Origin of the sequence: Granulicella sibirica (genome assembly GCF_004115155.1) — a bacterium.
Classification (GTDB): domain Bacteria; phylum Acidobacteriota; class Terriglobia; order Terriglobales; family Acidobacteriaceae; genus Edaphobacter; species Edaphobacter sibiricus.
Map to the genome: position 1 here is coordinate 2,358,008 of NZ_RDSM01000001.1, position 114,509 is coordinate 2,472,516.

The 114,509-nt window shown below is 62.4% G+C and carries 100 protein-coding genes and 1 pseudogene (2 of these 101 running past the window's edge); 48 read left to right on the forward strand and 53 right to left on the reverse strand.

Annotated features, from left to right (window positions below; all coding sequences use genetic code 11):
• Nucleotides 1-136: the 5' portion of a gamma carbonic anhydrase family protein gene (locus GRAN_RS09820; RefSeq protein ID WP_128912696.1), read on the reverse strand. Its footprint begins 380 nt before the window's first position; 136 of the gene's 516 nt are visible here — the first part of the coding sequence; the start codon lies at nt 134-136; its stop codon lies beyond the left edge, outside the window.
• Nucleotides 137-273: 137 nt separating this feature from the next.
• Between GRAN_RS09820 and rpsU the strand changes: the two genes are divergently transcribed.
• The 4 genes and pseudogenes from rpsU (at nt 274) to GRAN_RS09835 (ending at nt 2,113) form a co-directional block, all read left to right on the forward strand.
• Nucleotides 274-471, forward strand: a complete 198-nt coding sequence (rpsU, locus tag GRAN_RS09825) for a 30S ribosomal protein S21 (RefSeq protein ID WP_013581735.1) — start codon at nt 274-276, stop codon at nt 469-471.
• 279 nt (nt 472-750) lie between these two features.
• Nucleotides 751-882: pseudogene (locus GRAN_RS26635) on the forward strand (zinc-ribbon domain containing protein); the annotation flags it as partial.
• Between the two features lie 12 nt (nt 883-894).
• Nucleotides 895-1,206 (forward strand): CxxC-x17-CxxC domain-containing protein, encoded by a 312-nt coding sequence (locus tag GRAN_RS09830; protein ID WP_241654493.1) that lies wholly within the window; start codon nt 895-897, stop codon nt 1,204-1,206.
• A gap of 22 nt (nt 1,207-1,228) precedes the next feature.
• Entirely contained in the window at nt 1,229-2,113 is an 885-nt protein-coding gene (locus tag GRAN_RS09835) for an MBL fold metallo-hydrolase (protein WP_128912698.1), read from the forward strand.
• Nucleotides 2,114-2,165: 52 nt separating this feature from the next.
• Here the strand turns inward: GRAN_RS09835 and rpmA are convergent, their stop codons facing one another.
• Nucleotides 2,166-2,438 carry a 50S ribosomal protein L27 gene (gene rpmA, locus GRAN_RS09840; RefSeq protein ID WP_128912699.1) on the reverse strand — a complete coding sequence of 91 codons (273 nt, stop codon included), beginning with the start codon at nt 2,436-2,438 and terminating at the stop codon, nt 2,166-2,168.
• Between the two features lie 64 nt (nt 2,439-2,502).
• Entirely contained in the window at nt 2,503-2,841 is a 339-nt protein-coding gene (rplU, locus tag GRAN_RS09845) for a 50S ribosomal protein L21 (protein WP_128912700.1), read from the reverse strand.
• Between the two features lie 933 nt (nt 2,842-3,774).
• On the opposite strand from rplU, the gene GRAN_RS09850 reads away from it, so the two are divergent.
• From GRAN_RS09850 to GRAN_RS09860, 3 genes are all read left to right on the forward strand, one after another.
• Nucleotides 3,775-7,179: a TonB-dependent receptor gene (locus tag GRAN_RS09850; RefSeq protein ID WP_479680601.1), complete on the forward strand. Its 3,405-nt coding sequence runs from the start codon at nt 3,775-3,777 to the stop codon at nt 7,177-7,179.
• Between the two features lie 118 nt (nt 7,180-7,297).
• Nucleotides 7,298-7,639 carry a PadR family transcriptional regulator gene (locus GRAN_RS09855; RefSeq protein WP_128912702.1) on the forward strand — a complete coding sequence of 114 codons (342 nt, stop codon included), beginning with the start codon at nt 7,298-7,300 and terminating at the stop codon, nt 7,637-7,639.
• Nucleotides 7,636-8,421, forward strand: a complete 786-nt coding sequence (locus tag GRAN_RS09860) for a hypothetical protein (RefSeq protein ID WP_128912703.1) — start codon at nt 7,636-7,638, stop codon at nt 8,419-8,421. The genes GRAN_RS09855 and GRAN_RS09860 overlap by 4 nt, the downstream gene beginning before the upstream one ends.
• 30 nt (nt 8,422-8,451) lie before the next feature.
• Here GRAN_RS09860 and GRAN_RS09865 read toward each other — a convergent pair whose 3' ends face one another.
• The 5 genes from GRAN_RS09865 to GRAN_RS09885 are packed head-to-tail and all read right to left on the reverse strand — an operon-like array spanning nt 8,452 to nt 16,855.
• Nucleotides 8,452-9,495: an NAD-dependent epimerase/dehydratase family protein gene (locus tag GRAN_RS09865; protein WP_128912704.1), complete on the reverse strand. Its 1,044-nt coding sequence runs from the start codon at nt 9,493-9,495 to the stop codon at nt 8,452-8,454.
• Complete coding sequence (locus tag GRAN_RS09870; RefSeq protein ID WP_241654442.1) at nt 9,492-10,862, reverse strand: ArnT family glycosyltransferase; 1,371 nt, start codon at nt 10,860-10,862, stop codon at nt 9,492-9,494. The genes GRAN_RS09865 and GRAN_RS09870 overlap by 4 nt, the downstream gene beginning before the upstream one ends.
• A 22-nt stretch (nt 10,863-10,884) precedes the next feature.
• Entirely contained in the window at nt 10,885-13,680 is a 2,796-nt protein-coding gene (locus tag GRAN_RS09875) for an ABC transporter permease (RefSeq protein ID WP_128912705.1), read from the reverse strand.
• Between the two features lie 53 nt (nt 13,681-13,733).
• A complete protein-coding gene (locus tag GRAN_RS09880; RefSeq protein ID WP_128912706.1) occupies nt 13,734-16,517 on the reverse strand; it encodes an ABC transporter permease in 2,784 nt (927 codons plus the stop codon).
• Nucleotides 16,514-16,855, reverse strand: coding sequence for a PadR family transcriptional regulator (locus GRAN_RS09885; protein WP_128912707.1), 342 nt, complete (start codon nt 16,853-16,855; stop codon nt 16,514-16,516). The genes GRAN_RS09880 and GRAN_RS09885 overlap by 4 nt, the downstream gene beginning before the upstream one ends.
• Before the next feature lie 240 nt (nt 16,856-17,095).
• Here GRAN_RS09885 and GRAN_RS09890 point away from each other — a divergent pair, with 240 nt between their 5' ends.
• A complete protein-coding gene (locus tag GRAN_RS09890) occupies nt 17,096-18,586 on the forward strand; it encodes a methyl-accepting chemotaxis protein (protein WP_128912708.1) in 1,491 nt (496 codons plus the stop codon).
• Between the two features lie 120 nt (nt 18,587-18,706).
• Here the strand turns inward: GRAN_RS09890 and GRAN_RS09895 are convergent, their stop codons facing one another.
• From GRAN_RS09895 to GRAN_RS09910, 4 genes are all read right to left on the reverse strand, one after another.
• Nucleotides 18,707-19,975, reverse strand: coding sequence for a dipeptidase (locus GRAN_RS09895; RefSeq protein WP_241654443.1), 1,269 nt, complete (start codon nt 19,973-19,975; stop codon nt 18,707-18,709).
• Between the two features lie 89 nt (nt 19,976-20,064).
• The gene (locus GRAN_RS09900) at nt 20,065-20,490 is read right to left on the reverse strand and encodes a hypothetical protein (RefSeq protein ID WP_128912709.1); all 426 of its coding nucleotides are present in this window, start codon (nt 20,488-20,490) and stop codon (nt 20,065-20,067) included.
• Nucleotides 20,491-20,626: 136 nt separating this feature from the next.
• On the reverse strand, nt 20,627-22,408 hold the full coding sequence (locus GRAN_RS09905) for a hypothetical protein (protein ID WP_128912710.1): 1,782 nt from the start codon (nt 22,406-22,408) through the stop codon (nt 20,627-20,629).
• Nucleotides 22,401-23,180, reverse strand: a complete 780-nt coding sequence (locus GRAN_RS09910; RefSeq protein WP_128912711.1) for an ABC transporter ATP-binding protein — start codon at nt 23,178-23,180, stop codon at nt 22,401-22,403. Before GRAN_RS09910 ends, GRAN_RS09905 begins: the two co-directional genes overlap by 8 nt.
• 89 nt (nt 23,181-23,269) lie before the next feature.
• Here GRAN_RS09910 and GRAN_RS09915 point away from each other — a divergent pair, with 89 nt between their 5' ends.
• Nucleotides 23,270-23,587 (forward strand): PadR family transcriptional regulator, encoded by a 318-nt coding sequence (locus GRAN_RS09915; protein ID WP_128912712.1) that lies wholly within the window; start codon nt 23,270-23,272, stop codon nt 23,585-23,587.
• Nucleotides 23,584-25,056, forward strand: a complete 1,473-nt coding sequence (locus GRAN_RS09920) for an ABC transporter permease (RefSeq protein WP_128912713.1) — start codon at nt 23,584-23,586, stop codon at nt 25,054-25,056. Before GRAN_RS09915 ends, GRAN_RS09920 begins: the two co-directional genes overlap by 4 nt.
• 4 nt (nt 25,057-25,060) lie before the next feature.
• On the opposite strand, the gene GRAN_RS09925 is transcribed toward GRAN_RS09920, so the two are convergent.
• Genes GRAN_RS09925 through GRAN_RS09935 form a run of 3 tightly spaced genes read right to left on the reverse strand, consistent with a single transcriptional unit; the run spans nt 25,061 to nt 33,433 of the window.
• Nucleotides 25,061-28,597, reverse strand: a complete 3,537-nt coding sequence (locus tag GRAN_RS09925) for an efflux RND transporter permease subunit (protein ID WP_128912714.1) — start codon at nt 28,595-28,597, stop codon at nt 25,061-25,063.
• A 31-nt stretch (nt 28,598-28,628) separates the two neighbouring features.
• Entirely contained in the window at nt 28,629-31,826 is a 3,198-nt protein-coding gene (locus GRAN_RS09930; protein WP_128912715.1) for a multidrug efflux RND transporter permease subunit, read from the reverse strand.
• Entirely contained in the window at nt 31,823-33,433 is a 1,611-nt protein-coding gene (locus tag GRAN_RS09935; RefSeq protein ID WP_128912716.1) for an efflux RND transporter periplasmic adaptor subunit, read from the reverse strand. The genes GRAN_RS09930 and GRAN_RS09935 overlap by 4 nt, the downstream gene beginning before the upstream one ends.
• Nucleotides 33,434-33,713: 280 nt before the next feature.
• Here GRAN_RS09935 and GRAN_RS09940 point away from each other — a divergent pair, with 280 nt between their 5' ends.
• The 5 genes from GRAN_RS09940 to GRAN_RS09960 all read left to right on the forward strand — a co-directional run bounded on the left by GRAN_RS09940 (nt 33,714) and on the right by GRAN_RS09960 (nt 41,465).
• Complete coding sequence (locus GRAN_RS09940) at nt 33,714-35,240, forward strand: UbiA family prenyltransferase (RefSeq protein WP_128912717.1); 1,527 nt, start codon at nt 33,714-33,716, stop codon at nt 35,238-35,240.
• 46 nt (nt 35,241-35,286) lie between these two features.
• Nucleotides 35,287-36,393: a phenylalanine--tRNA ligase subunit alpha gene (gene pheS, locus GRAN_RS09945; protein ID WP_128912718.1), complete on the forward strand. Its 1,107-nt coding sequence runs from the start codon at nt 35,287-35,289 to the stop codon at nt 36,391-36,393.
• Between the two features lie 86 nt (nt 36,394-36,479).
• Nucleotides 36,480-37,421: a catalase family peroxidase gene (locus GRAN_RS09950; RefSeq protein WP_128912719.1), complete on the forward strand. Its 942-nt coding sequence runs from the start codon at nt 36,480-36,482 to the stop codon at nt 37,419-37,421.
• A 95-nt stretch (nt 37,422-37,516) separates the two neighbouring features.
• On the forward strand, nt 37,517-39,649 hold the full coding sequence (gene pheT, locus GRAN_RS09955; protein ID WP_128912720.1) for a phenylalanine--tRNA ligase subunit beta: 2,133 nt from the start codon (nt 37,517-37,519) through the stop codon (nt 39,647-39,649).
• Nucleotides 39,650-39,857: 208 nt separating this feature from the next.
• Nucleotides 39,858-41,465 (forward strand): inorganic phosphate transporter, encoded by a 1,608-nt coding sequence (locus tag GRAN_RS09960; protein ID WP_128912721.1) that lies wholly within the window; start codon nt 39,858-39,860, stop codon nt 41,463-41,465.
• A 73-nt stretch (nt 41,466-41,538) separates the two neighbouring features.
• On the opposite strand, the gene msrA is transcribed toward GRAN_RS09960, so the two are convergent.
• The 3 genes from msrA to GRAN_RS09975 all read right to left on the reverse strand — a co-directional run bounded on the left by msrA (nt 41,539) and on the right by GRAN_RS09975 (nt 44,080).
• On the reverse strand, nt 41,539-42,015 hold the full coding sequence (gene msrA / locus GRAN_RS09965) for a peptide-methionine (S)-S-oxide reductase MsrA (RefSeq protein ID WP_128912722.1): 477 nt from the start codon (nt 42,013-42,015) through the stop codon (nt 41,539-41,541).
• A gap of 191 nt (nt 42,016-42,206) precedes the next feature.
• A complete protein-coding gene (locus tag GRAN_RS09970) occupies nt 42,207-43,172 on the reverse strand; it encodes a pseudouridine synthase (RefSeq protein WP_128912723.1) in 966 nt (321 codons plus the stop codon).
• Between the two features lie 398 nt (nt 43,173-43,570).
• Nucleotides 43,571-44,080: a MarR family winged helix-turn-helix transcriptional regulator gene (locus tag GRAN_RS09975; protein WP_128912724.1), complete on the reverse strand. Its 510-nt coding sequence runs from the start codon at nt 44,078-44,080 to the stop codon at nt 43,571-43,573.
• Nucleotides 44,081-44,181: 101 nt separating this feature from the next.
• On the opposite strand from GRAN_RS09975, the gene GRAN_RS09980 reads away from it, so the two are divergent.
• Nucleotides 44,182-45,183, forward strand: a complete 1,002-nt coding sequence (locus GRAN_RS09980) for a substrate-binding domain-containing protein (RefSeq protein ID WP_128912725.1) — start codon at nt 44,182-44,184, stop codon at nt 45,181-45,183.
• A gap of 36 nt (nt 45,184-45,219) precedes the next feature.
• Here GRAN_RS09980 and GRAN_RS25470 read toward each other — a convergent pair whose 3' ends face one another.
• The 4 genes from GRAN_RS25470 to GRAN_RS09990 all read right to left on the reverse strand — a co-directional run bounded on the left by GRAN_RS25470 (nt 45,220) and on the right by GRAN_RS09990 (nt 47,042).
• Nucleotides 45,220-45,390: a hypothetical protein gene (locus tag GRAN_RS25470; protein ID WP_161570918.1), complete on the reverse strand. Its 171-nt coding sequence runs from the start codon at nt 45,388-45,390 to the stop codon at nt 45,220-45,222.
• A gap of 43 nt (nt 45,391-45,433) precedes the next feature.
• Nucleotides 45,434-46,618: an SMC-Scp complex subunit ScpB gene (gene scpB / locus GRAN_RS09985; protein ID WP_128912726.1), complete on the reverse strand. Its 1,185-nt coding sequence runs from the start codon at nt 46,616-46,618 to the stop codon at nt 45,434-45,436.
• 95 nt (nt 46,619-46,713) lie between these two features.
• A complete protein-coding gene (locus GRAN_RS25310) occupies nt 46,714-46,863 on the reverse strand; it encodes an STAS domain-containing protein (protein WP_150133258.1) in 150 nt (49 codons plus the stop codon).
• Nucleotides 46,863-47,042 (reverse strand): STAS domain-containing protein, encoded by a 180-nt coding sequence (locus tag GRAN_RS09990; RefSeq protein ID WP_128912727.1) that lies wholly within the window; start codon nt 47,040-47,042, stop codon nt 46,863-46,865. Before GRAN_RS09990 ends, GRAN_RS25310 begins: the two co-directional genes overlap by 1 nt.
• 523 nt (nt 47,043-47,565) lie before the next feature.
• On the opposite strand from GRAN_RS09990, the gene GRAN_RS09995 reads away from it, so the two are divergent.
• Nucleotides 47,566-50,220, forward strand: a complete 2,655-nt coding sequence (locus GRAN_RS09995) for a TonB-dependent siderophore receptor (RefSeq protein WP_161570919.1) — start codon at nt 47,566-47,568, stop codon at nt 50,218-50,220.
• A 90-nt stretch (nt 50,221-50,310) separates the two neighbouring features.
• Nucleotides 50,311-50,991, forward strand: a complete 681-nt coding sequence (locus GRAN_RS10000) for a Fe2+-dependent dioxygenase (RefSeq protein ID WP_128912729.1) — start codon at nt 50,311-50,313, stop codon at nt 50,989-50,991.
• Between the two features lie 46 nt (nt 50,992-51,037).
• Here GRAN_RS10000 and GRAN_RS10005 read toward each other — a convergent pair whose 3' ends face one another.
• The 5 genes from GRAN_RS10005 to GRAN_RS10020 all read right to left on the reverse strand — a co-directional run bounded on the left by GRAN_RS10005 (nt 51,038) and on the right by GRAN_RS10020 (nt 57,294).
• Nucleotides 51,038-53,440: an Ig-like domain repeat protein gene (locus GRAN_RS10005; RefSeq protein WP_128912730.1), complete on the reverse strand. Its 2,403-nt coding sequence runs from the start codon at nt 53,438-53,440 to the stop codon at nt 51,038-51,040.
• A 142-nt stretch (nt 53,441-53,582) separates the two neighbouring features.
• Nucleotides 53,583-55,007 (reverse strand): Nramp family divalent metal transporter, encoded by a 1,425-nt coding sequence (locus tag GRAN_RS10010; RefSeq protein WP_128912731.1) that lies wholly within the window; start codon nt 55,005-55,007, stop codon nt 53,583-53,585.
• A 36-nt stretch (nt 55,008-55,043) separates the two neighbouring features.
• Complete coding sequence (miaA, locus tag GRAN_RS10015; RefSeq protein WP_128912732.1) at nt 55,044-56,003, reverse strand: tRNA (adenosine(37)-N6)-dimethylallyltransferase MiaA; 960 nt, start codon at nt 56,001-56,003, stop codon at nt 55,044-55,046.
• Entirely contained in the window at nt 55,997-56,143 is a 147-nt protein-coding gene (locus GRAN_RS25475; RefSeq protein WP_161570920.1) for a hypothetical protein, read from the reverse strand. The genes miaA and GRAN_RS25475 overlap by 7 nt, the downstream gene beginning before the upstream one ends.
• A 62-nt stretch (nt 56,144-56,205) precedes the next feature.
• A complete protein-coding gene (locus GRAN_RS10020) occupies nt 56,206-57,294 on the reverse strand; it encodes a TonB C-terminal domain-containing protein (protein WP_128912733.1) in 1,089 nt (362 codons plus the stop codon).
• 226 nt (nt 57,295-57,520) lie between these two features.
• On the opposite strand from GRAN_RS10020, the gene GRAN_RS10025 reads away from it, so the two are divergent.
• The 4 genes from GRAN_RS10025 to GRAN_RS10040 are packed head-to-tail and all read left to right on the forward strand — an operon-like array spanning nt 57,521 to nt 59,490.
• The gene (locus tag GRAN_RS10025; protein WP_128912734.1) at nt 57,521-57,916 is read left to right on the forward strand and encodes a (R)-mandelonitrile lyase; all 396 of its coding nucleotides are present in this window, start codon (nt 57,521-57,523) and stop codon (nt 57,914-57,916) included.
• A 20-nt stretch (nt 57,917-57,936) separates the two neighbouring features.
• On the forward strand, nt 57,937-58,503 hold the full coding sequence (locus tag GRAN_RS10030; protein ID WP_241654444.1) for a MogA/MoaB family molybdenum cofactor biosynthesis protein: 567 nt from the start codon (nt 57,937-57,939) through the stop codon (nt 58,501-58,503).
• A complete protein-coding gene (locus tag GRAN_RS10035; RefSeq protein ID WP_241654445.1) occupies nt 58,500-59,189 on the forward strand; it encodes a YqaA family protein in 690 nt (229 codons plus the stop codon). Before GRAN_RS10030 ends, GRAN_RS10035 begins: the two co-directional genes overlap by 4 nt.
• 34 nt (nt 59,190-59,223) lie before the next feature.
• Entirely contained in the window at nt 59,224-59,490 is a 267-nt protein-coding gene (locus GRAN_RS10040) for a hypothetical protein (protein WP_128912736.1), read from the forward strand.
• Here the strand turns inward: GRAN_RS10040 and GRAN_RS10045 are convergent.
• Nucleotides 59,487-60,578: a metal-dependent hydrolase gene (locus GRAN_RS10045; protein WP_128912737.1), complete on the reverse strand. Its 1,092-nt coding sequence runs from the start codon at nt 60,576-60,578 to the stop codon at nt 59,487-59,489. The genes GRAN_RS10040 and GRAN_RS10045 overlap by 4 nt on opposite strands.
• A 73-nt stretch (nt 60,579-60,651) precedes the next feature.
• On the opposite strand from GRAN_RS10045, the gene ligA reads away from it, so the two are divergent.
• The 4 genes from ligA to GRAN_RS10065 all read left to right on the forward strand — a co-directional run bounded on the left by ligA (nt 60,652) and on the right by GRAN_RS10065 (nt 66,182).
• Nucleotides 60,652-62,844: an NAD-dependent DNA ligase LigA gene (gene ligA, locus GRAN_RS10050; RefSeq protein WP_128912738.1), complete on the forward strand. Its 2,193-nt coding sequence runs from the start codon at nt 60,652-60,654 to the stop codon at nt 62,842-62,844.
• A gap of 74 nt (nt 62,845-62,918) precedes the next feature.
• Nucleotides 62,919-64,382, forward strand: coding sequence for a GH1 family beta-glucosidase (locus GRAN_RS10055; RefSeq protein ID WP_192897990.1), 1,464 nt, complete (start codon nt 62,919-62,921; stop codon nt 64,380-64,382).
• Nucleotides 64,383-64,431: 49 nt separating this feature from the next.
• Nucleotides 64,432-65,364: a diacylglycerol kinase family protein gene (locus GRAN_RS10060; RefSeq protein WP_128912739.1), complete on the forward strand. Its 933-nt coding sequence runs from the start codon at nt 64,432-64,434 to the stop codon at nt 65,362-65,364.
• On the forward strand, nt 65,361-66,182 hold the full coding sequence (locus GRAN_RS10065) for a metallophosphoesterase family protein (protein WP_161570922.1): 822 nt from the start codon (nt 65,361-65,363) through the stop codon (nt 66,180-66,182). Before GRAN_RS10060 ends, GRAN_RS10065 begins: the two co-directional genes overlap by 4 nt.
• 50 nt (nt 66,183-66,232) lie before the next feature.
• On the opposite strand, the gene GRAN_RS10070 is transcribed toward GRAN_RS10065, so the two are convergent.
• The 9 genes from GRAN_RS10070 to GRAN_RS10110 all read right to left on the reverse strand — a co-directional run bounded on the left by GRAN_RS10070 (nt 66,233) and on the right by GRAN_RS10110 (nt 75,757).
• Nucleotides 66,233-68,101 carry an outer membrane protein assembly factor BamD gene (locus GRAN_RS10070; protein ID WP_241654446.1) on the reverse strand — a complete coding sequence of 623 codons (1,869 nt, stop codon included), beginning with the start codon at nt 68,099-68,101 and terminating at the stop codon, nt 66,233-66,235.
• A 67-nt stretch (nt 68,102-68,168) separates the two neighbouring features.
• Entirely contained in the window at nt 68,169-68,840 is a 672-nt protein-coding gene (gene rpe / locus GRAN_RS10075; RefSeq protein ID WP_128912741.1) for a ribulose-phosphate 3-epimerase, read from the reverse strand.
• A 63-nt stretch (nt 68,841-68,903) separates the two neighbouring features.
• Nucleotides 68,904-69,425 (reverse strand): dihydrofolate reductase family protein, encoded by a 522-nt coding sequence (locus GRAN_RS10080; protein ID WP_128912742.1) that lies wholly within the window; start codon nt 69,423-69,425, stop codon nt 68,904-68,906.
• Nucleotides 69,426-69,502: 77 nt separating this feature from the next.
• Entirely contained in the window at nt 69,503-70,951 is a 1,449-nt protein-coding gene (locus tag GRAN_RS10085; RefSeq protein WP_128912743.1) for an excinuclease ABC subunit UvrC, read from the reverse strand.
• A 59-nt stretch (nt 70,952-71,010) separates the two neighbouring features.
• On the reverse strand, nt 71,011-72,402 hold the full coding sequence (locus tag GRAN_RS10090; RefSeq protein WP_128912744.1) for a TldD/PmbA family protein: 1,392 nt from the start codon (nt 72,400-72,402) through the stop codon (nt 71,011-71,013).
• 113 nt (nt 72,403-72,515) lie between these two features.
• Nucleotides 72,516-72,824, reverse strand: a complete 309-nt coding sequence (locus tag GRAN_RS10095; protein ID WP_128912745.1) for a hypothetical protein — start codon at nt 72,822-72,824, stop codon at nt 72,516-72,518.
• A 4-nt stretch (nt 72,825-72,828) separates the two neighbouring features.
• Nucleotides 72,829-74,274 carry a metalloprotease TldD gene (gene tldD / locus GRAN_RS10100; protein ID WP_128912746.1) on the reverse strand — a complete coding sequence of 482 codons (1,446 nt, stop codon included), beginning with the start codon at nt 74,272-74,274 and terminating at the stop codon, nt 72,829-72,831.
• 17 nt (nt 74,275-74,291) lie between these two features.
• A complete protein-coding gene (locus tag GRAN_RS10105) occupies nt 74,292-74,816 on the reverse strand; it encodes an AAA family ATPase (protein WP_241654494.1) in 525 nt (174 codons plus the stop codon).
• Nucleotides 74,817-74,866: 50 nt separating this feature from the next.
• Nucleotides 74,867-75,757: a glycoside hydrolase domain-containing protein gene (locus tag GRAN_RS10110; RefSeq protein ID WP_241654447.1), complete on the reverse strand. Its 891-nt coding sequence runs from the start codon at nt 75,755-75,757 to the stop codon at nt 74,867-74,869.
• Nucleotides 75,758-75,859: 102 nt separating this feature from the next.
• On the opposite strand from GRAN_RS10110, the gene GRAN_RS10115 reads away from it, so the two are divergent.
• The 4 genes from GRAN_RS10115 (at nt 75,860) to GRAN_RS10130 (ending at nt 80,958) form a co-directional block, all read left to right on the forward strand.
• Nucleotides 75,860-76,381: a YfiT family bacillithiol transferase gene (locus GRAN_RS10115; RefSeq protein WP_128912748.1), complete on the forward strand. Its 522-nt coding sequence runs from the start codon at nt 75,860-75,862 to the stop codon at nt 76,379-76,381.
• Nucleotides 76,382-76,478: 97 nt separating this feature from the next.
• Entirely contained in the window at nt 76,479-78,209 is a 1,731-nt protein-coding gene (locus GRAN_RS10120) for a VWA domain-containing protein (RefSeq protein ID WP_128912749.1), read from the forward strand.
• Nucleotides 78,210-78,217: 8 nt separating this feature from the next.
• Nucleotides 78,218-79,216 carry a VWA domain-containing protein gene (locus GRAN_RS10125; protein WP_161570923.1) on the forward strand — a complete coding sequence of 333 codons (999 nt, stop codon included), beginning with the start codon at nt 78,218-78,220 and terminating at the stop codon, nt 79,214-79,216.
• 119 nt (nt 79,217-79,335) lie between these two features.
• Entirely contained in the window at nt 79,336-80,958 is a 1,623-nt protein-coding gene (locus tag GRAN_RS10130; protein ID WP_241654448.1) for a hypothetical protein, read from the forward strand.
• Here GRAN_RS10130 and GRAN_RS10135 read toward each other — a convergent pair.
• From GRAN_RS10135 to rpmE, 3 genes are all read right to left on the reverse strand, one after another.
• Nucleotides 80,955-81,572, reverse strand: a complete 618-nt coding sequence (locus GRAN_RS10135) for a hypothetical protein (RefSeq protein WP_128912751.1) — start codon at nt 81,570-81,572, stop codon at nt 80,955-80,957. The two genes, GRAN_RS10130 and GRAN_RS10135, sit on opposite strands and share 4 nt — an antisense overlap.
• 32 nt (nt 81,573-81,604) lie before the next feature.
• The gene (dusB, locus tag GRAN_RS10140; RefSeq protein ID WP_128912752.1) at nt 81,605-82,882 is read right to left on the reverse strand and encodes a tRNA dihydrouridine synthase DusB; all 1,278 of its coding nucleotides are present in this window, start codon (nt 82,880-82,882) and stop codon (nt 81,605-81,607) included.
• Between the two features lie 69 nt (nt 82,883-82,951).
• On the reverse strand, nt 82,952-83,197 hold the full coding sequence (rpmE, locus tag GRAN_RS10145; protein ID WP_128912753.1) for a 50S ribosomal protein L31: 246 nt from the start codon (nt 83,195-83,197) through the stop codon (nt 82,952-82,954).
• Between the two features lie 183 nt (nt 83,198-83,380).
• Here rpmE and GRAN_RS10150 point away from each other — a divergent pair, with 183 nt between their 5' ends.
• Together GRAN_RS10150 and GRAN_RS10155 are read left to right on the forward strand one after the other, a co-directional pair.
• Nucleotides 83,381-84,133, forward strand: coding sequence for an ATP-binding protein (locus tag GRAN_RS10150; protein WP_128912754.1), 753 nt, complete (start codon nt 83,381-83,383; stop codon nt 84,131-84,133).
• Between the two features lie 42 nt (nt 84,134-84,175).
• On the forward strand, nt 84,176-84,727 hold the full coding sequence (locus GRAN_RS10155) for a DUF2393 family protein (protein ID WP_128912755.1): 552 nt from the start codon (nt 84,176-84,178) through the stop codon (nt 84,725-84,727).
• Between the two features lie 2 nt (nt 84,728-84,729).
• Here the strand turns inward: GRAN_RS10155 and GRAN_RS10160 are convergent, their stop codons facing one another.
• From GRAN_RS10160 to GRAN_RS10175, 4 genes are all read right to left on the reverse strand, one after another.
• The gene (locus tag GRAN_RS10160) at nt 84,730-85,188 is read right to left on the reverse strand and encodes a helical membrane plugin domain-containing protein (protein WP_128912756.1); all 459 of its coding nucleotides are present in this window, start codon (nt 85,186-85,188) and stop codon (nt 84,730-84,732) included.
• Between the two features lie 11 nt (nt 85,189-85,199).
• Nucleotides 85,200-88,229 carry a formate dehydrogenase subunit alpha gene (gene fdhF, locus GRAN_RS10165; protein WP_128912757.1) on the reverse strand — a complete coding sequence of 1,010 codons (3,030 nt, stop codon included), beginning with the start codon at nt 88,227-88,229 and terminating at the stop codon, nt 85,200-85,202.
• A 63-nt stretch (nt 88,230-88,292) separates the two neighbouring features.
• Nucleotides 88,293-89,585: a flavin monoamine oxidase family protein gene (locus tag GRAN_RS10170; RefSeq protein ID WP_128912758.1), complete on the reverse strand. Its 1,293-nt coding sequence runs from the start codon at nt 89,583-89,585 to the stop codon at nt 88,293-88,295.
• Between the two features lie 5 nt (nt 89,586-89,590).
• Complete coding sequence (locus GRAN_RS10175) at nt 89,591-91,009, reverse strand: CCA tRNA nucleotidyltransferase (RefSeq protein ID WP_241654495.1); 1,419 nt, start codon at nt 91,007-91,009, stop codon at nt 89,591-89,593.
• Between the two features lie 152 nt (nt 91,010-91,161).
• On the opposite strand from GRAN_RS10175, the gene tsaD reads away from it, so the two are divergent.
• The 3 genes from tsaD (at nt 91,162) to GRAN_RS10190 (ending at nt 94,351) form a co-directional block, all read left to right on the forward strand.
• A complete protein-coding gene (gene tsaD, locus GRAN_RS10180; protein ID WP_128912759.1) occupies nt 91,162-92,349 on the forward strand; it encodes a tRNA (adenosine(37)-N6)-threonylcarbamoyltransferase complex transferase subunit TsaD in 1,188 nt (395 codons plus the stop codon).
• 85 nt (nt 92,350-92,434) lie between these two features.
• Nucleotides 92,435-93,931, forward strand: coding sequence for a cysteine--tRNA ligase (gene cysS / locus GRAN_RS10185; protein WP_128912760.1), 1,497 nt, complete (start codon nt 92,435-92,437; stop codon nt 93,929-93,931).
• 150 nt (nt 93,932-94,081) lie between these two features.
• Nucleotides 94,082-94,351, forward strand: a complete 270-nt coding sequence (locus GRAN_RS10190; protein WP_128912761.1) for a hypothetical protein — start codon at nt 94,082-94,084, stop codon at nt 94,349-94,351.
• 5 nt (nt 94,352-94,356) lie between these two features.
• Here the strand turns inward: GRAN_RS10190 and GRAN_RS10195 are convergent, their stop codons facing one another.
• Together GRAN_RS10195 and GRAN_RS10200 are read right to left on the reverse strand one after the other, a co-directional pair.
• Complete coding sequence (locus GRAN_RS10195) at nt 94,357-97,044, reverse strand: TonB-dependent receptor (protein WP_128912762.1); 2,688 nt, start codon at nt 97,042-97,044, stop codon at nt 94,357-94,359.
• Nucleotides 97,045-97,128: 84 nt separating this feature from the next.
• On the reverse strand, nt 97,129-97,548 hold the full coding sequence (locus GRAN_RS10200) for a DUF2946 family protein (RefSeq protein ID WP_128912763.1): 420 nt from the start codon (nt 97,546-97,548) through the stop codon (nt 97,129-97,131).
• A 126-nt stretch (nt 97,549-97,674) separates the two neighbouring features.
• Here GRAN_RS10200 and GRAN_RS10205 point away from each other — a divergent pair, with 126 nt between their 5' ends.
• On the forward strand, nt 97,675-98,766 hold the full coding sequence (locus GRAN_RS10205) for a hypothetical protein (protein WP_241654449.1): 1,092 nt from the start codon (nt 97,675-97,677) through the stop codon (nt 98,764-98,766).
• An 11-nt stretch (nt 98,767-98,777) separates the two neighbouring features.
• On the opposite strand, the gene GRAN_RS10210 is transcribed toward GRAN_RS10205, so the two are convergent.
• Together GRAN_RS10210 and GRAN_RS10215 are read right to left on the reverse strand one after the other, a co-directional pair.
• A complete protein-coding gene (locus GRAN_RS10210) occupies nt 98,778-99,905 on the reverse strand; it encodes a sensor domain-containing diguanylate cyclase (protein WP_241654450.1) in 1,128 nt (375 codons plus the stop codon).
• Nucleotides 99,906-100,028: 123 nt separating this feature from the next.
• Nucleotides 100,029-101,159: a GTP 3',8-cyclase MoaA gene (locus GRAN_RS10215; protein ID WP_128912764.1), complete on the reverse strand. Its 1,131-nt coding sequence runs from the start codon at nt 101,157-101,159 to the stop codon at nt 100,029-100,031.
• 208 nt (nt 101,160-101,367) lie between these two features.
• Between GRAN_RS10215 and GRAN_RS10220 the strand changes: the two genes are divergently transcribed.
• Nucleotides 101,368-101,814: a hypothetical protein gene (locus tag GRAN_RS10220; RefSeq protein WP_128912765.1), complete on the forward strand. Its 447-nt coding sequence runs from the start codon at nt 101,368-101,370 to the stop codon at nt 101,812-101,814.
• 58 nt (nt 101,815-101,872) lie between these two features.
• Here GRAN_RS10220 and GRAN_RS10225 read toward each other — a convergent pair whose 3' ends face one another.
• Nucleotides 101,873-102,157, reverse strand: coding sequence for a hypothetical protein (locus GRAN_RS10225; protein ID WP_128912766.1), 285 nt, complete (start codon nt 102,155-102,157; stop codon nt 101,873-101,875).
• 135 nt (nt 102,158-102,292) lie between these two features.
• Complete coding sequence (locus tag GRAN_RS10230) at nt 102,293-102,565, reverse strand: hypothetical protein (protein WP_128912767.1); 273 nt, start codon at nt 102,563-102,565, stop codon at nt 102,293-102,295.
• 166 nt (nt 102,566-102,731) lie between these two features.
• Between GRAN_RS10230 and GRAN_RS10235 the strand changes: the two genes are divergently transcribed.
• On the forward strand, nt 102,732-102,914 hold the full coding sequence (locus tag GRAN_RS10235; RefSeq protein ID WP_128912768.1) for a hypothetical protein: 183 nt from the start codon (nt 102,732-102,734) through the stop codon (nt 102,912-102,914).
• A gap of 40 nt (nt 102,915-102,954) precedes the next feature.
• The gene (locus GRAN_RS10240) at nt 102,955-103,677 is read left to right on the forward strand and encodes an SIMPL domain-containing protein (RefSeq protein WP_128912769.1); all 723 of its coding nucleotides are present in this window, start codon (nt 102,955-102,957) and stop codon (nt 103,675-103,677) included.
• A 3-nt stretch (nt 103,678-103,680) separates the two neighbouring features.
• Here the strand turns inward: GRAN_RS10240 and GRAN_RS10245 are convergent, their stop codons facing one another.
• On the reverse strand, nt 103,681-104,577 hold the full coding sequence (locus GRAN_RS10245; protein WP_128912770.1) for a hypothetical protein: 897 nt from the start codon (nt 104,575-104,577) through the stop codon (nt 103,681-103,683).
• Between the two features lie 95 nt (nt 104,578-104,672).
• Between GRAN_RS10245 and GRAN_RS10250 the strand changes: the two genes are divergently transcribed.
• From GRAN_RS10250 to GRAN_RS10295, 9 genes are all read left to right on the forward strand, one after another.
• On the forward strand, nt 104,673-105,371 hold the full coding sequence (locus GRAN_RS10250; RefSeq protein ID WP_128912771.1) for a site-2 protease family protein: 699 nt from the start codon (nt 104,673-104,675) through the stop codon (nt 105,369-105,371).
• 224 nt (nt 105,372-105,595) lie between these two features.
• Nucleotides 105,596-106,786, forward strand: coding sequence for a tryptophan--tRNA ligase (gene trpS, locus GRAN_RS10255; protein ID WP_128912772.1), 1,191 nt, complete (start codon nt 105,596-105,598; stop codon nt 106,784-106,786).
• The gene (locus tag GRAN_RS10260) at nt 106,786-107,751 is read left to right on the forward strand and encodes a segregation and condensation protein A (RefSeq protein ID WP_128912773.1); all 966 of its coding nucleotides are present in this window, start codon (nt 106,786-106,788) and stop codon (nt 107,749-107,751) included. Before trpS ends, GRAN_RS10260 begins: the two co-directional genes overlap by 1 nt.
• Before the next feature lie 76 nt (nt 107,752-107,827).
• Nucleotides 107,828-108,085: a hypothetical protein gene (locus tag GRAN_RS10265; protein WP_128912774.1), complete on the forward strand. Its 258-nt coding sequence runs from the start codon at nt 107,828-107,830 to the stop codon at nt 108,083-108,085.
• 57 nt (nt 108,086-108,142) lie between these two features.
• Nucleotides 108,143-108,487, forward strand: a complete 345-nt coding sequence (locus GRAN_RS10270) for a cell division protein ZapA (protein ID WP_128912775.1) — start codon at nt 108,143-108,145, stop codon at nt 108,485-108,487.
• Nucleotides 108,488-108,789: 302 nt separating this feature from the next.
• On the forward strand, nt 108,790-109,584 hold the full coding sequence (locus GRAN_RS10280) for a prolipoprotein diacylglyceryl transferase (RefSeq protein WP_128912776.1): 795 nt from the start codon (nt 108,790-108,792) through the stop codon (nt 109,582-109,584).
• The gene (locus tag GRAN_RS10285) at nt 109,574-110,782 is read left to right on the forward strand and encodes an RluA family pseudouridine synthase (RefSeq protein WP_128912777.1); all 1,209 of its coding nucleotides are present in this window, start codon (nt 109,574-109,576) and stop codon (nt 110,780-110,782) included. The genes GRAN_RS10280 and GRAN_RS10285 overlap by 11 nt, the downstream gene beginning before the upstream one ends.
• A 9-nt stretch (nt 110,783-110,791) precedes the next feature.
• Nucleotides 110,792-111,820 carry a VWA domain-containing protein gene (locus GRAN_RS10290; RefSeq protein ID WP_128912778.1) on the forward strand — a complete coding sequence of 343 codons (1,029 nt, stop codon included), beginning with the start codon at nt 110,792-110,794 and terminating at the stop codon, nt 111,818-111,820.
• 81 nt (nt 111,821-111,901) lie between these two features.
• The gene (locus tag GRAN_RS10295) at nt 111,902-112,510 is read left to right on the forward strand and encodes a hypothetical protein (protein WP_241654451.1); all 609 of its coding nucleotides are present in this window, start codon (nt 111,902-111,904) and stop codon (nt 112,508-112,510) included.
• A gap of 260 nt (nt 112,511-112,770) precedes the next feature.
• Here the strand turns inward: GRAN_RS10295 and GRAN_RS10300 are convergent, their stop codons facing one another.
• Both GRAN_RS10300 and GRAN_RS10305 read right to left on the reverse strand, forming a co-directional pair.
• Complete coding sequence (locus tag GRAN_RS10300) at nt 112,771-113,841, reverse strand: SurA N-terminal domain-containing protein (protein WP_128912779.1); 1,071 nt, start codon at nt 113,839-113,841, stop codon at nt 112,771-112,773.
• 32 nt (nt 113,842-113,873) lie between these two features.
• Nucleotides 113,874-114,509: the 3' portion of a DsbA family protein gene (locus GRAN_RS10305; RefSeq protein WP_128912780.1), read on the reverse strand. It continues 318 nt past the right edge of the window; only the last 636 of its 954 coding nucleotides appear in the window; its start codon lies beyond the right edge, outside the window — the gene reads right to left on this strand; the stop codon is at nt 113,874-113,876.

A 114,509-nucleotide genomic window follows, 5' to 3' on the forward strand; every position in this document is an offset into this window, starting at 1 on the left:
CGTCGCCACGGAGCACAGCGTTCATCCAGACGGAGGAGTGTTCGCCAAGCATGACATCGCCTATAACCTGGGCGGAGGTGTCGATGTAGCAGGTAGTGGGAATAATTGGGCTTATACCCTGAAAACTGCGCAGCATTCACGCATTTTACGCTTGCGTATTTTCACGGCGGGTTGCATGCTACTGAAAGATTTCCCGGATAGATTCGTAGGATTCCTAAAGGGTAGAGTATTCTTAACATTGCCCAATCAGGGACGGGATGAGGTGTATTTCTCTTGGCAGAGATTCGTGTACAGGAAGGTGAGCCTCTCGAGAACGCGTTGCGCCGCTTCAAGCGCAAGGTTCAGACCGAGGACATCATCAAGGAAGTAAAGCGTCACTCTTTTTACCTGAAACCAGGTGAGAAGAAGCGCGTAAAGGAAGCGCTTGCGCGGAAGCGTAATCGTAAGAAGGTTCGCAAGGAACAGGACTAACTCGCAGGAACTGGAGATTTCTAGTTTGCTGCGTCTGCTAGACCGGACGGCCGCTGAACGTGGCCGTCCGGAAGATTCGACAGAGCGTTTCTCCATCGAGAGAGCGCCATTCGGTAGAACTCGCGCGCAGCGTCCGTCTTCGCTACCCCGCCCGAATTGACCGTCTCTCACATTAGCAGTGCCCGGGCCCCGCTTTAAAGCTTGATCGCTCGCGGCCAGGCCTTTGTCTGCCTGCCGGTAGAGCCATCATCCTTTTTCCGTACGACTGGGAGAAGTGACATGGATTTCGTGGACCGTCTGCTAACTTGTGCCGATTGCCGACAGGAGTTCATCTTTACTGCCGGCGAGCAGCTGTTTTTCCTCGATAAACAATTCAAGAACGATCCCAAACGCTGCAAGCCATGTAAATCGCGACGAGCGAACATGGTGGCTGAGGCGGCTGGCAAAGGTACAGGACCGGCTGCGGCTGGGATCTCGAGGACCGAGACGAGGACCATGTGCTCGGACTGCGGCATAGAGACCACCGTACCGTTCAAGCCGACTCAGGGAAGACCTGTGCTCTGCCGGCAGTGCTTCCAGACGAAGCGCGGTCCGGCGGTGCAGGGCGTCGCTACGCCGGCTGCTGCGACGATGCAGGCTACGGCTGAGCTGGTTGCCGCGGCTTCTAATGTCGCTGCGCTTGAACGCAGTCCTTCGATAGTCGAGATGGCTTCGGTTGCAGCTCCTCAGGCTTAGTTCCCTGGGCTAGAGTATCTGCATGGATGACGAATCGCGTCTGGTGAGGACGCGGAGAGCTATTGGCGACTTCGAGCTCACCATCTGCAGTGATGGAACGTATCTGCTGGATGGCGGAGCGATGTTTGGCGTCGTCCCGAAGCCGCTTTGGGAGAAGCGGATTCGTGCGGATGACGCTAACCGGATTCGGCTTGGGCTGAATACGGCTGTTGTTCGGACGGGACAGCATACAGTCCTGATCGAGACGGGGATCGGGAACAAGCAGAGCGCGAAGATGCGGGAGCTTCAGGGGAATCAGGAGCTTCTGCCGGATTCTCTGGCGGCTGCCGGAATTCGCCCTGAGGAAGTGGATGTGGTGATCAATACACATCTGCACTTCGATCACTGCGGGTGGAATACCACGTTGCTTGCTGATGGCTCGGTGAAGCCGACATTCCCGAATGCACGATACTTTGCGCATGCGGGTGAGGTTGATCACGGACATCTGCAGCTCGATCGGGACAAAGTGAGCTATCTTTCTCCGAACTATGATCCTTTGGTCGATTCGGGGCAGATGGCCTTGATTGAAGGTGATTCAGCGGAGATCGTTCCTGGAGTCTCGGTTGAGTGTTTTCCCGGGCATACGGCGCAGATGATGGCTGTTCACATCGAGTCGAGGTCGCTTTCTGGATCCTCGGTTCGAGCTTGCTATATCGGGGACCTCATTCCGACTTCACATCATCTCGATCCGAGCTGGGTGATGGCTTACGATCTCGATCCGGTGCGGACGATCGCGGAGAAGAAGCGGTTTCTTGCGCGAGCGATTCCGGAGAAGTGGGACGTGTTGTTTACTCACGATCACGAGACGCCGGTTGCGCGGATCGAGATGAATGAAAAAGGCAAGCCGGTGGCACGGGTGCTGGGTTAACGCAGAAAAGCCTCGCCGGGGCGAGGCTGATTCTGAGTGGTGCGAGTTCCAGTTAAGCGGTGGCGGCTACTGCGATCGGGTCGATCGAGACGAAGCGTCCGAACTGACCGCGATCCTGGAAGCGGACCACGCCGTCGATCTTGGCGAACAAGGTGTCGTCCTTGCCACGGCCGACGTTCGCGCCGGGCTTGAGCGGTGTTCCGCGCTGGCGAACCAGGATGGAGCCTCCGGTGACTACCTGGCCGCCGAAGCGCTTGACGCCGAGGCGCTGCGCGTTCGAATCGCGGCCGTTCTTCGATGATCCAAGTCCCTTTTTATGTGCCATTTCAATCGCCTCTTCCGCGCCAGCCCTCGGGGCTCTCAGCGCTCTCAAAATTCGAAACTAAAACCTAAGCAGTCTTTGCTTCCTGCTTGAAGCTGCGGCCGTTGACCAGGATCTCGTTGATCTTGACTTCAACGTAGTTCTGGCGGTGTCCCTGCATCTTCTTGTACTGCTTCTTGCGCTTGAGCTTGAAGACGAGAATCTTCTCGCCGCGGCCCGTGCCGACGACGGAGGCGAGAACCTTGGCTCCGGTGAGCTCAGACTCGAACTTGCCCTCTTCTGCGCTGACGGCGAGAACATCGGCGAACTCGATGTTGCCGTTCTCGTTGGCGGTGGTTTCGATCTTGAGGGTGTCGCCGGGGGTTACGCGGTACTGCTTGCCGCCAGTCTTGATCACTGCATACATAGCTAAAAACCTTGGGCGCCGGAGTACGGCGCTTCCTTTATTGAGTTTACCTGGGGCGCATACAGGAGAACTGCATCGAGCCAGCCGTTCCGGACCACCGCAGTCTCGTTTGCTACCGACCGCCGGGATGGAACTGTAGGCCATGCAACCGGGGTCCGGATGCAATCGCCAAACTTGATGAGTATAGCGTCAATCGCGGGGTGAGGTCAATGGATGTGTTGGAGAGTCTCACCCTGCGCTAAGGGGTACCACTGGGTACCACCCCCCTCCCCATTGCCCGCGCGTAAGTCTTTTGTCTACTTCACCTACAGGGAGGTGGTCCCTGTAAATATGCCAAAACAAAAGGGTTACGGCTAAATATTAGTTATCAAAGGACTTAGATGAAGATAGAGGTTGTAAAGGGATCCTGAGACCCTGATTTCCCTATCAGCTTTAATTGTACGGGTTTGATCGTAACTCGCAGGACATTGCTATCTCCATTTGAATGAATAGTTTATGTCTCCCGGGGGCTTGACACGCGATTTTGCGGGCAAATATGAGGGTCGTTTTTGAAAATATTTTTCGAGCCGGGGCCGAGGGAGTGGACGCACATTGCGTAAGCGAGGTGTGGGGGCACCTGGTGGCTGCACTTTTGGAGCAAACGTTTTCTCCTTTTCTTCGAACAAAAATATTGACAACACTCCGCGCCGTGGAATAACGTCCGCCTGATTTCAAACAATGTCAACGTGCCGCATCGGGGATATCTATAAGTGGCGAGACCACTTAGACCAAGCGGCGCTTGGCTTCTCTCTTTTGTGAGGCAGGTACATGCGCGCTAGCACTCCGAATCTTCCGCTCCCTTTTTCTCGGTTAAAGAGAGCTGGCTTTTCTGTCTCGCAGCACGTCGCAAAGCAGGCGCATCGTCTTCTGCTTGTCGCGACGGTACTCTGCCTGCTGCTCCCTTTTTGTTCGAGAAGTTTCGCGCAGACGGTTTCGGCGACCCTGGTTGGAACGGTGAACGATAAGACCGGAGCGTCCGTGGCGAACACGAAGGTCACTGCGACGGATCTGGCTACGAACACACCCCACACCGCCACGACCAATGACAGCGGCAACTACAGCATCCCGGATCTGCAACCCGGCCTTTATTCCATTACCGTCGAAGCCGCCGGCTTCAGCCGGGAGACGCGTCCGAGCGTGGACATCGTGGTGAACACCACCACCCGCATCGACTTCTCTCTTTCTCCCGGCGCGGTTACCGACACCATCACCGTGACCGACACCGTGCCGGTGATGCAGACTGACCGGGCCGATATCAGCACCAAGCTGGAAGCCGAGAAGATGGAGAACCTTCCGATCGGCGTCAACCGCAACTTCCAATCGCTGCTGAACCTTGTGCCTGGAACGACGCCCGCCAGCTTTCAGCACTCGCAATTCTTCAACGCCCAGAGCTCGCTCCAGACCGAGGTGAACGGAACCCCGCGCATGGGCAACAGCTACCAGATCGAAGGCATCGACGACGACGAACGTACTGGCCTTCTGCAGATCATGATCCCTCCTGCCGACGCCATTGCGACCGTCGACGTGTCGACGAACAACTTTGAAGCCGAGCTTGGGCGCGCTATCGGGGCCGTCACGAATGTGACGCTGAAGTCCGGTGCCAACAAGTTTCACGGCAGCGCCTCGGAGTATCTGCAGAACAGCGACCTGAACGCGCGTTCCTACTTCGCCTCCTCGGTTGGTCACCTCGCCTATAACTACTTCGGCGGAAACATTAGCGGACCAATCTTCCGGAACAAGCTTTTCTTTTATGGGGACTACTTCCGCACCTCTGACCACGAAGCGAACGCGAACACGATGACGATTCCGTTCCAGAAGTACTACACGCCGAACGCGGCGGGCTTCGTCGATCTCAGCGATCTGTTGAACACGACCACGGGCAAGGGCCAGATTTACGATCCGGCGACGGGTAACCCGCTTACCGGAGCGGGTAGAACGCCTTTTGCTGGAAACCTCATTCCCTACAGCCGCGTGAACCCTGTCTCGATTGCGTTGCTGAAGCTTCTTCCTGCTCCCAATACCAACGCGACGACCCTTTCGAGCCCCTCAAATAACTACTTCGCCACCCTGCCATTCCAGAAGGCCTCGGATACGTACGACGCCAAGATCGACTACCAGCTTTCCTCGAAAGACCACCTCAGCTACCGCTACGGTTACCAGAAGAGCAACGTCTTCCAGGCGCCGGTTTTCGGCTCTGTCGGCGGCGGACCGGCGAATGGCGCGTTCGCGGGAACGGGTATTCAGAACGCGTATTCGACTGGCCTGAATTACGACCGGGCCTTCTCCTCCACGCTGTTGACCGAAGTCCGTGTCGGCGTCGCCCACTACCGCAGCAGCGCTACCCCAACCGACTATGGATCGAACGACGCGACGAACATCGGCATTCCCGGTGTGAACATCAACCCGTTTACGAGCGGCCAGGTGGGGATCAGCCTCGGCAGCTTCAGTTCGCCCATCATCGGCTATTCCGCCTCCGTGCCGTGGGTTCGTGGGGAGACCAACATCGACGTCGTGAACCATTGGACGAAGATCATCGGCAATCACACGATCAAGTTCGGCGGCGATCTTCGCCGCATCCGGGATGAACTTCTGCAAGACCAGACCTTCAGCCCGCGCGGCGTGATTACGTTCGGCGAGAACCAGACTTCGATTCCCGGGGGCTCGACAAACGCGGCGAACGACATGGCCTCCATGCTGCTCGATGTTCCGAGCGGGGTGGGCCGCGACATCAACACCTTCACGCCCGACCTCCGCGCGTGGTGGATCTTCTCCTTCGCGGGAGATAAGTGGCAGGCGACCTCAAAGCTGACGGTCGACTATGGCGTGCGCTGGGAGATCTATCCTCCGATGACTCCGGCACATCCGTCGGGCTTCTCGAACTACATTCCGACGAACAACACGCTCGTCCTCGCGGGCGTGGGTGGAAACCCATCGAATATGGGGCTGAAGAACCACTACGGCTACTTCGCCCCGCGCACCGGTTTTGCTTACCGGGCGACGGAGGGAACGGTGATTCGCGGTGGGTTCGGCATCAGCTATACGCCGTTCCCGGATAACAGCTACGCGTATAACTATCCGGTGCGGGCGAACAACCAATACAGCACATGCAACTCCGGCTACCAGGCAGCGGTTTATACCTGCACGAACAACGTCGCCGGAGCGATCGTTACCTACCAGGCTGGTTTTCCGGCTCCGGTCGCCGTTCCCATTCCTTCGAATGGCATTATTACCGCTACGGGCAACGCGCAGCTTACCTCGCAGTCCTATAACTACATCCCGCTGAACTATCAGAACCCCTATGTCGAGAGCTGGAACATGGCGATCCAGCAGGCTCTGCCTGGGCAGTTCTCGATGCAGCTTGCCTATGTCGCGAATCACGGCGTGCATATCGCTACGGCGCAGAATATCAACCTTGGCGATCGTCTGAACTGCGGGACGGCCTGCTACCCGGGCGTGGTCGCGGGCTTTAGCCGCACTGCCGGGACGACGGAATACTTCATTGGTAACTCGAGCAACTATCAGTCGCTGCAACTGCAGATATCCCGGCGGCTGACCAACGGACTTTCCTCAACCTCCGCCTTCACCTGGGGCAAGGGACTTGGCTACCAGGGCGGCGACGACGGCGGCTACAGCTTCAGCCTGCAGACGAGGAGGAACTACGCTCCGAACGACTACGATCGTCGCTTGAATTTCGAGCAGTCGGCGACGTATGAGCTTCCGTTCGGACCGGGCAAGAGGTTCCTGCATGATGGCATTCTGGCCCACACGATCGGAGGCTGGAAGCTCTCCGGGATCCTCTCGCTGGTCACGGGAACGCCGTTTACGGTGACGGCAAACGGCGGCAACATCAATACCGGCGGTGAGACCCAGACGGCGAACCTCAGCGGTGTCTACCGCGTGCTGCATGGGATCGGGAGCGGACACAACTGGTTCGATCCGACGCAGTTCTCGCAGCCGGCCGGATGTGCCGGGTATGCGACCGCGACTCCGACGACCGTGACCTGCCCACTGATCGCGGGGCAGACGATCGGCAACCTGGGGCGGAATACGTTCTACGGGCCGGGCTTTATCCAGGACAATCTTTCCCTCTTCAAGACCTTCAGTCTTTATGAGGGATTCACCCTGGACGTTCGTGCGGATGCCTTCCAGCTTTCGAACACGCCACAGTTTGCCAACCCATCCGCATCGCTGACCAGCACGACATTTGGGCAGATTACGGGTGTTGTGGGAAGCGGCACGGGAGCGAATGGGGTAGGGGGCGGACGGTCGCTGCAGCTGGCGGCGATTTTGAAGTTCTGACCGGGAGCCCGTGGTATCGAGTGCCTCAGGGGTTGTCTGAAGGGGTGGTCTGAATTCGGTTCAGACGATTTTGATTATTACTGTTGACGATATATCGGCGGTGGATATAATTGAACGCATGAGCGCGGTATCTTCCGAGACGAACGAATCTTCGCCGCTTACGCCAGCCGTGTTTGCGATTCTGCTGGCGTTGGCGGATGGCGAGAAGCATGGGTACGCCATCATGCAGGAGGCAAGAGAACACACGCCGATGGGGCCGGGGACACTTTACGGTTCGCTGGACCGGCTGTTGGCGAGCGGCATGGTCGAAGAGACGGGGGTAGACGGAGACGCTCGGAGACGCTTTTACAAACTGACTGATGGCGGAGTTCGGGCTCTCGCTTTGGAAACCGTTCGGCTGGAGCGGGCGAGCGCGAGGGCGCGGGCGAAGGGTGTGCGGTCGATCGAGGTGAGAGCATGACCATGAAGATCCGTGAGGCGTTCTTTCTGCGTTGCTACGGAGCGGCGCTGCATCTGTATCCGAAGAAGTTTCGGGAGCGCTACGGAGCGCAGATGATGGATGCGGTTCGGCTGGACCGGGCGAGGTCGGCGAATGATTTCTTTCTCGGGCTCTCCCTGGCATGGGATGGCGGACGGGCCGCGATCGGAGAGCATCTGCGCGAAGCGAGCCTGGTTCGCCCAGGATACGCGGCGTTGTTTGCCACGTTTTTTACTTTTTTGCTGCTTGTGGCTTCTGTCACGTTTCAGAATGTGTTGCGCATCGGGGCCGACCGGCAGCCGCAACGACTCACTTCCAGCGTACGGCGGCAGATAGCACAGGGATCGAGTGGCACGGATTTCCTGGGTGGATTGAAGATGGAGCTGAGCTCGAAGGCGTGGCTTGAGAGTTCCACTCCGTTTGCGGTGGTCTACGACTCCTCAGGAGCGGCGGTCACCGGGAATGCGACACTTCGGGGATTGCTGCCGCAACCTCCATCTGGAATCTTCGCTCAGATACGGGCCAAAGGAACGGATAAGGTCACCTGGCAGCCGGCTGCGGATTTGCGGATTGCGTTGGTCGGTCAGAGGCTTCCGGACGGTGGTTACGTGCTGGCAGGCCAAAGCTTGATCGTCTCCGAGAAGCGGGAGATCGAGTTTCATCGGCTCTTGATCTGGATGTGGGTGGCTATGCTGGCGGGTGTGGCGCTTTCTCTGGCTTTTGGCTGGAGGAGGACGGATCGAGACGGTTTGGCTCGCGGTTAGTGGGCCTCATTGCGGTTTCAGCCGACGGCTCTATGAGACCCATTTGAGTAACCGGATGACCCCCATGGCGGCTCCTCGGGAGTGGGCGGAGACTTCGCCGGCGCGGGATTCGATCTCTTTGCGCTTGGTCGAGTAGTAGCGGTAGGCCTTGACCATCATTTCCTGGTTGGAAACGGTGGGTGACCAGCCGAGGCGCTGGCGGATTCTTGTGGTGTCGAACTCGAAGTCTTCGGCGATCATGCGGTAGTGGTAGGGGCCGAGGGGGGAGACGCCTAGTTTGTGGGCGAGCTTCATGGCGGCGATGGTGGGGGCTTCGGGGAGTTGGGCTACGCGGGCTTTGGTGCCGGCGGCGTCGATGATGGCCTGGTAGACCTCGCGGAGGGTGGGGACGTTGGCGGCTCCGATGTGGAAGAGGTCGGAGCGGGTGTAGTTGGCGGAGGCGATGCAGGCGGTGGCGAGGTCCTGGGCGTCGATGAACTGGTAGCGGTTGCCTCCGTCGCCGACTACCCAGACCTTGTGGCCTTCGTCGATGAACTCGAAGAGAATGGCGAGGAGGCCGAGGCGGCCGGCTTCGATGATGGTGGGGCAGCGGATGGTGACGATGTTGAGGTCGTTCTCGAAGGGCTTGAGGGCTTCTTCGGCGGCCAGCTTGGAGCGGCCGTAGAGCTCGACGGGGGCGGGGATGTCGTCTTCGCGGACGGGGCGGCCTACGTTGTGGGCCCAGAGGCAGTTGGTGGAGATGAAGACGAAGGGTTTCACCGAATGCTTGCGGGCGGCTTCGGCGAGGATGTGGGTTCCGTCTACGTTCGAGGTCCAGAGGTCGTCGTCGGCGATCTTCTCGTGGGCGAGCATGGCGGCGCAGTGCATGACGGCGTCGAAGTGCTCGGTGGCGAAGAGGGTGTCGACGAGGGCGGTGTCGCGGATGTCGCCCTGGATGGATTTGAGGTTGGTGGCGGGTGGGTCGGGCTCGGCGACGAGGTCGAGGTTGACGACATCGTAGCCCTCGGTGAGGAGGCGACGCTTGAGGGCCCCGCCGAAGAATCCGGAGCCTCCGGTGACTAGGACTTTCTTCACGCAAACCTCTTGGGGGACTTTTGCCAGGACCAGGTTCGGGTGCGGTCCGCTGACTGGAAAAGATAGACGGACAGGATGCAGATGAGGGGTTCGAGCGGGTGGCGGAAGCGGGCTTGCACGGTGATGAAGTAGTAGAGGACGGGGTAGAGGGCGAAGGCCCAGAAGAAGAGCCACGCGCCGGGGATTCGGTTGCGGAGGGCGAGGGCGAGGCCGAGGAGGCTGCTGACGCTGAGGAAGCCGAAGTTCAGCTCGCGGATGACCTCGGTGGCGACGCTTTTTTCGATGGGATGGGGCACGCTGCTCCAGAAGAAGTAGACGCGCTGCAGGACGTGTCCGACGAAGCGCCTGGGGTTGGCGCGGATGATCTGGTTCGCGCGGAGGCCCTGCTGCTTGCTGTAGTTTACCTCGCCGAGTCGTGCGTAGCGCTGGAAGGCGGGGTCGCTCTCGTAGATGGGGACGGTAGCTCCCCAGGGGAAGCCTTGGTTCCAGGGCTCGACGGATTCGCAGAGCTCGGCGCCGAAGTTGGCGCGGAGGGGGACGAAGGCGTGGAGGGCGTAGGCGTTGCGGATGACCCACGGGGTCATGAGGGCGAGGCAGGCGAGGGCGGCGAGGGTGATGTCGCGAAGGGCGATGGGGATCCGGCGGGGGACGCGGAGGTTGTCCCAGGCCATCCAGAGGCAGAAGGCGGGAAGGGCGAGGAGGAGGGAGCTGTTGAGGAGGGAGATGATGCCCCATGCGGTTCCGAAGAGGATCCAGCTTTGGGGGCGGTTGGGATTGGAGGATTCGGGGTCGCCTATGCCGCGGACTTTGAGGGCGAGGAGGATGACCCAGGCGAAGAAGAAGGCGGTGATAGACATGTCCCAGATCCAGCGGACGGCGTATTGCATGGCGGCGGGATAGAGAGCCCAGAGCCAGCCGGACCAGAGGGCGATGCTTCGTCCACGTTCGTCGCGGCCGAAGGTGCGGATGGAGATTTTGTAGATGATGGGGGCGGTGGCGGCGGAGAAGATGCAGTTGACGGCGAGGATGGCCCAGGAAGAGAGGGCGGTGTAGACGCCGAATAGCTTGAAGGAGGCCGCGATGAGGAGGGGGTAGAGGGGTGGGCACCAGGCGGTGGGGCCGCTGTGTCCGGTGAAGGGGTCGGCGAAGCCGTAGCCGGTGGCGAGGGCTCGGGCGATGCGGCCCATCTCCCAGCCGAACTCGAAGTGGTCGTGGATGAGGCGCATGCGGTAGCCGTGCGCGAGGGTCATGTAGAGGAGGCGGATGAGGAAGCCGGTCCAGAACATGCGCGAGGGGAGGCGGGATTCGGCTCCGTCGCCGCGGAGGAAGGCGGCCAGGGCTTTGCCTCTCGATGGGGTTTCGTCCATTCCTCCAATTCTATTCGTGGCTTCACTCGTGACGCAGGGCTTGCATGGGTTCTACGCGGGAGGCGCGGACGGCTGGGACCCATCCGGCTACGAGGGCTACGGTGACGAGGAGAAGAGCGGAGCCGGCGAGGGAGAGCGGGTCGTTGGGTTGCAGGCCGTAGAGCATCGATTTGACGAGCTTGCCGAGGGCGATGGCTACCGCTAAACCGGCGACTACGCCGAGGAGGGAGAGCCAGCCGGCTTCGCGGAGGACCATGACGCGGACCTGGTTGCGACGGGCTCCGAGGGCGAGGCGGATGCCGATCTCGTTGGTGCGTTGGGAGACGCTGTAGGCCATGATGCCGTAGATGCCGACACAGGCGAGGGCAAGCGCGAGGATGCCGAAGCCTGAGGTGAGGGTGGCGAACATTCTCTCTTGCTGCATGGTGGCGTCGATCTGCTGCTGCTGGGTGCGGACGTTCATCATGGGTAGGTCGGGGTCGATGGCCTGGATGGCGGCGCGGAGGCTGGGGACGATGGCGTCCGGGTCCATCCGGGTGCGGACCATATAGACCATGCCGCCGACTACGGGTTGCTGGCGGTAGAGGTCGAAGTGAACGGGCGGCGGCTCGCGGCGAAGGCTGGAGTAGTGGAAGTCGGCGCAGATGCCGATGACCTCGATCCATCTCTCCTTGGGGCCCGTGTCTTTGCTGCGACGATGGCGGTCGAGAAGGAAGTGGCGGCCGATGGGGTTTACGTTCGGGAAGAACTTTTTTGCGAGGGCCTGGTTGATGACCGAGACCGGCTGCGAGGTCTCGGTGTCGCGGGATTCGAAGCCGCGCCCGGCGATCATCGGGATGCCCATGACAGGGATGTAGTTCTGGCTGACGTCGGCGAGGTTCGCGGTGTTGCTTTCGGTCGCGTGAGCGCTCAGATTTGCGTCGGCGCCCTCGGGGAAGAGGGTGGAGTTGGATCCGCTTTCAGAGATGAGAGGGATATCGGAGAGAACGACACCTTCGACTCCGGGGATAGTCGCGAGGCGATCCTCGATCTGGTTGTGAAGGGTAATGTCCTTCCCGGCGACGTAGCGGCGGTCGGGCGGGTTGATCTCGAAGAGGATGAGGTGGTCGGTGCGGAAGCCAGCATCGACGGAGTTGAGCTTGACGAGGGAGCGGAGGAAGAGGCCGGAGGCTACGACTAGGAGGGTGGATAAGGCTAGCTGGAAGGCGACGATGGCTCGTCCGCTCCAGCCTTTGCGGCGTTTTGTCGAGGTGTTGGCGGTGTCCTTGAGGCCTGCGCTCACGTTGGCGCGGGTGGCGGCCCAGGCGGGGAAGAGGCCGAAGAGCAGACCGGTGAGGATGGTGACGGAGGCGGTGAAGCCGAAGACGCGCCAGTCGAAGGGGACGTTGAGGTCGTTGCGCTCCCAGGCGTTGACGAGGAGTCTGGGGAGGGTGTTGCGGCCGAGGTAGCCGAGGATAAGGCCGCAGACGCCACCGAGGGCTGAGAGCATCAGGCTTTCGGTGATGACCTGGCGGAGGACGCGCCAGCGGCTGGCTCCGAGGGCGAGGCGTACGGTCATCTCGCGATGGCGAGCGGCGGCGCGGGCGAGCAGGAGGTTGGCGGTGTTGGCGCAAGCGAGGAGAAGGACGAGGCCGACCATGGTCAGGAGGACGTACATGGGTTTGGCGTAGCTGCGGCCGCTGGCGTTCATGCCCCTGCTTCCGTCTTCGAGCAGGATGTTGGGGATTTGGTCGCCCTTGGCGATGGTGACGGTGGCGCGGGCGGCGGCGTTAAAGGAGACGTCGAGGGCGGCCCGGGCCTGTTCGGCCGATGCACCGGGTTTGAGGCGACCCATCATCTGGACCCACCAGAGCCTGGTGCTGGTGAGTATCGGTCCGTTGTTCCCTACTTCGGGACGGAGGAGAGGCATTAACGACATCGGAAGGAAGACTTCGGGCGAGGACTGAACGGATTTCGCGCCGGTGAAGCCGCTGGCGTTGACGCCGATGATGGTGACGGGGTTCGAGTCGAGCGAGATGACCTTGCCGATGGCGTCCGGGGAGCGTCCATAGGCTCGCTCCCAGAAGCCTTCGCTGATGACGGCGACGCCGGCGGACCCGAGGATGTCGTCGGTGTCCTCGATGGGACGTCCGAGTTGCGGACGGGTGTCCATCTGGGCGTACATGTTGCCGGTGACGAACTCGACGGAGATGGGCTGGGCATTGCCGTCGACGGTGGCGTTGACGCGGCTCATGTCCTTGAAGGCGAAGATGTCTTCGAGAGCGCGGTTGTCGCGACGCATCTGCTCGTAGATGGGGAAGGTGAAGCTCTCACTCAGGATGCCGCCGGTTCCGTTGGGATACTGGCTTCCCCAGTTGCTGTGAGCGATGACGTTATGGCCGCCGCTCCAGGCTACAAGCTGCAACTGTTCGGGATGGGGAACGGCGAGGCGGGTGTAGAGCATCTCGTTGGCGAGGGAGAAGATGGTGGTGTTGGCCCCGATGGCGAGGGCAAGGGAGCCTACGGCGATGGCGGTGAAGCCGGGGCTCTTGCGGAGGATGCGGGCCCCGTAGACGATATCGGCGAGGAGCTCATCCCATAAGCGGAGGCCGAGGGAGTGGCGCATGCCGTCCTTGTGGGTGGCGATACCGCCGAACTCGAGGCGAGCCCGGCGGCGGGCTTCGGCTTCGGTGAGGCCGTGTTCGCGCATGAGGTCGGTGGCGCGGGCTTCGAGGTGAAAGGCGACTTCGGCGTTCATGTCGGCATCGATCCGGCGGGGGTTCGCGATAGAGCGGAGCCAGGATCTTGTTTTTGCTGCCAGCCTTCCGAGGGGTGTCATGGTTGCACCTGTATGGGGTAGCTCATTGGTTTGGTTGGAGACGCGAGGTGGTGCTACTCGTGGCGGAGGGCCTGCATAGGTTCGACACGGGAGGCTCGGATGGCGGGGACGAGGCCGGCGACGAGGGCGACCGCCAGCAGGAGGAGCGCGGAGGCGGTGAGGGAGAACGGGTCGTTTGGCTGAAGGCCATAGAGCATGGATTTGACGAGCTTGCCGAGGGCGAGCGCGACGGCTAACCCGGCGACGATGCCGAAGAGGGAGAGCCAGCCGGCCTCGCGGAGGACCATGACGCGGACCTGGCTGCGGCGGGCCCCGAGGGCAAGGCGGATTCCGATCTCGTTGGTGCGCTGGGAGACGGTATAGGCCATGATGCCGTAGATTCCGACGCAGGCGAGCGCGAGCGCGAGGACGCCGAAGCCGGAGGTGAGGGTTGCGAACATGCGCTCCTGCTGCATGGTGGCGTCGATCTGCTGCTTCTGAGTGCGGACGTCGATGAGGGGCAGGTTGGGGTCGATGCGCTGGACGGCGGCGCGGACGCTTTGCACGATGGCCTCGGGCTTCATGGGGGTGCGGATCATGTAGGTGACGCCGCCAACCTCTTTGTTCTGGCGGTAGAGGTCGAAGTGGATGGGGGGCGGGTCTCCCTTGAGCTCGGCGTAGTGGGTGTCGGCGCAGATACCGATGATGGTGAGCCAGAGACGTTCCTTGGGATCGCGGTCGTCGATGTAGAAGCGCTTGCCGATGGGGTCTTGGTTGGGGAAGAACTTTTTGACGAGGGCCTGGTTGACGAGAGCCACGCGGGGTGAGGTCTCGTTGTCCTGGGCGGTGAAGGAGCGTCCGGAGACGAGGGGGATGCCCATGACGGAGAGGAAGTCGGGGCCAACGGTGGCGAGCAGGGAGTTTGTGTCTTCGCCGCGCTGGTGGGCTGCCTTGGGAGTTCCCTCGACGAAGAAGGTTGAGTTCGCGCGGGAGTTGGCGATGAAGGGGATGTCGGAGAGGGTGACGCCTTCGACTCCGGGGACGGTGCGGAGGGTGTCTTCGAGACGCTCGTGGAGGGCTACATCCTTGGGGGCTTTGTATTGCTTTTCGGGAGGGTTGATGTCCATGAGGACGAGGTGATCGGTGCGGAAGCCGGGGTCGACGGCGTTGAGGTTGATGAGGGTGCGGAGGAATAAGCCCGCTCCGGCGACGAGAAGGGTGGAGAGGGCGACCTGGAACGCGACGATGGCGCTTCCCGAAAGGCCTTTGCGGCGGCGGGTGGCGGACTTGCCGCCTTCCTTGAGGGCGGTGCCGATCTCGGCGCGGGTGGATCCCCAGGCGGGTCCGATGCCGAAGAGGATTCCGGTCAGGAGGGTGACGGTGGCGGTGAAGGCGAAGACGCGTCCGTCAAAGGGAACCTGGACGGCGTTGGGCTCCCAGGCGCTGGCGAGGAGACGGGGCAGGGCGGTGCGGCTGAACCAGGAGAGCAGCAGGCCGACGGCTCCGCCCATGAGCGCGAGCATGAGGCTTTCGGTGAGGACCTGGCGAAGGATGCGGCTGCGATTTGCCCCGAGGGCGAGACGGACGCCCATCTCGCGCTGACGGACGGAGGCGCGGGCGAGCATGAGGTTCGCGATATTGGCGCAGGCGAGCAGTAGGACGAGGCCGACGAAGCCGAGCAGGACGTACATGGGTTGGGCGTACTGGCGGCCGGCGACGTTGAGGCCGCGGCTTCCGTCCTCGACGAGAATGTGGGGCATCGTGTCGTTCTTTTTGGGTGGGTCGGTAGCCCGGACGGCTGCGTGGAAGTTGACGTCGAGGGCGGCGCGGGCCTGCTCGATGGAGACTCCCGGTTTGGAGCGGGCCATCAGTTGGACCCACCAGAGGTCTTTGCTCTCGAGGAGGGAGTCGTGGGAGCCGAGCGTCCCTTTGACGACGGGGATCGTCGAGAGGGGCATGAAGATCTCGGGAGAGCTCTGGGCGTCGCGGGCACCGGTGAAGGAGCGCGGGTTGACGCCGATGACGGTGACGGGTGTGGTGTTGACGGCGATTACCTTGCCGACGGCGTCCGGGCGGCCTGCAAGGGCCCGCTGCCAGAAGCCGTAGCTGATGATGGCGACCGCGCCGGAGCCGGGAACGGCATCGTCGGTATTGACGATCTCGCGGCCGAGGATCGGGTGTACGCCCATCTGTTCATAGAGGTTGCCGGAGACCATTTCGAGCTGGACGGCCTGGGCGGCACCATCGACGGTGACGTTGGCGCGGATGCTCTCCTTGTAAGCAAAGATCTCGCCGAGGACTTTGTTCTCCTGCTTAAGCTGCTGGTAAACCGGGTAAGTGAACTCGTCGAAGCGCATCTCGCCGTTGGGGATGAAGTAGTTGCTTCCCCAACTGGAGTGGATGGAAACGTTCTTGTCGCCCGCGGCTGCGAGGACGCGGAGTTCTTCGGGGTGGGGAACACCGAGGCGGGCGTAGAGAAGCTCGTTGGCGAGGGAAAAGATGGTGGTGTTGGCTCCGATGGCGAGGGCGAGTGAGCCTACGGCGATGGCGGTGAAGCCGGGGCTCTTGCGGAGGATGCGGGCTCCGTAGACGACGTCGGCGAGGAGCTCGTCACCCCAGCGGAGTCCGAGGGAGCGGCGCATATCGTCCTTGTGGGTGGCGATGCCGCCGAATTCCAGGCGTGCCTGGCGATGGGCTTCGCGTTCGGTGAGGCCACGCTCGCGGATGAGATCGGCGGCGCGAGCTTCGAGGTGGAAGTTGAGTTCGGCTTCCATGTCGGTATCGAGGCGGTGCGGGCTGGTGACGGCGCGAAGCCAGGATTTAGCCTTGGCACGGAACCGCGTAAGGGCTGTGCTCATGACTGCGCCTCCTGCATGCGAAGAATGGCGGCGATAATGCCGGCCATCTGGTTCCAGCGCTCGGTTTCTGCGATGAGCTGTTTTCGGCCTGCGGGCGTGAGGGTGTAGTACTTGGCGCGGCGGTTGTTTTCGCTTTCGCCCCACTCGCTGGATATGGCTCCCTCGTGTTCGAGGCGGTAGAGCGCGGGGTAGAGGGAGCCCTGCTGGATGACGAGCTGCTCGCCGCTGATCTGCTGAATGCGAAGCAGAACTCCGTAGCCGTGCAGTTTGCCGAGGGAGACGGCCTTGAGGATGAGCATCTCGAGCGTTCCCTGGATGAGGTCGACCTGCCTTGCCATGCGACTCTCCTTGATCGTCTAGGAGAAGTGTCGCGTGGCTCTCCTAGTCCGTCAAGGAGAAAATTTTCCCGTGTCCTGAGACTGCCCGGACAGGTTGAGATGGGCCGAATGGGGGAGGACGATCACTGAATCTTTAGTTTTCGCCGCCGATAGAAGCTGCTGACGCTGTTCCCGGCTATTTTGCGGCGACGGCCGCGACTTTCTTTCACCGCCCTCGGGTCGTTTCGGAGTTCAAAGAAAATGTCGTTCACGATAGGCAAGAAGCTTTTTCTCGGTGTCGGTATTCTCGTCGCCTTCACGTTTGTGCAGGGGCTTACGGCCTTCTTCACGATGTCGAGCGTGGGCGATCGCATGCACACGGTCGTGCTGCGCACAGTAAGAAAGCAGACGCTGGCGCACGAGATGGATCGAGACGCTTCGGATCTGCTGGCGGAGACCCGCGGGATCGAGGTGCGTGGATTTGCCAAGGATAAGACGGCGATCGATAACTACTATCAGCAGTTCAACGCGACGGCGGACGATATGCAGGCGTCGCTGCGCGAGATCATGCCCCTGATCGCCAAGCCCGGGGACAAGCAGAGCCTCGGCGAGATGCAGGAGTCTCTGGGTGTCATGCGCGAAGCGGATCAGGCGGTATACAAGGCCGCGATGGCTGGCGACATGCCCGCAATGCTCGCTGTGTACAGCGATATGCTTTTGCCAGCGCAGAAGAGGCAGAAGGCGGCTGCGTCGCGTGTGTTGAAGTCGCAGGAACAGAACCTATCGAACGACTCGACCGCGGCCGAGGCTGCGATCGACGGCAACCGATGGACGACGGGGTTCCTGCTGATGATGTCGGGTGCGATGGGCGTGGTGCTGATCGTGGTGGTGAAAGGGATCAACCATTACCTGCGGGGAAGCGTGAGTGAGCTTGCGGAGGCGTCGGTGCAGATTGCCTCGGCGGCGGGTCAGGTGGCGTCTTCGAGCCAGTCGATGGCGCAGGGCGCGTCGGAGCAGGCTGCGACGATCGAAGAGACGTCGAGCGCGAGCGCGGAGATCAACTCGATGGCGAGGCGCACGACGGAGAGTTCGCGGACGACGGCCGAGATCGTGACGCATTCGCAGGAGAGCTTTCAGAAGACGAACGAGTCGCTTGCCGAGATGGTTGGGGCGATGGAGGGGATCAACGAGTCGAGCCAGAAGATCTCGAAGATCATGAAGGTGATCGATGAGATCGCGTTCCAGACGAACATTCTTGCGCTGAACGCCGCGGTCGAAGCGGCGCGGGCGGGTGAAGCAGGCATGGGATTCGCGGTGGTGGCGGATGAAGTTCGGAGCCTGGCGCAGCGGTGCGCGCAGGCGGCGAAGGATACGGCTGGGCTGATCGAGGACTCCATTCTGCGGTCGAGCGATGGACGGGCGAAGGTGGACCAGGTTGCCCTGGCGATCAGGGGGGTGACGGCCGAGGCTTCGAAGATCAAGGCACTGGTGGATGAGATCAACCTGGGAAGCGTGGAGCAGTCGCGGGGGATCGATCAGATCAGCCGGGCGATTATCCAGATGGAGCAGGTGACGCAGAGCGGGGCGGCAAACGCCGAGGAGAGCGCGGCGGCGGCTGAAGAACTCAACGCGCAGGCGGAGGCTATGCGGGATATCGTTGGGCGGCTGCGGGTGATGGTGGATGGGGCATCGTCTTCGCTTGCCATGGGTGGCGGGTATGCGGGGGCGTTCCGTCCGGCTATGGCTCGGTAAGGTTGCTTCGCGAGAACTTGCGACTGCAAGTGCAACAGAAGACGCAGATTCCCTTCGGGAATGACAACCGAAGAAGCAACGGCAAGAACGATGGCCGAGCGGGCTACTTTTCCGAACAGGCTACTTCTTGTAGACAGTTTCGATGGGTGGGGTGTTCTTCAGGGCTACGGCTTGCTGCTCGACGGCGTGCATGACGCGGAGAAGATTGCCGCCATAGATCTTCTTGATGTCTTCGGCGCTGTACCCCTTTTCAAGGAGAGCACGGGTTAGTGCTGGGAACTTGTCGTAGGAGTCGAGGTCGGATGGGACGCAACCCACGCCGTCGAAGTCGGTGCCGATGCCTACGTGGTCAATGCCGCCTACTTTTACGGCGTGGTCGATGTGGGCTACGACGTCGGCAAGGGTTGCGGGCGGGACCTTGGCTGCGGCATCGGCCTCAAGTTTCTCGATGGCGGCGTCGCGTTCGGTTGGGTCGGCGATCTTCATGGCTTCCATGAATTTGGGGCGGAGCTCGGCCATAAGGGGCTTGGCGGCTTCGTAGTAGCGCTCGGAGAGGAAGTCGCAGCCGAAGCTGATCTGGATGACTCCGCCCTTGGCGGCGAGCGCCTTGATCATGTCGTCGGTCATGTTGCGGGTATGGCTGGAGATAGCACGGCAGCTTGAGTGCGAGGCGATGATGGGGGCGCTGCTTGTTTCGAGGGCGTCGTAGAAGGTCTTGTCGGCGACGTGGGAGATGTCGACCATCATGCCGAGGCGGTTCATCTCGCGGACGACGTCCTTGCCGAAGGGGGTGAGGCCGTTGTGCTTCGGGACGTCCTTGTTGTCGACGTCGCCCTGGGAGTCGGCCCAGTTGTTGGTGTTGAAGTGCGTGAGGGTCATGTAGCGGATGCCGAGGGCGTAGTAGTCGCGCAGGAGGCGGAGCGAATCCTCGATGGCGTGGCCACCTTCGATGCCCATGAGGGCGGCGATCTTGTGTTCCTTGTGCGCCTTGATGATGTCGTCGGCGGTGGTGGCGAAGACGAAGTCGTTGGGATGGTTGTGGATGATGTCGGTGCGGACGGTGTCGATCATCTCGAGGGTGCGATTGGCGGAGTGGTTATCCTTGACGTACTCGGCCCCGACGTAGACGGCGAAGAACTCGGCTCCGAGGAAGCCCTTCATGCGGGGGAGATCGGTCTGGCCGCCCTTGTTGGGCTTGGCGATGTCGTAGCCGGTGACGGTCTTGGAGGTGACGTCGTCGTGGGTGTCGATGAGGATGGCGTCGCGGGTGATGCGGTCGACCTCGGCCTGGGTGACGGGCCTGGTGCGGGGGGTCTGGGCTTCAAGATGGGCGGCGAAGGGAAGGGCGAGGGCAGTCAAGACGGCGGCGGTGCGGAGTTTCTGGGACAAGTGTGACCTCTCGCGGCGCGGGGAGCCGCTTGCTTGGATTTTGGGGCCGGTGAGAGGTCAGTGTAACGCAGCGGTAATACCTGGGTGGGCTAGGCAGACTTGTCGTACTGGACTTCTTCAAGGAGCCCCTGGACGTGGGCGACAGCCTTGATGAGGCGTGCCTGCTTGGGGTCGGCGTGCTTGCCCTCGACACGGCCGTAGATATGCTCGATGCGTCCGACGCGATAGGCTCCCATGTGCGGTCCGCCGTGATAGCCCTCGCCTGAGCCGGGAAGAAGGACGATATCGCCGGGCTTGGGAAGGGTGTGAAGAGTTTCGAGAGGGACGAGGTTGACGGAGTGTCCGTCGTCGGTGATGAACTCGAGACAGTTCTTGCTGTAGACGAGCCCTTCGCGCGCCTGCTGGGCCTCGCGCCGCGCCTTCCATGCCTGGTAGTAGGTGGCGATGACGGTGGGAACGCCGAGGACAAAGGCGATCAGGCTGGTGTCGGTCGAGATTTCTCGAAGCGGGACCATTGAGGGCGTGTTCCTGAAAGGAGGAGGGAATCAGTTCGGCAGGGATGGCTCGATGCCCGGAACTGTACTGATAAGAATGCCACAAAAACAGGGCGCTCCGGATTCTTATTGTGGCGGCTCAAGTGAGTGGGTGTCGCTACTGTTCGCGGAGACCAAGGCCCAGGAAGATGCCCTCGTCGGCTGGTTCCTCGCTGCGGAGAACCAAGGTGCGGACCCAGCGCAAGGTGGCGTGGGCTATGGCGAAGAAGATGGCTGTCTTGAGCAAGTGAACGGGGCTGGCTTCGATCCATGGTTCGTTCTCAACGACCTTGAGGCAGAAGAAGGGGAAGAGGACGAAGTACTGGACGAGGGTGATGGGTAGTTCGCGGGTGGAACGCTTGCGGGCGATGGTGAACGGGAGCGAACGGGTGAAGAGGAAGGCTAGATCGGTGAGCAGGAGGCAGAGGCCGATGGCGAGGACGACCTGCGCGGCGGCGGCGAGGGGCGTTCGCATCTCGGGTGGGGCGATGAAGTGCAGGATTAGTACTGCTGCGAGGGTGAGGGTTAGGGAGATGACGTCGACCAGGAGTTCGGTGGCGCGGAGTTCTTCCTGCGCTGGCTGGCCCCCGATGACGCGGAAGATCCAGCTTCCTTTCGTCCCCAAGGGTGATTGAAGGGCGGTGCGGAGGCCGGCAATGATCCAGAATGCGAGAACGGGGATGGCGATGCGGACTCCGTTGGGGGAGACGACTACGTGGAGGCGGTCGCCGTCGGTTTGAAAGAGGGTGAGGCCGGAGAGGACGAAGGCGAGGCCTGCACCGGCGTACATGGCGAGATAGAGGTGAAGGCGCTGGAGGCGCGCGAGGGTCTGGGCGGCGAAGTGGAAGATGGCTCGTGCGCGTGGGGTGCGGAGGATGGTGGCGTGGAGGAGATGGTGGAGGAGTTTTGCGAAGGAGTTAGAACCTTTCTGGATGCCGGCGCCTTCGATAAGCTGGCGGACGCGGCGGGTGTAGGCGAGGGGGTAGAGGAGGGCTCCGATGGTCGCCAGGGCTGCTGTGACGGTGAGGCCGGTGCGGGCTAATTGGTGGAAGATGGGGAGCGCGGTGCGGCCGTAGAGGACGGTCTCGTAGATGCCGAGAAACCAGAAGGGCGGGTACCAATGGACCGCAGTGGACTGCATCGCGAGGAGTTTTTCAACGGAGTGGGCTACGAGGGGGAAGAGGAAGAGGACGGTGAGGAGGGCGATGATGGAGGCGATCTTGACGGTGGAGGAGACCTTCGCGGAGATGCGGGCGGGGAGGCAGACGAGGAGGCCCTGCAGCGCGATGAAGAACGTTGCGGCAAAGAGGCCGGCCATGGTGACTCCGGCAGCGTGTGCGAAGACGTGGCGGAAGAAGCCGGTTTTGAGGTCGGCGACGCCGGGGAAGAAGATGTTGCCGAGGCCGCTGGTTTCGATCTGCACGAGGCCGAGGAAGATGGCTAACGCGGTGATGCGACCGAGGAGAAGGCGGAGGCGCGGGATGGGGAGACTGGTGAGGACGTAGACGTCGAGCAGGTCGGGGAAGAGCATCTCCCACTGGAAGACGATGGCCATGCCCATGATGACGAAAGCATAGGTGACGTAGAACATGTGGTCGGCGGTCTGGGACCAGAGGTCGCGCGTGTGGTGATTGGGCTGGTGATAAGCGGCAAAGAGGAAGAGCGCGACGAGGACTCCGGGAAGCGCGATCGCCAGGGCGAGCTGGGTCATGCGGGTGGCGGCTTCTTCGCCGAAGGCTTCGTTATTGAGCATGCGGTCGAAGAGATGGCGGACCATGATCTCGAACTGGCTCCGAGGGCGCTCGGCGTGGACCATGTTGGCCTGCACGTTGAGCGAAAGGACCTGGACGTTCTGGGAGCTTTCCTGGATGCTTTGTTGGAAGCGCCGGAGATTAACCATGGATGGCTCCCACGGCCATGGCGGCTACGAGATCCCTGGCAACAGCCTTGGTGTCCTGCTGCTGGACGAGTTCGGCGAAGACGCGCTCGAGGCTTGGGAGATGCATCATGCGGGTGAGGTCGCCGGGTGGGGCGTCGGCGAGGATCTTTCCCTTGGCGATGACGATGACGCGGTCGCAGACCTGCTCGACGACTTCGAGGACGTGCGAGATGTAGAGCACGGTCTTGCCCTGGGCGGAGAGCTCGACGAGGAGGTCTTTGAAGAGGCGGGCGGAGACGACGTCGAGGCCGGAGAGGGGCTCGTCGAAGATGAGGAGGCGTGGATCGTGGAGGAGGGCGGCGGCGATGAGGACGCGCTGCTTCATTCCCTTCGAGTAGGCCGTGATGGGGGAGTGTCGCCAGGACTGGAGGCCGAGGAGTTCGAGGAGGCGGGTTCCCTTGGCTTCGAGGGGTTTTTCCTGCATGCCGCGGAGACGGCCTACGAGCTGGAGGTATTCGAGGCCGGAGAGGTGGGTGTAGACGTGGGCCTCTTCGGGAACGTAGCCGAGCCCGGCGCGGAAGCTGGTCATGTCTTCGCGGATATCGCGGCCATCAAAGAGGACGCGGCCGGCGCTGGGTTCGAGGATACCGGTGATGATCTTGACGGTGGTGGACTTGCCGGAGCCGTTGGGGCCGAGATAGCCGACGATCTCGCCGGGTGCGACGTCGAAGCTGACATCGTCGATGGCAGGGATGCCACGGTAGCGTTTCGTGAGGTGCTGGATCGAGAGCATGAGCGTGTCTCCTGATGATCGCCTTCACCCTATGTAGCATTCTACTAAATGCTAGTCAAGTAGCGATCTACATAGGTACAATCCCGTTCATGCCGTCCGATATCAAGCTCTCGCATACCGCAGCCATGATTCTCCAGTCAATCGATACGGGAAGCATGTATGGATTCAGCATCATGGAGCGTACGGGGCTGCCGAGCGGGACGGTGTACCCGGCGCTGCGGCGGCTGGAGCGCGATACGCTGATCCGGTCGGAGTGGGAGCGGCAGGCGATCGCGGAGAAAGAGCAGAGGCCGGCGCGGAAGTACTACAAGGTGACGAAGGAGGGGCGGTCGGTGATCGGGCCGCTGCTGAAGCGGTATCCGCTGCTCGAGAAGATGACAGCGGCGGATGAGGTGAAGCTCGTATGAACCGACGCCCTGTTCTGCTGCCGATGTACGGATGCGCGCTGCGCTTAGTTGCGCTTGGGGTTCCGCGTGGGCGGAGGGCGGAGTGGGTTGCGGAGTGGGTCTCCGAGCTCTGGTATGTGTGGGAGGCGGCTCAGGAGCAGGCGGCCTTCGTTGCACGGCATGGTGAGATTGCTGCGTTCTGCCGTGGGGCGGTTGAGGATGCGCGGTGTTTGCGGGAGCATCGTCCGTCGGTGAAGGCTTCGGGGTCGGCGGTGGCTTGTTGCGTTGCGCTTAGCTTGATCGCGCTGATTTCGATCGGGCTGGCGCATGTTCTGCCGGGAGTGACGCGGGCGATGCGTCTGCCGATGTATCGGGGGGCGGCGCATATCGTGACGATTGCGCCGGCTGCATCCTCGAAAGTGAGGCCGGTGGCTACGGTGGCGCTTGGTGCGGTGCGATCGCTTCAGCAGCGGCCGCAGCATCTGTTCACGGACCTGGCGTTTTATCAGCCGGTCAGCCGGCCTTTGCATATCGCGGAGGGGATGTCTCCGGTGCTGAGCGTGGGGCGGGCGAGTGCGAATTTTCTGGATGTGCTGGGCGTCCGGGTCTGGTTTCGGCAGAGTAGCGCCTCGGATGAGCCGCTGCTGATGTTGAGTGAGTCTACCTGGCGGAGGGTTTTCGGGGCGAGTACGAGCGTGGTTGGGGCTACGGTGAAGCTTGGCCTTCAACGGGTACGGCTGGGTGGGGTTGTGCCGGATGAGGCTGCTCCGGCGGGGCAGAGATTCGATGCGTGGCTCCTGTTGCCATCGGGGATTGCTGACGGGTTGGCGGACTCGACTCCGGTGTATTTGATCGGGAGTCTTGAGCCGCGGAGCGATCCGGCGTTGTTGAATCAGTCGAGGTGGCAGATGTCGGTGCCCGTGGTGGACGGGGCAGTCGATTACGACTGCACGACGCTGTCTTCGCCTCCACTGGCGACGATGCAGATCTTCCTGTTCACGGTTTTTCTGGCTTTGCTGGCACTGCCTGCTACGACCTCGCTTTCCCTGGGTGATTATCCAGTTCGTCCGACGAGCCTGCCGTGGACGACGGCGGTGCGGCGATGGCTGTTTCTGGGGGCGAAGATCGCGATGGCGCTTCCGGCGATCTACTTCGGGTCGATGGATCTGACGTATGCGGTGGCGTGGTCAAGTCCGTCAGCACCGGAATATGTACAGCTTGTGGTTTCTTTTTCGGCGACATTGTTCGCGCTGCGGTGGACGCTGCGGGATCAGAGGCAGAGGTGCCCGGTTTGCCTGGGCAAGCTGACCTGTCCGGCGCGGGTGGGACAGCCTTCGCGAAACTTCCTCGCGTGGAATGGCACGGAGCTGATCTGCGTGGGCGGGCATGGTTTGCTGCATGTGCCTGAACTGCCGACGAGCTGGTGCGGGACGCAGCGGTGGCTGCATCTTGATCCGTCGTGGAGCAGCCTCTTCTTTGAGGCTGCTTGAGGAGCTAGTCGCCGGCTACAGGAACGGCGTGGTGGGCGTCGATCGTCTTCGGTTTTCTGCTGCCGAATAGTTTTCCGGCGCGCCCACGGACACGATCGAAGAAGAGATAGACGACCGGCGTGGTGAAGAGGGTAAGGGCCTGCGAGACGATGAGGCCGCCGACGATGGTGATGCCGAGCGGGCGGCGGAGTTCGGAACCGGTGCCGGTGCCGAGGGCGAGGGGAAGGCCTCCGAGGAGCGCCGCCATGGTCGTCATCATGATGGGACGGAAGCGCATGAGGCAGGCCTGGTAGATGGCCTCTTCGGGGGTCTTGCCTTCTTCGCGTTCGGCGACGAGGGCGAAGTCGATCATCATGATGGCGTTCTTCTTCACGATGCCGATGAGCAGGATGATGCCGATCATGGCGATGACGCTGAGGTCGACCTTCATGAGAAGAAGCGCGACGAGCGCGCCGACGCCGGCTGAGGGAAGAGTTGAAAGGATCGTCAGCGGGTGGATGAAGCTCTCGTAGAGGATGCCGAGGACGATGTAGACGGCGACGAGCGCGAGCAGGATGAGGACCGGCTCGCTTGAGAGCGACGCCTGGAAGGCCTGCGCGGTGCCCTGGAAACCGCCGTGGATGGTGGAGGGCATTTGGATCTCGGCGCGGCCTGCTTCGATGGCCTGGGTGGCCTGGCTGAGCGAGTACCCCGGGGTGAGATTGAAACTGAGCGTGGCGGCGGGGCTCTGACCCTGGTGGTTGACCTGCAGGGGAATGCGCTGCTCTTCGTAGTGCGTGACGGCGCTGAGCGGGATCATCGCGCCGGTAGTGCTCTTGACGAAGATCTTGCGGAGGGCGTCGGGGTTCTGTTGGAACTCCTGCGCGGCTTCCATGACCACGTGGTACTGGTTGAGCGGCATGTAGGTCGTGGAGACCTGGGCCTGGCCGAAGGCGTCGGAGAGGGTTGAATCGACGGCGAGCGCGGAGACGCCGAGGCGGCTCGCGGTATCGCGATCAATGACGAGCTGAGCGCGAAGGCCGTTCTGCATCTGGTCGGTGGCGACGTCCTTTAGCTCGGGCATGGTCGTCATCTTTGCCATGAGCCTGGGGGACCACTCATTGAGATCCTCGACGCTGTCGGCCGTGAGCGAGTATTGGTATTGCGTCGCGCTCTGGCGTCCGCCGATGTTGAGCTCCTGCTGAGACTGGAGGAGAAGCTGAGCGCCGGGGATGGCATTGATCTTGGGACGGAGCCTGGTAATGATGGCCTCGGCGGTGTCGCCGTTCTTTTGACGCTCTTCGTCGGGCTTGAGCGACATGAACATATTGGCCGTGTTCGAGCCGCCGCCCCCACCACCGCCGCCGACGAAGCTCATGACGTTCTGTACGCCGCGATCCTTCTTGACGATGTTCGACAGCTCCATCATCTTCTCCTTCATGGAGTCGAAGGAGACGTCCTGCTGGGCGCGGATCTGTCCACCGATACGCCCCGTGTCCTGCTGAGGGAAGAAGCCTTTGGGGACGAGGATGAAGAGATAGATATTGAGCGCGAAGGTTGCGATGGTGATCAGCATGACGATGCGCTGATGACGCAGAACCCACTTCAGACCGCGCTCGTACTCGCCAGTGAACCAGTCGAGGATGCGCTCGCCCATGTAGTAGACGCGGCCGTGCTTGTTCGCCGCGTGGGACTGAAGGAACTTCGCGCTCAGCATGGGCGTGGTGGTGAGCGAGACGACGAGCGAGACCATGATGGCCGCCGAGAGGGTGACGGCGAACTCACGGAAGAGCCGGCCGACAATGCCACCCATGAGCAGGATGGGGATGAAGACGGCGATGAGCGAGGTGCTCATGGAGAGGACAGTGAAGCCGATCTCTTTGGAGCCGACCATGGCGGCGTCGTAGGGCGAGAGACCCATCTCGAGGTGGCGGCTGATGTTCTCGATGACGACGATGGCGTCGTCGACGACAAAGCCGGTGGAGATGGTGAGGGCCATCAGCGAGAGGTTATCGAGCGAGTAGCCGAGCAGGTACATCACGCCGCATGTGCCGAGGATGCTGAGCGGCACGGACACGCTGGGGATGAGGGTGGAGCGGACCTCGCGGAGGAAGAGGAAGACGACGAGGATGACGAGCAGGATAGAGATGATGAGGGTGCGAGTGACGTCCTTGACGGACGCGCGGATGGTGGTGGTGCGGTCGAGAGCGACCTGGAGCTTGATGGCCGGGGAGATGGAGGCACGCAGCGTGGGGAGCATCGCGAGGACGTTATCGACGGTCTCGATGACGTTGGCGCCGGGCGACTTGGTGACGATGACGAGGATGGCTGGCGTGCCGTTGATGAGGCCGCCCGTGTGGATGTCTTCGACGCCGTCCGAAACCTTGGCGACATCGCGGATGCGAACGACGCCGCGAACGTCGCCCGACGCTGCGGAGCCTACGGCGGCGGTGGCACCGCCGGTCGGCGTGGCTGCGGAGGTTGATGTCGCGGTGGCTGAGCTTGTGGTCGAGCCGGAGGAGATGCTCGAGCCGGTCGAACCGGGTGCAGACTGGGCGGAGGAGGACGAGACGGCGCTTGAAACCGATGCGGGGAGGCCTGAGCTTGCGGAGGCTGAACTGACGGGGCCGCGGTTGGTGGCGACGATGAGCGGGGCGTAGGCGGCGGCTCCAAAGAGCTGGTCGCTGGTGCTGACGCTGTAGCGCTGGTCGTTGCTGGTGAGATAGCCGGTGGGCTGGAGGACGTTGACCTGACCGATGGCGGCGCGCAGGGCTTCGATGCCGATGCCGTAGCTGGTGAGCAGGTTAGGATCGGCTTCGATGCGTACGGCGGGCTTCGCGCTGCCGCCGGTGAAGACCTGGCCGACACCGTTCACCTGGGCGATCTTCTGGGCGAGGATGGAGTCGGAGGCGTCGTAGAGCTGCGGAATCTTGAGGGTGTCGGAGGTGAGCGCGAGGATGAGGATGGGCGCGTCGGACGGATTGATCTTGCGGTAGCTCGGGTTTGACGGGAGGTTCGCCGGGAGCTGGCTGCGGGCGGCGTTGATGGCGGCCTGCACGTCGCGGGCGGCTCCGTTGACCTCGCGGCTGAGGTCGAACTGCATGGTGATGTTTGCCGAGCCGGCGGAGGAGACGGAGGTCATCTGGGTGATGCCGGCGATCTTTGAGAACTGGCGTTCGAGCGGGGTGGCGACGGCGGAGGCCATCGTCTCGGGATCGCCGCCGGGGAGCGAGGCTCCGACCGAGATGGTGGGGAACTCTACCTGGGGCAGAGAAGCCACTGGGAGGAGCGTGTAGGCTACGGCTCCGGCCAGGAGGACAGCGAAGGAGAGCAGGAAGGTTGCTACCGGGCGATTGATGAAAGGGGCAGAGAAGTGGACGCCGCCGGCGTCTTCCGGAGGCTGAGGGCCGGACATCTTCTCGCGGTCTCCGGCTCGGATGTATTCGTCGGGAGCCTGGTCACCGCCGCGCAGACCGGGCTCCTGCGCGAGAAACTTCTCGACGTCGCCGGGCTGTATGGACTCGGTGGGGGTCTTGTCGCCGGGTTGTGGTCTGTCGCTCATGCTTGTGCTTTCCATGCGGCGTCAATGCAGATCAGTCGGCGGAGACGTGCTCCGGCTCGGGCTGGTGGGCTCCGCCGTGGGTGTGTTCGTAGAGCTCGCGATCGGCGTCGGCAGTGTGGAGATAGCGGCGGCCGATGCGATCAAAGAAGAGATAGACGACCGGCGTCGTAAACAGGGTGAGGATTTGCGAGACGATGAGGCCGCCGACGATTGTGATGCCGAGAGGACGGCGTAGCTCGCTTCCCGTGCCCGTGCCCAGGGCGAGTGGCACGCCGCCGAGGAGTGCGGCCATGGTGGTCATCATGATGGGACGGAAGCGTAGAAGGCAGGCCTGGTAGATGGCTTCTTCGGGTTCCATGCCGTGGTCGCGCTCGGCTTCGAGGGCGAAGTCGATCATCATGATGGCGTTCTTCTTCACGATGCCGATGAGCAGGATGATGCCGATGAGGGCGATGACGCTGAGGTCGACATGGAAGATAAGGAGCGCGAGGATGGCTCCGACGCCGGCGGAGGGAAGCGTCGAGAGAATCGTAATGGGGTGGATGTAGCTCTCGTACAGAACGCCGAGGACGATGTAGACGACGATGAGTGCGGCGAGGATGAGGATGGGCTCGTTCGAGAGCGAGGCTTCGAACGCCTTGGCCGCGCCCTGGAATTCAGCGGCGACGCTGACCGGGACGTTGAGTTCGGTCTTAGCCTTGTTGACCGCGGCGACGGCGTCTCCGATGCTCTTGCCGGGGGCGGTGTTGAAGGAGATCGTCACGGAGGGGAACTGGCCCTGATGGTTGATGGCGAGCGAGGTCTGGCGCGGCTCGAAGGTGGTGATGGTCGAGAGCGGGACCTGCGTGCCGTTCGAGCTGTGGACGTAGATGTTGTCGAGCGAGGACGGGTTCCGCTGGAAGCGCGGACCGACTTCGAGGACGACGTGGTACTGGTTGAGCTGGGTGAAGATGGTCGAGACCTGGCGCTGGCCGAAGGCGTCGTCAAGGGCGTCGTCGATATTCTGGGGCGTGATGCCGAGACGGGAGGCGGTATCGCGGTCGATGACGAGATGGGCTTCGAGGCCGTCGAGCTGCTGGTCGCTGGCGACGTCGGTGAGTTCGGGGAGGGTACGGAACTTGTCGACGAGCTTGTTGGTCCAGAGGGTGAGCTCTTCGGAGTTCGCGTCTTCTAGCGAGTATTGATACTGGGTGCGGCTGACGCGGTCTTCGACGGTGAGATCTTGTGAGGCTTGCAGGAAGCACTGGATGCCGTCGACCTGGGCGACCTTGGGTTGTAGGCGCCGGATGATGTCGACCGCACTGGCGGAGCGCTGCTCACGATCGCGCAGATTGATCTGGATGCGTCCGCTGTTGAGGGTGGTGTTGGTGCCGTCGATTCCGATGAAGGACGAGATGCTCTCGACGTCTGGATCCCTGAGGATGATCTTCGCGAGCTCCTGCTGACGCGCTCCCATGGCGACGAAGCTGATGGTCTGCGGGGCCTCCGTGATGCCCAGGAGGACGCCGGTATCCTGCACGGGGAAGAAGCCCTTGGGGACGACGATGTAGAGGACCAGGGTGAGCAGGAAGGTCGCCAGGGTGACGAGCAGCGTGATCGTCTGGTGACGGAGGACGAACTTCACTCCGCGTCCGTACTTCGAGATGACGGACTCGAAGAAGTTTTCGCTGATGCGGTAGAACTTGTTCTGCGCGGCGTCGGGCTTGTGCTTCAGGAGCTTGGCGGCCATCATCGGCGTCAGCGAGAGCGAGACGACAGCCGACATGAGGATGGTGACCGATAGGGTAACGGCGAACTCGCGGAAGAGGCGTCCGACGATGTCTCCCATGAAGAGCAGCGGAATGAGCACCGCGATGAGCGAGACGGTCAGCGAGAGAATCGTGAAGCCGATCTGCTCGGAGCCCTTGAGGGCAGCGGTGAGGGGGTCGTCACCCTCTTCGAGATAGCGCGAGATGTTCTCGACCATGACAATGGCGTCGTCGACGACGAAGCCGGTCGAGATGGTGAGGGCCATGAGCGAGAGGTTATTGAGGCTGTACCCGAGCAGGTACATGATGCCGAAGGTGCCGACGATGGAGAGCGGGACGGCGACGGCTGGGATGACGGTGGCGGCGATATTCCGGAGAAAGAGGAAGATCACCATGATGACGAGGGCGATCGTCAGCATGAGCTCGAACTGGACGTCCTTGACCGAGGCGCGGATGGTGTTGGTGCGGTCGGTGAGGACTTCGAGCGAGACGCTGGCGGGGAGGGTCTGGCGAAGCTGCGGAAGGAGCTTCTGGACCTCGTCAACGACGCCGATGATGTTCGCACCCGGCTGCCGCTGGATGTTGACGATGACGGCTGGCTTGAGGACGGCGTCTTTTGCGGGCTCGGTCTTGGTGGCGGGAGCGGCGCCTGTTCCCATCCAGGCTGCCTGGTAGAGGTTTTCGGCGCTGTCGACGGCGTTCGCTACGTCCGAGAGGCGGACGGGGGAGCCGTTGCGGTAGGCGATGATGACGGACTGGTAGTCGGCGCTCGATAGGAGCTGATCGTTCGCGCCGATGGTGTAGGACTGGCGCGAGCCGCTGATGCTTCCTTTGGCCTGATCGACGTTTGCCGTGGCGAGCTGGGTGCGGAGGTCTTCAAGGCTGAGCCCGTAGTTGGCGAGCGCGGTCGGGTTGGCCTGGATGCGCACGGCGGGTTTCTGGCCGCCGTTGATGGAGACGAGGCCGACGCCCGAGAGCTGGGAGATCTTCTGGGCGAGGATGGTGTCGGCGAGGTCCTCGACTTTTGAGAGTGCGAGGGAATCGCTCGTGAGGGCGAGGGTCATGATCGGCGCGTCAGCCGGGTTGACCTTGCTATAGACGGGCGGATTCGGAAGGTCTTTGGGCAGGTAGCTGTAGCCGGCGTTGATGGCGGCCTGGACATCCTGCTGGGCGATGTCGATCGATTCGGCGAGGGAGAACTGGAGGGTGATGACACTGCCGCCGCCAGAGCTGGTGGAGGTCATCTGGCTGAGGCCGGGGATCTGGCCGAATTGGCGCTCGAGCGGAGCGGTGACGGAGGACGCCATGACCTCGGGGCTGGCGCCGGGGTAAAAGGTGAGGACCTGAATCGTCGGGTAGTCGACCTCGGGGAGGGCGGAGACGGGTAGCTGCTCGTAGGCGACGAATCCGGCAAGCAAAATGGCCACCATCAGAAGCGAGGTGGCCACCGGCCGGAGGATAAATGGCCGTGAAGGGCTCATTGCGGGGACCTTCCTGGAGCTGGCGTTCCGTTGCCATTCTGGCCGGAGGCAGGCGTGCCTTGCGGGCCGCTTGCGTCACCGGTATCGGCCTTGCGGACACGAGTGTGGCCGTTGCCGGTGCTTGGCGGGGGGGCGATCGTGGGATCGCTCTGGTGCGGGATCACGCGGCCGCCGTTCTTGAGCTTCTCCTGGCCGTCGATCACGATCTGATCGCCGGGATTGACAGTGCCTGCCGCAAGAATCACGTTCGAGCCCTGGGTGAGATCGACCTTCACGGGAACCGCTTCGACGTAGTAGCTCGGGCCATTCTGCTTCCCGTTCGCCGCCGCGTTCGGATCGCCGCTCTTTGCGCCTTTACCGCCGCCCTTGCCCGAGCGTCCGCTCTTTGGCGGAGCCGTCCCGGCCACGGTCGTGTCGAGACCTTCAGGGGGATTTCCAGGCTTGACGACGTAGAGGAAGTTTCCGTTTGCGGCGGTTTGGAGCGCCGCGGAGGGAACGACGATGGCGTTTTCGCGATCCTGGACGATGAGGCGAACGTTGACAAACTGGTTCGGGAAGAGCGAGCCGTCGGCGTTGGGGAAGACAGCCTTGATCTTCGCGGTGCCGGTGGTCGTGTCGATGGTGTTATCGACCGTCAGGAGCGTTCCGCTCGCCAGGTGGGTCGTCTCGGAACGATCGTATGCCTCAACGGCAAGGGTGGCTCCGCCGCGGGTTAGCTTCAGCACTTGTGGAAGCTGATCCTCGGGGAGGGTGAAGATGATGGCAATCGGCTGGACCTGGTTGACGAGGATGAGGCCGTTGGAATCGCTTGCATGGACGATATTGCCCGGATCGACCGTGCGGAGACCGACGACACCGTCGATCGGCGAGGTGATGCGGGTGTAGATGACATTAACCTTGGCGGCTTCGATCGCGGCCTGGTCGGCCTGGATCGCGCCAGTAGCGACACCGGCGTTCGAGACCTGGAGCTGCTGGCTCTCCTTGGAGATGACGCCCGCGCCATAGAGGGCGGTGTAGCGTCCGGCCTCGGCCTGCGCATTGACGGCTGTCGCCTGATCCTTGGTGAGCTGGCCTTCGGCCTGTGCGACGGCGGCCTGGTACGGGCGCGGATCGATCTGGGCGAGGAGCTGGCCTTTTTTGACTGTCTGGCCCTCGCGGACGTTCACGCTGAGAAGCTGGCCGTCGACGCGGCTCTTAATTGTGACCGAGTTATAGGCAGTGACGGTTCCAAGCGCGGTGAGGTAGACGGGCACGGTTCTCTGGACAACCGGGGTGACGAGTACGGGAGTCGGTCCACCTCCCATGGCTGCTCGTCCAGTCGGAGTCGCGGCGGTCTCGGCACGGTTCTCTCGAATCTTCCAGATCGCTCCGCCGACAGCAGCCAGTAAAACCAGCAGAATGAGTATTTTGCGAATGGAGCCGCCGAGTCGGCTGGGCTTGGGCTCGTCGGAACTAAAGGTGGTTCCCGGCTTTGGCAACGCGTGGTGATTCCCGTTGCCATCGGGCGCTGGGAGCGCGGCGATCGGATCGTGATAGGTCGTGGTCGTCGAACTGGGCTGTCCTGACGTGGTGGGTCCGGACTGTCCTTGCACCGTCGGTCCTGGCATCTTTAGGTGTCACCATTTCTTTCTTCCAGCACGCAATCGATAGCGCGGAAATTAGCTCGGAAGTCTCAGAATAAATAATAATGACGGTGGAGCACTCTGGATTGTTTCGCCGAGGAGCAGCATCGGTTCCGATAATCGGCTATCGCGTAACACATTCGGTTGATCAAAACCTGGCAGCGATGATGGTACGCTTCTGGCGGGTAAAGTGCATAAAGCAATCGAGAAAGACCACGGCCATCCTGCGTGAGACTCAGAAAGGCGTGCCTTAATGACGAAGATCATGACCGACACAACAATCGATTCCCCGCTTACCCAGGCCGAGACTCTCTTTCAGGATCCGCTTACCGCGGGAATTCCACTTTGCGTCGACCTGGACGGAACCCTGGTCAAATCCGATACGCTTCTCGATTCCGTGATCGTGCTGACCCGCCAGCATCCGGAGGCGCTTCTCAAGTTCCCGAAATGGCTCGGTGGGGGCAAGGCAGCCTTCAAGAAGAACATCACATCGACCGTCCAATTGGACGTCGTGCATCTCCCCTACAATCGCCACCTGCTGCAGTACCTTGAGCAGCAGCGGGCCACGGGGAGGGAGATCTACCTGGCGACCGGGGCGGATGCCACGCTGGCGCAGCGCGTCGCCGATCATCTCGGCTTGTTTTCCGGCGTTCTGGCTTCTGACGGCACGATGAACCTGATCGGAAAGAACAAGCTCGCCGCGTTCCAGCAGCGCTTCGGTTCGAAGTTCTGCTACATCGGGAACGCACATCCCGATGTCCCGCTGCTGTCGAACTGCCATCAGCCGATGGTCGCGAATCCACATCGGAGCCTGTCGAGTGCGCTACGCTCGGCGAAGATCACTCCGTCGATGACCTTCACGGACCAGGCGAGTTCGCTCAAGGCGTGGCTGAAGGCGATCCGACTGCACCAGTGGGCAAAAAATACGCTCATCTTCCTTCCTCTGATTCTCGCGCACACGCGGTCGGCGGCGTTGTTTCTGGGTGCGGCGATCGCGTTTCTGTCCTTCGGACTCTGCGCCTCGGCGACGTATATCGTCAACGATCTGCTGGATCTCGAGGCCGATCGGAAGCACATTTCGAAGCGACGGCGTCCGTTTGCTGCCGGCGATCTTTCGCCGCTTGCGGGTGCGGTTGTGATCTTTCTCTTTCTTCTGACATCGCTCGTCCTTGCCATCGCGCTGCCGCATATTGTCGCGGGGATGTCGCCGCATGACGCACTCAAGTATCCCTACAAGTTCCTCGAGTGGATGGGCGTTTACCTGGTGTCGACACTTGCGTATTCGCTCTACCTGAAGCGCCGGGTGCTTCTCGACGTAATCGTCCTCTCCGGTCTGTATACGGTGCGTATTCTCGCCGGCTCGGCGGCTACGGGCGTGCTTGTCTCGACCTGGCTGGGCGCTTTCAGCATCTTTTTCTTCCTCTCGCTTGCGTTCGTCAAGCGATTCGCGGAGCTGGAAAATTTGATTCAACGCAATGCCAGCCCGAGCAACGGGAGAGGTTACCGGACGACCGATATCGAGCAGCTTCGGAGCTTTGGGACCGCCAGCGCATACGCGTCGGTGGTGGTGCTGACACTCTATATTTCGAACCTCGCGGATTCTGCGCATCTCTACAGCCATACGACGCGGCTATGGCTGCTTGTTCCGATTCTTCTGCTGTGGCTGAGCCGGTTGTGGCTCCTGGCGTCGCGCGGCGATCTGCATGAGGATCCGGTGGTGTACGCCATCACGGACCGTCGATCGCTGGCGCTTGGAGTGCTGGTGCTCGTGGTGGTGCTACTCGCGCTGTAGAAGAGTGCCGCTTGCTCGTGCGTGTTTCCATTTACGCTAGAAGATGATGACCGATTCGATTCCTCATCTTCCCAGCTACGACGAGCCCGCGCTCGACACTTCCTTCGCCACGCTCTCCGCTGAAGTTGCCGCGGAGACGTCGAACCTGTCAGATCCAGAGGCTTTCCGGTTGAATTGGCTCGGCCGCAAACAGGGCCGGCTCAAGCTCATCAGTGATGCGTGGCTGAAGTCGGCTCCGCCGGAAGCGCGCAAGCCGCTTGGCATTCGCTTCAACCAATTGAAGCAACAGATCGAGGCGGCGCTCGATGCACCTGCGCAGGCCGCGCCCGCGAAGACGGTTCAGCAGGGGATCGACATTACCCTGCCTGGAACGGTGCGGGCTCCGGGGATTCCGCATCCGCTGCTGAAGACGATGTACGAGATCGAGACGGTGTTTCACCATCTTGGGTTCTCGACCTCGACCGGCCCGCAGGTTGAGAGCGATTTCTACAACTTCGAAGCGCTGAACTTCCCGCCGAATCATCCGGCACGCGACACGCAAGACACGCTCGTGATCGCCAGGCAGCAGAGTCGGCCATCGCGCGACCGGCTGCTCATGCGGACGCATACGTCTCCGGTGCAGATCCGGTCGATGATCGCGAGCCCTCCGCCGCTACGGATCGTCATTCCGGGTAAGGTGCATCGCAACGACGCTGCCGACGCCACACATTCACCAATTTTTCATCAGGTGGAGGGATTGTGCGTCGATACGAACATCACCTTCTCCGACCTGAAGGGCACGCTCGATCATGCGATGAAGGCGCTCTTCGGGGCTTCGGTGAAGACGCGCTTCTTTCCGAGCTTCTTTCCGTTCACGGAGCCGTCGGCGGATGTGCAGATTTCGTGCCCGTTCTGCGGTGGAAGCGGATGCCGCAAGTGCAAGCATTCAGGCTGGATCGAGCTGCTTGGATGTGGCATGGTCGACCCGGCTGTCTTCGCGTCCGTGGACGAGCAGAGGAAGGCACAGGGGTTCGAACCGGCCTACGATCCGGCGCGTATCAGTGGCTTCGCTTTTGGCATGGGCGTCGAACGGATTGCGATGATTCAGCACGGCATTTCGGACATCGGTCAGTTCTATTCGGGAGATATGCGCTTCCTTGAGCAGTTCGCCTGACCGGCGACCCCCTCGAAAGTGTCTTTCGATATCTCTCGATCCGCGTAGAGTGAAAGCTCACCGCGTTTCAAGGAGAGAGTAAGACCATGCCACTACCTTCTGACGAAAAACTTCTCGCGCTTGCGAATGATTTGCTCGCGCAGTTCGATGCCATCTTTGGTTTGCACCCCGGTTTCCGCCCTGCTCATGCCAAGGGCACGATGCTCACCGGGACTTTCGTTCCGACACCCAGCGCCGCCAACCTCAGCAAGGCTCCGCATCTCGTGAATGCTTCGACACCCGTGACGGTGCGCTTTTCGAGCTCGACCGGGATTCCAATGATTCCGGATAACGATCCGAATGGCGAGCCGCGCGGTTTGGCCGTTCGGTTTCACCTCGGCGAGCGTGTCCACACGGATATCGTGAGCCACTCCACAGATGGTTTCCCGACGCACACGGGCGCCGAGTTTCTGGACTTCCTTCGGGCGATTGCTTCGAGCGGCCCGGATGCGCCGCATCCGAATCCCGTGGAGCAGTACGTTGGAAGCCACCCGGCGGCGCTTGCATTTGTGCAGACTCCGAAGCCCTTCCCGACGAGCTATGCGCACGAGAGCTATTTCGGCGTGACGGCTTACCACTTCGCGAACGCCGCAGGCGAGACCCGATTCGGCCGCTATCGCATCATTCCGGTGGCTGGCAACGAGTACGTCGATGCTGCCGACGTCGCAGGTAAGGGAGCCGACTACCTGTTCGACGAGCTTGCCGGCCGGATCGCTGCCGGGCCGATCGTCTTCCGGATCGAAGCAACGCTGGCGAACGAGGGCGATGTGGTGGACGATGCGACGATTCACTGGCCGGCTACCAATCCGGTCGTTGAACTCGGCACGCTGACGCTTGATGCGCCGGTTGCGGACAACGCGACCGAGCAGAAGCAGATCATCTTCGATCCGATTCCGCGCGTGGATGGTATCGAGCCGTCGGACGATCCGTTGCTTGAGCTGCGGGCCGCGATCTACCTGATCAGCGGACGCCGCCGCCGCAAAGCCTGATCGAACGAGGGTGGTGCCTGGGCCGCCTGGCGCAGGCACCACGCCGGTGTGTCTATCTGCTTTCCGCGGTCCATTTACACTGGAAAGCGTCCTCCATGAAGATCCTTACGCATTGGCTCCGCACGTTCCTGCCCACCCTCCCCGTCGACGATCGCCAGCTTGCTGATGACCTTACCCTTCGCGGCATCGCCGTCGAAGGCGTTCACTTGGTGGCGGGCGGAAGTCTCTTCGAGATGGACATTACGACCAACCGCGTCGATGCCATGAATCATTACGGCATTGCGCGTGAAGCGGCCACGATCTACAACCTGCCGCTTGCGCCGCTGGATACTGCGCTTCCGAATGCCACCGCCGCCGCTCCGTTTCCGGTACGCATCTCGCCCGAGGCGGAGGCGTTGTGCGGACGCTTTACGGCGCGTGTCCTTCGGGATGTGACGATCGCTCCCTCGACGGGGCGGATCTCCGAGTACTTTGGCTCGCTCGGTCAGAAACAGATTTCGAACGCGGTCGACGCCTCTAACTTCGTGCTGCTTGCCATGGGGCATCCGACGCATGCCTTCGATCTCGACAAGATTCACGGAGGGATTGTGGTCCGGCTCGCTCGTGCGGGGGAATCGCTGCGCCTGCTCGACGGCACGACGCGGACGCTGGCGGCCGATGATCTCGTGGTTGCGGATGAGACGAAGGCGCTTGGGCTTGCCGGCGTGATGGGCGGATGGGATTCGATGATTACGCCACAAACGAAGAACGTCCTCGTCGAGGCGGCTTGGTTCGACCAGGCGAGCGTTCGCCGGTCGGCACGCCGGCATGGGTTGCACACGGACGCCTCGCATCGTTTTGAGCGTGGCGCCGATATCGATGCCGCGCCGGTCGCGAATGCCCTGGTGTCGCAACTCATCTTGCATTTGGGTGGGTATGTTGCGGGGGAACTGATCGATCTCCGTATTCCAGCAGTTGACGCACGGACGAGCCGTCGCCCACGCATCTCCCTGTCGGTCGCGGAGGTTCAGCGTCATCTCGGGACGACGCTTGCGCCCGAGGGGATTACCCGCGAGATCGTCGAGCAGTATCTGAAGAGTCTTGGCTGCGACTTATTTCCTTCTGGCGGCGACACCTTTGAGGTGCAGCTTCCGAGCTGGCGTCTTGATCTCGAGCGCGAGATCGACCTGGTTGAGGAGGTTGCGCGGGTCTATGGCTATAATGGCTTTGCCAACACGTTGCCCATGCCGCTTCCGGTGATCGAGTTGCCAGTTGCCTCCGCCGAGCGCGCGGTGAGGCAGCGACTTCTTGCCCTTGGCTTCTCCGAGTCAATTTCGAGCACCTTTGCCAGCGAGTCGGATGCCGCGCTGTTCTTCGAGGTTACGCAGGACAAGGGAACGATCCCGATGGAGAATCCTCTTTCCGAGGAGGCGTCGCTTCTCCGTCCGACGCTGGTTCCGGGAATGCTAACGATGCTCGCTCACAACCTAAACCGGGACGTGCGTGCGGTGCGGCTCTTTGAACAGGGGCAGATCTTCACCGGATCGACTGACCTGGTGGACGAGCAACCGAGCCTGACGCTTGGACTCACCGGAGCATCGGCGGCGACGTCGCTTTATTCGGCACAGGATGCTCCTTTCTTTGAACTCAAAGGCACGATCGAGTCCATTCTTTCGCTCTTCGCCGCAAACGCGGTCACGCCGGGTGAGAGCGCCGCGGCGGCTCTCGCGTTCACCACGACCGGACTTCCCGGCTGGCTGGAGCCTGGGCGGTCTGCGGTCGCTCACCTTGGGTCGGCACCAGTTGCGTGGTTTGGAGAGTTGGCGAAGGGGGAGGCCGCTCGGCGAAAGCTACGGCAGCCTGTGTTTCTCGCTGAGGTTGATCTGGCGAAGCTTTACGCACTTCCGCTTCGTCATGTCGCCGCTCGCGAGCTTTCCCGGTTTCAGGCGGTAGAGCGGGACTTCTCGTTCACTTTTCCTGACGTGCGGCCGTGGTCAGAGATCGAGGCTTCGCTGCGCGGGCTGGATATTCCCGCGCTCCAGAGCCTCAAGCCGACGGAGATCTTTCGGGACCGGAAGGGCAAGTCGGTGCCTCTCGGGCACTATGCTCTGCTGATTCGAGCGGTGTTTCAGTCGAACGAGCGGACGCTCTCCGAGGCAGAACTGACGGACTGGTGGAGCGCCATCATCTCCGCGCTGACGAGCCTTGGCGGAGTGATCCGGGCGCCAGAAGAGGCGACACAACGGTAGGACATTTCCCGGGATAGGTGTACGAAAAGCGCTATCAGGCTCTGCCCTAAGGGTTTCGATTACGCTATCCCACCATTTTGGGATTGTGCGATGCTGTTGAATTCATGCCGACTTTGCCCTACGATTCACCATCCCTTAACACTCCCGTCTTATTCGCCGGATATGGTCGGTCTTGCCCGCATCCAAACCCGCAAGGTGATCAACCTCCATGTCAACCACCGCGACACCAGCCGCAACCACATCCGTCCTCGATCAGAAGCTAGCCAATTCCAAGACCGGCAAGGCGGGCGGATACGTCTTCGCCGTCATGCTCATCGGCGGCCTTGGCTATATCGCGACGAAGCTTTCGCACGATCTCTCGTTCGTTCATAGCGCCTCAGTCTTCCCCTTCCTTCTGCTTGGTCTGGCCCTCTTCATCGCGCTTGGCTTCGAGTTCGTTAATGGCTTCCACGACACTGCGAACGCGGTCGCGACCGTGATCTATACCCACTCGCTTGAGCCTCATCTTGCCGTCGCATGGTCTGGTATCTGGAACTTTATCGGCGTCATGACCAGCTCCGGCGCAGTGGCCTTCGCGATCATCTCGCTTCTGCCCGTCGAGCTTATCTTGAAGGTTTCAAAGGGCTCCGGCTTCTCGATGGTCTTCGCGCTCCTCGTCGCGGCCATCCTCTGGAACCTCGCCACCTGGTGGCGCGGTCTGCCGGCGTCGAGCTCGCACACGATGATCGGCTCGATTCTTGGTGTCGGTGTTGCCAACCAGCTTATGAGCGGCAACTCCGGAACATCGGGCGTCGACTGGGAACAGGTCACCAAGGTCTTCAAGGCGCTGCTTATCTCCCCCGTCGTCGGTTTCATCATGGCCGGAGCGATTTTCCTCCTCTTCAAGCTTGTCGCTCGCGATCCCCGTCTCTACAAGGCTCCTGAAGGTACCGCGCCTCCGCCGTTCTACATCCGCGCGTTGCTTATCTTTACCTGCACCGGCGTGAGCTTCTTCCACGGTTCGAATGACGGCCAGAAGGGCATGGGTCTCATCATGCTCATCCTCGTCGGCACTGTTCCCACTGCCTACGCTCTCAACCACACCGTTGACCAGGGGCAGGTGCAGACCTTTGCCGCTGTCTCGACTGCCGTTGCTGGAGCCATCGGGAACTACGTCGAACCCGCCGCTGTCGCTGCCGACCCGGGGCCGCAGCTCGAGAAGTTCGTCTCGACCAAGAAGTACGATCCGGGCGTCATGCTTGCTCTCCAGTCGATGGTCAACGAGATCCGCAACCAGGCGGTCTCCTACGGTTCGCTCGGCAACGTTCCTGCCGAGATGCAGGCCAACGTCCGTAACGAGATGTACCTGACCAGCGAAACCATGCGCCTTCTGCCGAAGCTCGGGCCGAAGATGAACGATGCGGATGTCAAGACGCTCAGCAACTACAAGGGCTTCCTGGACAAGTCGACCAAGTTCATCCCGTCGTGGGTGAAGGTTGCGGTCGCGCTTGCGCTTGGCCTTGGCACGATGGTGGGCTGGAAGCGCATTGTCGTCACGGTAGGCGAGAAGATCGGGAAGACGCACCTCACCTATGCTCAGGGCGCTGCCGCCGAGATCACCGCGATGATCACGATCGGCCTGGCCGATGGCTACGGGTTGCCGGTGAGCACGACGCACGTGCTCTCGTCCGGCGTTGCGGGAACGATGGCCGCGAATAAGAGCGGCTTGCAGATGTCCACCATTCGCGACATTGCGATGGCCTGGGTGTTCACGCTTCCTGCCGCCGCGGCGCTGTCGGGGAGCCTCTTCTGGCTTTTCAACACCATTGCGAAGTAGCTCGACTGGAGCGGGCAGAAGAAAGGGCGAGCCATCATGGCTCGCCCTTTTCTTTGACTACGAACTGCTTTCCTTAGATGTGACAGCTGACCATGCCGCGCTTTTCGAGGTAGCGCTGGTGGTACTCTTCGGCCTTCCAGAAGGTCTCGGCGGGAACGACTTGGGTTGCGATGGGCTTGCGGAAGGATCCGGAGGCGTTCAGTTCGGCAATCTTGGCCTTTGCCTGCTCCGCCTGTTCGGGCGAGCGGGTGAAGATGACGCTGCGGTACTGGGTTCCCCAGTCGGGGCCCTGGCGATTGAGTTGGGTGGGATCGTGGAGGGAGAAGAAGGCGTCGAGAAGACTCTCGTAGCTGACGCGGGAAGGGTCGAAGATCAGCTCCACAACTTCGGCGTGTCCGGTGCGATCGGTGCAAACCTCTTTGTACGTTGGGTGGTCGTTGCTTCCGCCTTCATATCCGACTGCTGTGTCGAGGACGCCGGAAAGTTCGGCGAAACGGGCTTCGACGCCCCAGAAGCAGCCTGCTCCAAATGTTGCTTTTTCAGTTGCCACGCTTGTACTCCTTTGTTTCTCTTTGCCTGCTCGAGAGCCTGCGACTATTGGATGCGTCGGCGCGTCCGGATGTTCGATGCTCAAGGCGCGAGTATTGTCGGCGCTCGTTTGAACGAACGTCAAGGTAGGCGGTGGGGCCCGGCATGCCGAGGTTTTGACGGAGTCAAACCCGAAAACGAGAGCGCTTCCGGCTAGACGGCGCGCCGGGTTGGTTTGGCCTTGGACGCGAAGGTGCGGCGGGGAGGGCCTGTTGGCTTCTTCTTGGCGGGGGCCTTGAGCTGGGCGAACTCGGGCAGGTTCTTCTTGGGGACGACCTTTTTGCCCTTGCTGGCGCGGTCGAGAGCAGTGACTTCGCCGAGGGTAAGCTCGCGGAACTCGCCGGGAGGAACGTCGAGGCGGAGCGCGCCGTAGCCGATGCGGCGGATCTTCTCGACGTGGTGGCCGATCTCCTCGAACATCTTACGGAGCTGGCGGTTGCGGCCCTCGGTGAGAGTGAGCTCGTACCAGGGATTGTCGCCACCGCGCACGAGTTCGAGCTTGGCGGGCGCGGTGATGATGCGGTCGCGGCGGCCGCTGCGGACTTCGTCGAGGCGTCCGCGATCGATCATGATGCCGCGGCGGATCTGGTCGAGAGCGCTTGCGGGCGGGACTCCGGAGACCTTGACGAGATAGGTCTTCTCGACTCCGGCAGCGGCCTTCGAGAGGGCGTTGGCGAGTTCTCCGTCGTTGGTCATGAGGAGCAGGCCTTCGGAGAGGTAGTCGAGGCGTCCTACGGGGTAGAGACGAACCTGATCGCCGTGAGGGCCGGACTTGTGCTGCGCCATGAGTTGCATGACCGTCGGGCGCTTCTCGGGGTCGTTCAGGGTGGTGACGTAGCCACGCGGCTTGTTCAGCATGTAGTAGCGCTGCTTTTCGGGGCCTTTAAGGAGCTTACCGTCGACGCGGATGTGGTCTTTCTCGGCGTCGTGCTTCGTTCCGAGTTCCGTGATGGTGGTTCCGTTGACCTGGACGCGACCCTCGAGAATGATCTCTTCGGCCTTGCGGCGTGATGCGATTCCAGCCTGGGCGAGGATCTTCTGGAGGCGATCGCCCTTGGGTTCTTCAGCTGGCTTGGTTGAGGATTTGGCGGCTGGCTTTTGAGCTTTTTCGTTTGGCATGGTTGAGTCTTTCTGGGTTTGCGGCGCCTCGCGGCGGCTTTTGTGATTTATGATGTGGCCAAGAGGGTACACCCCCCTCCCATTGCCTTTATGTAAGCCTTTTGAAATGTACAGCTTGCAGGCGCTACAGGCTCGCAAGATATTCTAAACAAAAGGTTTACGGCTAAATATTAGTAAAGAAAAAACTTAGAGCCCAACATCGACTTCCATGGCCTCACGAGACGACTCGCGGTCCAATTCCTGGTGTTTCCAAGCGATGCCTAGGGATCAGAGAGCCATCGGGGAAGTGGCTGCCATCTCTTCTGTTTCTATTATAGCAAGGTGACCCAAACTTAAAGGACATTAGAATTCGCTTTAGAATGTTGCACTTGTACGATTTTGGGCTTGACAAGATTTGGCTAACGGCTCTCTGACTCCATCTGGTTGGAATCCAGATGAAGGAGTGCCCTCAGGAAGTCTCCGCCGGGCTTACCGCCATCACCGAAGAGGCGCTGCTGTACCTCGATGACGCGAGGAAGCGCCTTTCGCAGGACGTTTGTGCCTGCCTGAGTTACCTCGACGCGCTTGGCGCGACTGTCCGAGGGGCTACGCTGGCGGAGGACAAACCCTTTCCTCTCGAGCGTCTTGAGCATCTGGGAGATCTGCATGGGGTGGATGCCGCCGAAGCTGGCCAACTCCCTCTGGGTGACCGATCCTCCGAATCGGCCAAACCATGCCGCGAGGGTTAGCGTGACGAACTGGAGGTTGGTGAGGTCGAGCGGCACGAGGGCGCGGTCTACCTCGCGCTGGTAGCGAACGACGACCCTCCAGAGCACAAACCCGACGGCGTTCTCCGGCGCGCCGAGGGAGACGTCCTCGAAGAGATCGTGGATCGGATGTGGGTGGATCGGATATGCTGGTTCTCCCATGAATCCACTATAGGGCGGGCGAGGAAAGCTTCCAATCCGGATAGGGCAACCCAATAGTAAATATATTTATCGTATTTCCAAGGAGAAGAAGGAGGGGGAGTATGAGCAAACTCAAACTGAACATCGCTTTCTGGGATTACGATCGCACGCGCGCTCTGGCTGACGGCAGGGTGCAGATCGAAGGGGTCGAGAGCACGTTTTACAATGCGCCGATCGTGACGGAGATCTTCCGGGGGATGATCGGCGAGCGCAGGTTCGATATCTCCGAGCTTGGTATGACGTACTACCTGCGGACGTTCGTCGATGGGGTGTCGCCGTTTGTGGCGATCCCGGTCTTCCCAAACCGGGCTTTCCGGCACTCGGCGATCTACATCCATAAGGCGAGCGGTATCAAGAAGCCCGAGGACCTTAACGGCAAGACGATTGGCGAGCTTGCGCTCTACGGCCATGACGCGGGCATCATGCCGAAGGGCATGCTCGCGGAGGAATATGGCTTCAAGCCGGAGACGTGCCGGTGGGTGATCGGCGGGCTGGATTGGCCGCTGAAGCCGATCGACTTCGTGCCGCATACGCATCCGGCGAACGTCGAGGTCGTCGACATTCCCAAGGGCAAGGAACTTGGGGCGATGCTCGAGGCGGGAGAGATCGATGCGCTGATCTCGGCCGATGTGCCGAAGTGTATGCTCGATAACTCGCCGAAGGTGGGACGGCTGTTTGCCGACTTCGAGACCGTCGAACGCGAGTACTATGAGCGCACCGGGATCTTCCCGATCATGCATACCGTCGTCATCCGCAAGGACCTCCTTGTGGAGCATCCGGAGTTAGCGAAGCTGGCCTACCAGGGCTTCTGCGATGCAAAGAAGGCTGCTGTCGACGAGTACGAACACGGACTCATCTTCAACAGCATGGGTACGATGTTCCCCTGGTTCGGCAAGCTGGTCAACGCGGATCGTGCGCTCCTGGGCGACGACTGGTGGCCGTACGGGATCGAGGCGAATCGGAAGGCGCTGGAGGCGATCCTGCGCTATCACCATGAGCAGGGCATCACGGATCGTCTGTTTACGCTGAGAGAGATCTTTGTGCCGGAGTTGATGACGACGTAGTCAGCAGCTTCACTGGGTGTGCGGCGAGGGGAACGATCAGAGACTGTTGGTGTCGATGGCTGGAGTGCGCTGGAGGCCGTCGGGTACGGGGGCCAATGGCTGGTCCGGCGCGTACTCGTTGTCGCCCTCGGGGGTGGCGACGGTGTCGGGCGCGTTGTCTTTGGGAGAGTCAGCGGGTTCGATGGGCTGGTTGCGTGGATCAGTCATGTTGGGTGTGAGTGCTGGCTGACCCGGCGGGTTTTCCGTTCGGCTATTTTGGCTGGAGAGACGGCCTCGAGCCCTGGTCGGGGAACTCGCGCTCGGCCTGGTCGCGCTCGATCTGGTGGGCGAGTTCGGGGGCCTCGGTGGGGTCGTCGTCGGCGCCTGGGACGACGGATGCGGGCGGGGTGCCGGTGAGGCGCTCGGACGCGGGCGGGACGGGGGTGCCGTCGGGCGTGGGTTCCATGTCAGCAGCGGTGCTGAGTGGGGTGGGGTCGCCGTCGGCCTGCGGAGCGTGGACGCCGCGCTCGGCTTCGAGATCGGCGGGAGATTCGGGGGCGTGGTGTTCGGTTTGTGGAGTTGACATCGGGATCTCCTCCTGAACTTCTGTCTCGGCGAGCTCGCCGGCCATCTTCTCAAACTCTTCGATGCTGGGAAGCTCGCTCACGTCCTTCAATCCAAAGCGCAAAAGGAAGTCGCGGGTGGTTTTGTAGAGAATGGGGCGGCCGATGACCTGCTTGCGGCCGGCGGTGGTGATGAGCTTGCGGGTCATGAGCGAGCCGAGGACGCCGCCGGAGTCGACGCCGCGGATCTCGGAGATTTCGGGGGCGGTGATGGGCTGCTTGTAGGCGACGACGGCGAGAGTCTCGAGGGCCTGGAGCGAGAGTTTCAGCGGGGGTTTGAGGGATTTGACGAAGCCACGAACGGCGTCGTGGTACTCGGGCTTGGTGGCGAGACGGAAGCCGGAGGCGACTTCGCGGATCTCGAGGCCGCGCTCGGAGCTGGAGTAGTCGGCGATGAGCTCATCGAGGATGGAGCGGAAGTACTCGCGGAGGCGGCGGGCTCGGTCCTTCTCTTCGCGGGCGAGTTGCTTCTCATCCTTTTCGGGAGAGGCTGCAGGCTCGGCGGCTTGCTCGGCCGGGGGCTGGCTGACGGCGGCTTCGGCGGCGAGCTCGGCGAGGGGCTGCTCGCTGACGAGTTCGGGTGGGGATGGGGTGTCGTCGGAGTCTTCGGCCATCTCGAGGACGTCGCCGGCGTCGATGTCGTCGGAGTCCGGTTCGGGCTGGGGGGCTTCGGCGGGAGCGTCTTCGGGGTGGAGCGCGAGGTGCTGCTGGGCGCTTTCGATCCGGTCGAGTTCGGCCTGGGCTTCGTGGCTCAGCAGGCCGGTGAGCTGGGCGAGGGTTACGGGCTCCTCGGAGGCATAGATGACGGCTTCGATCTTGGCTTTCAGGCTCATGGGTCAGGTTGAAGTGTATAAGATCGGCGGGCCTGGAGACGCGTGCGATCCCACATCTCAGGAGCGAGATGTGGGGCACCCGGTTCGTGCGCTATCTAGGCGGCTGCTTCTGCTTCGGCGACCGTGGGGAAGACGCGGAGAAGGGATTTGACGCGGGTGAGATCGAGAAGGGCTCCGATGCGCTCGCTGACGCCCGCGAGGGCCATCCTGCGTCCGCCTTTTTCGGCGGAGACGTAGAAGTTCATCAGATGCCGAGGCCGGCCGAGTCCATGTACTCGCACTCGCTGAGGTCGAAGATGGCGAGCCTTGGGTGGATCTTTCTGAGTTCATCCTGCAGGGGAAACAGGTTCGCCAGGACGGCTGGGCCGACGACCTTGATGATCTGGGTGCCCGGGGCCACGCCGTCGGAGAGTTCGTACGTCATCGATTTATCGTGCATAAGCCTAGAAGAGTAAAAGAGGCGAATGCGCCGGAGGTCAAGACGACGTGAATTCTAGGGGGAATGTGCTGGGATCGTCGCGTGCAGGAGAAGGTTGCGGGATTGGGAACTTGTTTCGTGAATTAGCAAATGTTCCGATTGATCTCGGACTGATGTTGTCGTATATTCAGGCCATCGGGAAATTTAGCGGCTGGAGTCGTTTTCTGCTGGCCCGAACGAGTTGAAGTACACAGATCCCCGCGGATTGATCTCTTGGAGGAGACCGCGAGGACCTGAGAGCCGGAGCGGTTAGGCCCACGACTGTCCCCGATTATAGGGGCACGTCCGCGGCTCGTTCAACTTGCACAACTTGACGGGCTTCGAAGCGTTCGGAGGCGATTTTGCGCCATCCGAAGCGGCTTTGAGGCTGAGCGGTTAGTGAGCCCTCTTGCGCTTCTTTGCGTTGACGAGGCCGCGACCGAGCGAGAGAGCCCTTATGCGTAAGGCGGATGGATTGAGGAGAACGTCGATGAATCAGAGCAAACGAAGAAAGCAGGGAGCGGCAACGAGCGGGGAGGAGACTCAGCCTTTGAACGTGGCGAGTGTGACCGGTGTCACCCCAGTTCACGACCGGCTTGCCCGCTTCGACCGCTTTGGCGCTGCCGAGGGTGTGAGCTCTCTCGGTGGGCGGACGTTCCTGGCCGGGGCTCTGGCGGCGTGCGCGATGGTCGGCGGCGGACGCGACGGGCTGGCGTTCGGACAGAGCAACGCGGCTCCTACCGCGGCGGAGTCGAATCTGCCGACGGTGTCGTTCGCGATCCCGGCGGGTCCGCTCGATCAAGCCCTGAAGGGGTATGAGGCGGCGACCGGGCTGAAGGTGAAGACAGGCATCTCGGGCGACAAGCTTGCGGGGTTTACGACGGCTGGGTTGACGGGGACGTATCCGGAGGCGGAGGGTCTGCGGGTTCTGCTTGTTGGAACCGGGCTCCAGTACAGGCTCGACGGCAAGACAATGGTGGTGGGGATGCAGGCGCGGGAGGATGTGACCGTGCAAGCGGACGCGACGATGCCGCTCGGGCAGTTCACCGAGGCGCTGAAGGATACGCCGCAGTCGGTGACGGTGGTGCCGCAGTTCATCATGAAGGAGCAGGCGATCACGACGCTGCGGGATTCGCTGCGCAATGTTCCGGGGATCAGCCTTGCGGCGGGTGAGGCGGGCGCGCAGGGGGATAACCTGACGATTCGCGGGTTCACGGCCCGCAACGATATTTTTCTGGATGGGATCCGCGACTTCGGCAGCTACTACCGCGACTCGTTCAACTACGAACAGGTTGAGGTGCTGGAAGGACCGGCGGGCATCGAGTTCGGGCGCGGATCGACGGGCGGTGTGATCAACCAGGAGAGCAAGCGGCCGCTCGATCACAAACTCGTGAGCGGGGCGGTACAGCTTGGCACGAACCTCACACGCCGTGTGACGGTGGATGTGAACCAGCCGGTGGGAGAGATCGGCGGAGGCGGCGCGGCGTTCCGGATGAACATCATGGGCGATGAGGCGAATGTCGCCGGTCGCGACGTGGTGGAGAACAGGCGCTTTGGTGTGGCCCCCTCGCTGAGCTTCGGCATGGGGACGAAGTCGCGGGCGACGTTGAGCTATGTTCACCAGGGAGAGAACGATATTCCGGACTACGGCATTCCGTGGCTTCTCGATGGGCCGTCGCCGGCAAAACGCAGCGCGTACTACGGCTTCCGTCATGGCAACTTCATCAATACGCACGACGACATTTTGACGCTGCGGCTGGATCATGATGTGAATGAGCACGCGAGCTTCCGGAGCATCACGCGGTTCGCGAATTATCCACGGAACGCGCAGATCACGGAGCCGCAGGTCTGCTCGAACGGTGCGATCTCGCCAACGACCGGGCTTTTACTCGCGCCAACGAACGTTCTGAACTCCGCACAGCTCTGCCCGTATAACAACGGCGCGCCGAGCGATCCCTCCACCATCCTGGTGAACCGGAATCAGATCACAGTCGCGAGCGTGGAGAACGATCTGTGGCAGCAGGATGAAGCGCTGCTGCACTTCAGGTTCCTGAATATTGCGCAGGCAGTGGTTGTGGGCGTGGAGGGCGGACGTGAGATGTCGAACCCGACGCGGTTCACGTTCACCGGCGTGCCGACCGCTACGCTGCTGAATCCTAACGAGGATCTGCCATTCGCCGGGACCAAGACGCTGAGCACCAGAACCCATCTCGCCGCAGATTCGGCTGGGCTGTTCTTCGTCGATACGGTCCACCTGGGACGATATATCGATCTGACAGGCGGCATCCGGTACGACTACTTCTACACGCAGCAGAGACAGTACACGGCCAGTACACAGTTGAATACGTTCCTCTATCGCATCGACAAGAAGCCATCGTACCGGGCGGCGTTCGTGGTGAAGCCGACGGCGAGCGGTAGCGTGTATTTCGACTATGGCACGAGCTTCAACCCGTCGGCCGAGGCGCTGTCGCTTTCTGTTTCGACGACGGTTCTGCCGCCGGAGGAGAACGAGACCTATGAGCTTGGATCAAAGTGGGGATTCCTGCATGACCGGCTATCGCTTGCCGCGGCGATCTTCCAGACGACGAAGAACAACGCCAAGGAGACTTCGCCGGCGAACAGCACCATCACCGTGCTGGCTGGAAATCAGAGGGTGCGGGGTGGGCAGGTCTCGGTGACGGGACGTCTGGCGAACCAGTTCGACTTCATCGCCGGATATGCCTATCTCAACAGCGAGGTGATCGCGTCGCAGTTCTATCCGAACGCGATCGGGGCTCCACTGGCGAACGTGCCGAAGCAGACGTTCAACGTATGGCTGAACCGGGCGCTTGGATTGCGGTTCACGGGTGGCCTTGGCGGGAATTATGTGGCGTCGCGGTCGGCGAGCTCGACGATTCCGTATGTCGCGACGGCCTGGACGGGAACGACTCCGGCAAATGCAGTGGTGACGGCGACACGGCTGAAGCAGGTTCCGGGTTACTGGGCGTTCAACGGTGTGGTGCAGCGGCCGATCACGGAGAGGATCTCGTTGCAGGCGAACATCAATAACATCCTGAACCGGAGCTTCATCGATGAGCCGCATCCGAGCCATCTTGTTCCGGGAGAAGGAAGGAACGCCCTGTTCGGGCTGAACTACAAGTTCTAGAGTTGGATGACTGCGTGACTGGTCGCCACGCCTTCCGGCGTGGCGACTCTTTGTTTGAATGACGCGAGTTAAGAGAGTGAGGATACGACCATGTTATTGACGATTCCCGATGTGTTGACGGTGGCGCAGGTGAAGGAGATGCGGGCGAAGCTGGATGCCGCGGACTGGGTCGACGGGAAGGTGACGGCTGGATACCAGGCACAGCGGGTGAAGGAAAATCACCAGTTGCCGGAGGGGCATCCGCTGGCAGCCGAGCTTGGGGAGATCGTGCTGGGCGCGCTGGCTCGATCGCCGTTGTTTATGTCCGCGGCGCTGCCGTTGCGGGTCTTTCCTCCGATGTTCAACCGGTACACGGGCGGCGGGCACTTCGGGACGCATGTGGATACGGCAATCCGGGCGATGGCTTCGACGGGCCAGAGGATCAGGACGGACATCTCGGCGACGCTCTTTCTCGCTGGGCCTGAGGAGTACGAGGGTGGCGAGTTGATGGTCGAGGACAGTTATGGATCGCACTCGGTGAAGCTTCCGGCAGGGCAGATGGTGCTGTATCCGGCGACGAGCCTGCATCGGGTCGAGCCGGTGACGCGGGGCGCGCGGGTGGCGAGCTTCTTCTGGATTCAGAGCATGATCCGCTCGGACGCGGATCGGACGTTGTTGTTCGATCTCGACCAGGGGATTCAGCGTGTGGCGGCGGAGGCTCCGGGGAGTGGAGCGGCGGTGGCGCTGACAGGGGTGTACCACAACCTCATGCGGCGATGGGCGGAGATGTAGTGGCCGGGAAGAGGGAGTAGGGATGAGGGAGCAGGGAGTAGACCGCTTAAGGCGTTACGGTCAGGGTGATGGGGGTGACCTGGGCGGTGGTGGTGGGGGACTGCGAGGTGACCTCGATCTGGTAGGTTCCGGGGGCGAGATGGCCGGGGATCTGGCCCGTGCCGCATGCGGTGAGGGGAAGGACAAGGAGCGGGGCCAGGACAAGGAGACAGACGAGCATCGGCTTGCTGCCGCGGTGCCTCGCGACGGCGAGCGTCAGAAGCGAGATGAGGCCCCATGGGAAGAGGCTCGAGACGAAGTTCGGGACGGCGTCTGTTTCGAGGGTGAGGTTGACCTGGGCCGACGCGCCTGGGGTGAGGGTCACGGTGGCGGGCGTGAAGGTGCAGGTGGCGGGCGCGGGCAGGTTGGCGCAGGCAAGGGTGACAGGGCCGGAGAAGCTGCCGAGGCTGGTGAGGGTCAGGGCCACTGCCGCGTGATGCTGGGTTTCGACGCTCACGGTTGGGCTGTTGGGATGGACGGCGTAGCCGTGGGCGCCGATGGTGAGGGTGAGGGCGTCGGCTGTGGGGAGGTTGACGGGGTCGAAGTTGGGTGTGCCGGGGTAGGCGGCGAGGATGAGATGCGTTCCCGAAGCCATTGCTGGCAGGGTGGCGGAGGTCTGGCCGCTTGCGTTGAGGGTCGTGGTGGTGATGAGAGTCGGGGCAGCAGGAGCGGGGAGGATTTCGAAGAACTGCACCTGGCCTGTGGGGACGCGGGTGGAGAGCGGAGCCTGGGCGTCGGCGGAGAGGGTGACCGACTGGGCGTTGTCGGCGGTTGAAGGAGTGACCGAGAAGGCGAGGAGCGTGGCTGCCGGGTGGACGGTCTGGAGCATGGAGGTCGTCGAAGGCGAGACGCTTGCGGAGCCGGAGAAGGTCGCCTGGAAGGCGTACGAGGCTGCCGGGAGGGTGCTGGTGGTGAAGCTGGCGTGGCCGGTGACGTCGACGGGGACGGTGGCGAGGGCCTGGGTCTGGGTGGCGAAGGTGATGGTGCCGGTGGGGGTCGTGCTTCCCGAGGTGGTGACCTGGGCGGTGAGGGTGATGGGCTGGAAGGCTTCAGATGCGAGTGGCGTTGCGTTCAAGACGGTTGAACTGGGGATGATGACGTGTGGGGCTGGATACTCGTAGGGGCCCAGATCGATGATGACCGTGGGCTGATCGGTGGCGTTCTGGAGGCGGGGTGTGCGGTCGAGATCCTGCGCCGGGAGGGGTGAGATGCCGTCGGCCCCGGAGTCCACGGCGGGCGATTGCAGGTGGACGTGGTAGTCGGGCGTGGAGGGGTCGCGGTCCAGAAACATGGGGTCAGCGAGGTGGTTTGCGCCGGAGTCGAGACACGTGCTCGAGAGGATGAGGCCCTGCGTGTTGTGCAGGAGGTTGTGGTGAAAGGACTGCGCGGGCATCGAGACGGAGCATTGCAGAGCAGGGATTGCGGAGGAGCTTGCGAGGATGTTGTTGGCGAGGACGACCTGCGAGGGGAGGGTGCCTGCGGCTAGCGTGAGTTCGCCGGGAGTGCCGGTGCAGGTCGTGCCGCTGTGGTCGTCGGCGATGGTGTTGTTGAGGAGTTGCACTTCGAGGTGCGGCGCCGTGGTCGAGGTTGGGTCATTCAGGATTGAAAGGGCGAGTCCGCCCGCTCCGCATGCGGTGGTGTTGCCGTAGACGAGGTTCTGCTCGATCAGGGTGGGCGCGGTGCCGGTCGGGGTGGGTTCGGCGTAGATCTGGATGGCTCCGGGGGCGTTGCCGGGCGTGGTGTTGAAGCGGATGGTGTTGCCCTGGAGCATGGCGCGGGCGGCGAGGAGCGTGATGCCCCCGGCGTTGGGCTGGAGGGTGCTTGCGGTGAGGTCGTTGTGCTCGATGGTGTTGCCGAGGAGGGTGGGGACGAGGGTGGGGTCGGCCGGATTGCCGGTGAGGACGATAGGTGCGGTGGCCTGGGTGGAGCAGGAGGCGTCTGGCTGGGTGAGAGTGATCTGGTTCGACTGGAGGAGCGGGGCGGAGGCGGTGGCGTCGACGGCGGCGCAGAGGTTGCCGGTGAAGACGTTGTTGAGGAGTGTCGGCGAGGCGGACTGGAGGGAGACGCCGGCGCCGTGGATGCCTGAGTTGGGTGCGGGCGCGCCGTTGCGGATGGTGAAGCCGTTGAGGGTGGTGGCGCGGGTTTCGTTGGTGAGGAACGAGACGGTGGGGGCGAGGCGGCGGCCGTCGAGGATGGTGACGGAGGGGCCCTGGGCGCTCTGGAGGGTGATGGCCTTGCCGTGGAGGTCTAGGTTCTCGTAGTAGGTGCCGGGGGCGACGAGGACGGTGTCGCCGGTGGACGAGGCGTCGATGGCGGACTGGATGGTGGGGATGCCGGCGGGGACGTGAAGGGTGTGCTGGGCCGTGGCGGATGCGGCGAAGAGCACGAAGATTATGAGGGAGAGACGCACGGGCCGCCAACGGTCGAGAGAGTAGGACTGCTGGAGGCGATATCGGCAATTTTCTTCGGTTTAAGTAGGGTCGGGCGAACGACGGAGCTACGTCGTTTGGGGTAGAGATGCTCTTTCGGGAAGCGCCGCGGGGCTTGGAGCGTTAGTTGCCGAAGGCGATCTGGCTGAGGAGGACGGCGTTCAGGATGAGGATGATACTGATCGAGGTCCATCCAGCGACGCGGGTGCGGAGGGCGCTGGCGAAGTCGCCCATGACGGCGGGGCGGTTGGTCAGGAGGAGCAGGGGGATGAGCGCGAAGGGAAGAGCGAAGCTCAGGACGACCTGGGAGAGGATAAGGATCTTCAGCGGGTCGAGGCCGACCGCGATGACGATGAGCGCCGGGATGATGGTGATGAGGCGGCGGAGGAAGATCGGGAATTTGATTGAGAGGAAGCCCTCGATGATGACCTGTCCGGCCATGACGCCGACGGTCGAGGACGAGAGGCCGGAGCAGAGGAGGGCCACGGCGAAGACGGTGGCGGCGGCTGGCCCAAGGAGCGGGCCGAGGGTTTGGTAGGCGCGCTCGACGTCGGTGACAGGGCTGCCGAGGTGGGTGAAGGCGACTGCCGCGACGACAATCATCGCGGAGTTGATGAGCCAGGCACCGTTCATGGCGACGAAGACGTCGATGAGTTCGAAGCGAAGATAGCGGCGGCGGATGCGGAAGCCGGGGAGACGGCGTGGTGGCGGCTCTTCGCCGTGCATCTGCTTCGGAAACTGCGTGACGAGGCTGTGCAGGCGCGGCTGGACGAGGGCCGAGTGGAGATAGACGACGTGCGGCATCACGGTCGCGCCGAGCATGGCGACGGCGAGGTAGATGCTCTGGTGGAAGCTGGCGGAGGAGGCGGTGTCGAGGCTGGGGATGAGGACGTGGAAGGCGACGGCGTGCCAGTCGGGGTGGACGAGAAAGACCTCGAAGCCGTAGCAGAGGCCGATGATGCCGACGAACGCCATGATGCCTGCCTCAAGCCAGCGGAATCCGGCGAGGTCGAGCGCGAGGATGGCGAAGACGAGGACAGAGGTGATGAGACCGGCGATGAAGAGTGTTTCGGTGCGGCCGAGGCCGTGGGCCAGGAGCGGGGGGCCAAAGAGGAGATAGAAGCCGAGCGCGGCTCCGAGGAACTCGGCGAGGTCGGTGGCGATGGCGGCGATTTCGGCGGCGAGCCAGAGGCTGATGACGGTTGTGCGGGAGAAGTGCTTGCGACAGTTCTGCGGGAGGGTAAGGCCGGTGACGATGCCGAGCTTGGCCGAGAGGTACTGGATGAGGATGGCCATGGCATTTGACCAGAGAAGCACCCAGAGAAGGCGATAGCCGAAGCGAGAGCCGCCTTCGATGTTGGTGGCGAAGTTGCCGGGGTCGATGTAGGCGACGGAGGCGACGAAGGCGGGGCCGAAGTAGCTCCAGAGCTCTGTGCGGCGAAAGCGAAAGTAGGGACGCTTTGGGCTGGCGGGTTCTCCAGCAGCGGCCGCTGTGGCCGGTGAGGTTGAGAGAGGCTCGGGAGTATAGGGAGGGTGAGCGGACTCCATCTTATTTGAGTATAGGAGCTTAGCTGGGGCGGGAGGTTACGGAGCAGCTTCCGGCGGCGGTTTTCGTTCGAGATGCTGATGCATGAGGCTGAGGGCTTCGGTATAGGTTGCCGGATCGTCGCCGAAGGATGGGAGCCAGTGGAAGGCAGGTTCCTTGCGGAACCAGGTGGCCTGGCGCTTGGCGTAGTTGCGATGGCCCTGCTGGGCCAGGGCAATCGCCTCGGGTGGGGTGAGCTTTCCTTCCAGGACGGCGGTGGCTTCAGCGTATCCGAGGCTGGTGAAGGGGCGCTGTGGGCCGTATTTGCCGATCAGATTGCGCGTTTCCTCGATGAGGCCGCCTTCGTTTTCGGACGAGAACATGCGAGCGGCGCGTTGGTTGATGCGGGCGTAGAGCGCCGGGCGCGGGGGCTGGAGGCCGAGGCGGAGAATACGGTAGCCGGTGAGGGCGTCACGGCCTTTTTGCCACTGCTCGGTGAGGGGTTGGCGGGCGGCAAGAGAGACTTCGATGGCGCGGACGAGTTTGGGCAGATCGTTCGGGTGGATGAGGGCGGCGGCGGCGGGGTCGAGGCGGGTGAGGACGCGGTGAAGGTGCGGTGAGGTGCGGGTGCGGAGGCGTTCGCGGAGGGCGGGTTGCTGTGGCGGCGCAGGGAAGAGGCCGTCGAGCAGGGCGCGGAGGTAGAGGCCGGTTCCTCCGGCGATGATGGGGAGGCGATTGCGGGAACGAATGGCTTCGAGGGCCTCACGGGCGTGGCGGGCGAAGTCTCCGGCGGTGAAGGGCTCAGTCGGGGGGACTACGTCGATGAGGTGGTGGGGGATGCGGGCGCGGTCGGCGCGGGAGGGCTTTGCGGTGCCGATCTCCATATCGCGGTAGACGGCGACCGAGTCGCAGGAGATGATCTCGGCGTCGAAGTGCTCGGCGAGGCGAAGGGCGAGGCCGGACTTGCCGCTTGCGGTCGGGCCGGCGAGGACGATGAGTGGGAGTTCTGGCTCTACCAAAGCCGCCACCAGCCCAGGGTGAAAACGCGGGGGACGCCTGCGCGCAGGATGCTCGCGACGAGGATCACGAAGGCGAGGACGAGAAGACCGCGAACCTGGCGCCGGCGCTCTGCCGCGAGGGCCAGGTGACGAGTCTTCAAAGGGTCGCGCTTTTTGGACGGCAGAGGCATCGGGCTCTGGGAGTGCGGGGGGAGAGCCCAGTTTACTCGGACGTCTTATTGACGAGGTAGTGGATGCGGAGTTCCAGGTTCGGGCCTTTGAAATCGGCAGGGAGCGGCGGGAACTGGCCAACGCCGGTGATCGAGCCCCAGGCAGCGCGGTTGAGGGCATCGTCGTGGGTGGAACCCTCGAGGCGCATGCCGCCGATGCGGCCGTCGGGGAGGATGGAGAAGCGTATCTGCGTGACGCCGGCTTTGTTGAGCGGCGGGCGGGCTTCCTCGGGGATGAGCGGGAGCCAGGTGTTCTTGATCTCGCGGAGGATGCGGGTGAGGTACGGGCCGAAGTCGACGCCTTCGGTGTCGGAGAGGACATCCACACCGGTGTTCAGACCGCCATGCGAGCCCTGCGACGAGTGGTCGTAGTCGGCTCCGCTGCCTCCGCCCTGGAGACCGCTGCGGGCCGCCTGCTGGACGGCGTTTCCGGCGCTCTGGCTGTTGTTGAAGTTCGGCTTGATGTTGGGTCGCGGGGCGTCAACCATGGCCGTCTGGGGGCTCTGGGCAGGGTGCTGCGGCAGTGGCGTGGGAGCGGGTTGCTGCTGGGCCTGCTGAGGCGCGGGCTGTTGCTGGGGTTGCGGGGCGGCAGGAAGAGGTGAAGTCGTCGGAGCCGCCGGGCCGCGCATGCTCTTGAGCTGCTGCAGGGTCTTCTTATCGAGGGTTGGCTTGACCGTCTGGGCGGTGTGGGCTTTCTCGGCGATCTTGTCGGTCGGCTTGTGCTGGAGCTGCCTTGCGACATCAGGGGGCATGTCGAGGTAGGTCAGCTCTTTCTGCTGCTCGCGCAGGGCATCACCGGGGTTGATGACTCGCGGCTGGTGGAACAGGACCTGCGGGCCGTAGAAGAGGAACCAGGCCACGGCGATGTAGACGAAGAGCGAGATGTAGATCGACTCGCGAAAGCGCGATTTTGCGCGTTCGTCGTCAAGCGCGTCGATGAGGTGGATGATCTCGTGCTCTTCAAGTTCTCCGTAGCGGCCAGTACGAACCTTGACAGGACCTTTGGAGGAGTCAGCGAGGTCTTCGCCCTCGGGGGAGCGGTCGGGCGGAGCCGGGTTGGGCGGTGTCTCGAGCGTAGGCATCTGCGTCAGGGTGTGACGTTCTCCGGAGCGTAAAGGTCTCCGTCCGGGGGTGGGGCTAGTAGTTTCTGATGCCGAAAAGCTCTTGTGCTTCGCAGGCCTTCAAGACTCAGACCCGTCTTCAGGGAGAAAAGTTACGGCTGCCTATAATTTTCTCATCTTTTCCCCTCCTGCCGCATCGCGATCTGGTGTCGCTGGAAGTACGTTCGACGACCGGTAGGATGAAGGTATGGAGATCAAACGGATTGGCTCGCAACCCTCGGGCAAAGGCCCGGCAGACTGGTTTACCGGGACTGTACGGATAGACCCGCTGTTTCAGGCCCCCGACCCGGCGCTCGTGGCTGGGGCAAGCGTGACGTTCGAGCCCGGAGCGCGCACGGCGTGGCATACCCATCCTCTTGGGCAGACGCTGATCGTGACCGCGGGCTGCGGATGGGCGCAGCGGGAGGGTGGGCCGGTCGAGGAGATTCATCCCGGGGATGTTGTCTGGTTTTCGCCGGGCGAGAAGCACTGGCATGGGGCTTCGCCGACGACTGGTATGACGCATATTGCGATTCAGGAGAGGCTGGACGGCAAGGTTGTCGACTGGTTGGAGCACGTGACCGACGAGCAGTACAAGCGCTGAGTCTCGTACACTAGCGCGTGATGATGAGTCCGCGAAGCTTTCGAGAGGATACCCGCGCGGTTGTGCTGACGATCAGCGATGGCTGCACGGCCGGGACGCAGGTGGACCGCTCCGGGCCGGTGGTGACCGAGATGCTTCGCGGCGCGGGGGTGCGGGATCTTGCCGCTGAGATCCTTCCGGACGACCTGGAGCTGATTGCGGCGGCGTTGCGCCTGCACGCGGCGAGCGTGGATCTGATCGTTACGACCGGCGGGACGGGAATCGCGCCACGGGATGTGACGCCGGAGGCGACCCGGATGGTCTGCGACCGGATTATCGAGGGTTTCGCCGAGAGGATGCGCGCGGTGAGCTTCGCCGAGACGCCGATGGCTCCGCTGAGCCGCTCGGTATGCGGGACCATTGCGCGGCCTGGCGGAAATATCGAGGGCAGCACGATCGTCGTCAACCTGCCGGGCAGCCCGGCGGGGGCGAGGACCTGCCTGGGCGCGGTTCTTGGGCTTCTGCCGCATGCGCTCGACCTTCTGGCGGGCCGGACTGTTCATGGTCCTGCGACGGCTGACAGGGTAAACTCAGAGGAACCCCTGTGATCCTCTCTACACTTTTGTCTCCCGCCAGTCTGTTTCACAAATTCAACCTTGCTCTCCTGGCCTTCCTGAAGCCGTTTGGTGTTTGGGGCCTGGGCGGCCTGGCGCTGCTGGATTCGTCGTCGATTCCGATGCCAATCGATGCACTGGTGATCGATTACGTCGTGCAGGATCATGCGCGATTCGTCCTCTACTGCCTGATGGCGGCGCTTGGGTCGGCGGTAGGCAGCATGGTGCCGTATTACCTTGGGCGGGCCGGCGGAGAGCTGATTCTCCTGAAGCGGATCAATCGGACGCGCTATGAGAAGCTACGCGACCGCTTCGAGAAGCAAGAGTTCCTGGCGATCATGGTGCCGGCGATGATGCCTCCGCCGATGCCGGTGAAGCTGTTCGAAATTGCTGCGGGTGTCTTCGAGATGAAGCCGCTGACATATTTTCTGGCCATCCTGATCGGCAAGTTCCTGCGGTTCCTGGTGGAGACGCTCATTACGGTCATTTACGGGCGGACGCTGTTGGCGACGGTGATGCAAACGTTCCGGCAGCACTCCGGCATCATGATCGCCGTGGTGGGCGTCGTCGTGATTCTGCTCGCGCTGTTCGTCGTGCGGCGGCTGTTCGACCGGCGGCGCGGGACGAAGTTCCCGATGGAAGAAGCCGAAGACTCCTTGAGCGCGCCAGGGGAGGAGTAGTCTTCTTGAGGCTCGACACAGGAGGGGTTCGCTGATGGCTGGATGTGGTCCGCAGAGGTTTACCGGGGTGGGACCGGCGGAGCTGGCGTGTTTGAAGGCGAAGGGTGCGTCGGCGGGTGTGCCGATCTCGGGCAATGATGGGCAGGCGACGACGATGGGCGTCACCGTGCGGTGGCACTATGACGAGGCGGCTGAGGTACTCGCGCTGGAGTGTACGGACGCCCCGTTCTTCGTGCCGTGCAGCACGATCACGGACAGGATCAAGCAGCTTGTCGATGGCTGCATGACGCAAAGCGGCTAGCGCTCGGCCTTGCCGTTCATTTCCATGCTGACGATGTGCCGGTCGGAGTCGAGGGTGACGGTTCCGGTCAGGGGCGGCTTGCTTCGACCCTTCATGAAGGGGACGTCATAGAAGAAGCGCAGATCGCGGAAGGTCACCGTGGAGAGCGCGGCGGGGTCGTAAGGGCCGGTGATGGAGGTGGTCTCGGTGACGAGGGGAAACTGCGACCAGTCGAGGTAGGCCTCGCCGAGGGGGCTGCGCTTCGCGGCCAGGGTGGCGAGGGTCGTGGGGGAGCGGTAGAAGAGGTCGTTTGACGTCGGGTTGGGGAGCGTGCCCTGGAGGGTGTCGGCTTCGGCGATCTGGTAGAAGCCGCGGGTTTCGACGGTGATGTGCCAGCGGTAGGGGTTGATGGGGTAGGGGCTGGCGTTGATACGGAGTATTTCGGCGGCGGGGGCTCCGGGTGGCAGAGCGGCGGAGAGGTCGAGCGATGCGGCGAGGGTAATGGCCTTCTGCTGCTCGGTGTAGCGCCATGTCCATAGGCCGAGCATGACCAACAAAGCCATGATGGCCAGGCCGCTGCCTCGGAAGGGCTTTCGAGTGGCTCCGACCTCTGAGCCGATGAGGCCGAAGAGGGACGGCAGGACGAGGGCTCCGAGGAGCGCGACGAAGAGAACTGGCTCAAAGATGAAGACGATGGATCCGGCATACCAGCGCGGGTTGAAGGGGAAGAAGGGGCGGAGGCCGTAGTTGTTGGTGAAGTCGAGAAGCAGGTGGCTGAGGAGAGCGAGGAGGGTTAAGAGATAGAGGACTCCCCAGCGGATGGGAGCGGCGGTCTCGACCGTTTTCGGCGCGGCTCGGCGGGTGCGGATGCGGTGGACGGTCCAGATGGCTCCGACGAGGAGGGCGGCTTCGAAGGGGATGCCGAGGAAGGTGTGGGTGATGCCGCGGTGGTGCTGGAAGGAGGCGATGGGGCCGACGGCGGACCAGAGGGTGTCGATATCGGGGAACTCGGCCGCGATGGTCATGGCGAGGGTGGCGTACGCGGCTTTGCGGTTGAGGCCGGCCCGCGAGAGGCAGGCTCCGGTCAGCATGTGAGTGACGGGTTCCATGGGGTCCAGAGTACAAGAGCCAGCGGCTCCTATAATTTCCCTTGGTTGCGGGAGTGGGCTGGGGGAGTTGCGGATGGCGGAGAGTGGATTGACGGTCGAACAGCAGGCGGAGGCGATGCGCGAGGAGATTCGCCATCACGAGTACCTGTACTACGTGATGGACGCGCCCGAACTGACGGATGCGCAGTACGACGTGAAGATGAACGCGCTGAAGGCGCTCGAGAAGGAGCATCCGGAGCTGGTGACGCCGGACTCGCCAACGCAGAGGGTGGGCGGCAAGCCGAAGGATGGGTTCGTCAAGACGCCGCACTCGCGGGCGATGCTGTCGCTCGACAATGCGTATGACGAGGAGGATCTGCGGGCATGGGATACGCGTTTGCGGGAGGCTCTGCCGAGCTCGGAGACGGTACGGTATGTGTGCGAGGTGAAGCTGGACGGGCTTTCGCTCGCGCTTCACTATGCTCCGAAAGGCGGGGCAGGGGAGACGACGGCGCATCTGGTGCGCGGGATCACGCGTGGGGATGGGTCGATCGGCGAGGATGTGAGCTCGAATGTGCGGACGATCCGGTCGGTGCCTTTGAGCGTGTCGGCGGCGAAGCTGAAGAAGGCCGGGCTGCCCGCGACCTTCGAGGTGCGGGGCGAGGTGGTGCTTCCGCACGATGCATTCAAGAAAATGAACGAGGAGCGCGAGGCGGCGGGTATGGCTCCGGCGGCGAATCCGAGGAACGCGGCGGCAGGAACGATCCGGACGCTCGAGCCGAACATCGTGGCGCAGCGGCGGCTCGAGTTTTATGCGTACTTCCTCCTGCATGGCATGGGAGACAAGGCCGGGGAGATGTTGCTGCCGACCCAGACGGAGGGGTTGGAGGCGCTGCGGGCGGCGGGCTTCCGGGTGAATCCGAACGTTGCGACCGTGTCGACGGTGGATGAGATTCTGGCCTTCATCGCGAAGATCGATGGGATGCGCGACTCGCTGACTTACGAGATCGACGGTGTCGTGATCAAGTGCGATAGCGTGGCGCAGCAGAAGAGGCTTGGCTTTACCGGCAAGGCTCCGCGCTGGGCGATCGCGTACAAGTTCGCGGCGCGGGCGGGAGTGACGAAGCTCGATGGAGTGCAGTTCCAGGTGGGCAGGACGGGCAAGGTGACGCCGGTGGCGGTGCTTGCGGCGGTGTCGATCGGCGGGACGACGGTGACGCGGGCCACGCTGCATAATGCAGACGAGATCGCGCGGCTCGGGGTGAGGATCGGTGATTATGTCCAGGTGGAGCGCGGCGGGGATGTGATCCCGAAGATCATCCAGGTGGTCGAGGATGAGAAGCATTTGAGGGGCTCGGGGGAGATTCTGTTTCCGGAGGCGTGCCCGCGGTGCGGGCAGCCGTTGATCAAGGCCGAAGGCGAGGTGGACTGGCGCTGCCTGAACATCCAGTGTCCGGCGCGTGTGTCGGAGGAGCTTCTGCACTGGGCGGCGCGGAAGGTGATGAACATCGAGGGCCTTGGGGATGCGATGGTCGTCCAACTCCTCGCGCCGAGGGATGCGAATGGCGCGGCGATCGTCCCAAAGGAAGAGGCATTGGAGGTGCTTGGGGAGGATGCGGTCGAGGCGTCCGTCGTCGCCGAACAGAAGGAAGGCACACTTCCGCCGCTGATCTGCGGGATCGGGGACCTGTACACGCTGAAGAAGAGCGATCTCGTGGCGCTGGAGCGGGTGGGGGAGAAGTCGGCGCAGGCGTTGCTGGACGAGATCGAGCGGTCGAAGTCGGCCTCGCTGGCGCGTGTGTTGTTCGGGCTGGGCATGCGCTTTGTGGGGGAAAGGACGGCTGCCCTGCTGGCGGGGCAGTTCGGGTCGATGGACGCGGTGATGGCGGCGACCGCGGAGGAGCTTGAGGCGGTGAACGAAGTAGGGCCGCGGGTGGCGGAGTCGATCGTGGAGTTCTTCTCGATCGAGAAGAATCGCGTGCTGGTGGGGCGGTTGAAGGAGCTTGGCTTCACCATGCAGGCCGAAAAGAAGGTGACGACGACCACGCTTGGTGGGCTGACGTTCGTGCTGACCGGGACGCTTCCGACGCTGACGCGCGATGCGGCCAAGGAGATGATTGAAGGCGCGGGCGGGCGGGTTTCGGGCTCGGTGAGCAAGAAGACCGACTACGTGGTCGCGGGCGAAGAGGCGGGTTCAAAGCTTGAGAAGGCGGAGTCGCTGGGGGTGAAGGTGCTGGATGAAGCGGGGCTGCTGGCGCTGGTCGAGAGTGGCGGGACGGAAGCATAGGGGTGATTCGCCATGACTCGTACGACTCAGCTAAGCTGACCTTCGCGTATCGTCGCGAAGGAAAGAGGTCTATCGTGTTCAAGAAAATCTCCCGCAGGATGTTTGCGCAGACGCTCGGCGCGTCTGCCGCCGCACTCTCCCTGCCTTCCGCAGCCTCTGCGCTTGCCCCGTCTGCTCCCGCGGGCGATGCGCCGAATGGCAGGCACTTTCCCGAGGGCTTTCTCTGGGGTTCGGCAACAGCCTCGTACCAGGTGGAGGGCGCGGTGCATGAGGGCGGACGCGGTGCGACGGTGTGGGACACGTTCTCGCACACGCCGGGGAAGGTCCATAACGGCGATACGGGCGACGTCGCCGACGACTTCTACCACCGGTACAAGCAAGACATTCAGCTCATGAAGGAGATGGGGCTGAAGGCCTGCCGCTTCTCCGTAGCGTGGTCGCGGATCTTTCCGACCGGCACAGGTTCGCCGAACGCAGCCGGGGTGGATTTTTACAACCGACTGGTCGATACACTCCTGGCCGCTGGGGTTCAGCCATACTGCACGCTGTACCACTGGGATCTGCCGCAGACGCTGGAGGACAAGGGCGGGTGGGAAAACCGGGATACCGCGAAGGCGTTCGCCGACTATGCAGCCTACACCGCAGGGAAGCTGTCGGATCGGGTGCGCCACTTCATGACGATGAACGAGATGCGTAGCTTCGTCGAGATTGGCTATGGCAGCGGCACGCATGCTCCGGGAAAGAAGCTCGCTCCGGGGCCGCTGGCGCAGTTGACGCACAACGTGGTGCTTGCGCATGGCATGAGCGTGCAATCGATCCGGGCGTCGACGAAGGCAGGGACGAGGGTTGGAATCGCGGACAATGCGACGGCCACGACCCCGATCATCGAGAACGAGGAGCATATTGCGGCCGCGCGGAAAGCGATGCGCGAGGAGAACGCAATGTTCCTCTCGGTCATCCTGGACGGCAAGTATTCGGAGCACTATCTGAAGCGTCTTGGAGCGGATGCCCCGAAGTTCACGGCGGAGGAATTGAAGACGATCTCGAGCCCGATGGACTTCGTCGGGATCAATATCTACACGCCACTGTTTGTGCGGGCGGACCGTTCGGAGAAGGGCTATGCGGTGGTGCCCTGGACGAGCACGTATCCGACGATGGCAAGCCCATGGCTGAAGATCGGGCCGGAGGCACTGTACTGGGGGCCGAAGCTGCTGGCGGATGTGTGGGGTGTCAAGGAGATCTACATCACCGAGAACGGAGCTTCGTCCGCGGATGTGCTCGCTCCCGATGGGGAGATCTACGACACGGATCGCACGATGTACCTGCGGAACTACCTGATGCACCTGCAGCGGGGGATCACGGATGGCGTGCCGGTGAAGGGATACTTCCTGTGGAGTCTGCTGGACAACTTCGAGTGGGCGGATGGCTACGAGAAGCGGTTCGGGATCACCTACGTCGACTTCAAGACACAGAAGCGCACGCCGAAGCTGAGCGCGAAGTTCTACGAGGAAGTGATCCGGCAGAATAGAGTCGTTTAGCTTTCAGCCGATCCTAGGCCTGCTGCATCTAGATACGTACGGGGTGGCGATGCCGGCACGAGTACGTGTGTTTATGAACGAGCGATCCGGCGGGTGCGCGGGCCGGCGCGGTGAGGTCGAGGCGGCGTTCCGGGAGAGCGGGCTGAGGTGCGAGGTCACGAGCCTGCGTCCGCGCATGGACGTGGCAAAGCTTGTGCGGGAGGCCGCGCGGCGGCCGGAGACGCTCGTCGTCGCGGCGGGTGGAGACGGCACCATCAGCGCCGTTGCTTCGGCTATGGCAGGGTCGGGGGCTCCGATGGGCGTGCTCGCTATGGGAACGCTGAATCATTTCGCCAAGGACCTTGGTCTGCCCGCAGCGCTAATGGACGAGGCGAAGGTGATCGCCGAGGGTGAGGCGCGCTCCGTTGATCTTGGCGAGGTCAACGGGCGTTTCTTCGTCAACAACTCAAGCGTCGGCTTCTATCCGGGCATGGTGCTGCACCGCGAGCGGCTGAAGAAGGTTGGCTGGAACAAGTGGCTGTCTCTTCTTGTGGCGTCGGCACGGGCGTTCGTGCGCTTCAAGCACATCTCCGTGTGCGTGTCGGTGCCGGGCGAAGAACGCATGATGCGGATGACGCCGTTCGTCTTTGTGGGCAACAACGAGTACTGCATGGAAGGCAGCGAAGCGGGGACACGGAAGAAGCTCGATGCGGGCAAGCTGTACCTCTACATGGCTCCGGGTGCGACGCGGCGAAGCCTCCTGCGGCTGACGTTTGCCGCGTTGATGCGGCGGGTTCATGAGGTGCAGCAGGATCCGCACTTCGAATCGTACTGCGTGGAGGAGTTTACCGTCGACCTTCGGCGGCGCGTCTCGCATGTGTCGCTTGATGGCGAGATCGTCCGGTTGAAGGGGCCTCTGCAGTACCGCATACGGCCCGGCGCGCTGAAGGTGATGGCACCTGTCCCCGTTGTGTCACCGGTTGTGGAGGAGTTATCCGCGTGACGCTCCTGGCCCATATCTCGGACATTCACTTTGGGCACGAGGACGCGTTGATTGTCGAAGGGCTGCTTGAGTCTTTGCGGAAGACGAAGCCGGATGTGATCGTCGTCTCGGGAGACCTGACGCAGCGAGCGAAGAAGGCGCAGTTTCGCAAGGCGAGGGCTTTCCTGCGCGAGATGCCGAAGGTGCCGCACCTCGTGGTGCCGGGAAACCACGACGTCTCGGCAACGAACCTCCTCGAGCGGCTGACGCGGCCGCTGAAGCGCTACCAGAGGTTCATCACCGAGGACCTTTCGCCGTACCTCGACATGGGCGATGTGGCGATTGCGGGGATCAACACTGTGCGCCTGCTCAACCGCAAGGATGGCCGCATCAACCAGGGCCAGGTGAAGACCGCATGCGAACAGCTCGGGCGCGCAAAGGAGAACGCCGTGCGCGTTGTGGTGACGCACCATCCGATGGACCTGCCCATGGAGGATCTCAAGCATCCCCTCGTCTCGCGGTCGAAGATGGCCATGGAGGCTTTCTCGAAGTGCGGAGTCGACCTGTTTCTTTCCGGCCATCTGCATACCGGGCAATCGCTCGTGACGACCACGCGCTACAAGGAAAACGTGAGCTATAGCGCGGTCGTGGCGCAGGCGGGAACGGCTGTCTCGACGCGCACGCGGGGTGAGGCGAACGGCTGGAACCTGATCGAACTCAGTGGTCGGGCGGACGGCGCGGAGATGGCGATCCAGGAGATGGTTTGGGAGGGGAAGAGCTTCGGTAAGGGGCAGATTTCGCGTTTCCGATGCGGATCCGGAGGCTGGCTGGAAGCGTAAAAAAGGGATGCAGCGTTGGCCGCATCCCTTCTTGCTGAACAGCGTTCTTTCTAGAGCGGATCCAACTTCTTGAGACCCTTCTTCTTCTTGTGCTTACTCGAAGACTCCTCGCTCTTGTCGAACTCAGGCTTCGTCTTCTTGCCGTTAGCCGCCGGAGTCTGCGCGGGTGGCGCCGTTCCGGGCTTGATGTCGTTGACGGCATCAGGAGCCATGCCAGCCTTCTCGACCGCAGGCAGAGGCGTGTTGTTCGTCGGACCCGCGATCGGCAGGCCACCGGTCGCCGCGGTGCCTGCGGGCGCGCCGGAGCGCGGAATATCGGCGGGGCTACCGAGCGGGGCCGCGTTGCTGCCCGGACTGACGACTTCGGCTCCGACAGAGGTCGTTGGGGCAGTCGAATTTGTGGGTGAGCCGGTCATCACGGTCGTGCTGCCACCCGCGGCATCGGCGGCAGGAACGTCCGTCAGGGCAAGTGGAGCGGCCGGGGTTGCCGGAGCGGCTGCTGTCTCGGGCGCGTTGGCTGGTGCGTTCGGGTCAGCCGCTGTCGCGGTAACCGCCGGCCTGGCTGCGTTCGGGTTCATCGAGGTGTTGAAATCCTCGATGATCTCCTTGCGGACGGCCGGCGCGAGCGTCGGAGCCGGATCGGTGAGCAAAGGCTCGCCGACACGCGCGGTCTGGACGACGTCCGGTGTGTGGAAGACGAGCAGACGGGCGCGGCCCACCAGGCTGTACTGGCCACGGCTGTTCTCAAGCTCGGTGCTCTTGGCGATCTGCTCCGGAGTCGGCGTTGGAATGGGCAGGTTCATCGCGGCGAGGCGGTCCTTCGCATCCTCGACGTGAGCCGAAGCAGAGTGCTCGAGGACGACCTTGCGGTAGGCGTCGGCGGCGCGGCCATCGTACGTCTTCTCGAGCGCGGCCTTGGCCGACTCGCTCAGCTTGATGCTGCGCACGTAGCGGGCTTCCGCTTCCCAGGCATCGCCGAGCGCCACAAGCAGGTCGTCGGTGTGGCTGAACTGCGGATAGGTGTCGGCGACCGTCTGGTAACGGGCGATGGTCGCGGGCCAGTTTTCACGCGTCGCGTAGAACGCGGCGATGCTTGCCTCGCGCGTGGCAAGAACTTCCTGCACCTCGCGCAGACGCTGCTTGGCATCGGGCACAAGCTTCGACTCCGGAAACTGCTGCAGCATCAGGCGATACTCTTCCTCGGCGTGGGTGGCCTTCGCGTAGTCGCGATCGGGCTTGTCCATCTGGCGAAAGTAGATGTCGCCGACGCGCATCTGGGCCTCGGCGGCCTCGGGCGCGTTGGGAAAGAAGGTGATGAAGTCCTTGTACTCCTGCTCGGCCTGGGTGAGCGCGGCGCTTCCACCCTCGCGGTACCAGCTATCGGCGATGGCGAGCTTGGCGCGCATCTGGTACTGCGAATCCTGGTAGGTGTTCAGGAGCGTCTGGAGATCGAGGCGGGCAACGTCGTAACGTCCGCGCTTGATGGCGGCCTGTGCCTTGTCGTAAAGCTGCTTATCGGGCAGCTTGGCGTCGACGCCGGCGAGCGGGTCAGTCTTCTTGAGCTTGCGGTTGGCGGCGCGGGTGTCCTTGGACTGGATCACCTTCTCCGACTTGTCTTTCTTCTCTTTCGACTTATCCTTCTTGATCTTGTCGAGTGGCGTGGAGACGACTGGAGGTGGGGTCTTGTTCTCCTGTTGCTCGGTCTGCGTCTCTGGCTGCGCGTCCGCGGCGGGAGCTGTGCCGGTGCTCAACGTGCCGGTAGCAGTCGCCTGCGCCCATGTCGTGCCGGAGGCCAGACCGCCCGCCATCCATCCGGCCATGATGATTCCGGCCGAAAGACCGGCCCGTATCGTCGGAAAAAACACTCGCTTCGCCATCAATTGTTGAACCTCGAACCCTTGTAACCTGCCGACGGGCATCCCGTCGTCCTGCCCGCCCGGCGCACCGCTGCCCGGCGTCCTTCTATTCTAAGCCCTGTTCGGGCTCTCAGGCCTCTTCTGCCGCGGCCCGGGCAACCCGCAGAAAGTCTTCCGCGTTCGCCTCTGTCTTACCCGGCTGGAAGATGGCGGAGCCGGCGACGAGCATCTCCGCTCCTGCTTCGACCACGCTCGCCACCGTATCGTGAGCAACGCCGCCGTCGACTTCGATACGAAAGTTGAGCCCCATCTCGTCGCGGATGGTCGCCAGCTGGCGAATCCGCTCGATCGAACGCGGCAGAAACTTCTGTCCACCGAAGCCCGGGTTTACGCTCATGACGAGCACATAGTGAACCATCGGAAGGACTTCGATGATCGCCTCGACAGGTGTCGCCGGACAGATGACCACGCCGGGAAGCATCTTGTGATCGGCGATGTGCTGCAAGGTGCGGTTCAGGTGGCGGCACACCTCCTGATGGACGCTGATCATGTCCGCACCCGCCTCGGCGAAGGCCGGGATGAACTGGTCGGGATCCTCGATCATGAGGTGGCAGTCGAGCGGAAGCTTCGTAACCGGGCGAAGCGCCTTCACCATCGGCGGCCCAAAGGTGATGTTCGGGACGAAGTGGCCGTCCATCACATCCACGTGGACGATGGTTCCACCGCCGCGCTCGGCCAGGGCGACTTCGTCGGCCAGGTGCGCGAAATCAGACGCCAGAATCGAAAAGGCGAGCTCTACCAAGAGATCCTCCGCAGATCACAAAATGACAAACCGAGTCTACCAGTCTGCTCGCACGGAAGATTGTCAGTGCTTGACTCGGTAGAAGACCTGCACAAGGCCGGTTGAAAAATGGTCGCAGTGGTCGAGCTCGAGCTCGGTTTCAGGGTACGGTTCGGGAAAGAGCGGAACACCGGAGCCGAGCAGACGGGGATGGATGGTGAGGACGATCTCGTCGAGCAGATGGTGCTGAAGGAACTCACGCAGGAGCTCGCCTCCGCCAACCAGCCAGATGTCTTTGCCGGGACGGCTACGGAGTTCGGCGAGCCACTCGACGGGGTCGCCGGAGAGGAAGGTGAAGGCGCCATGTTGGCCCGGCTGCTGGCTGCGCGAGAGCACGTAGTGCTTGATGCCCGGGAAGAAAGTCTGGCCCGGTGACATTTGCTGCATGGTGTCGTACGTCTTGCGGCCCATGATGGCCGTGTCGACGCTAGCGAAGAAGCGCGACATGCCGTAGTCCTGATCCATGAAGAGCCAGTCGACTGAGCCGTCGGCGCGGGAAATGAAGCCGTCGAGGCTGTTCGCACCGAAGTATTTGACGCTGCGCATGCGGGAAACTATACGACGCCTTATGTTGGCGGGAAAGCTGGCGAACCTCAGGCGTACTGGCTCCGGTCGGCGGACGCTCAGGAGTTGCTGGCGGGTTCCATGCTGACAGCAGCCTTGCGGCCCCGGGTCTTCTTGCGTGCGATCAGCGGGACGATGCGCTCGACGCCTTCTCGTCCTTCGTGCAGAATCTTGACCTTCGCGGCGGGGGCCTGATCGCGTTGCGTCTCGGCGAGGACGCCGGGTTCGCCAAGCACCATGCGGGCGGCACCGCGCAGGATGCGGCGGATGGGCCATGTGCCGTCGGTGTTCGGGAAAAAGATTTCGCCACTTCGCTGTTTCTCCGGCCGGTAGTACCAGCGACGCAGGAGTGAAAGATGATCGCTCACCATGGCGAGATCATTCTCTACGCCGGCTTCGGCTTCGAGAGCCTGAAGCACGCCGGCGGCGCGGTCTTCCGGGCTGTCTGTTGTTGGAGGGGCGTCGCCGGGGGCGGGTTCCAGTGGAATCGCCTGCAGCATCAGCGGCTGGGCGAAGAGGCTTGAGCCAACGCTGGTCTGCTCCTTCACAGCCCGCACGCCAAGAGTCGAGAGTCGCTGTGGGCCTTCGAGGCATCCGCTTTGCAGCATGAAGATCGCGGCTTCGAGGCGGTCGCCACGCTCGTCCTCAACGGCCGGAGCGGCCCGCTGCACAAGCACCGCACGCAGCTTCGGAATCTCGCGAACGAGTTCATCCGCCAGGCTCGCCGCGGCCTTCACCTTCGTCCATTGGGAATGGAGCGAAGCGGCGCGTTCGAAGTCCATCTCTTCGGACGCCCGTTCGCGCTCCTCGCCGACGCGGCTCAACATCGACTCGCCACGCGTTTCCAGGAACGCCTTCACGGCCAGCGCCTCGGCGGCGTACTCGTCCGGAGTGCAGGCGAGATTGCAGGGAGCGAGGCACTTCTTCATCTGCTGGTAGACACAGCCGGGATGCTCGGGATACGGCTCGAGATCCTCGTGGCAGCGACGCAGCTTGAAGAGTTCGAGCACGGCATCGCCGTAACGCTCTGCGGCGGCACGTGAGGGAAATGGCCCATACATCTGCCCGAGTCCGCGCTTCGAGAGCCGGTTCGTGGCGTAGACGCGAGGGTGGGCCTGCTCGTGGGTCAGGCGGAGGAAGAACGGCGTATGCAGACGCAAGCGACGGCGAGCCTCGCCATATCCGAAGGCTTGCGCGGTGGCGTGGTAGAGAACAAGCAGCGCCTCGAACTCCGAACCGGCGGCAGCCCACTCGATGCGAGCGACGCGTCCGCGAAGGTTGAGCCGCTTCGAGAGAACCGGCTGGCCGCCTTCGGTCATCTCAGGCGGAGCAAGAAGACGCATGGCGCGTCGGCGGATGTCGGCAGTACGGGTCAGGTAGGGCTCGTCAGCCTCACGCGCTCCACGCAGGCAGAGGACTCCGGCACCGGTAGGAAGAAGGCGCAGGATCTCCGCAGCGCGATCCGGAGAAAACGCGACCGAGTGCTCGAAATGGAAGGTCGACGCCACTAGCGAAATTGTAGTCCGCTCTCGCTTCTGGGTCGTAACGGCTGAGGTTCGCCGAAGCGTCAGGCTCCGGCGATCATCATGCCCTCGATCCGGATCGTCGGGGCGGCGCTTGCGCTGCGGAAGACGAGGTCGTCGCCGATGGCCACGATGTTTCGGTACATGTCCTTGAGGTTACCGGCTATGGTGATCTCTTCGACCGGGTAGGCGAGCTCGCCATTCTCGATCCACATGCCGCTCGCCCCCTGCGAGTAGTCCCCGGTGACGAGATTCACGCCGAAGCCCATGGTCTCGGTGACGTAGAGGCCTTGCTTTACGTCGCCGATGATCGCCTCAGGCTTGAGCGTGCCGGGCTTGAGATAAAAATTTCCCGCCCCGATGCCGGGCGTTCCGGCGAGTCCACGCGAGGCGTTGCCAGTCGATTTCATGCCGAGCTTGCGGGCGGTGTAGCAGTTCATGACGTAGCTCTTCAGCACGCCGTCTTCGACGAGAACCGTGCGGCGGGTAGGCAGGCCTTCGCCATCGAAGGGCGAAGTCCCGAAGCCCCCGATGCCGTTGTGAATCATCGTGCCGTCGTTGACGACGGTGACGTTCTCCCCGGCGACCTGCTTGCCGAGCATGTCGGCAAAGAAGGTCGCATGGCGATAGATGGCGTCGCCGTTCGCGGCGTCGAAGATGTTCCCGATAATGGAGCGGGCGATCTCAGGCGAGAAGACGACGGGTGCGGCCTGTGTCTTCACCTGACGTGCCCCTAAACGGGCTAATGTGCGCCGAGCGGCTTCGCGGCCGATGGTGTCGGGATCTTCAAGTCTGCTGACCGTGCGCGAGCTCGAGTACCAGTAGTTGCGCTGCATGCCTCCTGTCGGCCCCTGGGCAATGGGCGCGGCGGAGAAGCCGCAGTACGACTTACGGAACTCGCCCGAGAACCCGCGCGAGTTGACCATCACCTTGCGGGAGGTCGAGGTATCGAAGTCGCCGCCGCCGGAGTTGGTGATGCGCGGGTCGGCGGCCATGGCTGCTGCCTCGACGCGCCGTGCGATCTCGATGCGTTCGGCCGGAGGTTGGGCGTTCACATCGTCGAAGTAGAGGCCGAGGTCGCCCTCGAGCTTACCGAACTCCTCTGGCTCGGGCAGTCCGGCAAACTCGTCTTCACTTGTAATTCGCGCGAGGGTCATCGCGCCGTCGAGAAGATGCTGAAGCGCCTCGGGCGAGAAATCGGAGGACGAGGTATTGGCGGCGCGCTTGCCCATAAAGACCCGCAGGCCGATGGCACGCGAGCCGGATTCCTTCAGCGTCTCAACCTCGCCGAGACGAACATGCGCTTCAAACTCTTCGCCTTCATAGACGACGGCTTCGGCGTCCGACGCTCCGGCGCGGAGAGCGCGCTGAACAATGTCGGAGGCCATCTGGCGGAGGTCGGTCGTGACTGCTGCTTCTGCTTGTGCTGCGGGCATGCTCTACTCCGATATCTGGGAAGGTCTCAGGCGCTCGAGATGCATCCGGAAACGCAGCCCGCAGACGATCATGGCCGAAGCAGGATCGCTTCGGCCACTGACCAGAAAGGAACCTAACGCACCGGGTGTTCGGAGAGCCGGGCTTCACGCCCGTCGGTTGCCTTGCGGAAGTTCATGCCGTTGATGCAGAACTCGCCGTCGATCGCCGAGGTGTGCTCGACATAAGGAACCGTTCCGGGCCTACCTGTGCGCCCAAGAATCTTCACGGGACCCTGGCAATCCTTGCACCGGTACTCGGTATCGCTGTCGGACATGGCCACGGCTACGTTCTTCACCTTCCAGAACGGCTCATACCCGCCTCCAACCTTTACCCGCCTGCGCTTCACTTCACACTCGTACATCTTTTCGCGCTCGGCTGCCATGGTCTTATCTTCCTGTTCCCCCGACCGTCATGCGGTCGAGCTTCACTGTGGGCATCCCTACGCCGACCGGTACGCTCTGTCCGGCCTTGCCGCAGGTACCAATACCTTCATCGAGTGCAAGGTCGTTGCCGACCATCGAAACGTACTTCAACGCTTCCGGCCCATTCCCGATTAACGTAGCCCCCTTCACCGGCCGCGTGACCCGACCATCTTCGATCAGGTAAGCCTCACTCGCCGAGAAGACAAATTTTCCATTCGTGATGTCCACCTGACCACCGCCGAAGTTCACTGCATACAGCCCGCGTTTGACACTCTTGATGATGTCTTCGGGCATGTCTTCGCCGTTCAGCATGTACGTATTCGTCATGCGCGGCATAGGAATGTGGTGGTAGCTCTCGCGCCGTCCGGAGCCTGTGTTCGGCAGACCCATCAGGCGGGAGTTGAGCTTGTCCGAAAGAAAGCCCTTCAGGATGCCGTTTTCGATCAGCACCGTCTCCTGCGTCGGCGTACCTTCGTCGTCGACGTTCAACGATCCGCGCCGGTTCGCCATCGTGCCGTTATCGACAACGGTGACCTTGCTCGAAGCCACCTGCTGACCGACGAGCCCGGCAAACGCTGAAGTCTTCTTCCGGTTGAAGTCCGCCTCGAGCCCATGTCCGACCGCCTCGTGCAGAAGCACGCCGGGCCAACCGGGCCCAAGCACGACCTCCATCTCACCCGCCGGAGCCTCGACGGCGTCAAGCTGCAGGATCGCCGTACGAGCCGCCTCGGAGGCAAAGTGCTCCGGGCTCTTCTCGCCTTCAAAAAAGTCGAGCATGACGCGCCCGCCTCCGCCGGATGTTCCCTTGGAGGTATTCGCGCCGTCCTTTGCAAGGACAAAAACATTCAGTCGCGCCAGAGGCTGGGTATCGCTTGCGAACGTCCCGTCCGAAGCCGCGACCAGAATTCTGCGAAGCTCATCGTTGATTCCGGCGCGCACCTGCGTGATCCGCGGATCGTACGCCCGGGCTGCCTTGTCGGCGCGCTCGATCAGCTTCAGCTTCGCCAGGATCTCCGAATCCGACTCCGCGCCGGCCACCGGATAGAGCGACGGCGAATCGACCGTGTGCCGAAAACCGCTCATCAATTCTTTGGCCGGCCCGCTCGCGATCAGGGCCGCCGTGCGTGCCGCCTTCATCAGGCGCTCGCTTGAAAGATCGTCCGTGTAGGCGTATCCCGTACGTTCTCCGGATAACACACGGATCCCGCAACCCACACTGATTCCTTGACTTGCGGTCTTGACGAGAGATTCGTCCATGGCCAGCGAGGTCGAGGTGACGGACTCGAAATAAAGGTCCGCGTACTCGCCGCCGGCCGAAAGCGCCTCACCCAGGCACCTCTCCATCAAACGTTCCGAAATGCCTAGCTTCTCGATAAAGTAACGTTTGTGGTCCGCAAAGGGGAGGGTCATCTATCCACTATGATAGGCTACGCACGGACCCGGGGCAACTCGGTAGTCTGCACGTCTTCGGAGTTCAGCCATCGTGTGGCCTCGGCCGAGGTCCTCAGCACGATCACGCGGCCGGAGAACCGGCGCAGCTCGTCGGCGATCCGGGGGCGTTTTTCCCGCCTGAAGTTCCATATGTAAATCAGAAAACTCAAGCTCAGCCGCTCCGGGCAGCCATCGGCCATATCGTCGCGAGCGCGTCCGAAGCCCAGGAGGACGCGTTTCAGGGCACGAACCAGGCAGAGCCAGCGGGGATAGTCCAGCAGGATGGCCGCATCGGCAGCCGCAAGCCTCTGGGTCAGAGTCCCGCCGTAGGTGCCGTCGATAATCCAGGCTGGCGCGGCGAGAACTTCAGCCACCTGCGCCTGCCAGACAGCCTTGTCCTGTTCGACCCATCCCTTGCGCCAGTAGAGGCGGTCAAGATGAATCACCGGCAGACCCGTCCTCGCCGCCAGCAGCCGCGCCATGGTCGACTTGCCCGAACCCGGACACCCGAGAATCAGCACGCGCTGCAACCTGGCCATCTCCTTCTCGCGATGAGTCTACCCGGCAAGTACTATCGGCCGGCCGAAGGATCTGTCGAGCCCGCCACATTCATGTCGAGCATCAGGCCAGGAACTCCGGGAGCGTAGCAGTTCCCGTCCGTCTCATAGGTCGCCGTGCAGCTCTGGGTTAGATCCGGCCGGCGTGGCGACTGCGCATACTGCCACACGGTCACATCCGGCGTGCCGCTCGCGTTGCGGGACGGAGGCTGCACTGTGCATCCCGGGGATGGTCCCTTGGGTGCGCAAGCGTCTTGATAAGCCCAGATAGCTATCGTATGCAGATGATTCTTCGCCACGTGCTCGCGGATGTCCTGAATCGTCGTGATGGTTGCCCCAGGGCCATCCGGCAGGGGCTGTCCGCTCCCATAGACGCCCGGTCGAAACCCGGTCGTAGCCACCGCCTCGGTCCAGCCGAAGAGGTATCCCGCTTGCTCCTCGAGAAGCCGGCCGCCCTCTTCCTGGTCGAGGAAGATAATCGTCGCGGCAGGAAAACCCTCGGTCTTCGCCGCCGCCACGGCCTTCGCCGCATCCTGTTTCCCAAGCTCCGCTGGCGAAAGCTTCGACGCCTTGATCTCTTTATCGAGCCTTCCGTTGGCAAGGACGAGGAAGCCGTACCCCTGCCCGCGCAGGACGGCGCGCTTGCCATGCCATCCGTTCGCCGTCTCGCCCGGAGGCGGTGTCAGCCAATATCCCGTGTACGCGAACTGCTTCTTCAGCCCCGCCATCGCGTCATCGCCGGGGTAATCGTTGCGATCGAAGCCAACAATATCTCTCGTCGCCGCTACCGTATCCTGGGCGGCTGCAACGGCCTTCGGCTCAGGCGCTGCTTCCTTCCGCCCACCACACGAGCCGACGCGCGACAGCCCGGCCAGCATCAACATTCCGCAGATCAAAACGCGCATCTCATCCGCCTCAGGCCCGCACATCACAAGCAAGGCTCATGCTACCTTGCCGCTGAGAGTGTTTTCGAACACCACCCCTTTAGAGAGCGAATCCATTACCGAATGACCGACCTCCGCTACCCCATCGGCCCGGCGCAGATCCCAAATCCTATCCCACAGGAAACCCTCTTCCTCGCCATGGCCGACATCGCTGATCTTCCCGCAAAGCTCACCGCCGCTGTCGAAGGACTCGACGACGCCCAGCTCGACACTCCCTACCGCGAGGGCGGATGGACCGTCCGGCAGGTCGTCCACCACGTCGCCGACAGCCACATGCACGCGTTCGCCCGGATACGCTTCGCCCTCACCGAGCCTTCGCCGACCATCATGCCCTACGACGAAGCCGCCTGGGCAAACCTCGCCGATTACGCCGCGCCCATCGACTGGTCGCTCGAGCTCCTCGAAGCCCTCCACGCCCGCTGGGTCATGCTCCTACAGGCGCTCACCGAAGAGCAGTGGAAGCGCAACTTTCTCCACCCCGAGAACGGCAGCGTCGGACTCGAGCAGGCTGTCCTTTTGTATAGCTGGCACTCCCGCCACCATACTGCGCACATCACCCGTCTGCGCGAGACGATGGGCTGGTAGCGGCATTAACGGCAAGATCTAAGTCGATCCTGAAACCTACCGTCGCCCCGACCGTCTCTTTACCAAGCGATGTCTCAACGAGTTCGACAGGCGGACTATGAAAGACCGAATCCTTCGCAGGCTCCTCTTCGCGTCCCTCATCGCAACACCCAGCCTTCTCCTGGTCGCTCAGCAGCCCGCCACTACTGATCCTCAGCCCCCGCCGTCCCAGTCGACCCCAGCGCCATCACCCCCGGCCCCACCTGCTGCCGCCGCTCCTCCTCCACGGCAGGCTGGTGCGCCCGGTCAGCCGCTCCAGCCCAACCCGGACGGCACCTACACCATCCGCCGCAACGCCCGTCTCGTATTCCTCGACGTGGTCGTCACCGACGCAAAGAACAACGTCGTCCGCGACCTCACCAAGTCCGACTTCAAGGTCACCGAGGCGAACGAGCCTCAGGAGATCCTCAACTTTCAGGAGACCGGCTCCCACCTGCCCGATCCGAATGCGGTCATCAACTCCACCCAGGATCTCGACCGCCTTGCCCCCAATGCGCCCGTCAACATCGTCCTCCTCGACGAGTTCAATACCCGGTTCGAGGACATGGCCTTCGCCCGCTACTCGCTCAAGAAGTACCTCGAGAAGCAGCCCGACAAGCTCCTCACCCCCACCATGCTCGTTGCAGTCGACATTCAGAAGTTCACCGTCCTCACCGACTACACCCAGGACAAGCAGAAGGTCCTCGACGCGCTCGACCATCACTTCGTTGCCTACCCCTGGCAGGCCCACAACGGCGCATGGATCGGCGAGCGCTACGGCATCGCCTTCGGCACGCTCATGCGTGTCGCCGAGGCGGTCATCGGCCATCCCGGCCACAAGAACATGATCTGGATCGGCCGCGGCTTTCCCCCGCTCAACTTCGCCAACCAGCCCATCGACACCGAAAACCGCGTCAACTCGATCGTCCAGCAGTGCGTCAATATGCTGCGCGATGCCCGCGTCACCCTCTACACCATCGATCCCGCCGGGGTGATGGTGGATCCCGGCATCTACGGCGCGGCCGCCGCCTTCAACGACCCCTTCGGCGGCAACTACCAGTTCAATAAGCTCGCCACCGCCACCGGAGGCAAGGCGCTCTACGGACGCAACGACGTCGACGCCGAGATCGGCACGAGTATCCGCGACGGCTCGAGCTTCTACACCCTCACCTATCGCCCGTCGAACACCACGATGGACCCGCGCAAGTTCCGCCGGATCAAGATCGTCCTCGACCGCCCCGGCCTCACGGCGACCACGCGCGAGGGCTACTACCTCCAGGGCGGCCCGGCTCCCGTCAATCCGCAGAAACCCTCCCGCCGCCTCGCCTTCGACCTCGTCTCGGCGGGAGACAGCACCATGGTCTACGACAGCGTCCCCTTCACCGTGCAGCCCGTCCCTAATGAGCCCGATACCTACTTCGTGACAGTGGACGCAAAGGGCCTCGTCTGGACCTACGCCACCGAGGGCAAGCCGCGCCACGCGAACCTCGTGGCGATGACTGCGACCTTCGATAAGAAGGGTAAGGAACTCAAGCGCGACGCCAAGACCTACGAGGTCACCGCGCCGCCGAACGTCGCTCCCACCGGTCGGATCGAACTCGGAACCCGGCTCAAGGTGAAGATCGACCACGATCCCAAGGCCATCCGCGCCCGCTTCGTCGTCCGCGTCAGCCAGACCGGTCGCATGGGCACCGCTGACCTCATCCTCGGCCAGCCCGCCACCGCACCGCCAGTCGCCTCCGTTCCCGCTCCTGCCGCCACTTCGACCGATCCCGTCCCACCGCCTGCCGCGTCCAACCCCCAGCCATGAAGCGGATCGTGACTCTCGGGGTTCTTATCGTTTTAGCCATGCAAGCCGAGGCCCAGGGCGACCCGGTCGCGTCGCCCGGGAGCACCCTCCGCTCGACCGCGAACCTCGTTCTAGTCCCTGCGCTCGTCCTGGATAGGTCCGGCGAGATGATCCACACCCTCACCCAGAACGACTTCGCCCTCACCGATAACGGCATCCCGCAGAAGCTCACCGTCGAGCACATCGAGCACCAGCCCGTCTCCGTCGTCGTCCTCATGCAGACCGGCGGGGCCGCCCCCGGTGAGTTCGCCTATTACAAGGGCCTCGGCACCATGCTCGACAACCTCGTCGGCGAGACCTCCCACAAGGTGGCCCTCGTTACCTTCGACAGCCAGCCCGAGGAGCTCTGGAACTTCCCGCCGCGCGGCGAGGGCCTCAGCTATGCCTTCACCCATCCCGACCCCGGCGACGGCGGCGCGGCCATCCTCGACGCCATCAGCTATTCCGTCGACCTCCTCAAGCAGCAGCCCGATACCTCCCGCCGCGTCATCCTCCTCATCAGCCAGCAGCACGACGCCGGAAGCAGGATCAAGCCGGAGGCCGTCGTCCGCGAGCTTGGCGAGAGCAATACCACCATCTACAGCCTCACCTTCTCGCCCGCGAAGAAGTGGTTCAAGGACCAGTTCACCGGCCCCCGCCACGGTAACGGAGCTTACGATATGCCGGGCGAGGCTCCGCTGCTCTACACCTTCAACCTCAGCGGCCCGCTTTTTGAGGCATGGAAGGCGCTCCAGCAGGACACCGCGTCCGAGATCGCCGCACTCTCCGGCGGCGAGAGCCTCCACTTCAGCACCCGCAAGGACCTCGAAGAGCAGCTCTCCCTTCTGGCCAACCGCATCCCGAACCGCTACACCCTCAGCTTCCGTCCCACGTCGAACGAACCCGGCTTCCACGAACTCAAGGTACAGGTGCTCAACCAGCCGGAGCCGGTTACCGTCTCAGCCCGCACAAGTTACTGGTCGAAATAGCGCTAACTCGATCAATCTAAGCGCTATTTATTCCCGCAGATCTCTCCTTTAAAAAATTACTGAGGTAATCCGCCGATTTCCTCTACCGTTGCGGAAATCTTGGGAGCATAATCACGTCCATGGCGTCTCGTCTCATGGTCGAGGTTGCTGCACAAACCCCCACCGAGATCTCCTGCGCCCTCGAGTCCTTCCTCGCCGACTACCCCGCCGCCGCGCTCCTCGAAGACGGTAAGCCCATCTTCGACATGCGCACCGCGCGCTACAGCCTCTCAACCGAGCACGACCGCTGCACCCTCCATCTCTGGAGCGAGGAGCGCAACCTCGTCCGCCGTGTCATCGGCGTCGAGCCGCGCAACGCCGTCCTGCGCGTGATCACCCAGCGCTTCGGCCAGACCAGGCCGCAGATCCTCGAACTCACCGCCGACCGCGACCGCCGCACGCCCTCCACGCGCGATGCCACACGCACGAAGTACCTCCGCGTTCTCGACCGCGTCCTGACCCGCACCTTCCCCGACTGGTATCCCGAGAGCTTCCGCACCGCGATGGATCTCGAGAAGTCCTTCGGCCCTGCCTACTGCCGGGGATCGCTCGTGAAAGGCCACCATGCCTGGGCCGTCATCGCGGTCAACGGCGAAGAGACGCAGGCGACCATCGACGGCATCCTCACCCTCGGCATCCTCTGGCTCGCCCACAGCCGGGAACACGCCGGAGGCCGCCGCCTTTATAAAGGGCTTCGTCTCATCGTCCCCAAAGGTAGTGCCGCCCTCACGCTCTCGCGTCTCGCCTGGCTCAATCAGGATGTCGCCGCCTACGAGCTCTACGAGTTCGACCAGGCGAACGAAGAGCTCACCTCCCGCGACTCCGCCGACCAGGGTAACCTGCACACGCATCTCCAGCACGCGCCCAACGCCACCGCCGCTCGTGAGCGCTTCGCCGACTCCGCCGCTCAGGTCTTCGCGCTCATCCCACCCGAGTTGCATCCCGTCGTCGAGCAGCGTCTCCGCTCCGGAACGGAACTCGCTTTTCTCCTTCACGGCCTTGAATTCGCCCGCGTCCGAGTCGAAGCCTCCGCCAACAGCTTCAATCGCTCGCACAAGGTCACCTTCGGAGCCGGAGCAAGCGAGACCGAGCTTACCCCCGACACCGCCGACGACCTACGCGAACTCGTCGGCAGCCTCTTCGAGCGCCGCCACGCCGCCGGCGAACGCCGTGACCCGCTCTTTCGCATGCAGCCCGAGCGCTGGCTGGAGTCCGCCCTCCGTCGCGACGTCGCTCCTCTGGAAGCACATGACACGAAGCTCCAGGCCGAGTACGTCTACTCGCAGGTGCCGGCGTTTGCGGCCTCCGACCGGGGCATGCTCGACCTTCTCACTGTCACCGAAGACGGTCGCTTAGCCGTCATCGAACTCAAAGCCGAAGAAGACCTGCATCTGGCCTTGCAAGGCCTTGACTACTGGATCCGCGTCCGCCACCACCATCTCCAGAATGTCGACAACGTCACCGGATTAGGCGAGTTCCAGCGCCACGGCTACTTCGGCGGCATTCCCCTCGCGCCGCTCCCCCCGCGCCTCTATCTCGTGGCCCCCGCCCTGCGCATCCACCCCGCGACCGAGGTCATCCTCCGCCACCTCAGCCCGAAGGTCGACTGGACCCTCATCGCCCTGGACGAACGCTGGCGCTCAAAGATCAAATCCGTGTGGCGTAAACGCCACACCGACTCGCCCATCGCCTACGTCGGCTAAGCCTTCTCTTCCGGCACCGCGGGCTCATCCCACGCATGCTCACACTCCTCGCACGTCCACCGATTCACCGGATCGGCAGCCAGAAGCAAAGGCTCCGGCGCGCCACACATCGGGCATGGCGGTGAGATGAAGTCTTCCGGCTCAACCTCCAGTTCCTTCCAGATGTGCTCCGGGATCGATTGCGCCAGGATAGACGAAGCCTGTTCCGCATCTGCCGGTTTCACCACCACCCGTGGTCCCCGGCTATCCATGACTCCTCCCTGCCCCGTCACAAGGAAACTCTCCACCTTCGATTCCAGCAGAAAAGCCCGCGCCGCATTCGCCTCGCTGATCGTCGCAAAGAGAAACGTGCAATCCTCTGGAGCCCGCTCCGCGTAGTCCCGCAGCATCTGGGGATCGTGAAGCCAGCTCTCCTCGTCATGATCTTCCTCCACGGCGGTCTTTGAGGCGTCAGGGGCAAGATCAAGCCCCCGGAGAGCGATCTCTCTGCGAAGAATCTCCTGGGCGATGGGGGTGAGTTCCTCAGGCTGCTCAGCAAGATGCAAGAGCCGCTCCTCCGGCAGATCGCGATAGTAGGCGGTAAGCCGGTCGTCCTCTTCCTGCGTCCAGTCCATGATCCACTCCGATGTCGAGAGTACTACGCCCCTCAGTCGCAATACTCCCCAGCCGCCACCAGCTCCGCCGCCATCACCTCATCCTCATTCGCCACGGCCGTCTCCGCCCGCGACGCGAAGAACGCATCGACAGCATCCAGCACGCTGGCCCCGTTCTTCGAGTCGAAGATCTGCTTCCGCAGCGCCCCGCCCCCGGGCACGCCGTGCGTAAACCACGCCGCGAACTGCTTCATCTTCCCGACGCAGTCCCGTGCCTGCTTCTCCCGCGCGACCTGTCCGGCAGCGGTGATCGCTTCGGCGCGCGCGATCTCGTTGGCGTTCTCCATCTCGATCTCTTCGACCATCTTCTGGAAGTAGTCCCGGATCATCCGGTACCGGTCCTGATCCGTCGGGCTGTCGTACCTGCCGGTCGCCGTGTACTGCGCGATCTGCCGGAAGATCCACGGGTTCGCCGGAGCCACGCGCCCGATCATCACCGCGTCGCACCCCGTCTTGTCGACCATCGCCGCCGCGTCTTCGGGCGTCCGCACATCCCCATTCCCGATTACCGGGATCGATACCGCATCCTTCACCGCCGCGATCCACTCCCACCGCGCCTGCCCGGTGTACCCATCTTCGCGCGTCCTCGCGTGCAGGGCGACCGCGTTCAACCCGCAGTCCTCCGCCATCTTCGCAAGCTCCACGCAGACGATGTGCTTATCGTTCCACCCCATCCGGAACTTCACGGTGAAGGGAATCGAAATCGATGCCCGCACCGCCTTGAAGATCTCCCCGATCAGGGGCAGATCCCGCAGCAACCCCGACCCGCCATTACACGCCACCACCCGCTTCGCCGGACACCCCAGGTTCAGGTCGACGATGTCGAACCCCGCATCCTGGCAGATCCTCGCGCTGTCCGCCAGCGTCACCGGGTTCGACCCGAACAACTGCGCCGAAATCGGGTGCTCGTCATCGTAGTACGTCAGATACCTCTTCCGCTTCGTCTCCCGCATCCGCGAGAGTCCATCGGCCGAGGTAAACTCCGTCATGATCAGCCCGCACCCGGACTGCTGATTCGACGTAACACTGTCCACATTTACCGCACTTTGCCCCGCGTCCTGACCAGCGTTTTCAGCCGAAAACATGCTCGCATTTTTGATAAACCGGCGAAAAACTGTGTCCGTCACGCCCGCCATCGGAGCCAGCACAGTAGCTGGAGCAATCCGTACGTTGCCGATATCAAAGGACTTAGGCACACGCGCTCCCTCAGGCATCGCATGCTCCACCGGATCGTCCCACTGCTTTTTCTCGAGCGTATACCGCTTCTTCATGCAATCGAACCCCTTCAAAACAAAAGGCCCCCGCACAGCGCGGAGGCCTTTCGCTCAAAACCGCAGCAATTACTTGGTCTCGGTCTTCGCCGTCTCGGCCTTGCCCGCATCGGACTTGGCGAACTTGCGGCGGAAGCGCTCGACGCGGCCTGCCGTATCGATCAGCTTCTGCTTGCCCGTAAAGAACGGGTGGCAAGCCGAGCAGATTTCCACGACGATGTCGCCCTTGTGTGTGGAACGCGTCTCAAACTGGTTGCCGCACGCGCATTTGACGTTGGTGAGGTGATAATCCGGGTGAATTCCTGCCTTAGGCATCGTAAATCCTGTCTTTTCTCGAATTTGCCGGCGTGCGGATCGCTTGCGAACGGGCGGACTCACGGTCACATCGATGGGCCTGTCGCACTGCCAGTGGCACACTTCCGTGGAAGAGCGCCTTCTAAGTATATAGGATTCCGCCACCCAGCAAACGGATTCATCTGCTGCCATACTGAAGAGGTTATGACCGAAGTCTGCAAGATCTGCGATGGAGCTGGCCTCCGCATCATCCAGGAAGAGGGCCGCCAGGTCGCCGCCCCCTGTGTCTGCCGCATCGAGCAGCGCGCCGCCCGCATGCTCGACCGCGCCCGCATCCCCAAGCGCTACGAACACTGTTCGCTCGAATCCTTCGACACCCACTTCCACTCTTCGAACAAGACCCTCACCGCCGCCCACATGCGCGCACGCCGCTTCGTCGAGAATTACCCCATCGAAACGGGCGGTACTGGCCTCCTGCTCACCGGCTCCATCGGCGTCGGCAAGACCCATCTCGCCGTCGGCATCCTGCAGGCGCTTGTCGCCGAACGCGGAGCCACCGGCCTCTTCTACGACTACCGCGACCTCCTCAAGCAGGTACAGCACAGCTACAACTCAAAGGTTGCTGCCACCGAACTCGAGATCCTGCGCCCCGTCTTCGACGCCGAGGTCCTCGTCCTCGACGAGCTTGGGGCCTCGAAGCCGACCGACTGGGTCTGGGACACTGTCGCCCACATCCTCAACACCCGCTACAACGACCGCCGCACCACCATCATCACCACCAACTACGCCAACTTCGGCCCGCTCGGTACCGAGCCCGCGAACATCCGGGGCAAGGAAGAGACCCTCGGCGACCGCATCGGCGAACGCATGCGCTCGCGCCTCCAGGAGATGTGCATGGTCGTCGAGATGCAGGGCAAGGACTTCCGCCAGACGGTCAAGCGCGCCAGCTTCGCCTGAGTCATTTGCTGAGTCATCAGCCCGTATAGAATCGAGGCCAGTATGAGCGACTCCCAGCCGAACGTTCCGACCTCCGCCAGCTCGAACGCCCTCTTCGCCACGCCTCCTGCGGAGCGTGGCGGCTTCCCCAAGGCGGCGGTCTTCGGAGCCATCGGGGCTGTGCTCGTCATCGTGCTCGGGATCGTGATCGCCACACGCGGCCATCACGGCGTCGCTGCGGGAGTCATCCTTCCCCTCGACGCGCACGCGGCCTCACTGCCCATGGCTGATGTCGCCATGAGCGAGTCCACCAGCCTCTCCGGAGGCAAATCCACCTTCATCGACGGCCGCATCAAGAACACCGGCTCCGACACCATTACCGGCATTACCGTCCAGGTTCTCTTCCGCAACGATGAAGGCCTCGCCCCGCAAGTCGAGACCTTGCCTCTGATGCTGATCCGTACTCACGAACCCTACGTCGACACCCAGACCGTCGCCGCTGCACCCCTGACACCCGGCCAGGATCGCGAGTTCCGCCTCATCTTCGAGAACATTAACAACAACTGGAATATTCAGATTCCCGAAGTCCACGTCGTGCAGGTTGCAACGAAGTAGTCCTACTTCTTCAGCGCCTTCCCAAGGTTCGTCAGCACAAGCGTCATAAACGAGAGTCCTCGCCGGCTGTCCTCCCCAGCCGCGCGCTTCGCAAGCTGCCAGAAGCTCGGCGTCCTCTCCTCGCTACGATGTTCCTGCCCGGCCGAAGCCACCGCCCGCGCCAGGCAGTCGAGTATCTCCGGATCGACCGTCATCAGCACGCGTGACAGCGAGATCGCGTTCCGCATCAGCGACACACTTTCCGGCGTCTTCCCGTACTTCGCCAGAGTGCCGAAGATCGTATCCTTCGCGCTCACCATGCCATGCATCGTGTCGAGAATGCCTTGGTCATGCATCGCCTGCAGCAGATCCCACGCCACAAGCAGAGCCTCGGCATGCTCCTCGGGAGCCGCATCGAGCCTCTTCTGCAGATTCACCCGGGGATCGGCTTTCTTCACCTGGAACGCAATCGGATTCGCCATCGATAACTCCTCTAAACCGTGATGCTTTTTATCTGCACCAGTTCATCTGCCGCCCGAGTTCCGGGCAGCTTATAGTCTGGCCGCGCCCACTTATGCTCAACCTCAACACCCGTCTGCGGAGTCCTGTGCCCATTCCGGAAGTTTCCCCACGGCAAGGGATTCTTGCCGCGCTCTTCAAGCACCGTCATGTGAACCGATATCTCCTTATAAGCAGGCGTATGCGTCGCCCGGTCCATGTGGTTTCCCGTCATCTTGTTCACCGGCTCCAGAATCGAGTTCATCGGCATGTACAACTGCTTCCCCTCAACCCGATTTGTAACCAGAACCTGTACCTTCACCTGTCCGTAGGGAGACTTGATCTGCACGTAGCGTCCCGTCTCGATCCCGCGTTCCTTCGCCAGTTCCGGAGAGACTTCAAGAAACGTAATCGGGGTGATCTCCTTGATCCCCTCCGACTGGTACGTCATCGCTCCCTGCTCGAAGTGCTCCAGCAGACGCCCATTGTTCAGGTGCAGGTCATACGTCGTGTTCGTCTCTTCTGACGGTGGAATGTACTCGATCGGGTGGAACATCGCCTTGCCATCCGGGAAGGGAAATCCATCCTTGAACAGCAGCGGAGTATCCGTGCCATCCTTCGCAACCGGCCACTGCAGGCTCTTATACCCTTCGAGCCGCTCATAACTCACACCCGCGAACATAGGAGTAAGTCGCGCCACCTCGTCCATAATCTCGGAAGGATGCTTGTAGTCCCACTTGGCTCCCAACTTGTTCGCGATAAGCTGCAATATCTCCCAATCTGGCTTCGAGTAACCGAGCGGCTCAAGCGCCCGATAGAGCCGCTGAATCCTCCGCTCCGTGTTCGTAAACGTTCCGTCTTTTTCAAGCGAAGGACTCGCAGGCAGCACAAGATCCGCATACTGCGCCGTCTCCGAGAACATGATGTCCTGCACGATAAAGAAGTCGAGCTTCCGTAACGCCTCGCCCACATCGGTCGAGTTAGCGTCTGACGTAATCGTATCCTCGCCCTTGATATAAAGCGCCCGCACCTTGCCCGCGTGAATACCTTCAATCATTCCTCGGTTATCGAGCCCCTTCACCACCGGCAACGTCACTTCCCAGTCCGCCTCGAACTTGCCGCGCACCGTCGCGTCATCGACGAGTTGGTACCCGGGAAACAGGTTCGGCATCGACCCGAAGTCGCTCGCACCTTGCACGTTATTATGTCCGCGCAAAGGATAAGCACCCGCGCCAGGCCTCATGTAGTTACCCGTTGTCAGCAGTAAATTCGAGATAGCCGTCGAAGTATCCGACCCACCGCAATGCTGCGTTACGCCCATCGCCCATAGAACGCAAACACCATCTGCCTTGGCAATCTCGCGCGCGACCGCAACCAGCGTCTCTACCGGCACGCCGGTCACCTTCTCCGCATACTCCATCGTGAACGGCTCAAGCGACCTCTTGAACTGGTCGAACTTATTCACCCACTTCTCAATGAAATCCGGCTTATGAAGATCATTATCGATGAGATACCTCGCGACCGCTGAGATCCACACCGCATCCGTTGAAGGCGTCGGCCTGAAAAAGATATCAGCTCGCTCCGCCATCTCATGCTTCCGGATATCCGCAACGATGAGTCTCTGCCCGCGATGCTTATGCGAACGCTTCACCCTTGTCGCAAGCACAGGATGCGATTCTGCCGTGTTCGATCCAACCACAATCACAAGGCCAGCTATCTCGATATCCGAGATGGACCCCGAGTCGCCACCATACTTGACGGTACGTGATAAGCCCATCGTCGCCGGAGTCTGGCAGTACCGGCTGCAGTTATCGATGTTATTCGTCCCGATCACGGCTCGCGCCAGCTTCTGCATCAGGTAGCTCTCTTCGTTTGTGCACTTCGAAGAAGCGATAAACGCCAGGGCATCCGGCCCATGCTCTTCCTTGATCTTGGTGAACTTCTCGGCGATGACATCGAGCGCCTTCTCCCACGTCACTTCAACGAATGTATCTCCCTGCCGCAGCAGCGGAGAAGTAAGTCGCTTCGGAGAATTAATAAAATCCCACGCAAACTTACCCTTCACGCACGTCGAGATACCATTCGCCGGCCCATGCATCGGCTCGATTTTCAAGATGTGCCGATCCCTCGTCCACACATCGAAGCTGCACCCAACGCCACAGTAGGTGCAGACTGTCTTCGTTCGCTTCACCCGTGCGTGCCGCATCTCCGCTTCCATCTCCGAGAGTGAAAGGATCGGCCCGTACCCCGTGCTCGGCTCTACCTCTTTGACGATCACGATCATATCGTCGAGCACCTTATCCGGAATATTGGTTAGGTATCCCGCCTTACCCAGCATGCTCTTCTCCATCAGCGCATTGCACGGGCAGACGGTCACGCAATGCCCGCAACTCACACAACTCGATCCTTCGATCTTCTCCCCGCCATCCCACAGCACCCTCGGATGCTCGCTCTTCCAGTCGATCGTCAGCGTCTCGTTCACCTGCACGTTCTGGCACGCCTCGACACATCGCCCGCACAGAATGCACTGGTCCGGGTCGTACCGGTAAAAAGGATTCGACATATCCTTCTCGTAAGGCTTCGGCGCATACGGCCGAGCCTGGTGCTTCACATCGAGCGCCGCCGTCGTATTGTGAACCACGCAGTTCTGGTTGTTGTTATCGCAGACCGTGCAGTACAGCTCGTGGTTCTTCAGGATGCGGTCGAACGCCTCACGCTGTGCGACATCCACCCGATGCCCCATCGTCGCAACCGTCATCCCTGGCTCAACCCGCGTCGCACACCCGCGCACAAGCTCGCCGTTCACCTCGATCATGCAGGTATCGCAGCTTTGGATATTTCCCATCGCAGGCAGGTAGCAGACCTGCGGAATCTCTTTGTGCTGATACTTCACCGCGTGCCGGTTCAGCGCATCGATCAGGATCTCTCCGCGGTGCGCCTCGACCTCAAGCCCATCCATCATCACAATTGTGTCCGGCGTGGTGTCCGCCGGGGTGTTCATCAAGGGACGGCTTTGCTCTGGCATAGGCCTATCAGATGCCGAGCCGTAGCAAAGGCGTTTGCTGAAGCCGCCTCAATTCGCGGGAACCTAACCCAACGCGGATATCTCACCCAGAATCTGTTCAGCAGCTCGTAACCCGCTCCGCATCGCGGCATGCACAGTACCCCAATGCCCGGTCACATCCGTATGCTCCCCGGCAAAGTAGAGCGTCTCCTCTACCGGCACCCCAAGCGCACGCGGCGAATCGATCTCGCCCGCTGGGATATAGCTGTAAGCCCCGAGCGTCCACGGATCGCTACGCCAGTCGTGTGGCTCACACGCGACCAACCCCGCGAGCACATCATCCGCCTGTAACCCGAAGATCCGCGCCAGTGTCTCACACGCCTGCTCCCCGATCTCCTCGGCAGTCAGCGCCGCAAGCGCATCCGAACGCGGACCGCCGACCCACCCTGTAAGCGTCGCCTCTCCTTCAGGATGTGGCGTCCACCACACCCCCGGCACCTCGTCGAGGCTGAAGAGGAAGCTCATCGTCTGCATCTGAGGCTGCGGCTTGAGCCCATGCCAGAACGCCCCACGAAACACGAGCGTGAAGCGCACCACCTGTCCCATCCGCATGCGCGTGGCAATCTCCAGCCGATCCTCCGGCTCGGGGATGAAGCGCACCACACCCGCCTGCAACACCCCAAGCGGAAGCGTCACGACCACTCTCTTCCCCTTGATCGTCTCGGCACTCGCACACTGCACCGCAACCGCACCCCGCTCCCACCGAATCTCCTCAACCGGCATTCCGAGCCGCACCGCGCCACCCAGCGCCGCAGCCCGCTCCGCAAGATACTCCGGAAGCCTCGCGTAACCCTCGCGCACATGCCACATGCGGTCGCCCGAGATGGCATCCTCTGCCTTCTGCTGCAGCCCAAGCGCAATTACGCTCGCATCCCGCGCATCCGCGGCGTTGAACCCCTCGACGTACCGAATGAGCATCAGCTGGTCTTCCTCGTCGACGTCCATCCGCTCGATGTATTCCAGAAATCCGCAGTCCGGCCCCTTGTAGTCTTCGAGTTCGTCGAGGATCGAAAACCCTCCCTCCTCATCGCTCTCCGAAAGCACCCCATCACCTTCGCTCTCCATCATCGCCCCATCCCGCTCCACAGCCGTCACCCCGGCCTCCTGGATCAGCGCCCAGAGCTCCGTCGGCCGCCCATGCACGAACTCCGCCCCAAGCTCAACGACTGTGTCCCCCAGGCGACGCGTCAGGACGCGCCCGCCGACCCGATCCTGCGCCTCGACCACGCATACCGTAAGCCCACGCTCGAGCAAGGCCCGCGCCGCCGTCAGACCGGCCATCCCCGCACCAACCACCACCACGTCGAACACGTCCATACCCGTCAGATGCTCAGTCGCTCCGGTGGATCCCCAAATCTCTCCCGCACCAGCGCCAGCCCCTCCTCCCGCGTAGCAATCAGCCCTTCCAGCTGCGCATCCTCCGCCACCTCCAGCATCGCCTTGAATTGCGGACTCGGCCGATACCCCGCCGCGATCAGGTCCTTTCCTGTCACAAGCAACTCAGGCCGAAGCGACTCCACCGGCGTCGCCTCATACTCCCGCTTCGCAAACTCATACATCCCCAGCATCCGGTGCGAACATGTGCAATCCAGATAGTGCAGCGCAAGGTGCTCGTCGAATCGCGGCATCCGCAGAAACCGCGTCAGCGTCGACCGCTTCATCTTCGTCACATCGCCGAACCGCATGTGGTTCTTCACGAGCGCGACCACCTGCTCGGTCTCCTCGTTCGAGAAGCGCAGCCGCCCCAGGATCACCTCCGCCATCCGCGTCCCCACCTCGGCATGCCCGTTGAACCGGATCCGGTCCCCCGAAAACTGCGGCGGCTGAAACGTCGCCGGCTTGCCCACATCGTGCAGCAGCGTCCCCCAAGCCAGCGCCGCCTCGCATTCCGCCGGAAGCATCTCGAGCATCATCATCGTGTGCACCCAGACGTCGCCTTCGGGGTGATACTCCGGCGGCTGCTCGACCCCATGCATCTTCACCACTTCAGGAAGCACCTCGGCCAGCAGGCCCGAATCATCGAGCATCTCGAACGCATCCCTTGCCCGCCCCTCGGTCAGCATGCGGGTCAACTCCTCCCGGATCCGCTCGGAACTCACCTGACCTATCTCTGAAGCATGTGCCCGCATCGCCGCGAACGTCCCGTCCTCAATCCGAAACCCCAGACGCGCCGCGAACCTCACCCCCCGCAGCATCCGCAGCTTATCCTCGGCAAACCGCACCGCCGGATCCCCAATCGCCCGAACTACTCCGGCCGTCAAATCCTCGCGCCCGCCGACAAAGTCCAGCACCGCCGCGTCGAGATCCCCATCCCGCTCAAACCGCGCGACGTCCAACAGCATCCCGTTGATCGTGAAGTCCCGCCGCACAACATCCTCTCGCGGGTCCGTCGAAAATCTCACCGCATCCGGCCGTCGCCCGTCGCTGTAAGCTCCGTCATGCCGAAAGGTAGCCACCTCAACCGCATCATCCTGACCGCTCCCATACTCCGTAGGCTCCCCACAAACCAGCACCACCCCGAAGTGCGCCCCGACGGAAAGCGTCTTCCGACCGAGCCGTCCAAACAGAGTCATCACCTCATCCGGAGTCGCCGAAGTCGCCACGTCGAAGTCGTCCGGCGCCCGCCCAAGCAGCATGTCCCGAACGCAACCCCCGGCGAAAAAGGCTTTATATCCCGCGCCGACGAGCGCCCGTGCCACCCAAGCGGCTTGGATAAAGCCCGTGTTCTCCATCCACCCCATGCTTGACACGCTTGCTATTCTATAAGGGTGGTTTAATCGAGCGTCCGGCCCATGAGCCGGACGTTCGCCTTTAAGCCGCAGCGCGAAGTCCAGACTTAAGTCCATATATTCGAATACTTTGAGGTCTTTTCGGCGGGATGGGGTACAGCTCGATGCAGCCTGACGAATCAAAAGCCGGCCTGATCCTCGGCATCGAATCCTCCTGCGACGAGACCGCCGCCGCCGTCGTCCGCGCCGGCCGAGATCCCCTCTCGAACGTCGTCGCCAGCCAGATTGCCCTCCACGCCAACTACGGCGGAGTCGTCCCCGAACTCGCCAGCCGCGAGCACCTCCGCAACATCGTCCCCGTCGTCCGCGCCGCTATGGCCGAAGCCGGGCTGAAGTACGCCGACCTCGACGCCATCGCCGTCACCCACGGCCCGGGCCTCGCCGGAGCCCTCCTCGTCGGAATCCTCTACGCCAAGGCCCTCGCCTTCGGATCCGGAAAGCCCCTCATCGCCGTCAACCACCTCGAAGGCCACATCCACGCCGTCCTGATGGAAGCCCGCCACCGAGGTGAAACCCCGATCCCGCTGCCTCTTCTGGCCCTGGTAGTCTCCGGAGGCCACACCCACCTCTACCTCGCCCGCCAGGGCAGCGCAGCCGATGCCTGGATCTACCGCAACGTAGGCCGCACCGTCGACGATGCCGCCGGCGAAGCCTACGACAAAGTCGCCAAGCTCCTCGGCCTCGGCTACCCGGGCGGCCCATGGATCGACGCCCTAGCCCCCCACGGCAACCCCCTAGCCGTCCCCTTCCACTTCAATCAGATCAAGGGGCCACCCCTCCGCGACGGCAGACCCGCCCCAAACAAGAAAGCCCCCCCCCAGCAGGAAGGCCCCCGCTTCGACTTCTCTTTCAGCGGCATCAAGTCCGCCGTCCTCCGCTACGTGCAGGCGAGCGGCATGCGCGAAGCCGCCGAGCACCGCCAGCGCACCCTCGCCGCCATGGCCAATCCCAAGACCGCCGACGCTCTGGCCCTCTGCGACCCGCAGACACTCGACCTCATCGCCAGCTTCCAGCACGCCGTCGTCGGCATCCTCATCCGCCAAACCCTCGCCGCCGCCGAGCACCTCGGAGCCCGTGGCATCGTCGTCTCCGGGGGAGTGGCTGCCAACCGCGAACTCCGCCACCGCTTCCAGCACGAAGCCGTCCAGCGAGGCCTCCCCATAGCCTTTCCGTCATTGGCCTTAGCTACCGACAACGCCGCCATGATCGCGGCCGCCGCCTGGCCCAAGCTCCTCGCCCACGACTTTGCCCCCGAGGACATGGGCGCCACCCCCCAGCTCAAGCTCGGATAGAATCAATCCGCTAAAATCAATCCAGACCGTCGGTTGAGAAAGCGAACTGCATGGCGCGTGCGCCCCGCAGCAGGAAACAAAGCGCGTGCCCCTGGAACTCTTCAACACCCTCTCTGGAAAGCTCGAAACGCTCACGCCCATCGGCGCCCCCGCGCTGCGCATGTACGCTTGCGGCCCTACCGTCTACGACTACGGCCACATCGGCAACTTCCGCACCTTCCTCCACGTCGACGTCCTCCGCCGCTTCCTCAAGCAACTCGGCATCCCTGTCAACCACGTCATGAACGTGACTGATGTCGACGACAAGATCATCCGTAACGCGACCGCCGCGAAGATGCCGATCGCCGAGTACACCCAGAAGTTCGAGAAGGCCTTCTTCGAGGACCTCGACTCCCTCGGCATCGAGCGCCCCGAGCATCTCCCCCGCGCCACCGAGCACATCCCCGAGATGGTCTCGCTCATCCAGCAACTCGCCGCCAAGGACTTCGCCTACCAGGCCGAGGACGGCAGCTGGTACTTCCGCCTCTCCAAAGACAAGGACTACGGCAAGCTCGCCAAGAAGGACCTCGAGAGCATCGAAGACGGCGCCCGCGTCGACCTCGACGAGTACGACAAGGACCACGCCCGCGACTTCGCCCTCTGGAAGGCCGTCAAAGCCGGCTCCGACGGAGCCCTCGAGCATAACTGGGACACCGCCCTCGGCCAGGGTCGTCCCGGCTGGCACATCGAGTGCTCCGCCATGGCCACCAGCCTACTCGGCGACTCCTTCGACCTCCACGCCGGCGGCGAAGACCTCATGTTCCCGCACCACGAGAACGAGATCGCCCAGTCCGAGTCCGCCTCCGGCAAGACGTTCGCCCGCCACTGGATGCACGTCCGCTTCCTTCTGGTTGAAGGCCGCAAGATGTCGAAGTCCGAAGGCAACTTCTACACCCTCCGCGACCTGCTCCTCAAAGGCTACCGCGCCTCGGCCATCCGCTTCCTCATGATCTCCGTGCCCTACCGGCACCAGCTCAACTTCACCTTCGACGGTCTCACCCAGGCCACAAATGCCGTCGAACGGCTGCGCACCTTCCACCAGCGCCTTCTCAAAGGCACATGGCCCGAGAGCGATCCAAACACGACCCTCGCCCTGCAGATCGAAAAGTCGCAGGCCGAGTACACCGCCGCCCTCTCGAACGACCTCAACACCGCCGAAGCCCACGCCGCCATCTTCGACATGGTCCGCGCCGTCAACTCCGCCGCCGACGCCGGAACCCTCTACAAGGCCGAAGCCGAGTCCGCGAAGAAGGTCCTCGACCTCTTCGACGGAGTCTTCGCGGTCCTCGAAGACAAAGATGCCGACCTCACCCGCATCGCCCTCGCCTGGGCCGAGCGCGAAGGCCGCATGGACCAAGCCGACCCATCCTTGGTCGCCACGCTGTCGTTATCCGAAGAAGCTATACAGGGTCTCATCGCCGAACGCACCCAGGCCAAGAAGCAGCGCAACTTCGCCCGCGCCGACGCCATTCGCAACGACCTCCTCGCCAAGGGGATACTGCTCAAGGACGGCCCCACCGGCACGGAGTGGTCGCGGAAGTAGCCGGATTGTTTCTGAAAACGGCACGGTAACCCCTGGCCGGAACCAAAGTGTGTCCTCCCCCATGGCACCCGTACCGTAGCCCAAAGCCTCGCTTATCGCTACTATCGGCATCGAAGGGTAAAAGTTCAGTCCGAGAGGAAAGAATTTTCGATGACCGAGATGACCGATACATTCGCCGCTCCGTACCAGATCAGCGACCGCTTCCGGAAGGTCGTCGAAGCGCGCATCGAAAGGCTCGAGCGCGACGCCGAAGAGGACATCCGCCTCATCCCGACGCTCCTCAGCGAGGATCATAAGCGGAGGCAGAGGCTGCTTGCGATCTCGCAGATCGAGCAGGCCATCCACCTCCGCGTCCGTCTCTCCCTCACCGAAGCCTACGCCGGTGATCCGTTGGCCAGTAGCTTCCAGGCCTTCGCCTAAAGCAGCTAGAAGCTGTAGCTGACCTGCGCGGTCACTGTCCGGGGCGAAACATAGTGCGTTCCCGAGAACGTCGACAGGAAGTTGTACAGCGCGTACTTGTTCGTTACGTTGACCGCCGTGATTCGCGCACTGATCCGGTGCTTGTCCGTGTTGAACAGGTTGTCATCCCCAAGCACCATGTCGAACAGGCTCCGGGGAGCGATCCGTGGAGGATTCCGGTCATCATCCTCGGTATTCGGCGCCGGAATGCTCAGGAGCTTCGACGTAAGCTGTGTGGCCGCGCATGAAGTGAAGCCCGAGGTGGGTGTCGCCTTCACGCCATTGCAGATCAGCCCAGCCTGGAACTGCTCGTCCGCCGTCAGCCCACTCAGGTCGATCCCCGGCTGACCGTTCGCCAGCGTAATCGACCCAGCCGCGCATCCACTGTTCGCTCCAAGGACGTTGTAGCATGGCGCCGCGCCAGCTACGAGTCCACTGTCATACCGCCAGTTGAACCCATACCAGAGGCTCTTCCGGAACGGCAGCGCGTACTGGATATGTGTCGTCTCGTTGAAGCGTTCGTCGTGGTCAATCCGGAATGGAAGCCCACCCGCCCGGCCCACCGTAGCTCCAACCCCGCCAACCTGCGGATTGAAGAATCGCGCCGCCACCGACGACATCACCACAAACGCGCTAAATCCCTTCACCTCGGTCAGATTCGCCCGCGCCGCAAAGCCCGGGATCTTCGAGTTATGCCACTCGATCGGGAACGTGATCGGCGTAGCTCCCAGCACGCTGAAGTCGTACGCATTGTGCGTGTACTTCCAGATGTAGTCCCCACCGATAACGAAGTGCTTCCCGATCCCCTGCTGAATCCCCGCATGAATCTCATTCCGGAACCCCGGATTGAACGGCGCCGGCTGGCACGTCCCAAGCGTCTCGAACACCGCCTGGATCACCGCATTCGTGCACCCCGTACTCGAAAGCACAAGATTCTCGTTGAACGGAGTCTCCTGCGCCCGCGCATACGAAGCCCGGATCACCGTATTCGTCTTCTTGAAGTTGTACGAGAGCCCAAGCCGAGGCTCCGCCTGCCGCTGAATGGCAAGGCCGTTATAAATGTCCCCACGCATCCCGGCGTTCATCAGGAAGTTCCCGATCGTCACCTGGTCCTGCGCATAGAAGGCAAGCTGCTTCACATCGGTCTGCCCGTGATAGCTGTACGTCCCTCCGCCCCGAGTCAGGTCATACGGAAGCAGGATCGGATTGAAGTTCGGGTTAGGATTCGCGCATGTCGCCGGATTCGCCGTCCCCGGCAGCGGATTGCCGTTCGCGTCGAGGCATGGTGAGTTTAACGTCGGATCCACGAGCCCGATCTGATCGTTCTCCCGCAGGAATGTCTGCTGATACATCCCGCCGATCTTGATGTTATTCACACCCTTCGAATAGGACAGGTCCGAGTGAACGCCCGCATTCAGCAGCGACCTCTGCTGCCCCACCGTCTCCTGCTGAATCGGTCCAAGGTCCGCAAACGGATTCTTGCTCGGATAGTACTGGTACGAGTCCCTCCGGAAGTAAGGCGCAAAGTTCAGCACTGCCTCGTTGCTGATGGTCCGCGTATATGTCGGCGCAAAGAGGTACGTCTCGATCTTCGACCTCTGATCCGCCTGCCCAACCAGCGCACCCGTAATCGGGTCCGTTGCCCCAACGTTCAGCGTGTCATACGAGTTGGGTGTCTGGAACCACGACCGCGTGTACTGCAGATTCGTATGCACTGAGCTCACATCGCTGAACTGGTAGTCCACCCGGTCGAAGAAGTTGATCAGGTTGCCCTTGTCGTGGAGCACCGCGAACTCGCCCGGATCGAGAAACCGGCCCGAGTTCAGTCCGCTCACAGCGATAAAGTTGCCAAAGTTCTTCGTTCCGAACGCCAGGTTCCCGCTCACGTCCGCCGATCCAAAGCTGCCGTACGACGTGCTGATCTCTCCCGTAGGCTTCGTCACACCCTGGCCCGACCGCGTCGTCACCTTGATCACGAGGCTCGTCTTATCTCCATACTCGGCTGGCGGAGCCCCGTCGATCACCTCCAGCGATTGCACCGCATCCGCCGGAATCTGGTTGGAAAACACCTTGCTCTGCTGATCCGTAATCGGCTGGCCATCCAGTGAGAATGAGTTCTCCGCATGGTCCCCAAGCCCATGGAACAGCCCATTCGAATCCGCCGCCACACCTGGTGACGACAGTGTCACCAGCGAGCTCAACTGCGATGAGGCACTTTCGAGCGGAAGCTTGTCGATGATCGCCCGGTCGATATCCGTATGGAAGGTTGAGTCGTTCTCGGTCAGGTCGGCACCCGCGTCCACCGTCACCTCTGTGCTCGATCCAGCGATCGTCATCTGCACCGCCACCACCATCGGAACCACGGAGTTCACCGCGACATTCTGCGTCTTCGCGTCGAAGCCAGAACTGGTCGCCGTCAGCCGATAGCGGTCAAACGGAATGTTGTAGAAGTGGAAGACGCCCGAGGCGTCGGTCGTAGCCTTGCGGGTAAAGCCGCTCACCGGATTCGCGATCTGAACGGACGTATCGGGAATGACCGCGCCGGTTGAATCCGTCACAGTGCCTGTCACACTGCCGGATGTACCCTGCGCGAGGGCGAAACCCGCGCTGATTGCCAGAAGCGCGAGGAAAAAGAACGATCGAAGCGATTGCATGAAGAACTCCTGAAGCCGGAACGAACGGGAGCACACCCGGGGCCGACGATTCAATAAACCTTTTAGAAGGAGAAAAAGTAGAGGCTAAGCGGCGAGAGCCGTTGCGGGAGGAGGCCTGCTGGCCATCTCGAACCGCCACGAGAACGTCCGCTCCATGCTGTCCACAGGAGCGACCGGCCGGGCCACCCGCATAAGCGCAACCTGCGGAAGCGAGGTGAGCACCGGGAGCGCGGCATGCATCGCCACACAAAGCGGACAGCGCACAGCCGAGTCGGGAGCCGAATGCTGATCGCCATTATCCGGAAGCCCTGTCTGCACAGAAGCTTGTGCTGAGACACTTTGTGTCTGGGCCGACAGCGCAACCGTTATCCGCGCATCCTCGTCATGCGAGTGACAAACCTGCGCCGTGCTCGCCACGCCGATCAGCGCCATGCAGAAGACCGCCATCCACCGCAGCCACATGGCCGGCAGGGCAGTCCTTCCGCGTTGTGTGTTCCTCTTCATGGAGTTGTACGCTGCTATTAGTCTTGCATACTCAACAAGGGAAGGGTACCGGGAAGCGGGAACCTCGCTCGCCGGACCCACCAACTGTCTTCACGTCTGCGTCTAACCCTGCGGAGTTGTCTGTTTATGATGCGTCCTGAAAACCCCACACCCGCGCCTGCACGCACCTTTGCTCGCTTGCTTCTTTGGACGTTTCTTCTGGCGGCATGTCTCACAGCGCCCGTCATCGCACAGAGCCACACCGCAGTCCCATCGGACGAGACCCGCCCGCCCCATCGCACCCGCCTCATCCTCAAGGACGGCAGCTACCAGATCGTCATGAGCTATAAGGTCCAGGGCGACGTCGTCCGCTTCGTCAGCGCCGAGCGCTCCGGAGACACCGAAGAGATCCCCACCGCGCTGGTCGATCTCGACGCGACCCGCAAGTACGAGCAGGCTCACACTCCGCCTGATCCCAACGCCCCACAGCAGGACAAGCGTCCACCGGCTCTCGACCCGGAACTCATCAAGGAAGAAGCCGATCGCGCCTCACGCACCCCCGAAGTCGCTCCTGACCTGCGCCTCGACACCGAAGACGCCGTTCTACTGCTCGACACCTTCCACGGCGCACCCGAGCTCGTCCCACTCGTTCAGAGTGGCGGCGACCTCAACAAGAGCACAGCCCATAGCTTCGTCAAAGGCATCGTCAACCCACTCGCGAGCTCCCACCAGATCGTCCAGATCAAGGGCACCCGCGCCCCCGTCCAGAGCCACGTCGCCGAACCCGTCCTCTATCTCCGCCTCGGTGATGAGGTCGGAGCCCCCACCGGCTCCGCTCCCATGGTCGTCGATACCAGCGGCTCCCACGCCGACGCGACGAGCGTTCCCACAGGGGGCTCACCCGACAGCCGTTACGTCATCCTCCGCGCCGACGTCCGCCAGGATGTTCGCGTGCTCGCCAGCTTTAAGATCAGCGCCCTCGGCACTGTACACCGCCAGGAAGACGTCGTCGAAACCAAGACCGAGATCCTCCCCGGTGGCCACTGGATGAAGCTCACCCCCACGCAACCGCTCGATTTCGGCGAGTTCGCTCTCATGGAGGTCGTGTCGGAGAAAGAGGTCAACCTCGGCGTCTGGGACTTCGGCGTCCACCCCACCGCCCCGGACAACCGCGACGCTCTCCATCCCGAACCACGCCGTCCAGCCTCCCTCGAACGTCACCCACGCGACAAGGAATAACGAGTGTCAAGCTAAGAGGGCCGAGCCCCGTCCATCGGCGGATGCATCCCACCCACAAGCCCCGCCGGAGGGCTCATTCCAGGCATCAGCCCGACGCCCATCACGGCAAGATTATTCCGCGTCGTCTTCTTCACCTCATACATCATCGCGTCGGCAGCTTGCAGCATCTCGTGGACCGACTTCCCATCCTCGGGAAACGTCGCCAGTCCAAAGCTCCCGGTCAGCCGCAGTGAAAGAGCCTCGGACTCGAGAAACCGCGTCTCCTGCAGCCCCGTGAAGAGCTTCTTCGCCAGCCCCACAGCCTCGTCCTTCCCGGTCCCCGGCATCAGCACCACGAACTCATCCCCGCCATACCGAAACGCCGAGCATCCACGGCCGATCCTCTGCCGGATCATCTCGCCCACCTCTGCCAGCAACCGGCTCCCCACCAGGTGCCCATGCTTGTCATTGACCGACTTGAACCTGTCAAGATCGAAGAACAACAGGCTGAACTCCTCACCGCCGCTTGCCTTACTACGAAGCACGCACTCCTCCATCAGGCTGTAGAGATGCCGCGCGTTGAACAGCCCTGTGCAGTCATCCGTGATGCTCAGCAGGTGAATCAGCTTCATCGAGTTCGCGTTCTGAATCGCGATTGCCGCGTAGTCGCACAGGATCCGCAGAAACGAGATCGAGTATTCGGACATCAGGTCGAGCTTGCTGTTCAAAATCTGCAGCACGCCCAGCGTCTTCCCGTTCGACCGGATCGGAACGCAGGCCATCGAGTTGATCCTCAACTCGGGATGCTTTCGCGCGAACTCCGACCAGTGCGGATCCAGCATCACATCGGGCACGACCAGCGGGTTTCCGGTCTCCGCCACCCACCCGGCAACACTCTCGCCCATCTTCACCCGCAGGCCCTTCAGCCTCTCGGCCTGTTCGCCCACCGCAATCTCGTAATAAAGCTCGTTGGTGTTTTCATCCACCATCAGGAGCGACCAGCGCTCCGGCCCGAAGAAGCCGGCCATCTTGTCCATGATGGCGAGGAGGATTGTTTCGAGTTCGAGCGTGGAGGTAAGCGCACGCGCTACGTCATGGAACACCTTGAGGTGATCCATCTGACGGCTCTCGATCACCTGGAAAGAAAATTTGTTCGCCATGGGAACCCCCGTAGGAACACTCAAATATTCAGAACGACATGGTCTGACATACGTGGCCCGTCTCGCTCGATCTCTGCCGAGTAACAACAAAGTAGCACATGGTAACGGCTAAGTACCACATTTCTAACCGCCTATGTGCACCATGCTCCGGGACGGCTGCTCGAATCCAGCCTCGCCGATATGGTGGCGCGCTTCCTTTCGCATGACCACTTGCCGGATATACGCAGCTAGTTCGTCATCGGTTCCACCGCGCTGCATCCGCCCATGCAAATCGTGATCGCTCTGCGAAAACAGGCACGTCCGGATCTTTCCATCGGACGTCAGCCGCACCCGGCTGCAGTGTCCGCAGAACGGCCGCGACACCGGCGCGATGATTCCAATCTCACCCATACCGTCGTCGAACGTGAATCTCCGCGCCGTCTCGCTCGCCGCATTGGGAGCCAGATCGCGCAGGGGACGCAGCGCCTTGAGCCGCGCCACGATCTCGTCCATGGTAACCACCGTTTCGGGCTTCCACGTGCGATCTTCCTCGAGCGGCATGAACTCGATAAACCGCACGATCACGCCCTCTCGCCGCGAGAACTCCGCGAACGCCTCGATCTGCCCGTCGTTGAACCCGCGCAGCAAAACGCAGTTCACCTTCACCGGTCCAAGTCCGGCCGCCTGTGCCGCCCTCACACCTGCAAGAACCTTCTCGTAGGACCGCGGAACCCGCGTAATCCTAGCGAACGTCTCGGCATCCACGGCATCCATGCTGACCGTCACCCGGTTCAGCCCCGCCCGTTTCAACGGTTCCGCCAGGCCCTCCAACAAATGGCCATTCGTGGTCAGCGCAAGATCCAGCGGAAGCCCTTCCGGAGCATCCTCCGGTCCACCCCACGCCGAGGTCCGCGTTCCGTCCGGCAGGAAAGCCGTCCGCATCCGCGACAACTCTTCGACCATCTCCACAAGACCAGCCCGAAGCAGCGGCTCACCGCCCGTCAGCCGTACCTTCTCCACCCCAAGCGAGACGAACAGCCCGATCATCCGCACATAGTCCGAGATGGGAAGCTCGGTGTACAGTGCCCCTTCGTTGCCCGTGCGGCAGTACACGCACCGGTAATTACACCGGTCGGTCACTGAGATCCGCAGATCCGTGATCGCCCTCCCGAACTTGTCCCGCAGCCTTTCCTCCGCAGGCACGAGCGCACTCAGGCGCGTGTCGCCGAGCACGGTAAAAAGGTTCGATTGCAGGTCAGTCACGAGGGTTGCCATAAAAACTCAGTCTATAGCTAGGATGCCGACCCGAAGACATCGATTCACCCCACCCACCAATGCCGTTCACCCAATCAGAACGCCGCTCCCGGGATGATCTTCCTGGCACTTCCGTTTCTTCTTGATCGAACTCCTGCGATTGATTAACGTTGGGCGCACGGCCCCGCACTCCTCTGCTTCGCACGACGCTTCAAGAGGCCTCCCGGTCATGGCGACTCCCGATACCTTTCAGCTCTGGATCTCAGCGCAGACGATTCCCCTCGCTATCCTCGCAACCCTGCTCGCTGCCGGGTTTCTCCTCCTTTACCTCTCCGCCCTGCGCCGCCGGCGCGCCCTCATTCGCGAGCGCGCCGGCCACACCGAAGAAGGCTTCGTCCGCCACCTCGCCACCTTCGGCTTCGACCCCGCCATCGCCCGCAGCACCTACCGCTATCTCCAGGACGTTCAAAACGTTCACTTCCCCATCCTGCTGCACGACGCGCTCGACGAAGACCTCGGCCTTGGCACCGAAGACGTGGACGAGTCCCGAAAGGATTTACTCGCCGCAAACCAGCGTGAACTCCGCCCCGGCCTCCGCCACGAGCCCCTCATCACCGTCGAAGACCTCATCCGCTTCATCCAGGCCTCACCCCGCCGCCGCGACGAAGCCGCCTGACCACAAACAGAAAAGCCGGTCCCCGAAGGAACCGGCCCGTCTCAACCTCTCCAAACGCTTAGTAGCTGATGAACTCGTTGCTTCCACGCCGAAGGTGGATCCCCGCGGCGCCGAAGATGATCGCAAGCGCGGCAGTCATCATGTTCCAGTACGCTATCGGATGCGTCCAGCCCGGCGAGTAGGTCAGATCCTGCCCGGACCACAGCGTCAGTAGCGTCGAAACGATGATGCACTGGAAGCAGATCACCAGGAAAAGCTGTCCACGGCGACGACGCCGATCGAGCGCCTCCACCTCATCCGGTGTCAGGTTCCGTTCCGCCGCAGGAATCAACAGGTTCGCCATCAGCAATCTCCCAGGTACGTCAAAGCTTCTCGCGTTCGTACAGACCGCTCACAACGCTATTACATCACAGCCCAGGCACTTCGGGAACTGGAAGAGAGGTCCTCGCGCGAAATCCACGGAACCCCGCTCCCGAATCTACAAGAACGCCACCGACTGCAGCCCAACCACATCGAATCGCTTCCGGCACCGGATATTCTTGCATCCCATCGGATCGTCCCGCCGCACCATGTAGCTCTGCGCCTTGGCGAACCGGGCTTTATCCCGCTCGTCCGCCCCGCGCGGCAGTTGCGCCTTCTTCCTCCGCACAATCCACGACACCTGATATTCACCCGGCTGCCCGCAGTGCGGACACGTCATCGTATGTGTCCGCATCTCCGATTTTTCATCAAAAAAGTCCCGTTCTTCCATCCGTCACCTCGTTTCCCTACATCCCGCTGACGATTGGCTCACCTTCACCCCTCGTATTGATAAGATGCGCCTTCGAATCCCGAAGCCCATCCGAAGCTGAGTATTGCATAATCACCAAGGGCTTCGCAGTTCCGTCCTACACACGCCGAAACCGGCCAGGAACGCCATGAGCAAACCAAAAAAGCGCGTCTTCTCCACCGTCAAAGCGGTCAAAGCGAACGCTCGCGAGCGCATCGGATCACCCCCACCCGAGCGCGTCATTCCCGATCCGAAACAAAAGGCCGCTGCCAAGCCGAAGCATAAAGAGACCCTCGCCGATCTCCTGAACCCCGACCCGGACCGCGCCTGACCCGGCCCGATCCCCAAAGATCCCAGAAAGCCAGACCCCCATGCGCCTCTCCACGAAGCCCTTCCTCCTGCTAGCCGCTTTCGCCGCCACTCTGCCCGTGTTCTCCCAGACCATCCAGGTCAACAAGGACAACCGCACCATCGCCATCACCGCCACCGACGAGGCCTCCGCCCCAGCCGACCTCGCCGCTGTCACCGTCGGCTTCGAGACCTTTGGCGCCGACCAGGCCCAGACCTACGCCGACGCTACCCGCACTTCGAACGCCATCAACGACGCCCTTAAAGCCGCCGGAGTCCAGCCCGACCAGATCGAAAGCCGCGAGCAGAACCTCTCCCCCATCGACGAAAACGACAAACTCCACTTCGCCAAAGGCCTCCGCTTCCGCTTCTCCCAGTCCTGGCAGGTCACCGTCCCTGCCGCAAACGCCGCCGCAACCCTCCATGCCGCCGTCCTCGCCGGGGCCAACAACAGCGGGAACATCGAGTGGAAGCTCAAGAGCGAAGACGCCGTTGAAGGAGACGCCGCCGCCAAAGCCCTCGAACACGCCCACAAAATGGCCGAACGCATGGCCCAGGGCCTCGGCATCAAGCTCGGCCCCCTGGTCTACGCCAGCAACCAGGCCCAGGCCCGTCCGGTCATGATGATGAGCGCCATGGCCCGAGGTGCAGCCGCTCCGATGCCAAAAGCCCTCAAACCACTCGCCATCTCGCCCGAGAAGATCACCCGCTCCGCCACCGTCTACGCTGTCTTCTCCGTCGAATAGCCTCTATCGCGCCGGGTGAATCACATACTTGTACATGTAAGCCCGCAGCGTGTCCTTATGCTCTGCCCGGTACCCCGGGTAGTCCTGCGCGATCCCCGGATCCCAGTGGTCGAGCAGCACGCAGCTTTCGAGCATCCCATCTTTATCGAGCGCTTGCATTGACCTGAGCGTGGGATCAAGCTGCCCGTCCGGCAACCTCCCATCCTTCTGCATTGCCGCCACTGCCGCCAGCACCCCACGCAGACTCTCCATCTCCTCCGCCAGCGAATCCCGATACGCCTTCTCCGCCGGATATCGCTGGTGAAACTCTCTCCCACTCCACGCCGCAGGGGCAGCAGCATAAGCCGCCCAGGCTTCCGCAGCCGGCCGTTTCGCAGTTCCCGGATCGACCGCCGGCCTCACCTGCCCCTGCGCGTCAACCGTCGCTCGCGCTGGCAGACGAATCGGCGGATCAGACAAATGCGCATGGTTCGCGTCCGCCCACCGCTTCAACCCCTGCCGCGGAGCCTTCACATACGGCTCGGCCAGGATCGCCTCCACGAACTTCTCCTCCGCACCCTTCATGTCGGCCGCCTTCATCAGCGCATCGCCCCAGAGCCGATAAGCCGCCTCGCGGTTCGGATCGATCGCCACCGCCCGCGCATAGTAGGCAACCGCCTTCTGCGGCTCTTCCAGCCGCGTCTCGGTCTCCCCTGCCAGCGTTACCGCCTCGTAAGCCTTCGTATCGGCTGCGGCCGCCTGCTCATAAAGGCTGAGTGCACCCCGCAAATCCCCTTCCGCAAAAGCCTTGTTTCCCCGCGAGATCGCATCAGTCTTCGCTTGTGCGGGCGAAGCCTGCACCCCGGCCATCCCCGCCAGCAACAAAGCGGCCAGTCCCAAAGCCCGACGCCCAGCGATCATCCGTCCCAACCTCCAGGCGCACCGAATCCCGTCCACCACGTTAAACACCGCTCCCAGCCCTTTGGCAAGCCGCAACCTCGATAGACTGGAACGATATGAGTCTCGACGTAGCCCTCGTCCTCTTCCAAGTCGTCGTACTCTTCTTCACCATCTGCGTCCAGGAATGCGCCCACGCCTACACCGCCTGGCGTCTCGGCGACGCGACCGGCAAGATGCTCGGCCGCATCACCCTCAACCCCCTCAAGCAGCTCGACCTCATCGGCTCGGTGATCTTCCCCGTCATCGGCCTCTTCTACGGCTGGGCACCCATCGGCTGGGGCAGGCCGGTCCCCGTCACCACCCGCAACTTCCGCCACTATCGCCGCGACGACATCCTCACCGCCCTTGCCGGCCCCGCCTCCAACCTCGGCCTCGCCATAGCCGCCCTCCTTCTCCTCGTCGTACTCAAGCACAGCATGGCCGGGGGCTCCCTCGCCGTAGTCGCCGCCATCTTCGTCGCCTTCAAGAGCCCAGGCATCGACCTCTCCGTCCTGCCGGCCCTCTTCCCCATCGCCCTCCTCCTGTATTACGTCGTCTTCATCAACCTCACGATGTTCGTCTTCAACCTCATCCCCATCCCGCCCCTCGACGGAGCCACCGTCCTCCGCCACTATCTCCCACCTGGAGCCCTGAAGATCTACGACAACCTCGGTATCTTCTCCCTCGTCATCTTCTTCCTCCTCGGTGGCCGCATCATGAGCATCTTCTTCCCCCCACTGCTCAACATCTTCAACGGCGTTCTCAACACCCTGTAAGCGCCCGTCTTCTCCAACCGACCCACAAATGATCGGGTGCCCCATCCTCACCGACAGCTTCATCGTCGGTTAGGGTGGGAACGTAAACCGCTCAACCCACGCGCTGTTACCGTTGCCTCTCTGGTTGTCATTCCCTGAGGGAATCTGCGTTTGCCGTTGCCGTTATCCGTTGTGCCGTCCCAACTACGACCACACCCCTTCATGTACCCTTAAACCAAGAGCAGATGACCGACCCCACCCCCCAAACCCCACACGATCCGCGCCCCCGCGTCCTCTCCGGCATGCGCCCCACCGGACGCCTCCATCTCGGCAACTACATGGGAGCCCTCTACAACTGGGTCCAGCTCCAGCACGAGTTCAACTGCTTCTTCTTCATCGCCGACCTCCACGCCCTCACCACCGAGTACCCCGACCCCAAAGGAATTGCCGGAAGCACCGATCAGGTCGCCCTTGATTTCCTTGCCGCCGGCCTCGATCCGAAGCTGTGCACTCTCTTTGTCCAGCAGGACGTCCCCGCGCACGCAGAACTGAACCTCCTCCTGGGAAACATCGTTCCCGTCCCCTGGCTTGAGCGCGTCCCCACCTACAAGGACCAACAGGAGCAGCTCAAGGAAAAGGACCTCGCCACCTACGGCTTCCTCGGCTACCCCCTCCTCCAGACCGCCGACATCCTCCTCTACCAGCCCAGGTACGTTCCCGTAGGCAAGGACCAGGAGGCCCACGTCGAGATCACCCGCGAGGTCGCCCGCCGCTTCAACCAGCTCTATCCCGGCAGCTTCACCATGGCTGAAGGTGCCGCCCCGTGGGAGTTGGAAGCGGTGAAGACCAAGGCCCGCAAGCTCTCCGGCGACCCCAAGAAAGAAACCTTCTCCCCCCACGAACTCATAGCCGCCGCACCCCAGACCAAGCTGAAGAGCGCCTACGGCACCCACACGATCCTGCCCGAGCCGGAAGTCCTCCTCACCCCGTCGCCCAAGCTTCCCGGCATCGACGGCCGCAAGATGTCCAAGAGCTACAAGAACACCATCATGCTCTCCGACCCCGAATCCGAGGTCCGCTCCAAGCTAAAGGTGATGGTCACCGATCCCGCCCGCGTCCACCGCACCGACTCCGGCAATCCCGATGTCTGCCCCGTCTTCGACCTCCACAAAGTCTTCTCGACGGACGAGACCCAGCAAAAAGCCGCCGAAGGCTGCCGCTCCGCCGGAATCGGCTGCATCGAGTGCAAGGGCTGGCTCACCGACGCCGTCGTTGAAACCCTCGCCCCCATCCAGGAGCGCCGCCGCCACTTCGAGCGCAATCCAAGCCTCGTCGAGGACATCTTCCACGACGGAGCCATCCGCGCGCGCGCCCGCGCCGCCGAAACCATGTACCAGGTCCGCTCCGTCATGGGCCTCAGGCAGCCGAGGTCATAATGCCCGAAGACACCCTCGATCCCATCAACCCGGCACCGGAGACGGCTGACACCCAAAGAGGCGAGCCGCATTCGGCCCCCTTTGCCCTCGAGCCCCGCCCCATCCAGCCTCCCCTCCCCGAGCCCAAGCGCAACTCCCCGGCCAAGGAGGAAGCCTCCCAGTCCCCGTTCTCCATCACGGTAGGCCAGGTCTACGACGGCCCCATGGACCTCCTCCTCGACCTCATCCGCAAGCAGAACATCAACATCTACGACATCCCCATTGCCCGCATCACCAACCAGTTCCTCGAATACACCCACCACCTCAAGCAGACCGATGTCGACGCCGCCGGCGACTTCATCTACATGGCCTCGCTCCTCATCCACATCAAGAGCAAGACCCTCCTCCCCCGTGACCCATCCGACATCCTCGGAGCCGATCCCGAAGATCCACGCCGCGAGCTTGTCGAGCGCCTCCTCGAGCACGAGCGTTTCAAAGCCGCCGCCCAGATGCTCATGCAGAAGCAGCAGATCGAGGAGGCCACCTGGTCCAACCCCGGCCTCCGAGCGTTCACCAAGGACCTTGCCCTCGCTGAAGGCCAGACCGGCGTCCCCGCCGGCATCGATCAGGAGATCGCCGCCGACACCGTCGACCTTGTCCGCGTCTTCCAGGAGATCCTAGAGCGCCTCCGCAAGCGCCCCGTCCTCAACGTCGACGAAGAATCCGTCACCGTCGCGCAGATGATCGAGTACGTGAAGCGCCGCCTCGTCATGGAAGAGAAGCCCGTCTCCCTTCGCCGCCTCCTCCACAACACGCACTCCGAACGCGCCCTCATCTGCATGTTCCTGGCGATGCTCGAACTCGTCCGCCTCCAGGCTGTCCTCCTGCATCAGCCTGTCCTGCAAGGCGACATTCTCATCAAAAAGACCGACGCCTTCGACCAGGTCGTCATCGACCAGGCCGCCACCCGCGACGACTGGCGCTAAGAACTCAACTAGATACCCCCTCCGTGCTATTTACAAACGAATCTTCCACCATCCGCCTGTTTATACTTCAGTACATATGAGCGAAACCAACATCAGCGTCGACGAGTTCCAGGCGCTCGAGCAGAAAGTCCTCCGCGCGGTCGAAATCGTTCGGCGCGAGCGTGAGGCCCGTGCCGCCGCCGAGGCCGAAGTCGCCCAACTCCGCGAGCTCCTCGACATGCAGACCGCAGAAGCCAACGAGGCGCAGGGCAAGGTCGCCACACTTAACCAGGAGCGTGAGGCAGTCCGCCTCCGCGTCGAAAAGATGCTCAGCCAGATGGACGAACTTCTGTAAACCGCATTAGCCACACAACGGCCCACATCGTAACCAGCGAAAACGACAGGAAAACGGATGCCACACACCGAAAACTCGCTGACAGACCACGCCGTCCTCGTAGACATCTACGACCAGATCTACCATCTCCGCGGCACCGATCCCGTTTATATTGAGAACCTTGCAGCCTCAGTCGACGCCAAGATGCGCGCCGTCTCCTCCCACGGCAGCACCGTAGACAGCCTGAGAGTAGCCGTCCTCGCCGCCTTAAATATCGCCGACGAACTAGCCACCCTCCGCCAGCGCTATGAGGCGCTTTCCGGCTCCCTGCAGCAGTCGCAGACGTCCATGCGTTCGCGTGCCGGTTCCATTGCGGGAATGCTCGACGACATACTCATCGAGCCAACGCGCAAAGCGGGATAGAAATCAGCGGCTGCGTCAACTTGCAATGCCTGACCCATCCGGTTAGCATCCAACCTAGAAACCGGCCTGCAAAGCAGGTGCGGGGAATACCGCTGGTTGAACCAATACTCATTGAACAGGGATCTCTCTCGTATATATGGCTCGGTGCGCAGTGTCCGCCAGTCCGGAATGCCTAAAGAGCCACGGCGAGGTCCCGCCGTCTTAGGACGGGTTCACCAGCGCCTCGCTGCACGGCCCCGCGGGTCGGTTTTGCAAATCTTCTAAGGGCGCGGCGTACGACGAAGCGCGTATCACCCAACCCAGTGCACGCCAATCTCTTCCACCTCGGTCATCTGCACATCCCCGTCTTCAGCGCCTTCGCTGTAGTGGGGCTCATTGTCGCGCTCCTGCTCAGCCAGCGCACCGCGCCTCTCGCGGGCATCGAGCCGGAAACCATGTGGGACGCTGGAATCGCCGCCACCATCTCCGCCTTCGTCATCTCCCGCCTCCTGCTCGTCGCGACCAACTTCAAAAGCTTCCTCGCCTACCCCCTCCTCATTTTGACTCTCCCCTCCATCACCGTCTCGGGCGTCATCCTCACCGGCTTCGTCATGGTTCTCTTCCTGCGCCGCCGCGAGGTCTCCATCGGTCGCGTCCTCGACGCCGCCTCGCCCTGCCTCGCGCTCCTCTGGGCCATCGTGAGCCTCGGTTCCTTTGCCACCGGCAGCCAGGGCATGCCTACAAACCTCCCCTGGGCAATCGACGACTCCGTCCTCGGTCCCATTCACCCGGTCGAGGTCTACACCGCGCTCGCCGCCCTGCTGCTCAGCATCGTCCTCTTCCGCTCTCTCACTTTCCGGGATCAGCGCGGCTATCTCGCCGGTCGTCCAGCCGCCACCGGCCTCTTTCTCGGCGGAGGCATCGCCTTCTTCCTCGACTTCCTCACCCAGCCTGCCGACCCCACCCGAGTCGTCCTCCTCGACCCCATTCAGTGGGTCGCCCTGGCGCTCATTCTCCTCGGTATCCTTATCCTCGTTCCGCAGATCATCTCTGAGAACGAGCCACCCGTCTACTACGATCCTGAAGCCGAACAAGAATCGACCCCCCATGCCGTCTAAAAACATGCTCCCCAAGGGGCAGCGTCATCGCTCCGTACGAGCCGAGTATGTCGCTTCCCGCGGCGTCGAGCCAGAACTCCCACCGCCCGTTCCCGTCCTGGACCTCGAAGACGATGCCGATACCGAAGACGGCATCCGCTCCTTCCGGGCCGACCCCGCCGCCGCCGGCCTCCGTCTCGACCAGTACCTCGCCCAGGCCATTCCCGATATCAGCCGCGCCCGCGTCCAACTCCTCATCGAAGCCGGCCAGGTCCGCGTCGACGGAAAAACCGCCAAGCCCAAAATGAAACTGGCTGGCGGCGAGCCCATCGAGATCGAAGGCGCACCCGTCCCGCCCCCCCTCCACGCCATCCCCGAGGACATCCCCCTCGACATCCTTTTCGAGGACAAGTACCTCGCCGTCATCAACAAGCCCGCCGGCATGATGGTCCACGCCGGCGCCGGCACCACCGACGACGCCCGTAACCGCGGAACCCTCGTCAACGCCATCCTCTTCCACCTCAACAAACTCTCCGAGATCGCCGGCGACCAGCGCCCCGGCATCGTCCATCGCCTCGACAAGCAGACCAGCGGAGCCATCGTCGTCGCCAAGGACGACAGCACCCATCGCAAGCTCGGTGACATGTTCCAGGCTCGCCAGGTCCACAAGACCTACATCACCCTCGTCCACGGTCGCATGGCCAAGGATCACGTTACAGTCGAACTCCCAATCGCCCGCGATCTCGTCCGCCGCACCCGCATGACCACGCGCCGCGCCGATGGCCGATCGGCCCGTTCGCATATGACGGTCCTCGAGCGCTTCTCCACTCCCTACGGCCCGTTTACCCTCGTCGAGGTCAAGATCGAGACCGGGCGCACCCACCAGATTCGCGTCCACATGCAGTCTCTTGGTCACCCCATCGTCGGCGATACCCTCTACGGCGCTCCTCACATGATCCGCACCGGTGGGGGTACCAGCTCCGACGAGACCTCGCTCTCGCTCGAGCGAAACTTCCTCCACGCAGCCCACCTCGCCTTCACCCATCCGCAGACCGGCAAGCCCATCGATACCCACGCACCCATGCCGGAAGAACTCGAAGACTTTCTCGAAGCCCTGAAGGCCGGTCCGCTCACGAGCCCCGCCAAGTCTAAGTCAAAGGTTTCAGAAGCACTTTCCGACCCACCGTCCGCCGCTCCAGACGATCCCACCCATGAGTAGAATCATCCAGTGACCGCCTTCCGCAACCTCCGCCGTTCCAGTCCCTTCCTCGCAGCCTCTGTCGTCCTCGCCGTTGCCGCTTTCTCAGCCTCAGCGCAAGCCCCGCAGACGACCCCGGCCCGCGCGCCGGCCGCTCCCGCTCCGCAGCAACCGGCACCACAGCAGCCCGCGTCGCAGGAACCCAGCACCGACGGCCCCATCACAACCCTTAAGGCCCGCGTCCTCGAAGTCAATCTCATCTTTACCGTCACCGATAAGCACGGTCACTTCATCAAGGACCTGCGCCAGCAGGATTTTGGCCTCCTCGACGACCGCAAACGCCCCGAGTCGGTGATCCGCTTTACCCAGCAGACCAACCTGCCCCTGCGCGTCGGCGTCATGCTCGACACCTCCAGCTCCATCCGCCGCCGCTTCCAGTTCGAGCAGCAGGCCGCCAGTGAGTTCTTCACCCAGGTTCTCCATCGCAACGACCGCGCCTTCGTCGAGGGCTTCGATATTCAGACCGACATGGCCCAGGGCTTTACCAACAACCCCGCGCTCCTCGGCGTCGGCATCGACAAGCTCCGTCCCGGCGGCGGAACCGCCCTTTACGACGCCCTCTACAAGACCTGCCGCGACGAGATGCTCACCATCCGCGAAGAGGGCTCGACCCGCAAGGCCATCGTCCTCGTCTCCGATGGCGACGACAACTACAGCCGCGCCCTCGAGTCTGACGCCATCAAGATGTGCCAGCGCGCCGAGACTATCGTCTACGCCATCTCCACCAATGTCAGCCTCAACAAGGACAAGGGTGACGACGTTCTCAAAGCCATCGCCGAGGCCACCGGAGGCACCGCCTTCTACCCCGCCCGGATCGAAGACGTCGCCGTAGGCTTCCGCAACATCGAGGAAGAGTTGCGCAGCCAGTACTCGCTCGAGTACAAGCCGTCCGACTTCAAGACCGATGGAAGCTTCCGGACAATCTATCTTCATGCGATCGATCCGCGTTACGTCGTCCGTGCCCGTACCGGATATTTCGCCCCTCGCGCCGACCAGTAGCGGCGGTGAAATCCAAAGGAATCAGCGGCCCGAGCAAAACTTTTAAGGTCTTACCCGTGTCCTAGTAAGCGGGGATCACCTATGCGAACTATGCTCATCAGCAGCAGAACAACCACGACGACCGTTTCCACCGCCTTCGCCTTCCTTATCGCCGTGCTGTTGTCGTCCGCCCACCTGGTCGCCCAGCAGCCCCCCGGCATGGCGGAAAGCCTCGCCAACCTCGCCGATCAGCCCGCAACCCGCGCCTCTTTCACGTTCGACCGCTCCATGATGCAGATAGCCGAAAGCATCATGGACCAGAACGGCGTCGATGGACACCGCCTCACCGCCGCCCTCAACAGCGTCACGGTCGACACTTACCGCTACAAGCATCCTGCCTTCTACACCCCTGAGGTCATGACCTCGATCATCCACAACTACAACGCTGCCGGCTGGAAGCACCTCGTCAATGCCAACGGAGACCCCGCGGCCAGCGCTCAGCCTCACGCTTCCATTACTGACCTCTGGCTACACTTCCGCGGAGCTGAGATCGACGACGTCACCGTCCTTCTCCGCGCCCCCACCAACATGAACGTGATCGAAGTCTCCGGCCTCCTGCGCCCGCTCGATCTCGTCCATCTCAGCGGCCACTTCGGCATCCCCAAGGTCGACCCCAGCGCAGTCATGGTCGCCGCGCCCCCAGGCAAGTAGCTCCGCCGAACCACAACTCTTGTAAGTTTTTGGTAGAGCGCTCCCTCCGCCGAGAGATCGACATGAAGGACACCCTTGGAGCAAATGACGGATTCTTTCGGAAAGAACCTCAGCGGGGGTGAGCTCCGAGACCGTCTCTCTAAAGGAGAGCGTCACTCGTTCTGGGTCGATCAGACTGTGCTCACTGGGCCTTGCTCGCCATGCGATCGATCATGAATAGAATCCATTGGTTTGCGCGTCTTGCTTGAGCATGACGGCGCCTAGTGAGCGTCGTTCTTGAAAATTTGCTCGGCGTAAAAATTCTCGATCCTGGCTTGGTCGCGGAGCATTTCGAAGTAGGCGTTCTTAAGTAGCTGCGAACGGCCTTGGCGAAGCTGCTCACGAATAGCCTGCTGTACGCGGGGGTCGCTTAGCTCACGCTGGCCGGCGGGTTCGCGGGAGATGAGCTTGTAGATGGCATAGCCTGCGGGCTTCTTCGTCTGGGGATCGGCGAGGAGGGGAAGGATATCAGTGATCTGGCCGGCTTTGAGCTTGGTGATGGCAGCGTAGGCATTGGGATCGGCGTGCATGCTCGTATCGCCTACGAAGCCCATGTCGCCGCCGCTGGAGGCGGTTTCGGGGCGCTCTGAGAAGTTCATGGCGAGGGTACCGAAGTCTTCACCAGTGTCGAGCCGGGCTTTGAGGGCCTCGATCTTCTTCCTGGCTTCATCATCATTGCTTGCTTTTGAGCCCTGAAGATTGCCTGCCTGTTGTGAGGGCTGGTTGGTAACCTGGATCTGGGCCAGATGGTACTGGGTCTCCATCAGATTGAACTCAGCCTTGTGCTGGTTGTAGTAGTTGCTCACATCGTTGTCGGTGACGGTGATCTTGGAGGTGATCTCCTTATTGATGAGCCTCTCAATGGTCAGGGAGCGGCGGATCTTGCGACGGAGATCATCGATGGTGTCCTTGCTGTCACGCAGGCGCTGGGCGAAGACTTCTTCGGTGAAGGGCGCCTTCATCTCGGTGAGTTTGGCGTCTACCTCCTCGTTGCTCGCGGTGAGGTTCATCTTGGCTGCTCGCTGCTCGACGATCTCTTCGTCAATAAGCTCACGCATAGCGTTGAGCTTGAGAGACTCGGCCTGATCGCCTGTGGGAGCGGGCTGCTGCGGATCTCCAAGAGCGGCCTGGTAGGTCTTGTCGAGGTCAGACTGCATGATGGCTTTGCCGTTCACCGTAGCGACGACGTCTGCGTTGTGGCCCGTCTTGCAGCCGACGAACAGAAGGATGGGGAGGAGCGACAGCCCGAGAAAGATCGGGGCGTGCGTCCTAGGGATGCGAAGAGCTTGCATGGGAGTCACTCGGGTCGTCCTTTGTCTCGTACTTAGTTGCCGGTCTTGGAAGCGCCGGGCATTGGGGGTACGGGAACCGGCGGGGGCGGGGTCTTGCCCTCGGCCGTCAGTGCAGCGTCGATGACGCGATAGACATATTCGATCGGTAGAGCGCCTTCGAGACGTTCTCCATTGATGAAGAGAGCCGGGGTGGCCTGAACACCGAGCTTCTCACCTTCCTTGCGGGACTGGGCGATTGCGGAGCCGTCCTGCTTTGCGACGCAGGCGGTAAGCGCGCCGCTGTTTACTTTCTGACGTTCGCCTTCTTCTTTGGTGAGTTTGTCGAGATCATCATTGGCCTTGGCGAGGCTGTGATCCGCTCCGCCAAAGTCGCCGGCATGGGAGTGGATGTAATCGACCGCGTTCCAGTAGCCCGTGGTGCTCTGAATTCCAAGGCAGTTGGCGTCGATGGCAGCTCGGATTGCCCAAGGATGCTGATCAAGAGGGAAGTCTAGATAGACGATTCGAACCTGGTCCTTGTAGCGGGCCATCAGGGCAGGAAAGATCTGGGCGTGCATTTTCGCGCAATATGGGCACTCGAGGTCGTCGAAGCCGACGATGGTGACAGGCGCGCCTTCCGGGCCTCCGCGCGCGGGCCGTCCGGTGTCGGAGACCAGGGTCTTCGGATC

What these genes read in the sequence shown, in the direction of transcription:
- GRAN_RS09910 (WP_128912711.1), bottom strand. Translation starts at nt 23,180, where the DNA reads ATGCTCTCGATCCAGCACCTCACGAAACGCTACCGTGGCATCCCTGCC.
- fdhF (WP_128912757.1), bottom strand. Translation starts at nt 88,229, where the DNA reads ATGCCAGAGCAAAGCCGTCCCTTGATGAACACCCCGGCGGACACCACG.
- GRAN_RS25310 (WP_150133258.1), bottom strand. Translation starts at nt 46,863, where the DNA reads ATGAACTTCTACGTCTCCGCCGAAAAAGGCGGACGCAGGATGGCCCTC.
- GRAN_RS10215 (WP_128912764.1), bottom strand. Translation starts at nt 101,159, where the DNA reads ATGGCAACCCTCGTGACTGACCTGCAATCGAACCTTTTTACCGTGCTC.
- GRAN_RS09920 (WP_128912713.1), top strand. Translation starts at nt 23,584, where the DNA reads ATGAACCGACGCCCTGTTCTGCTGCCGATGTACGGATGCGCGCTGCGC.
- tldD (WP_128912746.1), bottom strand. Translation starts at nt 74,274, where the DNA reads ATGACCCTCCCCTTTGCGGACCACAAACGTTACTTTATCGAGAAGCTA.
- GRAN_RS10120 (WP_128912749.1), top strand. Translation starts at nt 76,479, where the DNA reads ATGAAAGACCGAATCCTTCGCAGGCTCCTCTTCGCGTCCCTCATCGCA.
- GRAN_RS10210 (WP_241654450.1), bottom strand. Translation starts at nt 99,905, where the DNA reads ATGGCGAACAAATTTTCTTTCCAGGTGATCGAGAGCCGTCAGATGGAT.
- GRAN_RS10090 (WP_128912744.1), bottom strand. Translation starts at nt 72,402, where the DNA reads ATGCCCGCAGCACAAGCAGAAGCAGCAGTCACGACCGACCTCCGCCAG.
- GRAN_RS10160 (WP_128912756.1), bottom strand. Translation starts at nt 85,188, where the DNA reads ATGGCGAATCCGATTGCGTTCCAGGTGAAGAAAGCCGATCCCCGGGTG.
- trpS (WP_128912772.1), top strand. Translation starts at nt 105,596, where the DNA reads ATGACCGACCCCACCCCCCAAACCCCACACGATCCGCGCCCCCGCGTC.
- GRAN_RS09980 (WP_128912725.1), top strand. Translation starts at nt 44,182, where the DNA reads ATGAGCAAACTCAAACTGAACATCGCTTTCTGGGATTACGATCGCACG.
- GRAN_RS09990 (WP_128912727.1), bottom strand. Translation starts at nt 47,042, where the DNA reads ATGACGTACGAACTCTCCGACGGCGTGGCCCCGGGCACCCAGATCATC.
- GRAN_RS09925 (WP_128912714.1), bottom strand. Translation starts at nt 28,597, where the DNA reads ATGAGCGACAGACCACAACCCGGCGACAAGACCCCCACCGAGTCCATA.
- GRAN_RS10020 (WP_128912733.1), bottom strand. Translation starts at nt 57,294, where the DNA reads ATGCCTACGCTCGAGACACCGCCCAACCCGGCTCCGCCCGACCGCTCC.
- GRAN_RS25470 (WP_161570918.1), bottom strand. Translation starts at nt 45,390, where the DNA reads ATGACTGATCCACGCAACCAGCCCATCGAACCCGCTGACTCTCCCAAA.
- GRAN_RS09940 (WP_128912717.1), top strand. Translation starts at nt 33,714, where the DNA reads ATGACCGACACAACAATCGATTCCCCGCTTACCCAGGCCGAGACTCTC.
- GRAN_RS09875 (WP_128912705.1), bottom strand. Translation starts at nt 13,680, where the DNA reads ATGACACCCCTCGGAAGGCTGGCAGCAAAAACAAGATCCTGGCTCCGC.
- GRAN_RS10220 (WP_128912765.1), top strand. Translation starts at nt 101,368, where the DNA reads ATGGCGACTCCCGATACCTTTCAGCTCTGGATCTCAGCGCAGACGATT.
- rpmE (WP_128912753.1), bottom strand. Translation starts at nt 83,197, where the DNA reads ATGCCTAAGGCAGGAATTCACCCGGATTATCACCTCACCAACGTCAAA.
- GRAN_RS09905 (WP_128912710.1), bottom strand. Translation starts at nt 22,408, where the DNA reads ATGGTTAATCTCCGGCGCTTCCAACAAAGCATCCAGGAAAGCTCCCAG.
- GRAN_RS10200 (WP_128912763.1), bottom strand. Translation starts at nt 97,548, where the DNA reads ATGAAGAGGAACACACAACGCGGAAGGACTGCCCTGCCGGCCATGTGG.
- GRAN_RS09960 (WP_128912721.1), top strand. Translation starts at nt 39,858, where the DNA reads ATGTCAACCACCGCGACACCAGCCGCAACCACATCCGTCCTCGATCAG.
- scpB (WP_128912726.1), bottom strand. Translation starts at nt 46,618, where the DNA reads ATGAGCCTGAAAGCCAAGATCGAAGCCGTCATCTATGCCTCCGAGGAG.
- GRAN_RS09835 (WP_128912698.1), top strand. Translation starts at nt 1,229, where the DNA reads ATGGATGACGAATCGCGTCTGGTGAGGACGCGGAGAGCTATTGGCGAC.
- GRAN_RS10190 (WP_128912761.1), top strand. Translation starts at nt 94,082, where the DNA reads ATGACCGAGATGACCGATACATTCGCCGCTCCGTACCAGATCAGCGAC.
- ligA (WP_128912738.1), top strand. Translation starts at nt 60,652, where the DNA reads ATGGCGGAGAGTGGATTGACGGTCGAACAGCAGGCGGAGGCGATGCGC.
- GRAN_RS10240 (WP_128912769.1), top strand. Translation starts at nt 102,955, where the DNA reads ATGCGCCTCTCCACGAAGCCCTTCCTCCTGCTAGCCGCTTTCGCCGCC.
- GRAN_RS10115 (WP_128912748.1), top strand. Translation starts at nt 75,860, where the DNA reads ATGACCGACCTCCGCTACCCCATCGGCCCGGCGCAGATCCCAAATCCT.
- GRAN_RS09880 (WP_128912706.1), bottom strand. Translation starts at nt 16,517, where the DNA reads ATGAGCACAGCCCTTACGCGGTTCCGTGCCAAGGCTAAATCCTGGCTT.
- GRAN_RS10110 (WP_241654447.1), bottom strand. Translation starts at nt 75,757, where the DNA reads ATGCGCGTTTTGATCTGCGGAATGTTGATGCTGGCCGGGCTGTCGCGC.
- GRAN_RS10300 (WP_128912779.1), bottom strand. Translation starts at nt 113,841, where the DNA reads ATGCAAGCTCTTCGCATCCCTAGGACGCACGCCCCGATCTTTCTCGGG.
- GRAN_RS10010 (WP_128912731.1), bottom strand. Translation starts at nt 55,007, where the DNA reads ATGGAGTCCGCTCACCCTCCCTATACTCCCGAGCCTCTCTCAACCTCA.
- GRAN_RS10155 (WP_128912755.1), top strand. Translation starts at nt 84,176, where the DNA reads ATGAGCGACTCCCAGCCGAACGTTCCGACCTCCGCCAGCTCGAACGCC.
- GRAN_RS09930 (WP_128912715.1), bottom strand. Translation starts at nt 31,826, where the DNA reads ATGAGCCCTTCACGGCCATTTATCCTCCGGCCGGTGGCCACCTCGCTT.
- GRAN_RS09915 (WP_128912712.1), top strand. Translation starts at nt 23,270, where the DNA reads ATGCCGTCCGATATCAAGCTCTCGCATACCGCAGCCATGATTCTCCAG.
- GRAN_RS09900 (WP_128912709.1), bottom strand. Translation starts at nt 20,490, where the DNA reads ATGGTCCCGCTTCGAGAAATCTCGACCGACACCAGCCTGATCGCCTTT.
- GRAN_RS09995 (WP_161570919.1), top strand. Translation starts at nt 47,566, where the DNA reads ATGAATCAGAGCAAACGAAGAAAGCAGGGAGCGGCAACGAGCGGGGAG.
- GRAN_RS09885 (WP_128912707.1), bottom strand. Translation starts at nt 16,855, where the DNA reads ATGGCAAGGCAGGTCGACCTCATCCAGGGAACGCTCGAGATGCTCATC.
- GRAN_RS09950 (WP_128912719.1), top strand. Translation starts at nt 36,480, where the DNA reads ATGCCACTACCTTCTGACGAAAAACTTCTCGCGCTTGCGAATGATTTG.
- GRAN_RS10150 (WP_128912754.1), top strand. Translation starts at nt 83,381, where the DNA reads ATGACCGAAGTCTGCAAGATCTGCGATGGAGCTGGCCTCCGCATCATC.
- GRAN_RS10025 (WP_128912734.1), top strand. Translation starts at nt 57,521, where the DNA reads ATGGAGATCAAACGGATTGGCTCGCAACCCTCGGGCAAAGGCCCGGCA.
- rplU (WP_128912700.1), bottom strand. Translation starts at nt 2,841, where the DNA reads ATGTATGCAGTGATCAAGACTGGCGGCAAGCAGTACCGCGTAACCCCC.
- GRAN_RS10205 (WP_241654449.1), top strand. Translation starts at nt 97,675, where the DNA reads ATGATGCGTCCTGAAAACCCCACACCCGCGCCTGCACGCACCTTTGCT.
- GRAN_RS10270 (WP_128912775.1), top strand. Translation starts at nt 108,143, where the DNA reads ATGCCACACACCGAAAACTCGCTGACAGACCACGCCGTCCTCGTAGAC.
- GRAN_RS09860 (WP_128912703.1), top strand. Translation starts at nt 7,636, where the DNA reads ATGACCATGAAGATCCGTGAGGCGTTCTTTCTGCGTTGCTACGGAGCG.
- GRAN_RS09870 (WP_241654442.1), bottom strand. Translation starts at nt 10,862, where the DNA reads ATGGACGAAACCCCATCGAGAGGCAAAGCCCTGGCCGCCTTCCTCCGC.
- GRAN_RS10195 (WP_128912762.1), bottom strand. Translation starts at nt 97,044, where the DNA reads ATGCAATCGCTTCGATCGTTCTTTTTCCTCGCGCTTCTGGCAATCAGC.
- GRAN_RS10135 (WP_128912751.1), bottom strand. Translation starts at nt 81,572, where the DNA reads ATGGACTGGACGCAGGAAGAGGACGACCGGCTTACCGCCTACTATCGC.
- GRAN_RS10235 (WP_128912768.1), top strand. Translation starts at nt 102,732, where the DNA reads ATGAGCAAACCAAAAAAGCGCGTCTTCTCCACCGTCAAAGCGGTCAAA.
- GRAN_RS10295 (WP_241654451.1), top strand. Translation starts at nt 111,902, where the DNA reads ATGCGAACTATGCTCATCAGCAGCAGAACAACCACGACGACCGTTTCC.
- GRAN_RS10170 (WP_128912758.1), bottom strand. Translation starts at nt 89,585, where the DNA reads ATGGACGTGTTCGACGTGGTGGTGGTTGGTGCGGGGATGGCCGGTCTG.
- GRAN_RS09970 (WP_128912723.1), bottom strand. Translation starts at nt 43,172, where the DNA reads ATGCCAAACGAAAAAGCTCAAAAGCCAGCCGCCAAATCCTCAACCAAG.
- GRAN_RS10030 (WP_241654444.1), top strand. Translation starts at nt 57,937, where the DNA reads ATGATGAGTCCGCGAAGCTTTCGAGAGGATACCCGCGCGGTTGTGCTG.
- GRAN_RS09890 (WP_128912708.1), top strand. Translation starts at nt 17,096, where the DNA reads ATGTCGTTCACGATAGGCAAGAAGCTTTTTCTCGGTGTCGGTATTCTC.
- GRAN_RS09935 (WP_128912716.1), bottom strand. Translation starts at nt 33,433, where the DNA reads ATGCCAGGACCGACGGTGCAAGGACAGTCCGGACCCACCACGTCAGGA.
- GRAN_RS10000 (WP_128912729.1), top strand. Translation starts at nt 50,311, where the DNA reads ATGTTATTGACGATTCCCGATGTGTTGACGGTGGCGCAGGTGAAGGAG.
- GRAN_RS10285 (WP_128912777.1), top strand. Translation starts at nt 109,574, where the DNA reads ATGCCGTCTAAAAACATGCTCCCCAAGGGGCAGCGTCATCGCTCCGTA.
- GRAN_RS10080 (WP_128912742.1), bottom strand. Translation starts at nt 69,425, where the DNA reads ATGCGCAGCGTCAAATACTTCGGTGCGAACAGCCTCGACGGCTTCATT.
- pheT (WP_128912720.1), top strand. Translation starts at nt 37,517, where the DNA reads ATGAAGATCCTTACGCATTGGCTCCGCACGTTCCTGCCCACCCTCCCC.
- pheS (WP_128912718.1), top strand. Translation starts at nt 35,287, where the DNA reads ATGACCGATTCGATTCCTCATCTTCCCAGCTACGACGAGCCCGCGCTC.
- GRAN_RS10040 (WP_128912736.1), top strand. Translation starts at nt 59,224, where the DNA reads ATGGCTGGATGTGGTCCGCAGAGGTTTACCGGGGTGGGACCGGCGGAG.
- GRAN_RS10095 (WP_128912745.1), bottom strand. Translation starts at nt 72,824, where the DNA reads ATGGCAGCCGAGCGCGAAAAGATGTACGAGTGTGAAGTGAAGCGCAGG.
- GRAN_RS10130 (WP_241654448.1), top strand. Translation starts at nt 79,336, where the DNA reads ATGGCGTCTCGTCTCATGGTCGAGGTTGCTGCACAAACCCCCACCGAG.
- GRAN_RS09830 (WP_241654493.1), top strand. Translation starts at nt 895, where the DNA reads ATGGTGGCTGAGGCGGCTGGCAAAGGTACAGGACCGGCTGCGGCTGGG.
- GRAN_RS10250 (WP_128912771.1), top strand. Translation starts at nt 104,673, where the DNA reads ATGAGTCTCGACGTAGCCCTCGTCCTCTTCCAAGTCGTCGTACTCTTC.
- GRAN_RS10175 (WP_241654495.1), bottom strand. Translation starts at nt 91,009, where the DNA reads ATGGGGTGGATGGAGAACACGGGCTTTATCCAAGCCGCTTGGGTGGCA.
- GRAN_RS10225 (WP_128912766.1), bottom strand. Translation starts at nt 102,157, where the DNA reads ATGGCGAACCTGTTGATTCCTGCGGCGGAACGGAACCTGACACCGGAT.
- GRAN_RS10060 (WP_128912739.1), top strand. Translation starts at nt 64,432, where the DNA reads ATGCCGGCACGAGTACGTGTGTTTATGAACGAGCGATCCGGCGGGTGC.
- GRAN_RS10260 (WP_128912773.1), top strand. Translation starts at nt 106,786, where the DNA reads ATGCCCGAAGACACCCTCGATCCCATCAACCCGGCACCGGAGACGGCT.
- GRAN_RS10265 (WP_128912774.1), top strand. Translation starts at nt 107,828, where the DNA reads ATGAGCGAAACCAACATCAGCGTCGACGAGTTCCAGGCGCTCGAGCAG.
- tsaD (WP_128912759.1), top strand. Translation starts at nt 91,162, where the DNA reads ATGCAGCCTGACGAATCAAAAGCCGGCCTGATCCTCGGCATCGAATCC.
- dusB (WP_128912752.1), bottom strand. Translation starts at nt 82,882, where the DNA reads ATGAAGAAGCGGTATACGCTCGAGAAAAAGCAGTGGGACGATCCGGTG.
- GRAN_RS10230 (WP_128912767.1), bottom strand. Translation starts at nt 102,565, where the DNA reads ATGGAAGAACGGGACTTTTTTGATGAAAAATCGGAGATGCGGACACAT.
- GRAN_RS10070 (WP_241654446.1), bottom strand. Translation starts at nt 68,101, where the DNA reads ATGCCCGTCGGCAGGTTACAAGGGTTCGAGGTTCAACAATTGATGGCG.
- GRAN_RS10245 (WP_128912770.1), bottom strand. Translation starts at nt 104,577, where the DNA reads ATGATCGCTGGGCGTCGGGCTTTGGGACTGGCCGCTTTGTTGCTGGCG.
- rpmA (WP_128912699.1), bottom strand. Translation starts at nt 2,438, where the DNA reads ATGGCACATAAAAAGGGACTTGGATCATCGAAGAACGGCCGCGATTCG.
- GRAN_RS09975 (WP_128912724.1), bottom strand. Translation starts at nt 44,080, where the DNA reads ATGGGAGAACCAGCATATCCGATCCACCCACATCCGATCCACGATCTC.
- GRAN_RS10045 (WP_128912737.1), bottom strand. Translation starts at nt 60,578, where the DNA reads ATGGAACCCGTCACTCACATGCTGACCGGAGCCTGCCTCTCGCGGGCC.
- GRAN_RS09855 (WP_128912702.1), top strand. Translation starts at nt 7,298, where the DNA reads ATGAGCGCGGTATCTTCCGAGACGAACGAATCTTCGCCGCTTACGCCA.